Here is a 113,367-nt window from a genome sequence, read left to right as displayed (position 1 = left end):
GCGGCAGGCAGGTAGATAGCCTTGAGCTCGTATTTGAAGTCAGGTGGGAAGTCCGGAATAAAGGTGAAGGAGTTTGGCTTGTCTACCGCCGAACAGCCTGAAGTCAGAGCGAGTACACCGCCGAGAGTACTGGCGAAGAGGGCTCGTTTGATACGCGGGAGCGTTTGCCGCCGAATGAATTCTTTCCGGTCGTTCATGGCTTTTCTTCCGCGTTTTCTGTGCATCCCGGATAGATGGTGCAAACCCGCCCATCGACCATTTTGAAAGTGCTGAAATCTTTGTCGTTGCCGTAGCAAAAGGCGTATTGATCCTCGAAGTTGTCACCCATACAGCGCTTCCAGCCGCGGGGTACTTTTATCCAGGTATCGCCGATGGCTGGAAGTTCTTCACTTGCCAGCCTGACCTTCAGCGTCACCGTTTTGCCCTCAAGTTGATTCAATGTGTACGCCGTGGAAGGTCTCGTTCGCAGCACGTTTCCCTGTGCATCCATGTTTTTGCAGGTCAGCAGTTTGATCAGGGAACGATGTGGACCGACGGTGCGGAATGACCACCTGCATTCACCATAAAACTCACCCTTGCCGTCCTCACTGAAAGTCCCTATCTGTCGTTCCAACAGCTCCGGGCGTACAGCAATCGAGGCGTAGTCATAACTGAAGTTGCTTCGCCCTGAACCATAAATACCGATTACCTTGATCTCGATGTAATTCAGCGCCAGAGGACATTCGCTTACGGTTCTGTAAAGCGGGATCTCGGAAGTCCCTTCGTACTTCATATTGGTTTTGTTGAATCCCAGCTGAGTGTTTCTCCCGCCAGGCACTGTGCATGTTTGGCCCTTGGCCGGAATATAGGTGGCCGTCAGGTCGTACTTGAATCCAGGTGGAAAATCCGGAACAAACATAAAGGTGTTCGGGGTCTTCACCGTCGTACAACCCACCAGCAATCCCAGGCAACCACTCAGCAGCAACCCTCGTTTCAAGTTCCTCATCGACCTACCTCTCCCTGCCAATACAACGCTTCCTGATATACCCGCTCAAAATGCATCGCCGGATCTTCACCGGGTTTGGGCAGCCATGATTTGCCTGGCCGATATCCCGGTAACTGCAAACTGCGGGTCAGCAAGAAATGCACTTGCTCCGGTTGTTGCCAGCCCCACAAGTGCGTCAGTTGAATCAGTCCCCACAGCCACTCATCGACGTCGAGCTGTTCGGCCAGCGTGGCCATTGCTTCGGTGTGTTCGCCGACCAGGTAACGGCGGGTGTTGTCGAACAGCACGTTGGCGTAGATCAGCTCCGGGGTCGGCGTGTGCAGCCACGGCGGATCCATCGGCAGCGGGTGGTGGCCGGGGTCCGGGTTGTCGATGGCGTTCCATCGTTCTGCGTGCCAATAGCAAACGCTGTTGAATGGCCCGAGAAACGCGGCGCGGTGCTCGGGTTGCAGGTGCGCCAGCGCACGGCCCAGAACACGGTTGTCATGCACGCGGTACACCGCCAGATTCGGGCGTTCGCCGGTTATCAGGCGCTCGCGCCAATGCGCCGCCAGCGTGTCAAGTTCGACGTGACGGGCACTGGCCAGCCAGCCCCAATTGCGCTCGGACGTGGCAAGCAAGGTCTGGATGGCGGGATGCTGCGCCGTATCGATCTGCAACAGCAGCGGGCCGGTCGGCACCAGTAACTCGGCCGCCGTGCCGCTGTAGAGCGGGCGAAACCGCTCGGTGCCGAGGTCGCGGGTCAACGCAGCGTGCTCTGCGCTTTGGCCGTCGGTGTCGAGCATCAGATACAGTTCACAGCCAGCGCGGGACTGAGCGTGCAACCATTGTTCGACCGGGCTCAAGCGACTTCTCCCAGCTCGCACTGACCCGCCGCGCAGGCTTCGCACAGCGGGCAGAAATCCGCTGCCTGCTGGCGGGCGCTGTTGACGATCGACAGCGGCGTGGCGTTGATCGCAGCAGGCAGACCGGCCTCAACCTGCAGCGGCTGTAGCGGTGCGAGACCCGGCAGTGGCGCGCCGCCCTGAACAATGGGCACGCTGCTGAAAATCCCGCCGGCATTGATCACGATGTGATGTCCGCCCGCTGACAGCGTCAGGCTCATGCCGGCATCGATCACCACGTTGCTTGCCGTGACATGCGCCTGCTGGCCGGCCTGGATTACCAGAGCGCCCAAGGTCTGGCTGCTGGTGCCGCTGACCTGCAACAAGTCATCGGCGTTGATCACGGTGCTGCGCAGTCCTTGATGAGTGCGCGAATCCTTGCCCTCGATGAGACTGGTGCTGTCATTGCCGACATGCTCATGGCGGTCGCGAGTGATCAGGCTGCGGCTGTCGTTGAGGACCAGTTGCTCGAGGTCGCGCTGCGCGCGCAGGTAGATTTTCTCCTGCCCGGCGCGATCCTCGATCGACAGTTCGTTGTAGCCGCCATTGCGCGGTGAGCTCTGGCTGCGTAATACCGTGCGGGTTTTACTCGCTGGCAGGGGATGAGCGACGGCATTGACCTTGTTGGCGACGCAGCCGGTAATCAGCGGTTGGTCCGGGTCGCCTTCCTGGAAGGTCACGACCACTTCCATGTCGACCCGGGGAATGGTCACCGCGCCGAATCCGTCACCTGCCCAACTGGACGCTACGCGTAACCAACAGCTGCTTTTTTCGCTGTTGCGTTCAGCGCGATCCCAAGGAAACTCGACACGAACCCTGCCGTATTCATCACAAAAAATCTCTTCTCCGGGAGGCCCGGTAACGCGTGCGGTCTGGCAGACCAGCAAGGGCCTTGGCGCGGGCAAAGGCGGACGGTAAACCACCTCTGCGGGAATGGCCCTGAAGGTATTGCGATAGCCCTGGAAAAAACCATCGGCAGGTTTCGCCTCGCTGCTGAAAGCCTCTTCGAGCACCGCCGGTTGCTTGCCTTCGTGACCAAGACTGACCAACAACCACAACTCGTTGCAGTCGGCCCTGGGATGTTCGCTCAGCTCGAACAGGTGACCGCTGCGCAAAATCGCCTGATTGCTTTTGCCTTCAATCCATTGATAGTCGCTGCGATGGCGCTCCAACGTCTGACGCGCCAGCTGTTTGCCGTGTTTTTCGGACTTCATCAACAGTGGGTAGCGATAGTCCTCCAGAGCCGGCGTGAATTCGGCGGTGAAGCGGCTCTCCAGCAGCAGGCTTGGGCGCTTGAGGTCATAGTCGCGGCGGGTGACGGTGCTGGTACGGGTGTTGAAGCCCATGGTCAGGTGGTTGACCACCGGGTGTTCGGCAACCATGCCGCTATCCACCCTGAAGGGTGTCGTGCCCAATTTGCGCGCGAACACCGGGCTGTCGCTGAACACCAGTAAGTGCCCGTCGAGCGAATGTTGATGGTGCCAGGCGATACCCTCTTCGGCGCACAGGCGCTGGATGAACAGGAAGTCGCTTTCGCCGTATTGCGTGCAGTACTCGCGCGGCTCACGGGCGGCGACATTGAACGTGAAGTCATCGCGTTGAATGCCATGCCCTTTGAGCACTTGCGCGATGATCTGCGGCACTGTCAGCTGCTGGAAAATCCGCTGGTCGTGGCTCAGTTGCAGATAATGCAGCGCCGGTACCAGTGTCAGCTCATAACGGCTCAGGCGCTTGCCTGACTCGCCGAGCATGACGTTTTCGATCCGCCCGTGAATGCCTTCGCCCGCTAATCCGAATTGCAGAAATGCAGGCTGGCTGAGGAGGCTTTCCAGATCGAAATCCGCCTGCTCGCTCACCAGCTCGATGCGAAATGCGTACAGCTGACTGATGCCTTCGGTGCCCGTGAACGCGAGTACCTTGAAGTCGTGGCGAATGGTCGGGATGTGCAGTGAGAATGGCGCGCAATGGCCTTTGCCGAACATGGGCTTGTCCTTAAGCAAAGTGAGTCAAAGCGCGATGCGGTTCCTCCCTGATCGCCGCGCATGAAAAGTTGCCGGGGCAAGCTAACGGCGCAGCAAACTAAATGATGTAAGAAGTATCCCTGACATTTGTCAGAGTATTCCGGCTGTGGAAGTACTGGCCGGGCTGCGAGAAGTATCTGTAGGAAGCGGCGTGGATAACTATCGAAGTGCCAGTATTTGCGCGGGGAGTAAAGTTTCAGAATAATGAAATGCCATCATTATGGTGGCACTTTTTGCATTGATCGTTGTCGCTGCAAACTTCTCGATGGAACCCGGTCATTTTCGGAAGTGTCCTACTTCTATTTTTTTTTGAATTTGGCATGCTGCACGCCGCTCGAGGGTGCGGGCGTCAGGTAAACTCGCCCGGCTGCGGCCGAGGCTCTGGAACAATGGTTTGGCGGGAGCCGGGAAAATGCGCTGATTAATAAACGGCATCAGGGAAACCCCTGTGGCATATAGGGCGATCTCCTACAGACCTCAATGAACAGTTCGTCTTGTTGTTTAATCAGATGCTTGCTAGTGGCCATCATAGTGATTACGATGCGCCCACTTGAAAGAGCACATCTCAATTGGATGAGTCGCTGAACTGCTCTTCGATACTGTCCCGCGTTGCTGAAACTCCATTCGCGCGCATGACTGTAATCCTTAATAAAGGCCATGGATGTCCTACTCAAGCAAACTTTCCGCCCATTACCTCGAACTCGCAAAAGTCTCTGTTTCCAAAGAGAATTTCGCGGGCGAAGACGTTCGTTTTTCGAGCGAATTCGAGGCGCTTGAAAGTGAGCTGGCCAAGGCTTCGTCGATGCACGAAAGCGGGCAGATCGACTGGCTGAAAATCCGCGAAAACAGCGAAAATCTGCTGCGTACCCAATCCAAGGATCTGCGTGTCGGCGCCTGGCTGACCTGGTCGCTGTACCAGCGCGAATCCTTCCCCGGGCTGCTTGCCGGCCTCGGTCTGCTGCACCATCTGTCGGAAAACAACTGGGCCGACGTCCACCCGCTCAAACCCCGCACCCGTGCCGCCGCGATCGGCTGGCTGGTGCCGCGTCTCGAGCAGGTCATCACCGAAAACATCGCGATCAAAGAGCAGTTGCCGATGTTCCGGCAGCTCTCCGAGCACCTGGCCGGTCTTGAGGCCGCGTGCACTGAACATCTGGGCGATGACGCGCCGCTGCTGCTGCCGATCTCCCGCCGCCTGAAAACCATGATCCAGCGTGCCGCCGACAACCAGCCGGCCCCGGGCGTGGTGGGCGCGGCAGTGGCGCAGGTCAAGCAGGCCGCGACCCAGCTGCTCACCCCAGGCGCGCCGATCGACAACGAACGCGATGCGCACAAAGCCCTGCGTGCCCAGCAGGAAAGCGCCCGGCCGTTGTGCGCGTGGTGGCTCAAGCAGAAGGCTACCGATCTGCGCGCCCTGCGCCTCAATCGCACGCTGTTGTGGATGACCATCGACGCGGTGCCCGAGCGCAACGCCGAGCAGATCACCGTGCTGCGCGGCCTGCCGCTGGAAAAACTCAAGCTCTATCAGGACCGTTTCGATCAGGGCAAATACGCCGACCTGCTGGTGGAACTGGAGGCGAGCCTGGCGAAGGCGCCGTTCTGGTTCGATGGCCAGAGGATGGTCTGGGAATGTCTCCAGAACCTCAACGCCGAGCTGGCCATGCGCGAAGTGGAAATCCACTTCGCGCTTTTGATTCAGCGCCTGCCGGGCATCATCGAGTTGCGCTTCCATGACGGCGCGCCGTTTGCCGATCCGTCCACCCGGGCGTGGATCGCCGCCAACGTCATGCCGCACCTGCAAAGCGCCAGCGCGCCGCGCAAGGTCGAAAGCGAGAACGTCGAAACCCAGCCGGCCTGGGAAAAAGCCCTCGAGGAAGTCCAGCCGATCCTGCGCAAGGAAGGCTTGAAGCCGGCCGTGCAGATTCTCAAGCAGGGTCTGCAATCGGCCCACGGTGGCCGCGAACGGTTCTTCTGGCAGTTCACCCTCGCCCGGCTGTGCTTCCTGGCCAAGAAATACGAACTGGCCAAGAACCAGCTCGAAACCCTCGATCAGACATTACAGGACTCAGGCCTGCACGCCTGGGAGCCCGATCTTGCATTGCAAGTGCTGCACCTGCTGCACAGTTGCTGCGAGTTGTTGCCGCAGAATCACGCCGTACGTGAAAGCAAGGAAGAGATTTATCGCAGGCTGTGCCACCTCGACCTCGAAGTGGTACTCGAATAGGCCCCAGGGCCACAACCGCAAGGAGAAAAGCCATGGCCAAAGAAGGCTCGGTAGCCCCCAAGGAACGCATCAACGTCACCTTCAAACCCGCCACCGGCGGAGCTCAGGAAGAGATTGAACTGCCGCTGAAGCTGCTGGCAATCGGTGACTACACCCACCGCAAGGACGATCGCAAAATCGAAGATCGCAAGCCGATCAGCATCGACAAGATGACCTTCGACGAAGTGTTGGCCAAGCAAGAGCTGGGTCTGACGCTGAGCGTGCCGAACCGTCTGCAGGAAGATGGCGAGGCTGAAGAGCTGGCCGTGCAATTGCGCGTCAATTCGATGAAGGACTTCAACCCGGCCAGCCTGGTCGAGCAAGTGCCTGAGCTGAAAAAACTGATGGAACTGCGCGATGCGCTGGTGGCCCTCAAAGGCCCGCTGGGTAACGCACCTGCGTTCCGTAAAGCGATCGAAGGCGTGCTCGCCGACGACGAATCCCGCGGTCGCGTACTCGGTGAGCTGGGCCTGAACGCCGCAGCCCCGGACGCCTGAGACTCCAGTAGCCAAGGAAGCCAACACAATGAGCACTAGCGCAGCACAAGAGAAGAGCGCCACCAGCGGCGAATACAGCATTCTCGACAGCATCATCGCCGAAACCCGTCTGACCCCGGACGACGAAGCCTACGACATCGCCAAGCGTGGCGTGTCGGCGTTCATCGAAGAGCTGCTCAAGCCGCAGAACAACGGTGAGCCGGTCAAGAAAGCCATGGTTGACCGCATGATCGCCGAGATCGATGCCAAGCTCAGCCGTCAGATGGACGAGATCCTGCACCACCCGGATTTCCAGGCGCTGGAATCGTCGTGGCGTGGTCTGCAGTTGCTCGTCGACCGCACCAACTTCCGCGAAAACATCAAGATCGAAATCCTCAACGTCTCCAAAGAAGACCTGCTGGACGATTTCGAAGATTCGCCGGAAGTCATGCAGTCGGGCCTGTACAAGCACATCTACACCGCTGAATACGGCCAGTTCGGTGGTCAGCCGGTGGGCGCGATCATCGCCAACTACTACATGTCGCCAAGCTCGCCAGACGTCAAGCTGATGCAGTACGTGGCCAGCGTTTCGTGCATGTCCCACGCGCCGTTCATCGCTGCCGCCGGGCCGAAATTCTTCGGTCTGGAAAGCTTCACCGGCCTGCCGGATCTGAAGGATCTGAAAGACCACTTCGAAGGCCCGCAATTCGCCAAATGGCAGAGCTTCCGTACTTCGGAAGACTCCCGCTACGTTGGCCTGACCGTGCCGCGTTTCCTGCTGCGCAACCCGTACGATCCGGAAGAAAACCCGGTCAAATCGTTCGTGTACAAGGAAACCGTTGCCAACAGCCACGAGCACTACCTGTGGGGCAATACCGCTTACGCGTTCGGCACCAAGCTGACCGACAGCTTCGCCAAATTCCGCTGGTGCCCGAACATCATCGGCCCACAGAGCGGTGGCGCGGTCGAAGACCTGCCTCTGCACCATTTCGAAAGCATGGGCGAAATCGAAACCAAGATCCCTACCGAAGTATTGGTTTCCGACCGTCGTGAATACGAACTGGCCGAGGAAGGCTTCATCTCCCTGACCATGCGCAAAGGCTCCGACAACGCGGCGTTCTTCTCCGCAAGCTCGGTGCAGAAGCCGAAGTTCTTCGGCATCAGCGCAGAAGGCAAGGCGGCAGAGCTGAACTACAAGCTCGGCACCCAACTGCCGTACATGATGATCGTCAACCGTCTGGCTCACTACTTGAAAGTGCTGCAGCGCGAGCAACTCGGTTCGTGGAAAGAGCGTACCGACCTCGAGCTGGAACTGAACAAGTGGATCCGTCAGTACGTTGCCGACCAGGAAAATCCGAGCGCCGAAGTCCGTGGCCGTCGTCCGCTGCGCGCTGCGCAAGTGATCGTCAGTGACGTTGAAGGCGAGCCGGGCTGGTACCGCGTGAGCTTGAACGTGCGTCCGCACTTCAAGTACATGGGTGCCGATTTCACCCTGTCGCTGGTTGGCAAGCTGGACAAAGAGTAAGAGCGACTAATGGACGGATACGGCAGCCTGTTCGAACGCCTCAACGGCGACGCACAACTACGCAAGGGCAACAGCCTTGAGGCTTGCGCCATGGCGTCAGTGGCTGCCCATCTGGCCAAAATGCTCAGCACCCGGGCCGGCAGCGTGCAAACGCTGGCCGACTACGGGTTGCCCGATCTCAATGACATGCGCCTGAGCCTGCACGACTCCCTGAGTCAGGCCCGTCTGGCCATCGAAAACTTCATCGAAGCCTACGAGCCACGCCTGAGCAACGTGCGTGTCATTTCCCTGCCGCGTGACCACGATCAACTGCGCCTGGCCTTCAGTATCGAAGGCTTGCTGGAAGTCGAGGGTTTCAAGCGTCAGGTCAGCTTCTCCGCGCGCCTGGATGGCAGCGGTCAAGTCAAGGTCACCTAAGGAGATCCCCGATGTCTGGCAAACCCGCAGCACGCGTATCCGACCCCACCGCTTGCCCGCTCCCTGGCCACGGCACCAACCCGATCGCCGCCGGTTCCGGCGACGTGTTCTTCGACGGCCTCGCGGCCGCCCGCCAAGGCGATGCCTCGGCGTGTGGTGGTGCGCTGGTCGGCGATCTTGCCACTACCGTTTTGATCAACGGCAAACCGGCTGCGACAGTAGGTTCGGTTGGATCTCACGGCAACAAGGTCACGGCTGGGTCCGGAACGGTGATTATCGGCAATTCGCATAAGCCGGCGCCGTTTGTGCCGCCGTTGCCGCTGATGCTGTTTTCACATACACAGCACGTGGTTATGGAAGATCAAGATGGAAATCCGCTGTCCGATATTCCCTATCAAATTACAACATCCAAAGGGAAAGTCATCACCGGTCAAAGTGATGCAATGGGCAGAACCGAGTTAGTCGGAGGAAATGAGGGTGAAACTTTCGACTTCCACGCGGCGATCGATGGAGCGGCACTATGAGTGCAGAAGTTCTGTCGACGTTAATGGCACGCTCAATTGCCTTGACTCCGAAAGCGGACAAGACTCCCAAAAAAGTGACCTATAAGGTTTTTTGGAAAACAACGGCTTTTTGGACTGATGCAGACATTGCTGACTTTCAGAATGATGCGCCATTGATTGCTGAAACTTTGATCAATGAAAAGTATTGGAACAGAGAAGGCGCAGTCGCTAACAATAGATTTACATGCGAAGATTTTGCACTCAGGGTGTTGTGTGAGTTTGCGTCCAAGCGTGGGCTGCCAGTCAAGTTGAAAACGGGTGTCCGGACCTACCGTAACATGGAGAACTATACCGCAGCGAACCATGACAGATATGCGTCCAATATGTTTGGATTCAGTGAAATGGTTATGTTGACTTACGGTGCTCCCGACATGCAGCGAGTCGGTGAAAATACCTTGGCAGTGGATTCAGTAGAAGGGTTGTTACCTGGCGATATCCTAGCGCAGGCGAAGGATCGACCTGGTGATCTCGCGCACCACATTCAAATGGTTGTCCGTATTACAGAAACGGAACTTGAGATTCGCCAAGGAAATACCTCTGGTGCCAGTTTTCGTCCAGTCACAACGATACAGAAATGGATGGGTTCAAACATGGCTGACCCGCAGAACTCTGGGTACGCGGGCATGCTGATCGAGACCGGGCTTTATCGAAAGGCCGGAGCAGGTTGGAATTATAAAAATCTCAGCACCGGCTCAATGGCCGAAGATTTTTTGAGTATTTTTTTGTTTTATCGATGGAATTTCATGGAGTTCAATAAGTGACTATTCAAGGTTACTTGGCCGGAGTGGCTGATAGCGATTTGTTTGGCACTTTAGCGATTATTTGCTTGGTAGTTGCCTTGTCCGGGATTTTTTCGCGAGTCAGGGAAAAGAAGATGCATAAAATCATGATGTTCGTGTGTGTGATGATGATTCCGGTTATGCACGTGATTGGAAGTATTTATTTGAACCAGACACCTGCTTGAGATGATAGTTGGGCTGTCGAAGACTGGCGATTCTCTCGAAATCTCGATTGTGCCAGTCGCACGAAAATTGCTGACTTGCAAAAAAGGGGGATGTCCCCTAATGATGGTAAGTTGGTGATATGGGAATCGAGGAAGGTGAAGTGATGAGTGCGACTCTATTATATTATTCAAATGATGAAGTATGTAGGCGCAAGCTCATGAAGCTGTCTATCGCGATTCTTGCCGTGGCTCTGGTTTCACTGATAAACGTATTTCAAAATGCCCTCATGATGTTGATGGATAGTGTTAACTTTATTCCGTCTCAATCCTCCATTTTTTCATTCGAGCCTTATGAGATCAATGAGGGGTCGTCGAATTACTGGATCTATGGCGAGGATGGGGAGAACTATTACTACTTCTCCTACGAGCCCGCAACGCCTTACGTATTCATTCGCAAATCCAATACATGCCCGTCGTTTGATCGTCTTGACCATGCCACGTGGTGCGCCGCAGAACGCGGCGGTAAAAAATGAACCGGCATTTCGGTGGCGAAGCGTTTTTTTTATGAGTTCATTTTTCAGGCAGGTACCCCGTGTCCTTTAACCACTACTACCAAAGCGAACTCACCGCACTGCGCCAGCTCGGTCGCCGTTTCGCCGAGCGTAGTCCGGCGCTGGCGCCGTATCTGGGGCAGGCCGGGCGGGATCCGGATGTGGAGCGGTTGCTCGAAGGCTTTGCGTTTCTCACCGGGCGCCTGCGCCAGAAGCTCGATGACGAACTGCCGGAGCTCAGCCATTCGCTGATGCAGCTGCTGTGGCCGAACTACATGCGCCCGCTGCCGGCGTTCAGCATTCTGCAGTTCGACCCGCTCAAGCGTTCCGGGCCGGCGCTGCTGGTTGAGCGCGATACGCCGATCGAGAGCAAGCCGATAGAAGACGTGCGCTGCCGTTTCCGCACCTGCTACCCGACCGAGGTGTTGCCGCTGGATCTGGCCGCGCTGAATTACTCGGTGAAGGGCGATGGCTCACTGCTCAGCCTGCGCCTGGAAATGAGCGCGGACGGCCACCTCGGCGAACTGGAGCTGAGCAAATTGCGCCTGCACTTTGCCGGCGAGCGTTACATCAGCCAGATGTTGTACCTGAGCCTGCTGCGCAATCTTGATGGCATCGAACTGATCCCGCTTGACGGCGCCGGCAAGCCGATCGATGGCGTCAGCGGCAAGCCGATGGCGTTCAAGATTCCCGGTGACCGCGTGAAACCGGTGGGTTTTGCCGAAGAAGAAGCGTTGATCCCGTATCCGCTGAACACCTTCCGTGGCTATCGCTACCTGCAGGAATACTTCGCCTTCCAGGACAAATTCCTCTTCGTCGACGTCAATGGCCTCGACATTCTCAAGGCCTTGCCGGAAGACACGCTCAAGCAGATGCGTGGTCTCGAACTGCGCTTCGACATCCGCAAGAGCGGCATCATGCGCATGCGCCCGACCCTCGATAACGTGAAGCTGTTCTGCACGCCGATCGTCAATCTGTTCGAGCACGACGCGTTGCCGATTCGTCTCGATGGCAAGCAGGACGAGTACCTGTTGCTGCCGGCGGAATACGACCTGGAAAACTGCGGTGTGTTCTCGGTGGAAACCGTCACTGGCTGGAAGCCCGGCGGCCTCGGTTATCAGGAGTACGTGCCGTTCGAATCCTTCGAGCACGACCCGAGTTTCGACGTGCCCAACAGCCGTCCGCATTACAGCATTCGCCAGCGTTCGTCCTTGCTGCATGACGGCCTCGACACTTACCTGAGCTTCGGCATCCGCCACACCGAAGCCCACGAAACCCTGTCGATCGAGCTGATGTGCACCAACCAGAACCTGCCGAAAAAGCTCAAGCTCGGCGACATCTGCATGGCCAGCGAGCAGACCCCGGAATTCCTCAGTTTCCGCAACATCACCCCGGCCACGTCGAGCTTCGCGCCGCCGCTGAACCGTGACTTCCTGTGGAAGCTGATCAGCAACATGTCGCTTAACTATCTGTCGCTGGCGGACGTCAATGCGTTGAAGGTGATTCTGGAAACCTACGACCTGCCGCGTTACTACGACCAGCACGCGGAAAAGGTCAGCAAACGCCTGCTCGGCGGCCTCAAGCACATCAAGCATCACCACGTCGACCGACTGCATCGCGGTCTGCCGGTGCGCGGTCTGCGCACCGAACTGACCATCGACCCGGAAGGCTATATCGGCGAAGGCGACCTGTTCGTCTTCGCTTCGGTTCTCAACGAGTTTTTCGCGCTTTACGCCAGTCTCAATTCATTCCATGAGCTGCGGGTAAAAAGCACACAGGGAGAGGTGTACCAATGGACACCACGTATGGGCCTGCAGCCTCTGCTTTAAGCGGGCTGACCAAGGTAATACGCGAGTACTCGCTGTTTCAGGCCGTGCTGCTGGTGATCGATCGGCTGCGCGAGGCACACCCGCATCTGAGCGAAGACGATCTGTACGACCAGGTCGAGTTCCAGGCCAACCCGAGCCTGGGCTTTCCGCGCAGCGACGTCGATCGCGTAGAGTTTTTCGAAGAGCACGGCAAGATGCGCGCGCGCATGCGCTTCAACCTGATCGGCCTGGTCGGCTCCGGTTCGCCGCTGCCGGCGTTCTATGGCGAACAAGCCCTGGGCGACAGCGAGGACGGCAACCCGACGCGCAATTTCCTCGACCTGTTCCACCATCGCCTGCAACGACTGATGCTGCCGATCTGGCGCAAGTACCGCTACCGCGCGAGCTTCCAGAGCGGCGCGATCGACCCGTTCTCGGCGCAGCTGTTCGCGCTGATCGGCCTGGGCGGCGACGAGATCCGCAAGGCCAAGGAACTCAACTGGAAACGCTTGCTGCCGTACCTCGGCCTGCTCAGTTTGCGGGCGCACTCGGCGGCGCTGATCGAAGCCGTGCTGCGTTACTACTTCAAGCACGAAGACCTGGTCATCGAGCAATGCATCGAGCGCCGCGTGGAAATCCTCGACGAGCAGCGCAATCGTTTGGGCCGCGCCAACAGCGTACTCGGCGAAGACCTGGTGCTGGGCGAACACGTGCGCGATCGCAGCGGCAAATTCCGCATTCACATCACCGAACTCGACTGGCAGCGATTCCATGAATTCCTGCCAATCGGTTTCGGTTACCAGCCGCTTTGCGCGCTGGTGCGGTTCACCTTGCGTGACCCGCTCGATTACGACATTCGCCTGGTCCTGCGCCAGGAAGAAATCCGCGAACTGCGCATCGGTGAGCAGAACGCCTGTCGCCTCGGTTGGACCAGTTGGCTGGGCCGCGAAAAAGCGGACGGCGTGGTGACCCTGGGCAGCAAAATTCATTAAGGACGTGAGCCATGATCAACGTAGACCTGCAACAACTCATCCAGGCGCTGGACGCCGAAACCCGTCGTGATCTGGAGCGTTCGGCCGAGCGTTGCGTCGCCCGTGGCGGCAGCAAGATCCTCGTCGAAGACTTGCTGCTGGGCTTGCTCGAGCGCCCGAACGGCTTGCTGTCGCGCGCGTTGCAAGATGCTGACGTCGACGCCGGTGAACTGACCGCTGCATTGCAGTCGCGGGTCGAGCACAGCGCTTCGCGCAACCCGGTCTTTGCTCCGGAACTGGTGCAATGGCTGCAAGATGCGCTGCTGGTGGCCAACCTCGAACTGGGCCAGACCCAGGTCGAGGACGCCGCGCTGATTCTGGCGTTGCTGCGCAACCCGATGCGTTATGCCGGCAGCCGCTATCAACCGCTGCTCGCCAAGCTGAACATCGATCGTTTGAAGGAATTTGCCCTGTCGCAACAGGAGCAGCCGGCGGCCAATGGCAAGCCGGCGGCACAAGGCGAGTCGCTGTTGCAGCGCTTCACCCACAACCTGACGCAACAGGCCCGCGACGGCAAACTCGACCCGGTGCTGTGCCGCGATGGTGCGATCCGGCAGATGGTCGACATCCTCGCCCGTCGTCGCAAGAACAACCCGATCGTCGTCGGTGAGGCCGGCGTCGGTAAAACCGCCATCGTCGAAGGTCTCGCCTCGCGCATCGCTGCCGGTGAAGTACCGCAGGTGCTCAAAGGCGTTGAATTGCTGTCGCTGGACATGGGCCTGTTGCAGGCCGGCGCCAGCGTCAAAGGTGAATTCGAGCGCCGTTTGAAAGGCGTGATCGACGAAGTCAAAGCCTCGCCGAAACCGATCATTCTGTTCATCGACGAAGCCCACACGCTGATCGGCGCGGGCGGCAATGCCGGCGGTTCCGATGCAGCCAACCTGCTGAAACCCGCGCTGGCCCGTGGCGAACTGCGCACCATCGCCGCGACCACCTGGGCCGAGTACAAGAAATACTTCGAGAAAGACCCGGCGCTGGCCCGTCGCTTCCAGCCCGTGCAACTGCACGAACCGACTGTCAGCGAAGCAGTGACCATCCTGCGTGGCTTGGCTCAGGTCTATGAGAAGAGCCACGGCATCTATCTGCGCGATGACGCGGTGGTGTCCGCTGCTGAGTTGTCCGCGCGTTACCTGGCCGGTCGGCAACTGCCGGACAAGGCTGTCGACGTCCTCGACACCGCGTGCGCCCGCGTGCGCATCAGCCTCGCCGCCGCCCCGGAAAGCCTTGAACGCCTGCGTGGCGAACTGGCTGAAGGCGGCCGTCAGCGCCAGGCCCTGCGTCGCGATGCCGAGGCCGGCCTGCTGATCGACCACGAAGCGCTGGAGGCACTGGAAGCGCGGCTGGACGAAGCCGAAAGCGAGATGATTGCGCTCGAGACCCTGTGGACTGAGCAGAAAGAGCTCGCCGAGCGTCTGCTGGAACTGCGTCAGCAACTGGCGAAGGCCCGCGAGGCTGCAGCTGTCGAGCCGACCGTCAGCGTGGAAGAAGACGCCGAAGGCACGGTGATTGAAACCGTGGTCGCCGAGGTTGAAGAAGGCCAAAGCGTCGAAGCGCTGGAAGCCCAGTTGCATGAAACCCACGCCGCGTTGACCGCTGCGCAAGTCAAAGAGCGTCTGGTCAGCTTCGAAGTGTGCCCGCGTCTGGTCGCCGAAGTGATCAGCGCCTGGACCGGCGTGCCATTGGCGCAACTGGCCCGCGAGCACAACGCCAAGGTCGCCACTTTCGCCACCGACCTGCGCACGCGCATCCGTGGTCAGGAACAAGCCGTGCACGCACTGGATCGCTCGATGCGCGCCACCGCTGCCGGTCTGAACAAGCCTGACGCACCGGTCGGGGTGTTCCTGCTGGTCGGCCCGAGCGGCGTCGGCAAGACCGAAACCGCGCTGGCCCTCGCTGACTTGCTCTATGGCGGTGATCGCTTCATCACCACCATCAACATGTCCGAGTTCCAGGAGAAGCACACCGTCTCGCGCCTGATCGGTGCGCCACCGGGCTACGTCGGTTACGGCGAGGGCGGCATGCTCACCGAAGCCGTGCGTCAGAAGCCGTATTCGGTGGTGTTGCTCGATGAAGTCGAGAAGGCTGATCCGGACGTGCTCAACCTGTTCTACCAAATCTTCGACAAAGGCGTGGCCAACGATGGCGAAGGTCGCGAGATCGACTTCCGCAACACGTTGATCCTGATGACCTCGAACCTCGGTAGCGACAAGATCAGCGACCTCTGCGAAAACGGCGCACGTCCGACCGCTGAAGTGCTCGAAGAAACCATTCGTCCGGTGCTCAGCAAACACTTCAAACCGGCGCTGCTGGCGCGGATGAAAGTGGTGCCGTACTACCCGGTGGGCGGTCCTGTGCTGCGCGAGCTGATCGAGATCAAACTCGGCCGTCTCGGCGAGCGCCTGAACCGCCGTCAGCTGGAGTTCAGCTGGTGCCAGAACCTCGTCGATCACCTGTCCGAGCGCTGCACGCAAAGCGAAAGCGGCGCGCGCCTGATTGACCATTTGCTCGATCAGCACGTGCTGCCGCTGGTGGCTGATCGTCTGCTCGACGCGATGGCGACCGGCGAAAGCCTCAAGCGTGTGCATGCCACGCTCGACGGCAACTCCAGCGTGACCTGCGAGTTCGTCTGAGGTGGGCGTGATGTTCACTCAGGTGCCGCAGCCACTGGTTTATGCCGAAGCGTTGCTGGCGCAGTTCGCCAGTCTGTCGCGGGCGGCGGACAGTGCTGCGCTGCTGGGTGAATTCGTCCGTGGTCTGGCCGAACTGAGCGGCTGCGAACTGACGCAGCTGTACCTGCTCGACGCCACCCACACCTGCCTGGGGATGAATGCCGAGTGCCTCGACGGCGCGCTGCAACCGCGTCAGGCGGCGAGCCTGTCGGCGGATTACAACGGTGAACAACTGCTGCAATTCGCCCTGTGCCAAAACCGCGTGGTGTGCCTCGACGACCTCACCGGCAGCCTGCACGAAACCAGTTTTCTGCCGGCGACGAGCACGCCGTGGCAGTCGCTGTTGTGCGTGCCGCTGGTCAATCAGCACAAGTCGGTCGAGGGCTTGCTGCTCTGCGCCAGCCGTCGGCGTACTGACCTGCAGGGTTTTGCCGATTCCCTCGGCCAGCTCGGCTCGTTCGTGCTCGGCCAACTGCATCTGCTGCAACGCCTGCGTCAGCCGCCGGCCGAATCGGCCACCGCCACACGCAGTGTGCCGAGCATCAGCGGCTACGGCCTGATCGGTAAAAGCGCGGCGATGCGCCAGACCTACTCGCTGATCAGCAAGATCCTCCACAGCCCGTACACCGTGCTGTTGCGTGGCGAGACCGGCACCGGCAAGGAAGTGGTGGCGCGGGCGATTCACGATTGCGGCCCGCGTCGCTCCCAGGCGTTCATCGTGCAGAACTGTGCGGCGTTCCCGGAAAACCTGTTGGAAAGCGAGCTGTTCGGCTATCGCAAAGGCGCCTTCACTGGCGCCGATCGCGATCGCGCCGGGCTGTTCGACGCGGCCAATGGCGGCACGCTGCTGCTGGATGAAATCGGCGACATGCCGCTGTCGCTGCAAGCGAAGATTCTGCGTGTGTTGCAGGAAGGCGAGATTCGTCCGCTGGGTTCCAACGACACCCACAAGATCGACGTGCGCATCATCGCCGCGACGCACCGTGATCTGGCGGCACTGGTCAGCGAAGGCAAGTTCCGCGAGGACTTGTACTACCGCCTCAAGCAATTCCCGATCGAACTGCCGGCCCTGCGTCAGCGCGAAGGCGACATCCTCGATCTGGCCCGGCATTTCGCCGAGAAGACCTGCACGTTTTTGCAGCGCGATCCGGTGCGCTGGTCGGACTCGGCGCTGGAGCATCTGTGCGGTTACACCTTTCCCGGCAACGTTCGCGAACTCAAGGCGCTGGTCGAGCGTGCAGTGTTGCTCTGCGAGGGCGGCGAGTTGCTCGCCGAGCATTTTTCCCTGCGCCTGGAAGCGATGCCCGAAGACAACAGCGGCCTGAATCTGCGCGAGCGGCTGGAGCAGGTCGAGCGCACTTTATTGCTTGATTGCCTGCGCAAGAACGACGGCAACCAGACCCTCGCCGCCCGCGAACTGGGCCTGCCACGGCGCACGCTGCTGTATCGGCTGGGGCGCTTGAACATCAATCTGGGAGATTTCGATGGCTAGGCAAAGAGCCCGCGAGATGTCCGCAAAAACCCATTTCAGCGCCGCCCGCAAGGGTCGGCGCTTTGTGCTTTGTCTACACCTGGAGACCCTCTGATGTCTGTTCGTCACTGGCACGCTGTCCTGCTGACCCTCGTCGTTCTATGCGGCCTTGGCGGCTGTAGCGGCAATTACAAATTCAACGACAACGACTATCGCCCGTTGGGTGATCCGCAAGCGGTCAATCGCGGCAAGTGACCGCAAGGAGCATCAAACATGGAATTGGTTTTCGAAATGCTGAACACCAAGCAGTTCGTGCCCACCGAGTTGTGCCAGCGGACCTTCAAACAGGCCGGCGGCGTGATCGGGCGCGGCGAGGATTGCGACTGGATCATCCCTGACCGCAAGCGTCACCTGTCCAATCATCACGCGATTGTCAGCTACCGCGAGGGCTCGTTCTTCCTCACCGACACCAGCAGCAACGGTGTCCAGGACGGCAGCAGTGGCGCACGCCTGCACAAGGGCGAGCCGGTGCGCATCGAGCACGGCAGCACCTACATTCTCGGCGACTTCGAGATCCGCGCGCGGCTGGTCCGTGACCCGGCGACCTTCGACGGCGAAGTCGGCCGCCCGCGCGCGGCTGGCAGCATCATTCCGGACGACGCCTTTCTCGATCTCGACCCGCTCAACGCCCTCGAACAGCAAGAGCGCGTCTACTCGGAAATCGATGAGCTGCTGTCGCCCACCGCCAAGCCGGAAGATTCCCGTCAGCGCGCCGACTACGCGCGCATCGACATGGAAAGCCTGATGGTCCCGGAGCTGATTGCCGCCCCGGTCGAACCTGAGCCGGCGCCTGCGCCGAAAGCCGTCGAGCGTCAGAGCGAAGGTTTCTGGGAGCACTTCGGCGCGGCGCTGGGCGTCGACGTCAAAGGCCTCAGCCACGACGAACGTGAAGCGCTGGCGCTCAACGCTGCGCGGCTGCTGCGCCAGAGCATCGGCGGTTTGCAGCAGAGCCTGCGTACCCGCTCCGAGCTGAAAAACGAATTGCGTCTGGCCCAGACCACCGTGCAGGGCACCAACAAGAACCCGCTGAAATTCGCCGTCGATCCGAGCGAAGCACTGCAGATCCTGTTGCAGCCAAGCAAGCCTGGGCACCTGCCCGCCGAGCAAGCGATCTCCCGCGCATTCCGTGATTTGCAGGCGCACCAAGTGGCTCTGCTGACTGCCAGTCGCGCCGCCGTACGCGGCACGCTGGAGCACTTCTCGCCAGAGCAGCTGACCCTGCGTTTCGAACGTGACAACAAGCCATTGATCGCCACGTCGGGCGGGCGCTGGAGAGCGTTCGGCCGCTATCACCAGGCCCTGCGTCAGGACGATGACTGGAGCGAGCGTCTGCTGGCCCGCGACTTCGCCCAGGCCTACGAAGAACAGATCCGCCTGATCTCCACCCTCCACACCGACCACCAAGGATGATGCGCATGTCTCGCCGCTCGACCGCTTTTTCAAGACGCTGACTGCGCTCACCGTGCTGGTGCTGCTTGCCGGTTGCTCGTCGCTGTCGCCGTACTCGAAAGTGACCAAGATCAACCTCAAGCTGACCGGCAGCGATCAGCTCAACCCGGACCTCAACGGTCGGCCGTCGCCGATCGTCGTGCGCCTGTTCGAACTCAAGCACCCGGTGACCTTCGAGAACGCTGATTTCTTCAGCCTCTACGAACGCGCCAAGGAATCCCTCAACCCGGATCTGGTGGCCAGTGAAGAACTCGAACTGCGCCCGGGTGAAACCGTGGAACTGAAACTCAGCGTGGAGGAGGGCAGCCGTTACGTGGGCATCCTCGCTGCCTATCGCGACCTGCCGGATACGCAATGGCGGCACACCGTGCAGATCACTCCGCTGGAGCTCACCGAGGCTGATCTGACCCTCGATCAGGCCGGTATCCGCAACACCCAACAAGTGCTCGCCAAGGCGGATGACTGATCATGAACACCCATAAAGTCATTTGGCAGGAAGGCATGTTGCTGCGACCGCAGCACTTCCAGCACAACGATCGTTACTACGATCACCAGATGAAAACCCGCACTCAATTGCTCGGTGGCTACACCTGGGGTTTTCTCAATCTGGAAATCGACTTGCAGTTCCTCAACATGGGCAAGCTGGTGATCAGTGAAGCCTCGGGGATCCTGCCGGACGGCAGCCTGTTCGAACTCGGTGGCAACACTGAGCCGCTGGCGCTGGACGTGCCGCCGAACACCGGCAACACGCCGATCTATCTGGCGCTGCCACTGGTCACCGGCAACCACATCGAGGCCCGGCGCCCGGAGCAATCCGACGTGCTCGCGCGCTACACCGCGTATGACGCCGAAGTCGCCGACTCCAACGCCGGCGATGATTCCGCCAGCCAGGTCAGCTGCGGTCGTCCGGACTTCAAACTGTTGCTCGGCGAGCAGCAGAGCGATCAGGCCTACGTGAAGCTGAAAATCTGCGACGTGCTCGATACCACACCCGACGGCGTGATCAGCCTCGACCCGGATTTCGTCCCGACCTACATTCAGGCCCACGCCTCCAGCTACCTGCTGTCGTGCCTGAAAGAAGTGATCAGCATGCTCAGCCACCGTGGCGACACCATCGCCGAGCGAATTCGCTCCAACGGCAAGGTTGGCGGCGCAGAAGTCGGCGACTTCATGATGCTGCAACTGATCAACCGCACCGAACTGCTGCTGCGCCATTACCTCGGTCTGGAACAGGTGCATCCGGAAGAGTTGTACCGCACGCTGCTGACCATGCTCGGCGATCTGGCGACCTTCTCCGGCGAGAGCAAACGCCCGCGTCTGGACAGCCGCTACTCCCACGCCGATCAGGGCGCGAGCTTTCGCAAACTGATGGAAGCGATCCGCCAAGTGCTGTCGATGGTGCTCGAACAGCACGCCATCGAACTGATCCTGCAGGCGCGTCAGTACGGCATCATCGTCTCGCCGTTGCACGATCACAAACTGCTCGGCTCGGCCTCGTTCGTGCTGGCAGCCAGTGCCAATTGCGACTCCGAAGAACTGCGTCAGCGTTTGCCGCAGCACCTCAAGGTCGGCCCGGTAGAGCGCATCCGCCAACTGGTCAACCTGCACTTGCCGGGGATCAAGGTCAAACCGTTGCCGGTGGCCCCACGGCAGATCGCGTTCCACTCGAACAAAACCTATTTCATCCTCGAACTCAGTTCCGAAGACCTGGCACAACTCGAACGCTCCGGCGGTTTCGCGTTCCACGTGTCCGGCGAATTCGCCGAGCTTGAACTGAAATTCTGGGCCATCAGGAACTGACCGACATGATCAAGGAAACGGATTACAACCAGGACGACAAAACCGTCCTGCTCGACCGTCAGGGCCACGGACCGGCATCGAGTCCGCTGACCGACTTCGCCGCGCCGCCGCGTTTCGAGCAACTGGAAGAACGCATGATCTACGCTGCGCGCCTGCGTCCGGCCGAAGCGTTCAACATCAGCCTCAACTCGCTGGTCGCGGCCTCGTCCGACCTGCTCTCGGAAGTGGTGCGTCTCAAGCACAGCGAAACCCGCGAAGATCTGTACGCACTCAATGAGCGTCTGACCGCCGGGCTGAAGTTGTTCGAAGTGCGCGCCCTGCACAACGGCGCCGAAAGCAGCCAGGTAATGGCCGCGCGATACGTGCTCTGCACCGTGGTCGACGAAGCCGTCGTGACCACGCCGTGGGGCAACGAAAGCGAGTGGTCGCAGATGAGCCTGCTGAGCAGCTTCCACAACGAAACCTTCGGCGGCGAGAAGTTTTTCCAGCTGCTCGATCGGCTGTCGAAAAACCCGGTCAAGCACCTGCCGATGCTCGAACTGATGTACCTGTGCCTGTCGCTCGGTTTCGAGGGCAAGTACCGCGTACAGGCACGCGGCATGCTCGAGCTTGAAGGCATCCGCGACGCCTTGTACCGGCAGATCCGTCAGTTGCGCGGCGACGTGCCGCGCGAGTTGTCGCCGCACTGGGAAGGTCTCAACGATCAGCGCCGCAACCTGGTGCGCATCGTGCCGGCGTGGATGGTGGTGCTCTTTACTCTGGTCTGCCTGGTGGTGATGTATTCGGGCTTCGCCTGGGTCCTGAGCGAACAACGCGACACCGTTCTGCATCCTTATCAGCCGCTTGATCCAGCCGCGGTGCAACCGCAGGCGCAGCCGTAAAACAGGGACGTGTGATGAAAAAGTTTTTCAAGAAAGTCGGCGCCTTCCTGCGCCAGACCTGGGTCTGGACTCTGCTGCTGGTGCTGTTCGTGGCGCTGCTGGTGTGGTTCGTCGGCCCGTTGTTGGCGGTCGATGATTACAAGTTCTGGGAAAGCGCGACCTCGCGCCTGCTGACCATCAGCGTGCTGTTCCTGATCTGGGGCCTGACCATGGTCTTCGTCAGCTGGCGCGCGGGTATCCGCAAGAAAGCCGAGGAAGAAAGCGAGGACGGCCAGGACCGTATCCGCCGCGAAGAGCTGATCGACGAAGAACAGAAAGAGTTGAAGGCGCGTTTCAAGGACGCGCTGAAAACCCTGAAGACGTCGAGCCTGTATCGCGGTCGCAGCGAGCGCTGGCGCAGTGACTTGCCGTGGTACCTGCTGATCGGTCCGCAGGCCTCCGGCAAGACCAGCCTGCTGGACTTTTCCGGTCTGGAATTTCCGATCAACAAGATCGACCGCAAGCTGACCCGCGACACCCTCGGCACCCGTCATTGCGACTGGTATTTCGCCGACCACGGTGTCCTGATCGACACCGCCGGGCGCTATACCACTCAACCGGACGCCGAAGTCGACGGCAACGCCTGGACAACCCTGCTGGAGTTGCTGCGCAAGCGTCGTCGCGGTCGTCCGTTGAACGGCGTGCTGGTGACCATTCCGGTGGAAACCCTCACCGGTGGCAGCGAGCAGGACATCGACACGCTGGCGCGCCAGGTACGCAGCCGTCTGCAGGACGTGCATCAGAAACTGCACGTCGACGTGCCGGTGTATCTGGTTCTGAGCAAGGCTGACAAGCTGCTCGGCTTCGACGAGTTCTTCGATCAACTGACCCGCGAAGAAAGCGATCAGGTGCTCGGCACCAGTTTCCGCAAGGATCAGGTCGGCACCGACGTCGCGGTTCTGCGCAACGAGTTCGAAGAGCTGCTGCGCCGCCTGAACAGCCAAGTGATCATGCGCATGCACTCCGAGCGCGACACTCAGCGCCGTGGGCGCATTCTCGACTTCCCGCATCAGTTGGGGCAGATCGGCGAGCGCCTGTGCCTGTTCGTCGACATGGCGTTCACCGGCAACCGCTATCAGCGCGCCACGCAACTGCGCGGTTTCTACCTGACCAGCGCACCGCACCTGACCCAGGAAATGGATTCGACCACCGCCGGCATCGGCGCCAGCCTGGGCATGAACGCCGGCGTGCTGCCGACCCTGCGCAGCGGTCGTTCGCGCTTCATCCACCACTTGCTCAGCCAAGTGATATTCCCCGAAGCCGATCTGGCCGGTCTGGACAAGCGCGAGCGCAGCCGCATTCATTGGGGCCAGCGTGCGTTGTACGTCGGCGCTCTGGCGGCACTGGCACTGTTCGGCATGCTCTGGGCCGGTGGTTTCTCCGCCAACTACGAGCGCCTGGAAAACCTGCGCACGCTGGCGCAGAACTGGACCCAGCAACGCTCGGCCGTGACGCCGCGCGATGACGCCATGGGTGTGCTGAAAGTCCTCGACACCAGCTACGCCGCGACCCAGGTGTTCCCGAGCAAGAGCGACGTGTCGTACCACGAACGTGGCGGCCTGTATCAGGGCGAAGAGATCAACCCGGTGGTGAAAACCGCCTACGAGCGTGAGCTTGAAGCGCAGTTGCTGCCCCGGGTGGCGACCATGCTCGAAGGGCAGATCCGCGCCAACATGAAAGACCGCGATCGCCTGCTCAACAGCCTGCGTGCGTACCTGATGCTGAACATGAAGGATCGTCGCGATGCGGCGTGGCTCAAGGACTGGGTCGCCACTGACTGGTCGCAGCGCTACACCGGCAACACAGCGGTGCAGAATGGTCTGAGTACGCACCTCGAGCGCTTGCTCAAGCAGCCGTTCATCTACCCGCTGAACGATCAACTGGTGACACAGGCGCGTCAGGTCCTGCGCAGCGAATCGTTAGCCAATGTGGTTTACCGCATGCTCCGCGAGCAGGCGCGCAACCTGCCGGACTACCGCTTCAGTCAGCACCTCGGCCCGCAAGGTTCGTTGTTCATCGGCACTGAATACGTGATTCCGGGCTTCTACACCCAGCAGGGTTATCAGCAGTATTTCTCGGTGCAGGGCGCGGCGCTGGTCACCGATATCCTGCGTGACAACTGGGTGCTGGGCGAAGGCGCGGGCATCAGCGACATGGACTTGCGTCGCCTGATGGTCGAGCTCGAGCAGCTGTACTTCCGCGACTACGCCAACTACTGGAGCGAAGCCGTTGGCCAGGTCGCATTGCCGCCAATCAGCGACGCCGGCGAAGGCGCCGAGCAACTGGCGGGCCTGACTTCGGCCAACTCGCCGGTCCTCGCATTGCTCACCGAAGTGCGCGAAAACACCCGCTTCGAAGCCGCGGCTGATCCGGTCGATGAAGCCGGTGAAGCTGCCGATGCGCTGGCCGGGCAGAAAGGCAAACTGGGCAAGGTCGGCAAACTCGCCGCAGCTGCCGCCGACAAGGCTTCGGCGCTGAACGTGGCGAAGAACCTGCCGGACACCGCGAAGAAATCCCTGCAACGCCGCTTCGAACCGCTGCATCGTCTGCTCGATGACAACAACGGCCCGGGCGCTGACCTGACGCCAGCGTTCAGCGCGCTCAACGACCTGCAACTGCAACTGGCCGGTCTGGCCCGTTCCAGCACGCCGGAGCAAGCCGCGTTCGAGATGGCCAAGACGCGCATGAGCGGCCAGCGTGATGCGCTGACCAACCTGCGTAATGCTTCCGGTCGTCTGCCGCGTCCGCTGAGCGTGTGGTTCAACGTGCTGGCCGAAGACTCTTGGCGACTGGTGCTCAACGATGCCTATCAATACCTGAACGGCCGTTATCAGAACGAGCTGTACAGCGTGTATGGCAAAACCATCAGCAAGCGTTATCCGTTCAGCGCCAGCAGCACCAGCGACGTGGCGATCAGCGACTTCCGCGAGTTCTTCCGCGCTCAAGGTACCGTCGACCGCTTCTTCGACAGCTACATGCGTCCGTTCGTCAGCGGCGATCCGGGCAACTACCGCATGCGCAGCGTCGATGGTCACAGCCTGCCGGTATCGAAGGTCTACCTCGATCAGATGGCGGCGGCGCAGACCATTCGCCAGAGCTTCTTCTCGATCAACCCGGCCGAGCCGACCGTGCAGTTCAAACTTGAGCCGTACACCCTCGACCCGGCGGTCAGCCGTTCCGAATTCAAGTTCGGCGACAAGACCATGGAATACCGTCACGGCCCGATCCTGCCAATGACCTTCAAGTGGCCGACCGATGCTGAAGACGGTCGCACCAGCCTGGTCATGGACAAGATGGCCGGGCGTCCGATCGGGATCGAGAAGAACTCCGGCCCATGGTCGCTGTTCCGTCTGTTCGACCTGATGCAGACCGAGTACCTGAACGGTCGTGACGTGCTGGTACTGAAAGCCGACGTGGGCGGCCTGCGCGCCAACTACCTGCTGACCAGCCAGCGCACGCCGAACCCGTTTGACATGGGCGTACTGCGTACTTTCCGTATGCCGGTGCAGCTCTGATGCTGGTGGCCAGTCCCTGGCGCAGCGCGGCGCGTACCGACCCGGGCAAGGTGCGGGCGCGCAACGAAGATGCCTTCCTCGACTCGCCGCAGCATGGGCTGTGGGTGGTCGCGGACGGCATGGGCGGTCATCAGGGTGGCGACATCGCCAGCCAGTTGATCGTCGCCAGCCTGGCTGAGTTGCCGCAACACGAGGACTTCGACGAACGCCTCAAAGCCATCCGCCAGTGCCTGCACTGGCTGAACCGGCGTTTGGGGCAGGAGTTGACCGTCACCGCCGGACGCCACGACAGCATCATGGGCAGCACCGTCGTCGCGCTGCTGGTGGAAGGCAATCGCGCGGCCTGCATCTGGGCCGGCGACAGTCGTTGCTACATGTGGCGCGGGCAGCGGCTGTATCAGCTGTCCAAGGACCATTCGCTGCAACAGCAATTGATCGACGAGCAGCAAATGAGCGTCGAACAGGCGGCAGCGCACCCGGCGGCTCAGGCACTGACCCGAGCCGTCGGCGCCGCCGACACACTGACCCTGGATGTGCTTGAACTCGAGGTCTATCCGGGCGATGTGTTTTTGCTCTGCAGCGATGGTTTGTATCAGGGCCTGAGCAGCGATGCCCTCGGCAACGCCCTCAGCCTCAGCGCGCCGCACGTGGCGCTGGAACGTTTGTTCGACGGCGCTCTGCGTGGCGCCGCGCGTGACAACCTGACTGCCGTGGTGATCCGCCAATGAGTGAACTCGAATCGCCCATCGATGACTTGCTGATCAGCGAAGAACAGGCCAACAACCTGACCTACTTCGCCTTCGCCAAGGAAAACAAGGCAGAGCCTTTGCTGGCGCCAACCAAGGCCAGCATCGGTGCACTGCCGGATGTACTCGCCGGTCGCTACCACCTCGAGCGTCTGCTCGGGGCCGGTGGCATGGGCGCCGTTTACCGGGCGCGGGATCTGCTGCACGAACAGTTCGGCGATCCCGACCCTTACATTGCGCTGAAAATCCTCAGCGAAGAATTTGCCGAATCGCCGGACGCCAGTGCCTTGCTCTACAGCGAGTTCGCCCTGACCCGACGCTTGCGCCACGACAACGTCGTGCGTGCACATACCTTTGAAGTCGACACCGAGTGCCAGCGGGCCTTCATCACCATGGAATACATGCGTGGCCTGACCCTGGACAAATTGCTCTGCGAGCGGCCCCTCGGCCTGCCGTGGCAAGAACTGCGCGACATCATCCTGCCGCTGCTCGACACGCTGGCCTACGCCCACCGTCGCGGCGTGCTGCACGGTGACCTGAAGCCGAGCAACGTCATGCTCAGCGAAGACGGCCTGCGCCTGTTCGACTTCGGTCTGGGGCAGGCAGAAGAGGGCACCTTGCCCGGCCTGCCGCACCTGAGCCGCGAGCGCTTCAACGCCTGGACCCCGGGCTACGCCGCCCCCGAACTGCTTGAGGGCCAACCGTTGTCGGCCAGCGCGGACGTGTACGGCGTGGCCTGCGTAATCTATGAACTGGCGGGCGGCAAACACCCGTTCCGCCGCTTGCCCTCGACCCAGGCCCGCGACGAGCACCTGGAGCGCGAGCTGCGCGCCCCAGCGAATCTACCCCAGCACGGCTGGCAAGCGCTGCGAACCGCGCTGAGCTTCAACCCGGCAGAACGCACCATCACTGCCCAACAATTGCGTGACGCCTTGGGCGCCACTTCGTCCTGGCTGCAACGTCTGCGACTTCGGGCGTAACGGATGACATTCGAACAGGGAGCACACGATGTTCAACTCAGCTAACGAAACCCACTTCAGCCTAAAGGTCGAAGACTACGTCGGCGACCTGCAAGTGCTGTCGTTCACCGGCACCGAAGGCATCAGCCAGGCGTATCGCTTCGACCTCGAACTGGTCAGCGAAAACCCCGATCTGGATCTCGAACAACTGCTGCACAAGCAGGCGTTTCTGGCATTCGATCCACAGGGCTCCGGCATTCACGGTCAGATCTACCGCGTCGCCCAGGGCGATGCCGGCAAGCGCCTGACCCGCTACAAAGTCTCGATCGTGCCGCAACTGCAATACCTGCATCACCGCACCAACCAGCGCATCTACCAGCAGATGTCGGCGCCCAAAATCATCGCGCTGATCCTCGAAGAGCACGGCATCAAGAGCAACGCCTACAGCTTCCAGCTCAGCCAGCCGTGCCCGGATCGCGACTACTGCGTGCAGTACGACGAAACCGACCTGCATTTCGTCCAGCGTCTGTGCGAAGAAGAGGGCATTCACTACCACTTCCAGCACAGCGAAAAGGCCCACTTGCTGGTGTTCGGCGACGACCAGACCGTGTTCCAGAACTTGGGGCAGCCAACTGCTTATGTGCAGGGCAGCGGCATGGTCGCCGACGAGCCGGTGATCAAAGCCTTCAAACTGCGTCTGGAAACCCGCACCAGCCGCACCACGCGCCGAGACTACGACTTCGAAAAACCGCGCCTGCGAATGGAGGCTGCGTACAAACCGGACGGCGACAGCACTGAACCGGACCTGGAAGATTACGACTACCCCGGCCGCTTCACCGACCGCGCGCGCGGCAAATTCCTCAGCCAACGCGCCCTCGAACGCCACCGCGCCGACTACCGCCAGGCCGAAGGTCGCGGCGACCAGACCAGACTGGTCAGCGGCCACTTCATGGAAATGTCCGACCACCCGCGAAGCGAGTGGAACGACCTCTGGCTGCTCACGGAAATCTTCCACGAAGGCAAGCAGCCGCAAGTCCTCGAAGAAGGCGTAACCAGCGACACCACCGACAACAAGGACGACTTCCACCAGGGCTACCGCAACACCTTCCTCGCCACCCCGTGGGACGTGTTCTACCGCCCGGCCCTCGAACACCCGAAACCGCGCGTACTCGGCAGCCAGACCGCCATGGTCACCGGCCCCAAAGGCGAAGAAATCCACTGCGACCAATACGGCCGCATCAAAGTCCAGTTCCACTGGGACCGCGAAGGCCTCGCCGACGATAAAACCAGCTGCTGGCTACGCGTCTCCAGTTCCTGGGCCGGCGACCGCTACGGCGCCATCAGCATCCCGCGCATCGGCATGGAAGTCCTCGTCACCTTCCTCGAAGGCGACCCCGACCAACCACTGGTGACCGGCTGCCTGTACCACAAAGAAAACCCGGTGCCGTACGCACTGCCGGCGAACAAAACCCGCAGCGTATTCAAAACCCTTAGCTCCCCGGGTGGCGGTGGGTACAACGAACTGCGCATCGAAGACAAGAAAGGTGCGGAGCAGATCTACATTCATGCCCAGCGCGATTGGGATGAAAACGTTGAGCATGACCAGAAGATTCGGGTCGGGAATGAGCGTCATGACACGGTGGTTAAGAACACCTACACCGAGCTGAAGGCTGAAGAACACCGCACCACTATCAGCGACCGCAAGATTGAAGCGAAGCTGGATGATCATCTGACGGTTGGGCAGAACCAGCATGTGAAGTTGGGGACTGCGCAGCTCACCAGCGTGGGAAAAGAGATTCACCTTAAGGCTGGGGACAAGATTGTTATTGAGGCGGGGACGGAGCTGACCATCTTGGGTGGTGGGAGCTTTATAAAGCTCGATGGCGGTGGGGTTACGGTGGTTGGGCCGGTGATCAAGATCAATGCGGGTGGCTCGGCTGGATCGGGGACTGGCATCGGGATTAAACCGCCGGTGCTGCCGGGGGCGGCGGATAAGGATAAGGCGGGGAGTTTGATGGATCAGGCGTTGTTGAATGCGCCGCCTGAGAAGGTCAAACCGAAGGCTTTTTTTGTGTTTTCCGAGTGATCGACATGAATGGTGTTTTGAAGAAGAGCAATGGCATCGCGATAGCGGTTTTCACCGCGTCGCTGTTGAGCCTGTTTCATGGCAGCGCTTATGCGGAGGAGTGTCCGTCCGAGGACTTTTCCCAGTTTCTGCCGGCGTTTTCTGCGAATGCCGAAACTCAGCAGCGGTGGACTGCGATGACGGTGAAGTCGCTGGTTTTGAAACCCGAAGGAGAGGGGGGACTCTTGAGCCGCAAACGACGGAGATCAACAGTTCCACATTGGCGTTTCCGCTGATGGCACCTTTAGCCACAGACAAGACAGACGGGGTTGAAGTCGAAACAATCGACGACAGTCACGTCAACGCTGTGGACAAGCGAGCGGGTAACAGCAACATCAAGATTTTTAATTTTTCTCGTCAGGCATGCTGGGTACTCGAGGGCGTCGAGAACTGGTCGATCAATGATAAAGACCTTGTTGAAGCGACCACGCCGACCCTGACTACCGCCGAGAACTTTTGCTATCAGCGTGCGCGAACTTACGGGCGCCTTGGTGGCCTGGACAAATACTCCCTGACGGGAGAACTCTTTGAAGCAGCATTGGAAAACTACCTGTGTGCAGCAGCTTCCGGCGATCCTCAGGCAAGTCTCAGTGCTGCCAGTCTGAGTCTTTCCGGAATGGCATCTCAATTGGAAACAGAGAAGGTCGAAGCCCTGTTCAAGGCCGCCGCTACTACTCTGGCAAGCGGAGCTTCTGCATTGTCCACTTTCTATTGTTATGGCAATGACACAGATCCCGAGGGGCCTTGTCAGCATCCTGAAGAAGCAGAAAGGGAATTGATTCGCGCCGCATCGATGGGCTCTTCCGATGCTCAAAATAAACTGGGTGATACGTTCGAGACCGGAAGATTGGTAACCAAGGATGCCTCCAGAGCACTGGATTGCTATCGCTTGGCCGCCAGTAAAGGAAATGCAATCGCCCTTAGTAATTTAACCAGATTGAAATCGCAAACCGCTGACGCCACAGAAACCAGCCATTGCTATTGATTTGCAGGATGCAGAAATGACAGAACCATTAGATTTAACGGGTAATTACGAAAACCGTGGCTACGTGTACAAGATGGGTGGCGATGGCATAAAAACAAATGCGGCCGGTAATAAGTTAATCGACTGCTCGCACATGGTTAATTTGTTGCTGACGGGGGCTGGCTACAAAATCCCGTATCAAGATACCCGTGTTATGGTGAATTCCATTTACTACACAACCGTGGTGCCACCCGACGTCAAGAAAGGTGATATCGCTCTTTGGATTAATGAAGATCCGCTGGGTGGTGGGGATAAGTTATTTCATACCGGTATTGTTGTTGACGTTAATCCCACCGGTACTGCAGGCAAGTTCTTCGGCGCGCAGACGAGGAAAGGGCCATCATTTACTTATTTTGGCACTAAAGATCCGGCCTTCTACTGGCCGATTCCTACAAAGTTTCTCAGGGCTAAAGAAGAGTATAGAACCGGCGTAGCGGAACAACCTACCCCTGCCCCCGCTCCTGCACCAACGCCTGCTGGACCGGAGCCTGTTCTAAACTTTCAATTCCCCATAAGAAAGGCTGATGGGAAACAGTTTGACAGTGCCAATGAACTGTATACCGCCATCGGAAATGAGACCTCAGGTCAATACCTTTTGGGTAGCTATAACTTTTGGCACGGTGGCATTCATATTAGCAATGCCAGTGCATCCTACTGTGTGAAAGACGAGCCCGTACGATGCATGGCGGATGGTGTGGTTGTAGCCTATCGCCTCAACGAAGATTATTTACAGTCGGAGTACGCTGGAGATAAACCGGCCAAGCTTAAATACTCTAATTCTTTCTGCCTGGTTCGGCATGACTACAAGTCGCCCGCTAACCCGGAAGAAGGCCCGAACAAAAGGAAACAAAATAAGCTGGTATTTTTCAGTCTTTATATGCACTTGATGCCCTATAAAGGCTACTTGCCTACAGAGGAGGAGTTGGGTAAGCCGAAGATAAAGTTCACGGTGGGAGATTTTACTGCCCGCAGTGATTCTGAGGAAGGTCCGGAATGCGTGAAGTATGGGCTGATTTCTGCGGGCTCTGTCTTTGAAGTTCTAGAAGAAAAGCTTGCCAGTAACGGTATCACTTATGCCCGAGGTAAGTTGTTAAGTGGCAAGGTGCCTAACAGGAAATTAGGGGAAGAATCTTGGTTTGCTTATAAGAAAGACGGTGTGGCAGTCAAGAATAAAAAAGACACTGCGATCTGGAGCGCAATATTACCGCCGGAACGAACCCGGCCAGGCTATTGGAAAGGGCTGGTTAAGGCTCGTGTCAGCGCCCCGAACGGATTGCCGTTGTTCGCAGCGCCCAAAGCTGTTGCTAACGGTGAAAGTGCTGGTGAACCGCTGGGAGAAATGGCCCTCTGTTTGAACAGTGAAATTAAATTCGACGGTACCAAAGTATTTAATCTGAAGGTTGGAAGTTCTCTGGTTCGCATGGCTGAATGCACCTGCCTGTCTGGCGGTTTGAGAGGCGCAGGGACGGCTCCGTCAACATTCTGGGCGAGCGTCGAAGATATCGGTAACGGTCGGATGGTCACGTGGGCCGAAGTCACACCTGCCGAATTCGATAAGGTAATTGCTTGCGAAGCAGCGATAAAAGCAGGCCATCCAATAGGGTTTTTAGGCTTGCAGGAGAACCTCGGGAAAGTTGAGGGTTCAATCTCTAGCAAATATCACGCTCATATTGAGATATTCACCAGTGATACGGGTCTCGATAAATTCTTGCAGAATGAAGCAGCCCTGAAAATTGGCATGAGTTACCTGAATCTGCCGGCGGGCACGGTACTTGCCAGTAAGGCGTCCACGGGACAGCCCGCGACTCTTGAGTCCAAACATATAGTTCCTATGGGATCGGTTTCTGTGTTCAAAGACTCAAAAGGGGTTGAGTGGTATGAGCCGACCGTTACAGAGAAAGATAAAAAGCTGACGGGCCTGATCAAAAAGGCAGACGTTACCTTTACGTCTTCAGGTGCTCAGTTGATATCTCAACATGATTGGGCAAAGTTGGGATATGCAGTTGTCAAAGAGGGCGATGAGAATTCAGATGGTTTTCTTGATCCGGACTCGATGCCGCCTTTTTTCAAGGAGCTCCATGCGAAACTCGACGCTTTGGGTGACAAAGATGGTGAAGTTACCTCCGCGGACTTGAACTCAGCATTGAAGAATGTGGAGTTCCGGGATAAATGGACAAAGTTGATTGCTTACCACCCCACCGAGTGGCAGGCGAAGTCTTCCGAGCCCAAGTGGAGTCGTCTTGATCAACTGCTCGCTGAGTCGCCAAAGTTACTGGAACATGAAAAAGAGCGGATTGACAAGCTTGTTTTTTGGGATGAGCTGGCGGGTGCGTTACAGATGCCTCTTCCGAAACAGATCTATCATTTTCACCCGATTGCGTTCGTCAATAATTTCATGAAGTTTGCCGTGCCTGGAAAAGGTTGGGCGCACAGTGCGTTTGCCAATTTGCTCGCGAGCGTTGAGTCGAATAATGATTACACGGCTTACAACAGGACCAAGGGTGGACTGAAAGCGTTTTATAAAACTGATTTGACTACGTTGACCATCGCTGAACTACAGCAGAAACAGAAGGACCGGGATATTTTTGCGGCGGGTCGCTATCAAATGGTTCCTGATACGATAAATGGTGCTGTGAAAAAGCTCGAACTTGCTTCCACGCTTAAATTTGACGAAGAGACTCAGGATAAGATTTTTGAGGAGTACTTGATAAAAGTTAAGCGCAAGGCATTCATCCAGTATCTGGAGGGCGATGGCGACGTCGAAAAAGCTGCCTATGCCTGGGCCTTGGAATTCGCCTCGGCAGGTGTAAGAAAGGGTAAGACCATTAGCCCGGTACCGAAGAAAGATGAGCACGGAAACATCGAAATGAAAGACGGCAAACCGGTGATGCTGGCGAGGGTCGCCAGCTTTGAGGGACAGTCGTATTATGCGGGCGACGGTCTCAATACCGCTCACATTTTGCCGGCTGACATGGTTCGTGTTCTCGAGGAGTCAAAAAACAATGGCAAGTAAGTTATCAGCGTCCCGCTTGTTTTGGCTGGGCGCGCTTTTTCTCTTCTCGTGTTTCGCTAAGGCCGATGTGCCGCGGTTCGAAAACTATAAAGTCGACGAAATTTTTAAGGGCCAACATCACGATGCTGTTGCCAGTGATGAAAATAAAAGCTGGGCTGAGGGGCGCAAGAAAGCCATCAAGCAACCGGTAAATTTTGCGGGCCATTATGTTGTTTACGCAAACGGCTGTGGCGGCGGGTCTATCTGTGGCGAAATTCTTGACGTGAAAACGGGGGAGGTTGTTACGTCCTTTCCTAATGCTTATTACATCATCGGAAATGACGGTACCGCACCCTACGCGGCCGTCTACAAGCCAGACAGCAAATTGCTCGAAATTATGGGTGTAGCGGCCGATCCGGAAGTGGATGTAGAGGGTAACGATCTCGAGGAGGGTAACCGGCAGCGCTTTTACGAGTTCGATGGCAAGAAGCTCACTCTGATCGAACTTGTCGATCAGTAAGTTCGGTTTATTCCAAGGGGCAAGGTGAAGGATGGGCCTCTGGCTAAATCCGCCCCTCCCCTTTCTCCAGCGTGTTCATTTCCTGCCTTGTCGCCATCGACTATCCCTGATGTTGCAACGACCCGTTTGCACTCCTGGGATTCCGGGCGCAGGTGGGAGTAGGGCGGGTAAATTCAGTTCAACCCTTTAGCGGCATCACTAATCGGTCTGACTTGGACGATGCCTGCGTTAGCTGAAACCACCACATTGAGTCCCGTCAACGGTGTCGACACGAAATCAGCCCCAAATCCGGCACGTTTGAAGAGTTGCAGCCGGACTGCGGCGATGGCTTCGTTAACCTGCGCGTCGACAAAAAACCTAAGACGTTGCTCAGCACTTACTGGGGCATGAACGGACCAGATCAATGCATCACCCGATTCACCAAACGCAAAATCTGAATGACTCAAGGATGAACACCGTGAAACGTTTTGCTTTTACCCTGCTGGCCGTGCTACTGCCGGCTTCAGCGGCCTATGCGCAGGACGACTGCAGCCATGTCACCTCAAGCCTGCAAATGGTCCCCTGCTCGGAGGCGGCGAAGAAGGCTGCCGATGCGCAGTTGAACCTCAGCTACAAGCAGTTGATGACGCGGCTTGAGTCTGACTATCGAGCAGATCCGGCATTGGGTGCGGAGTACGCAGCGAAGGTCAAAGAGTCGCAACGTGCGTGGTTGAAGTTGCGAGATGCGAACTGCCCCTTGGAGGCGTTCGAGATCGAGGCGGGGATGCCGGCTCATGTGTTCGCGGTTAACTCGTGCATCGCCAGAATGAGTCGCGAGCGCTCGGCGTATCTGGAGAAGATCGCCCCTGCTCTTGCATTCGACAAGAGCGCTTCGACGGCACCGACCAATGACGCTTGCCCCTCGGAAGAGTTCGCTCCTTTCCTGACAGCGTTTTCCGCCAACAGTGAATTGCAACGCCGTCTGACTGCAATGACGGTCAAGTCGCTGGTGTTGAAATCGGTAGCGGGGAAGGATCGAAGTACCTTTGAGCCTTCGACCTCGGGTGTCAGTGGAACAGCCTTCACCTATCCGCTGATGGCTGCAATCACACCCGGCAAGACACTTGGAGTCGAGATCGAAGAGGTCGATGACAGTCGCGTCAACGTTGTGGATAAAAGGGCCGGCAACAGCAATATCAAGATCTTCAACTTCTCTCGTCAGGCGTGCTGGGTGCTTGAGGGGATTGAGGATTGGTCGGTCAGCGAGAAGGATCTTGTCGCAACGGATAACCCGGGAATGAGCCGCGCCGAAAACTTTTGTTATCAGCGTGCAGAAGCGTTGGGTGGGCTGGGGTCTCTTGAGCAATACCGGCTGACTGCGGAGTTGATTGAAGCGTCGCTGGAAAATTTTGTGTGTGCTGCAGAGTCGGGTGATGCACAGGCGAGCCTGTCGGCGGCGAGCCTGAGTCTTTCGCAAATGGCATCTCAGTTGGAAACCCCTAAAGTTGAGGCTTTGTTCAAGGCGGCTTCGAAAATACCAAAGGGTGCGCTGGGCTATGCAACGTTTCTTTGTTCGGGAAACTCCTCCGACTATAACGGCCCTTGCCTTCATCCCAAACAGGCAGAAGAGCAGGTTATTCGAGCGATTACCATGGGCTCCACAGACGCGATGAATTATCTGGCTTCTACCTTTGAAGCAGGCGAGTGGGGAACGAAGGATATGTCTCGAGCGTTAGCCTGTTATCAAATGGCGGCTGACAAAGGTGATCAGTTGGGCCTCTTCAACGTGGGGCGATTGGGATCGTCAGCCACGGCGCCGGTCAAAGCCACCCACTGCATTTGAATGTCGAGGGCCTGTTTGAGGCGGTTTTGCACAAGTTTTTTCTGAATTCCTCACGCTAAAACGTTTAATGCTTGAGCATCTGACGACCCCGATTTTCCTTTAAACTCCCCACCCCCAAGGAACGCTCAGGACACGGAATGCCAGCCTCTTCTTCCTCGCTTCGCCCAGCGTTGGTGCTTTGGCTATATGCCGCTGCGATCACGCATATCCTCGCCGGTCTTACCCTGACCTGGGCCGGTGACTCCGGCTTGCTCGATGGCTACCTGCAAGTCCTCGAACTGTCGTTCTGGGGTGCCGATGCGGTACCAGCGGCCGGACACGATCAACAGGTCTGGTGGCTCGCGCTGTTCGGCGCGACGTTGCAAAGTTATTCGCTGTACATGTTCGCGCTGGTGCACCTGGGCAATCGCTTGAAAGTCGCGGCAGTCTGGGGTTGGTTGATCGCGGGCATCCTGTTATGGGCGCCGCAGGATATGTGGCTCTCGGCGCAACAGCAGGTCTGGTCGCACGTGTGGCTCGATGGTTTTGCGCTGTTGGTGTTGTTGCCGCCGCTGTTTTGGCTGTACAGACATGACCGTCAAGGGAAGGAGTAACAGCGTGAAAGTATTTTCGATTCTTCTCGGTTGCTTGCTCTCTGCTGCTTCATCCGCATTGTTTGCTGGAGAAGCGTGCAACCCAGACAGTTTGTCCAACCCGGACTTGATCACCTGCGGCCAGCAAACCTTCAAGAAAGTCGATGGTGTCTTGAACGAACAATACAAAAAAGCGCTGTCGACTCTGGCTCCTGCGGAGCAAAGCCATCTGAGAGATGTGCAAAAGAACTGGGTGCGCTTCAAAGAGTCGTTTTGCGAAGAGCTTTATCAAGCCGCGTTGCCGGGCGCTGAGGCGCCAATCGAGAAGCTCGGGTGCCTCGTGCAAACGACCAATGCCCGTTTGGGTGAATTGATTTCCCTACAGACGGGCTTACCACTAGACGGTTTTTACAAAGCGGCATCCGCGATTGCGGGGAGGGATCGTGAGAGAAATGTAACGACCTCAATTGAGCTGCTGGGAGGGGAAGAGCTCGATGATCCGCTTTGGAAGCAATACGCGGATGGGCACTGCAAATTGAGCGAGCGTTTGTTCCGTGAGGATTTTGAGAATTGCAGGGTGCGGATGCGCTTTCAGTTACCTATGAATCGTTAAATGAATTTTCGTTTGAAGTTGTCGCCTGCATTTATCTCTGCTCTTCTGCTAGTACCAATGACTGCCCATAGTGAAGTTTCTACACAGCTAAAGCGGTTGCCATGTGCGGTACTTCAGCGGGGTCAAGCGTTCCTTCAATAGCCTTTTACGTCCTGCCGATGAGCGACTGCGTCGGCGGTTGAGGCTTGAAGGCTGCGGAATGCTCGGGCCAAGTAATCAGTGTCAGGTTATTTCTGTTTATGTTCAGGAGCTTGGAAACATCGCTACCCTCATGGCCTTTGAAGATTGCCAGTGGTTGTCCATGTCCAAAATTCGAGGTAACGGGTATCGCTATCAGATCTGGCGATCTGAGGCGCGCAAGGCTGCGGAAGATATGGCGCGTGAAAGCCAGAATCTCAAAGGCCGAGGTATCGAAACTACTCAAATCCGGTATGAGCCTATTACTCCCGTTGCCATCGACGCTGCGGATCTTTGGGGTGATGAGGCTACGCTGTACCCGTGGCACGATGTGCATCAATGGAAACAGACTGACACTCGTGGCTTTGATCTCTCGCTTTGGTTCAACCACGAATTGTGTGGGCTGTGTTATGCGTCACCGCGCAAGAGCAAACTATGCATCAAGATCGTGATTCTGGAGGGCAAGCCGGAAAGATCCCATCCGTTGCGGGGCACAGTGGCTGCTTTGGCATTAACCGCGATTGAAAACTACGCTCTCTTGATTGGCTGTACAGAAATTGAAGTTCAAGAGCCGGCAGTCGGTGCTATACCCATATACGAGAATTTAGGGTTTGGCTTTGATCCGACGGGCCGGCTTGTTATTGCGGTTGAGCGGTAATACTATCCAGTCAAATTTCGAGACCCGAGAGGTTTCCATGAAAAAGTCCAAACACGAACCCAAGCCTTTGATGGCTGCCCGGTTCCAGGCTGAAGCTCGTGAAGTCTTGGCCAAACGCTCCGGTAAGCGCAGCCGCTTTCTGGATGCTGCCCTGTCAAAAGGCAGTGATTTTGAGCCTGTCGGTCGACTTGCCGGTTGAAGCTTTCGAGAATCTTAAAAAAGCTGCCCTCGTTGGCAGCTTTTTTATGTCTGGATTTTTACCGACATTGTTGAAAGAGGACTTAACGTCCCCTTTTTTCAACCATCAATCCCGCTACGGCTTCGCCGCCGCGCTCTTAACCTCAATATGATCCAGCGTCCCTTCCACCATCAATCGCACCCCGTCCGCCATTCTGCTCAGGGCCAGCGCCACCGAGCGGCGGGAGCCGTGGAGGTCGTCGGCGAGGTCGCAGGCGATGACGCTGATGGACAGGAGGTCTTCGGAGGCGTTGGCCATGAGGGCTTCGGCGTCGGTGCCGGGGGAGAGTTTGAAGAGGCCGGTTTCGCGTTTGGGGTGGGGTTCGGCGGGCGGTTTGAAGTGGTGGTCGAGGGCGCGTTCGGCGGCTTCGTGGAATTTCTTTGATTCGAGAGATTCGTAGGGCGATATATCTGGGGTTTCGGGGGGATTGGGGGTTGGTTTGATCATGGCGCAGCTTCCTGGAATTTATGAGGCTGACACCAATTCGCTTCGCACTTCGAATAGGTGGCAGCTGTGCGTTGGTGTGCAAGACCGGTCCAGGTGGCCGGCAGACCCGAAGGTCTCCGACGCACAGCCGCCATAACGATTCGCGAGCATAGGAAAACACTCGGCGAAATGCCACTAGCGATTGTGCACCTGAACCGGACTTGCACGTCCGAGTCGCCGATTTTGCGGCGACCCACAGAGCCTATCCCCACCGCACCAACTCGCCTAGTTCACGCACAGCCCCGCACTTTGCAGGAGATTTCCCATAGATTCGCGGGCCGGAAGATCAAAAGATCGCCGGCTTCGCCAGCTCCTACAGGGATGTGTTTCAACAGGTGTAGGAAAGGTGAGTGGTGAGACGCGGAGCGTCTCGGGATACATGCCCACGCGGAGCGGGGGAAGGATCAATGGGCGAGCGCTGAATCGTGACTTGGCGGTCATCGTGCAGGAAATCGCCTACATAATCCTTCAACAGCGTCAGATACTGGCGTTATCGTCCGAATCCCTTACACTGCCCCCGCCGTTCATTTTCCTTTTGAGGCTGTGCGCATGAAATTTCGTTTTCTTCTGTGGATGATGGGTTTGTTGATGGGTAAGGCCAGTCGGACTAATCCTGCGTTCCAGCAGCAGTTGGGTGACAAGGATCTGGTGTTTCAGCTGCAGACGCTGGATGGGAAAGTGGCGCGGCATTTTGTGGTGAAGAATCAGCGCATCACCAGCAAGTCTGGCGTGGTGGCGGAGCCGGCGTTTGCGATTGCGTTTAAAGATGCCGGTTATGGCTTTGCCACGATGCAGGCGAAGAACAAGCAGTTGGCGTTTATGCAGGGGATTCAGGACAAGTCGATCCAGCTGAAGGGTAATCCGGCGCTGGTGATGTGGTTTCAGGGGTTGATGAAGTACTTGGTGCCGAGGAAGGCTAAGCCTAAGGCTTGAGCCTTTGGTGACGCGGAGCGTCACGGGATGCATTCCCACGCGGAGCGTGGGAACGATCAGGGGCGGTCTGGTAGACCGAGTTGGATTCTTCGCGAGCAGGCTCGCTCCCACAGGGATTTGTGTAAATCCTGGGGAGCGGGCCTGTTCTGTTTTAGCCCTGGCTGAACTGCGAGGCCAGTTCACGCAGCAGCACTTCAGCCTCAAGCACTTTGCTAACGACGTCGTTGGCTTTGTCGCGGGTCAGGCCGACACGCTCAAGCAGGGCATCCGGAATGTCTTCATCCGGCCCGGAGCCGATGCCACGCCCACGCAGCAGGCGCACGGCCAGGCAGACGAGGTTCGGGTATTCGGCGTAGGCGCCGTCGTAGCTTGGGTCGTGCTGGAAGCGCAGGGCGGTGGCCAGCTCATCGGGCATGTCCCAGTAGCGCATCAGCCACGAGCCGATCTGTTCGCGGCTGATACCGAGCAAATGTTGCTCGATGTAGCTGTGGCACAGGTGCGGGTTGACCTCCAGGTGGCGGCAGATCAGCGAGAAGTGCGGCGGGAACACGTGGGCCAGCAGCAGATAGCCGAAGTTGTGCAGCAGACCCGCGAGGTAGGTCAGGCCGGCTTCCGGGCGCTGGGCGCGCGGCATGGCGCGGGTCAGGCCTTCGATGACGGCGGCAGTGTAGATCGACTGTTGCCAGTACGGTGTGGTGTGTTGCGGGTGGTCTTTCGGCAGGCTCAGGGTCTTGCCGAGGGCCAGGCCCAGCGCCAGGTTGATCACCAGATCGAAGCCCAGCACGCGGACGATCGCGTCTTCCACCGAACGAATTTTGCCCGGCGAAGCGTAGTACGGCGACGCTGCCCAGCTCACCACTTGTGCCGCCAGTGCCGGGTCGGTTTCGACCACGCCGGTAATGTCGTCGATGGTGGCGTTCGGATCAACGCGCAGCTTGATGATTTTTTGCGCGGTTTCGGCCAGCGGCGGAATTTCGATGGTCGCTTCCAGACGTTGCTGAATGCGCCGCGCGGTGAACGCCTGCACGGCCTGGGTGATTTCCTCGCGGTCATCGTCCGGGCGGTCGAGGTTCGGGCGGATACTGCTCAGGGCTTCGCCGAAGTTGGCAGCGCTGGCTTTGGTCAGCATCGATTTGAAGTCTTCGCTGCTGATTTCCAGCAGCAGGCCCGGCTCGCCGGAGTTGATCAGCAACTTCGGCTCGCGCAGCAGGCTTTCTTCGTAGAGGCACGGCGAACTGGTCAGCGCCGGCAGGCCCGGCAGCAGGCTCAGATTGTGTTTGCCCAGCATCTTTTCCAGGCGCTCGGTGGACACGGCTGTGAGGCGGCGGCCAGTGAGTTCGGCGAGGCGATTGAGATCCAGCAACTGGCTCTGTGGAAACAGCACCATCAACGCGCCCACGGCGTCGTCCAGCAACACGGCCTGCACTTTGCGCGAGGCATTGAGGCCGTGGTGGTCGAGCACTTCTTCGTAGGCAACGCCCAGCTTGTTGAGCAGCAGCCGAATAACAGACGGAGCTTGCGGAGATTCGGGGACGAGAGCAGCTTCGGTCATGGTCTGTATCCGTTTTTGAAACAATGGCAGGAGTATAACCAGCTCTGTAGGAACGATCCTGCACAAACTGCGACGGTGCTCACACTTGGCCGTATTGCTGCCCATGGCGCAGCCAACGGTCGAGCAATGGGCTGACGTGAGTCGGCCAGCGCTCCAGCAAAGCCTGGGCAGCATCGCGCACGGCGGGCAGCAGGTCGGCGTCGCGCATCAGGTCGGCGACCTTGAATTGCAGCAGGCCGGTCTGGCGGGTGCCGAGCATTTCCCCGGGGCCGCGCAATTCGAGGTCTTTTTCGGCGATGACGAAACCGTCGTTGGTCTCGCGCATGATGCCCAGGCGCTGGCGACCGATCTGCGACAGCGGCGGATGGTAGAGCAGTACGCAATGGCTGGCGGCGCTGCCCCGGCCGACGCGACCACGCAACTGGTGCAACTGTGCGAGACCGAGGCGCTCGGGGTTTTCGATGATCATCAGGCTGGCGTTGGGTACATCGACGCCGACTTCGATCACGGTGGTGGCGACCAGCAGTTGCAGGTTGCCGGCCTTGAACTCAGCCATCACTGCGGCTTTCTCGACCGGCTTCATGCGCCCGTGAATCAGCCCGACTTTCAATTCGCCGAGGGCGGCGGTGAGGTCTTCAAACGTGGTTTCGGCGGCTTGGCAGGTCAGCTCTTCGGATTCTTCAATCAGCGTGCACACCCAATAGGCCTGCCGCCCTTCGGCACAAGCACTACGCACCCGTTCGATGACTTCGACGCGGCGGGTGTCGGTGACCAGCACGGTGTTGACCGGGGTACGCCCGGGCGGCAGTTCGTCGAGGATCGAGGTGTCGAGGTCGGCGTAGGCACTCATCGCCAGCGTCCGTGGAATCGGCGTGGCGGTCATGATCAGTTGATGCGGACACATGCGCCCGCCGACGCCTTTCTGCCGCAACGCCAGACGCTGCTGCACGCCGAAGCGGTGCTGTTCGTCGATGATCACCAGCGCGAGATTCTTGAATTGCACTTCGTCCTGAAACAGCGCGTGGGTGCCGACCACCATCGGCGTGCCGCTGGAGATCTGCTCCAGCGCGGCAACGCGGTTTTTGCCTTTGAGCTTGCCGGCCAACCATGCGACCTCAATGCCCAGCGGCTCGAGCCAGCGCTTGAAGGTGATGAAGTGCTGTTCGGCGAGGATCTCGGTCGGCGCCATCAATGCAACCTGGTAACCGGCCTCCAGCGCTTGCAGGGCGGCGAGGGCCGCAACCACGGTTTTGCCCGCGCCGACGTCACCCTGAATCAGCCGTAGCATCGGTTCGTGCTGACTGAGGTCGTAGGCGATTTCGTTGCCGACGCGCTGTTGCGCGCCGGTCGGGTTGAAGCCGAGGTTTTTCAGGTATTTCGGTGGCAGCTTTGTGGCTTTCGGCATCGCCGGCGCGCGCAGTGAACGCATGCTTTCACGCAAACGCTGCTGCGACAGTTGATGGGTGAGCAACTCTTCGAACGCCAGACGATGCTGCGCCCAGTGATGACCGAGGGCGAGTTCGTCGACATCGGCATCAGCGGGCGGGTTGTGCAGGTAGCGGATCGCATCGGCCAGCGGCGCCAGTTGATAGTCGCGGGCCAGTTCGGTCGGCAGCCAGTCGGGCAACGTGCTCGGTTTGAGCAGCGTCAGGGTCTGCATGCACAGCTGGCGCAGGCGCTGTTGGGTCAGGCCTTCGGTGAGCGGATAGACCGGGGTCAGGGTTTCGTCCACTGGGGGCGGTTCGTCGCCGGTGATCGCGCGGTATTCCGGGTGGTAGATTTCCAGGCCTGAGGCGCCGGGCCGGGCTTCGCCGTAGCAGCGAACCCGCGTGCCACGCTTGAGGCCTTCTTTCTGCGCATTGCTGAAATGGTAGAAGCGCAGGCTCAGGCCGCCGGTGCCGTCCTGCAAGCGCACGACCAGACTGCGGCGGCGACCCATGACCACGTCGGCACCGCTGACGGTGCCTTCGACCACGGCGTCCTGCCCCGGCCGCAGCGCGCCGATCGGCACTACGCGGGTGCGGTCCTGATAGCGCAGCGGCAGGTGAAACAGCACGTCCTGCAGATTCTCCAGGCCGACCTTGGCCAGTTTCTCGGCCATGGACTCGCCGACACCCTTGAGTGCCGTCACCGACACTTGCGACAGCTCCGTCATGACGCTCGCTTAACCGGCCGTAACCGGCGCCGTTGGCTTGGCCACCGAGCACAGGCGAATGGAGTCGGCGAGAATCTCGATGGCTTTCGGCCGTGGGAAGCTGGCGCGCCAGGCAATCGCCACGGTGCGGAACGGCACTGGCGCGGTGAGCGGGCGCACTTCAATTACGCCCGGGGCGTAGTGATGGCTGTCCACTGCCGACAACGGCAGGATCGAAATACCCAGGCCGGACGCGACCATGTGGCGAATGGTTTCCAGCGAGCTGGACTCGACCGTGGTGTGCTTGGCGCCGTCGTTGCCCTTGGTCAGGGTCGGGCAGGCCTCGAGCACTTGATCGCGGAAACAGTGGCCCTCACCGAGCAGCAGCAGGCTCTTGTCGTTGAGCAGGCCGGCGTCGATGGACTCTTTCTTGGTCCACGGGTGCTGGGCCGGCATCAGGACGTAGAACGGCTCGTCGTACAGCGGCAGGGTCAGCACGTCGGCTTCGTTGAACGGCAGGGCAATGATGATCGCGTCGAGCTCGCCGTTGCGCAGTTTGTCGCGCAGCACGTGGGTGAAGTTTTCTTCGATGTACAACGGCATCTGCGGGGCGACCCGGTGCAGTTGTGGAATCAGATGCGGGAACAGGTACGGGCCGACGGTGTAGATGGCGCCGACTTTCAGCGGCGCGGTCAGCTGGTTCTTGCCGGCCTGGGCCAGTTCGCGAATGCCTTGGGCCTGTTCCAGGACTTTTTGCGCCTGGGCGACGATGCCTTCGCCGACCGGGGTCAGGCGCACGGCGCTTTTGCTGCGCTCGAAAATCAGCACACCGAGTTCGTCTTCAAGTTTTTTCACGCCCACCGACAGCGTCGGCTGACTGACGTGGCAACGCTCGGCGGCATGGCCGAAATGCTGCTCTTGGGCGAGGGTGACGATGTAGCGTAATTCTGTGAGGGTCATAGCAAGCGTCCATGAAGATGCGCGCCAAGCATACCGGCTGCAATCGATAGACGCACGTTATCAGACTGCGGGCTGAGTGCGACACCGGTCGAGGTCGGTTTGCCGCTGGCAGATACGCAAAAGGCACCTTTCGGTGCCTCTCCCTGTTTACGCTGAACCCTGTGGGAGCGAGCCTGCTCGCGAAAGCGGTGGTTCAGGCAACAAATGTGCTGACTGACACGACCTCTTCGCGAGCAGGCTCGCTCCCACAGGTTGCGGTATATCTAACGGCGGCGTTCGAGCGAATAAACAAACGGTGCAACAATTTCGATCGAGCCGTTGTTGAGCATGTCGGCCGGCGGCTTTGGCAGCGGTTGCGCGCGGCGGATCATGTCCAGGGTGGCCCGGTCCAGATCAGCGTTGCCGGAGCGGCCGACCAGTTCGAACGACAGCACATTACCTTCGCCATCAACCACGAAGCGCAGACGATTCAAGCCTTCCTTGCCCCGTGCCTGAGCGCTCTGCGGATACTTCTTGTACTTCTGCAAATGCGCGAGCAGGGTGCCTTGCCAACTGGCCTTGGCCGCCAACTGAGCCGGCGAAGGACCCGGTGCAGGCTGGGCGGATTTCTCCGTTGGCGCCTGAGTCGGTTGAGTATCGGCCGGTTTCTCCTCTGAAGGTTTTTCCTTCGGCGGATCAGGCAGCTTCTTCTCGACCGGCTTCGGCGGTTTTGGCTTGGGCTTCGGCTTGGGTTTCGGTACCGCGATTTCCGCTTTTGGTGCTTCAGCCAGTTTCGGAATCGGCAGCTCTTCCACCGGAGCCGGTGGCTGCGGCGGTGTGACGACTTTCGGCGGAGCCGGCGGTGGCGGGGCAGGCAATGGAGCCAGCTCGACCATCATTGCCTGCGGCGGCAATTCGATGGGCGGGCGGGCGGTCCAGTTCAGCGCCAGCGCGATGGCCAGCGCATGCACGCCCAGCACCACGGCCAGGCTACCGCTGTAACGCGTCAGCTTATGGCGCGTCGTGATCATTTCTTGGCTGCCGTCTCAAGACCGACCAGACCGACCTTCAGGTAACCGGCGGCGCGCAGGCTGTCCATCACGCTCATCAGGTCGCCGTAATCCACGCCTTTGTCAGCCTGGAAGAAGATGGTGGTGTCTTTCTTGCCCTGGGTCTTGGCGTCGAGGGTGGCGCCGAGGGTTTCGGCTTTCACTTCGTCGTCACCGAGGAACAGGCGCTGGTCAGCTTTGACACTGAGGAACACCGGTTTCTCTGGCCGCGGCGCCGGTTTGGCGGTCGAGGCGGGCAGGTCGACTTTGATGTCCACAGTGGCCAACGGCGCGGCCACCATGAAGATGATCAACAGCACCAGCATCACGTCGATGAACGGCGTGACGTTGATTTCGTGGTTCTCGGCCAGATCGTCGTCTGCGCCTTCTTTCAAATGCAGGCCCATGGCCGATTACCCCACTTTAACCATGTGCGGCTGCGAGCTGCGCTCAGGCTGGTGGTCGAGATCGCGGCTGACCAGCAGCAGGACTTCTGCCGAGGCATCGGAGACCTGAGCCTTGTAACCGGCGATGGAACGGGCGAAGACGTTGTAGATCACCACCGCAGGAATCGCCGCAACCAGACCCAGTGCAGTGGCCAGCAGTGCTTCAGCGATACCCGGCGCGACAACGGCGAGGTTGGTGGTCTGAGTTTTGGCGATGCCGATGAACGAGTTCATGATGCCCCACACGGTACCGAACAGACCTACGAACGGTGCAGTCGAACCGATGGTGGCGAGCACGCCGGTGCCGCTGCTCATGTTGCGGCCGCAGGCAGCAACGAGGCGCTCGAGGCGGAAGCTGACGCGTTCCTTGATGCCTTCTTTCTCGCGGCTGTTGACTGACAGGCGCATCTCTTCGAGCGCGTCATGCACCAGCAGGTTGGCAAGAGTGCCTTCCTTGCCGGCAGTGGCGCTGGCTTCCTTGAGCGTGGTGGCTTTCTTCAGTGCGGCGATTTCGCCCCGCAGACGACGCTTGGCGCCCATCAGCTCGAAGCCTTTGGCGATCCAGATGGTCCAGGTGATGATCGAAGCGATGGCCAGACCGATCATCACGATTTTCACGATGATGTCGGCGTTCTGGTACATGCCCCATGGCGACAGGTCGTGGGCCATGCCCAAGGTGTTGTCGGCTTCGAGGGCTTCAGGTGCGTCGGCCGCATCGACAGCCTGCACTGGATCGGTGGCGGCCGGTGCAGCCGGTGCGGCAGCGGGTGCGCTCTGCTCGGTGGCGGCTGGGGTGGCTGGCGCTTGAGCGTCGGCGAAGGCCGCGGTCGGTGCCAGCATCAGGCTGAGCAACAGAGCCGCGACGGCGCTCCAGGCGCGAGGTCGAGTGGTTGGCGAAGCGGGAGTTTGATTACGTGTCATGCTGGCCGGACCTGAGATAGAAAAACGTTGTTGCTCTTCCAGGCCTCGTGAGGCCGAGAACAAAAGTGGCGTGCATTATTGCAAGTAATTCTTGTTAACAAAAGTAATAGAGTATCTTTTTTTCCTGCATTGCTAGCCGTTCGTCCTGTGCCAGAGCTAGTCTGTGCCTTTCCGATGGGAGTTTTCTGATGTCCGCGCCTTCTGTTTTGATTGCCGGTTGTGGTGATGTCGGCAGCCGTCTGGCCATGCAACTGCTGGCGGCTGGCTGGCAGGTTCATGGCTTGCGCCGGGACGTTTCCAAATTGCCGGAGGGCGTCATCGGCGTCGCCGGCGACTTGTTCAACGAAGAGTGCCCGGCGACCTGGCCGGTGGGTGCCGTGGATTATCTGGTGTATTGCGCGGCTGCCACCGACCACGATGAAGAGGGCTATCGCCAGGCCTACGTGCAGGGTTTGCAGAATGTGCTGAGCTGGCTGGGTGACTATGGGCAAGTGCCCGGGCGGCTGATCTTCGTGTCCAGCAGCAGCGTGTACGGCCAGCAGGACGGGGCGTGGGTGGATGAAACCTCCGAGACTGTCGCGGCCGGATATTCGGGTCGCTTGATGCTCGAAGCCGAGCAGGTCGCGCTCAAGAGCGGCATCCCGGCAAGCGTGCTGCGCCTGACCGGGATCTACGGCCCGGGTCGCGAGTGGCTGCTGACCCAGGTGCGTCGCGGCTATCGCGTGGCAGTCGAGCCGCCGCTGTATGGCAATCGGATTCATGCCGATGATGCGGCCGGGTTGCTGGCATTTCTGCTGGAAAAAGACCGCGAGGGCGTCAAGCTGGACCAGCTCTATATCGGCGTGGATGACGCGCCAGCGCCGTTGGCCGAAGTGGTGGGCTGGTTGCGCGAATATCTGGGTGTGACTGAATGGGCGGAAGACGCCAGTGTGCGCCGCACCGGCAGCAAGCGTTGCAGCAATGCGCGGGCGAAAGCGTTGGGGTGGGTGCCGAAGTATTCGAGTTACCGCGAAGGCTATGCAGCGATCCTTGAAGGTCGCTAAAAGCAAAAGATCGCAGCCTTCGGCAGCTCCTACAGGAAAATGCATTCCAGAGTAGGAGCTGCCGAAGGCTGCGATCTTTTCAGCGGGTTACTGTTTTTCCAGCAACCACTTGCGCTCACCCGCGGTAAACTGCGGTTGCTCATCCGCCAGCGCAGCGTTCACTGCCTGCAGAATCTCCAGCTCCTTGCCCTTGCGCACAAAGATCCAGTTGTTGCCCTGGCCATTGAGTTGCAGCCAAATGCTGTCGTTGCCATTGCTCATCGATGCGCAATCGCCCGCCAAGCACAAGGCATAACGATCAACGCCCGGCAGGCCGGTCACTTGGCCGTCGGCCTGGAACTGCACCGTGCCGCCTTCACCCTGACCGCTGGCGATGGTCCAGTTGCCGCCCAGATACGCCGAATACAACGCACGTTCGAAGCTGGCACCGATTGGCGCGCCTTCCGGCACCGGGATCTGTGCGCGATCGAAAACTTGTTCGGGTTCGTTGTCGCTGGCAGCTTGCTGCAGGCGTCCACCGTCGCGTTTCAGTTCGCTGGCGGAGCTGCCATAGAAGTCGACTTTCCAGGCGCCGGACTCTTCGCCCAGCAGCCGTCCTTCGACATTCTCAAAACCGTTGGTGTAGCGGGCCTGACCGGCCTTGGTGTTGACGTCCCATTCCAGATTCGGGCCGTAAGCCTGCAGCGCTTCACGCAGGGGGCCGCCCTTGGCGGCGGCATCGATCGCCACCTGATTGATCCAGGTGCCGCTGATGTCACGGTCGGCAGGGTCGCTGGCGCAGCCGCCGAGAAACAGGGCGAGCAGCGAGAGAGCTAGCGCTTTGCGCATGGTGGAATCCTTTCAAAACCTTTTCTTGCAGCAGTCGGCGCGGCGTGGAGGCCGCGCCGTGCGCATCACTCGATGACCAGAATGGCATCCATTTCAACCTGCGCACCCTTCGGCAGGGCCGCCACGCCAATGGCGGCGCGGGCAGGGTATGGCTGGTCGAAGTACTTGCCCATGATCTCGTTGACCTTGGCGAAGTGGCTCAGGTCGGTGAGGAAAATGTTCAGTTTGACGATGTCCTTGAACGAACCGCCGACGGCTTCGGCCACGGCTTTGAGGTTCTCGAAGACCTGGACGGTCTGGGCTTCGAAGCCTTCGACCAGTTCCATGGTTTTCGGGTCCAGCGGGATCTGGCCCGACATGTAAACGGTGTTGCCTGCCTTGATCGCCTGGGAGTAAGTGCCGATGGCGGCCGGGGCCTTGTCGCTGGTGATGACGGTTTTGGTCATGTAGGACTCCTTGTAATAGGCAGGTTATGCACGCATGCGGGTGATGCGGATCACCCCGGTCAAGGCGCGCAGTTTCTTGATCACGCGGGCCAGGTGCACACGGTCGTGAACGCTGACCACCAACTGCACGACGCTGATGCGACCATCGCGTTCGTCCATGCTGATTTTCTCGATGTTGCCGTCGGCGGCGTTGACGCTGCTTGCCAGCAGAGCGATGAGGCCGCGCTGGTGTTCCAGTTCGACGCGCAACTCGACGTTGAATTCGCCGGTGACATCCTTGGCCCACGAGAGCTGGATGCACTTTTCCGGGTTGTGCCGGATTTCGCTGATGTTGCGGCAGTTGTCCAGGTGCACGACCATGCCTTTGCCCGCCGACAGGTGGCCGACGATAGGGTCGCCCGGGATCGGCGTGCAGCACTTGGCGTAGCTGAGCACCAGGCCTTCGGTACCGCGAATCGCCAGCGGGCCTTCCGGACTCGGCAGCTGCTCGCCTTCGCCAAGCAGGCGACGTGCGACCACGTAGGCCATGCGATTGCCCAGACCGATGTCTTCGAGCAGGTCTTCGATCAGTTCGAGGCGGTACTCGGTGAGCATCGCCTTGACCCGCTCGGCCGGGATCTTTTCCAGCGAGCTGTCGAAACCGTTGAGGACCTTGTTCAGCAGGCGTTCGCCAAGGCTGATCGACTCGGAGCGTCGCTGTAGCTTCAGCGCGTGACGAATATGTGTGCGTGCCTTGCCGGTAACGACGAAGTTGAGCCACGCCGGGTTCGGCCGGGCGCCGGGAGCGCTGACGATCTCGACCGTGGAGCCGCTTTGCAGCGGTTCGGACAGCGGCGCGAGACGACGATTGATCCGGCAGGCAATGCAGCTGTTGCCGACGTCGGTGTGTACCGCGTAGGCAAAGTCGACCGCCGTGGAGCCTTTCGGCAGCTCCATGATCCGGCCTTTTGGCGTGAACACGTAGACCTCGTCCGGAAACAGGTCGATCTTCACGCTCTCGATGAATTCCAGCGAGTTGCCCGCGCGCTGCTGCATTTCCAGCACGCCTTTGACCCATTGGCGAGCGCGTGCGTGCGTGCCTTTCGGCTGCTCGTCGCCGCTGGATTTGTACAGCCAATGAGCGGCAATGCCGTTGTTGGCCATCTCTTCCATTTCGCGGGTGCGGATCTGGATCTCGATCGGTACGCCGTGCATGCCGAACAGCGTGGTGTGCAGCGACTGATAGCCGTTGGCCTTGGGAATCGCGATGTAATCCTTGAAGCGCCCCGGCAACGGTTTGTACAAATTATGCACAGCACCCAGTACGCGGTAGCAGGTATCGACCTTGTCGACGATGATCCGGAACGCGTAGACGTCCATGATCTCGTTGAAGGCCCGACGCTTGCCGCGCATTTTCTTGTAGATGCCGTAGAGGTGTTTCTGCCGACCGCTGACTTCGCCCTGGATGCCGTCGATGGCGAGGCAATGGCCAAGGGATTCTTCGATCTTGTTGACGATTTCCTTGCGGTTGCCCCGGGCGCGCTTTACCGCCTGGTAGATCCGCGCGGAACGCATCGGGTGCATGGCCTTGAAACCGAGGTCTTCGAATTCGATGCGGATCGCGTGCATGCCCAGGCGGTTGGCAATGGGCGCGTAGATTTCGAGGGTTTCCTTGGCGATGCGTCGGCGTTTTTCACCCGACAGCACTTCCAGCGTGCGCATGTTGTGCAGGCGGTCGGCGAGTTTGACCAGGATCACGCGAATGTCGCGCGCCATGGCCATGGCCATCTTCTGGAAGTTTTCGGCTTGGGCTTCGGCCTTGGTCTCGAAATTCATCTGGGTCAGTTTGCTGACCCCGTCGACCAGTTCGGCCACGGTTTCACCGAACTGCGCCTGCAGCGCTTCTTTGGCGATACCGGTGTCTTCGATCACGTCATGCAGCATCGCGGCCATCAGGCTCTGATGGTCCATGTGCATGTCGGCAAGAATATTCGCCACCGCAAGAGGATGCGTGACGTACGCCTCGCCGCTGCGACGGCGTTGACCGTCATGGGCTTGTTCGGCGTAGAAATACGCTCGGCGGACCAGGTTGACCTGGTCATTGCCGAGGTAGGTCGATAAGCGGTCGGCGAGGGCGTCTATGCTCGGCATGATGAATCCTGCCGAAAGCTGTGACCCCGCGCCGTGCTACGTCGACCAGGCATAGGCTTAGACGGCCTCGTTCGACTCGTCCTCGAACGCTGCGAACAGCGGTTCATCCTGGACGATTTCCTGCTCGGCGATGTACTCGTAGCTCATCACGCCTTCAGCAATTTCACGCAGCGCGACAACAGTCGGCTTGTCGTTTTCCCACTGAACCAGTGGCTCTTTGCCGCCGGTGGCCAGTTGACGGGCACGCTTGGTAGAGAGCATGACCAGCTCAAAGCGGTTTTCCACGTGTTCTAGGCAGTCTTCAACGGTTACGCGGGCCATGGTATTCCTCGGAGCGAATGCAATATGCGCGCTGCCCGGTTGGGCGAGCGGACTGAACAGTTTAAAAAATCACCAGCGATTAGGGAAGCGCTGATTTTTTGACCAGACCCTTCAACGCGCTGCAAGCACCAATGTAAAGCGCTTGCGGGCGTTTTGGGAAGTACTGATTCAACCGAGCAATTCAGCGAGCAGTTTGCCGAAACGCACTTGCTGACGTTTCTGTTGCAACTGATTGGCCCGGAAAATTGCCTTGAGATCGTCCAGCGCGTGGGCGAAATCGTCGTTGATGATCAAGTAATCGTAATCGACGTAATGGCTCATCTCGCTGACCGCTTCGCGCATGCGGCCGTCGATGATTTCGTCGCTGTCCTGGCCGCGGTTGGTCAGGCGCTGGTGCAAGGCTTGCAGCGACGGCGGCAGGATGAAGATCGAGCGCGCCTGCGGCATCAGCTTGCGCACTTGCTCGGCGCCTTGCCAGTCGATCTCCAGAATCAGGTCGTGACCTTCGTCCAGTGTCTGCTGCAGGCGGCTTTGCGAGGTGCCGTAGAAGTTGCCGAAGACTTCGGCGCGTTCAAGGAAGTCGCCGTGCTCGCCCATCTTCACGAACTCTTCGCGGGTCACGAAGTGGTAGTTCACGCCGTCCACTTCACCCGGGCGCATGGCGCGGGTCGTGTGCGAGACCGAAACGCGGATCTCCGGATTGGCGTCGGTCAACGCCTTGACCAGACTGCTCTTGCCCGCGCCCGATGGCGCGGAAATGATGTACAGGGTGCCGGTGTGTTGGGTCATGTCAGGGTAGCCTTACTCAATATTCTGCACTTGTTCGCGCATCTGCTCGATCAACACCTTGAGGTTGACGGCGGCCTGGGTGCTGCGCGGGTCGAAGGCTTTGGAGCCCAGTGTGTTGGCTTCGCGGTTGAGCTCCTGCATCAGGAAGTCCAGACGCCGCCCGGCGGCACCACCGGATTTGAGTACCCGGCGAACTTCGATGATGTGAGTGCTCAGGCGATCCAGTTCTTCGGCGACATCGCTTTTTTGCGCGAGGATGACCATTTCCTGTTCAAGGCGCTGCGGGTCGAGTTCAGCCTTCATGTCGGCAAAGCGGTCGAGGACTTTCTGACGCTGGGTAGCGAGCATCTGCGGTACCAGTTCACGCAGGGTCACGACGTCTTCTTCGATGGAAGTCAGGCGGTCGTTGATCAAGCGAGCCAGCTCTGCGCCTTCGCGCTCGCGGCCAGCTTTCAAGTCCTTCAAACCCTGATTGAACAGGGACAGGGCTTCGGCGTTCAGCGCTTGTGGGTCGGTCGCATCGGCCACCAGCACGCCGGGCCAGGCCAGCACTTCCAGTGGATTCAGTGCAGCGGGATTCTTGATCAGCCCGGCTACGGTTTCCGCAGCGGCAACCAGTTGCGCGGCGCGTTCGCGATCGACTTGCAGCGGCTTGCCGGTGCTTTCCTCGGTGAAGCGCAGCGTGCACTCCAGTTTGCCCCGCGACAGGCCCTGGCGCAGCGCTTCACGCACGGCGCCTTCGAGGTCGCGAAACGATTCGGGCAAACGCAGGTGCGGTTCCAGATAGCGGCTGTTGACCGAGCGCAGTTCCCAGCTCAGGGTGCCCTGGGCGCCGGCTTTTTCGACGCGGGCGAAGGCGGTCATGCTGTGCACCATGGCGGTGACCTCGCAATGCAGATCGGCGCGAAACGCTGTTTCGCAGGCGCGATTTCAATGAATTTAAGCCGACTGGCAGCAAAGGCGCAGGATTGTAGCGCAGTGCGGCGAATGCGCCCAAACACACGGTGTGACAAAGCGCTGCAGCCCGTCGGTTATGCGCGCTTGAGGGGCTTCGGTCGTCGGCCGGCGGTTTTAACCAGTGCCCACTCGCGGTGCAGCGCTCTATAATGCTCAGCAGTTTTCCGTCCTCAGTACAGGTATCCCTATGAAACGTCCAAGTGGTCGCGCTGCCGATCAGCTCCGCTCGATCCGCATCACCCGCAACTACACCAAACACGCCGAGGGATCCGTACTGGTCGAATTCGGTGATACCAAAGTCATCTGCACCGTCAGCGTTGAAAACGGCGTGCCGCGTTTCCTCAAAGGTCAGGGCCAGGGCTGGCTGACTGCCGAATACGGCATGCTGCCACGCGCCACCGGCGAGCGTAACCAGCGTGAAGCCAGCCGTGGCAAGCAGGGCGGTCGTACGCTGGAAATCCAGCGTCTGATCGGCCGTTCCCTGCGCGCAGCGCTGGACATGTCCAAGCTCGGCGACGTGACCCTGTACGTCGATTGCGACGTGATCCAGGCCGATGGCGGCACTCGCACCGCCTCCATCACTGGCGCCATGGTTGCGCTGGTCGATGCCTTGAAAGTGATCAAGAAGCGCGGCGGCCTGAAAGGCGGTGACCCGCTCAAGCAGATGATCGGCGCGGTCTCTGTGGGAATGTACCAGGGCGAGCCGGTGCTGGATCTGGACTATCTTGAAGATTCCGCTGCTGAAACCGACCTCAACGTAGTGATGACCAGCACCGGCGGTTTCATCGAAGTGCAGGGCACCGCTGAAGGCGCGCCGTTCCAGCCTGACGAGCTCAATTCCATGCTGGAACTGGCCAAGCAGGGCATGAACGAGATCTTCGAATTGCAGAAGGCCGCACTGGCCGACTGAGGTTCTTGACTACAAGGAGAACATGATGAGTGACGAGCAAGCGTTGCTGCCCAAACCGAGCCAGGAGGTTCGCCAATGGGCGATGTTCTGTCACTTGTCCGCCTTGCTGGGGATCTGGATTCCGTTCGGCAATCTGATCGGGCCGCTGATCCTTTGGCAGATGAAACGCGAGAAGGACCCCTTCATCGATGCGCAGGGCAAAGAGGCGCTGAATTTTCAGATCACTGTCGCCATTGCCTCGATGATCTGCTTCCTGCTCATGCTACTGATCATCGGTTTCTTCCTGTTTGGCTTGCTGGCGATCGCGGCATTGGTTCTGACGATCATTGCAGGTGTCAAAGCCAACGAAGGTTTCCCATACAGATATCCGTTCACCTGGCGATTGATCAAGTAACGGTCAGCTGAATTGCAGTATAAAAAACACCCCGTTACCGGGGTGTTTTTATTTGTGCAACTAAAAAGTTTGGTTTTATTGTAGGACTAATCTTTTGTCGATGTGCGGTTTGGCATTTGTTTACGGATATTTTTTTATTTAAATCTTTGGTCACAACTGATCGGTGAAGTGCGTGTTGCCGCCCTTGTTATTGGCGTGAGCAGGTTGTTAAAGTTGCCCGATGTAATGTTTTGATTGAAACATTTCGATATGTTCAAGCCATTGATGGCACTTGAATTCCCCAGTAATCAGTGTTGATAAAATCAGCCGGTTCACCCGTCGGGCCAAGGTAAGCGCTCGCCTCGTGAATACTTAGCCAAGAATAATCCACATGATTGAGCTCGATTTCTACGGCACGCTCGTGGCCGCTTCTTTAGTACTACTGCTCGGACGCGGACTGGTTACGCGTATTGGCTTTCTGCGAAGTTACAATATTCCCGAACCGGTAGCGGGTGGCTTGGTGGTCGCCGTGCTCCTGTTGGTATTGCGCACTTTTGATATTGAAGTCCGCTTCGATACATCACTGCAGACACCGCTGATGTTGGCTTTCTTTGCCACGATCGGCTTGAGCGCGGACCTTGCCAGTCTGAAGAAGGGCGGTCGCATTGTCGGTATCTTCCTGTTGGCGGTCATTGGCTTGTTGGTGGTGCAGAACGCCATGGGCATCGGACTGGCCACTTTGCTCGGGCTCGACCCTTTGATGGGCTTGCTGACAGGCTCGATCACGCTCGCCGGCGGCCACGGCACTGGCGCTGCATGGGGCGCGGTGTTCAGCGAGAAATATGGCCTGGCCTCGGCTTCGGAACTGGCGTTGGCCTCGGCGACATTCGGTCTGGTGCTGGGTGGTCTGATCGGTGGGCCCGTTGCGCGGTTGCTGATCAAGCGTGTGCAAGTGCCCGGCAGCCCCCAGCAAGCGCCGCGACTGCCACGAGGTTTCGAGCAGCCGAACAAGGAGCGCTCGATCACGCCCTTTTCTTTCGTCGAAACACTGGCGCTGATTGCCGTCAGCCTGCTCGCAGGTAATCTTTTGAATGGCCTGCTGCATGGCACTGCTTTCGAGCTGCCGACCTTTGTTTGCGTGTTGTTTGTGGGCGTGATGTTACGTAATGGACTTTCAGCGCTTGGGTTGTATCAAGTATTCGAGCGTGAAGTTTCTGTGCTCGGCAATGTCAGCCTCTCGCTGTTTCTGGCGATCGCGTTGATGTCGCTCAAGCTATGGGATCTGGCGGCGCTGGCATTGCCGATCTTCATCATTCTGGCCGTGCAGGCGCTGGTCATGGCGCTGTTTGCGATTTTTGTAACGTTCCGGGTAATGGGCAGTAACTACGATGCCGCGGTGCTCGCTTCGGGACATTGCGGCTTTGGGCTGGGTGCTACGCCTACGGCCATCGCCAACATGCAAGCGGTGACGCAGCGCTATGGCCCTTCGCAAATCGCGTTTCTGGTGGTGCCGATGGTAGGAGCGTTCTTCATCGATATCGTTAACGTCATCGTGATCAAGTTGTATCTGACCTTGCCATTCTTCGCGGCGGTCTAGGACGCACGGCGCATAAAAAATGCCCGCATCTCTCGATGCGGGCATTTTCTTTGGCTGCGATAAAACGCTTAGATGGTCAGCGTCCAGTCGTAGTCGACGATCAACGGCGCGTGCTGCGAGAACCGTGGCTGACGCGGCAGGCGTGCGCTGCGCACCGAGCGACGCAGGCCCGGGGTCAGGATCTGATAGTCGAAACGCCAGCCCAGATTGAGCATCTCGGCCTGTTCGTTATCCGGCCACCAGCTGTACTGGTCGCCTTCGCGGCTGACTTCACGCAGCGCATCGACATAGCCCATATTGCCGACAATCTCGTCCATCCAGGCGCGTTCCGGCGCCAGGAAGCCTGGAGATTGCTGGCTGTCGCGCCAGTTCTTGATGTCGAGTTTCTGCTGCGCAACGTACAGCGAGCCACAATAAATGTACTCGCGACGTTTGCGTCGCTGTTTGTCCAGGTACTTGCCGAAATCGTCCATGAGCTTGAACTTCTGGTTCAAGTCCTCATCGCCGTTCATCCCCGAAGGAAACAGCAAGGTGGCAATACTGACTTTGTCGAAATCTGCTTGCAGGTAGCGCCCGTAGCGGTCGGCCGTCTCGAAACCGAGACCGCTGATGACAGCCTTCGGTTGCAACCGCGAATACAAAGCCACGCCGCCTTGGGCAGGGACTTCAGCATCGCAGGCATAAAGGAAGTAGCCATCCAGTTGGAAGGCTGGGTCATCCAGTTCAAAGGCGGAGGCACGGGTGTCCTGCAGGCAGATGACGTCGGCATTCTGGGCTTGCAGCCAACTGAGCAAACCGCGCTCGACTGCCGCCTGAATACCATTGACGTTCACACTGATGATCCGCATAAATGGCCCCAAAAATCGCGTGCGTGTATGATACACGGCGTCAAGCTAATTAGCTAAATCCGTGGTATTTGGGGTTTTTTTCATGCAAGCGTATCAGCGCGATTTCATTCGTTTTGCCATCGATCGCGGCGTTTTGCGCTTCGGTGAGTTCACCCTGAAGTCCGGGCGCACCAGTCCCTACTTCTTCAACGCCGGCCTGTTCAATTCGGGTTCGGCCCTGGCGCAACTGGGACGTTTCTACGCTGCGGCCATCGCCGAAAGCGGCATCCCTTTCGACGTTCTGTTTGGCCCTGCCTACAAAGGTATTCCGCTGGCGGCCACGACCGCCGTTGCGCTGGCCGAACATCACGACCGTGACCTGCCATGGTGCTTCAACCGCAAGGAAGCCAAGGCCCACGGCGAAGGCGGAAGCCTGGTCGGTGCCCCGCTGACTGGCCAGGTCTTGATCATTGACGACGTCATCACCGCCGGCACCGCCATTCGCGAAGTGATGCAGATCATCGCTTCCCAGGACGGCGCCAAGGCCGCCGGCGTATTGATCGCACTGAACCGTCAGGAGCGTGGCAACGGCGAGTTGTCGGCAATCCAGGAAGTCGAGCGCGACTTCGGCATCCCGGTGATCAGCATTGTTTCGCTGAATCAGGTGCTGGAATTCCTCGCCGACGATCCGCAGCTCAAGCAACACCTCCCAGCCGTGGAAGCGTACCGCGCGCAATTTGGCGTTTGACCAATGTGGGAGCGAGCCTGCTCGCGAATGACCGCCACACTGAACGATGTGAGGCGAATACCGCTTTCGCGAGCAGGCTCGCTCCCACAAAAAGAAGACCCAGTTCAGGCTGCTGAATTGGGTCATTTTGTTAGCGATTAATGCAGATTTCGCCATTTGAGGAGCAGCCTCAGCGCCAGTCCGACATTGACCAGCGCAAACACCAGCAGCGCAACCACCACCATCACATACAGCGTGCGATCCACATCGAAATCCCAAAGGTCCAGCGTGCTGCTGCGCATGATCCCGACTGCTGCGGGCAAGTTAACGTAAAACAGCGCCACAAAAGCACACGTCAGTGGCAGTGCTCGCCAGTAGAAAGCAGCCATCACCTTGTCTCGACTGCGCTTGCGGCCCTGCAAACCCTTTTGATATTCATCCTCAGCCAACGCTTCGTTGAGTGCGGGCCACGCCAGGTTGAACATGAACGTGGTCAAGGTCAGCAGCAAGCCACTGACCGCGACGATGTCACTGAACGACATTCAGGCCCAGCGTTGCGCAGAGCAATGCGTGGGAATCCTCGCTGATCTCGAACTGTCCGGCGCTGCCCTTGCGTTTGGTGATGGGTTTGAAGGTCGGCTCGTTTTGGGTGATGAGCATGTTCAGTTCGTCGCGAATCACGTCGGAGCTGATCACCACCAGATACACATTTTGCGCGTGTTCGGCGGACTCGATCACCGCGCGCATACTGTGCTGCAGGATGTCGTCGAGTTGGTTGCGAAAACGCGAAACGGTGTTCTTCAGCAGGGTTTTGCTTTGGCTCTGGGTCAGTTGAAAGATCGTCGATATCTGCGATTCGGTCGGCAGGGTTTGCCCGAAGTAACTCTGAATCAGATACAGCAGGCGATCCTGCTTGGCCTCGTCTGCCCGGCTAGGCATGCCGCCCTCGACCAGCATTTTCAGGTATTCGGTCAGGCTGGCCTTGGCGATGCGCTCCAGCGCATGGGCGATTTCGGCGTCGCCGATGCGCAAGGTCTTTTTCACCGGTTCCTTCTGTTCCTGCTCGAAAGCGTCGGCGTCGATCGTGAACGAGATCTGCATGGCTCAGGCGCTCCGGGATTATTTTTTGCTGGCAGCCGGCTTTTCGGATTTTTCCGGGTACGGATCTTGTGGGGCGTCACCTTGGCCGGTAAGGGTTTTCCAACCGTTCAGGACATGCGCCGTTTTCCTGAACTGCGGGCAGGGCGGCATAGAGGTTTTGGCTTGATTGGAATAACGATGGCCGCAGTCCACGCATTCGTAGGTGCCTGCTGAAACATCGCTGCCGTAGGGAACGTAATCTTTCTGCATGAGTGAATCTCCGTTGGATGAGGGGAAGATCCTAGGGAGATTTATTCTGAAGGGATGTCGGACGTTTCGCTGTGTGGAGTCAGGCGTTTCCTGCGCGCATAAAAAAGATCGCAGCCTTCGTCAGTTCCTACAAAAGCGGATTCTCGCATGTGCGAAATCCCTGTAGGAGCTGCCGAAGGCTGCGATCTTTTGCTTTCAGCGATCAGCCATCAAGGACGCTTGCGATTACTGATCAGCGTGCCCACACCGGTATCGGTGAAGATTTCCAGCAGAATCGCATTCGGCACACGACCGTCGATGATCAACGAACTGCCAACCCCGCCCTGAACCGCTTCCAGTGCGCAGCGGATCTTCGGCAGCATGCCGCCGTAGATCGTGCCGTCGGCAATCAGATCGTCGACCTGCTGGGTGCTCAGGCCGGTCAACACGGTGCCCGACTTGTCCATCAGGCCAGCGATGTTGGTCAGCAGCATCAGCTTTTCAGCTTTCAGTGCTTCGGCAACCTTGCCCGCCACCAGGTCGGCGTTGATGTTGTACGACTCGCCATTCTCACCCACGCCAATCGGCGCGATGACCGGGATGAAATTGCCTTTGACCAGCAGATTCAGCAACTCGGTATTGATGCCGACGACTTCGCCGACGTGGCCGATGTCGATGATTTCCGGCTGGGTCATTTCCGGGGTCTGGCGGGAGACAGTGAGCTTCTTCGCCCGGATCAGCCCGGCATCTTTACCGGTCAGGCCGATGGCACTGCCACCATGGCGGTTGATCAGGTTGACGATGCTCTTGTTGACCTGACCGCCAAGGACCATTTCCACCACGTCCATGGTCGCCGCGTCGGTGACTCGCATGCCGTCGACGAAATGGCTTTCGATCGACAGGCGCTTGAGCAGATCACCGATCTGCGGGCCGCCACCGTGCACGACCACCGGGTTGATGCCCACGGCTTTCATCAGCACGATGTCGCGGGCGAAGCCGGTTTTCAGCTCCTCGCTTTCCATCGCGTTGCCGCCGTATTTGATCACCAGGGTCTTGCCGACATAGCGTCGGATGTAAGGCAGCGCTTCGGACAGGACCTTGGCAGTGTTGGCGGCGGCTTCGCGTTCGAGGGTCATTCAGGGCTCCGGGTGGATCAGAACGGTAGTTGGAGATCAGGTGCAACGCGTTTCAGTTGGACGTGGAACACATCCTTGATGCGCTGCAATTCAGCCTCGTCATCGGCCTCGAAGCGCAGCACCAGCACCGGTGTGGTGTTGGATGCGCGCACCAGGCCCCAGCCTTTGGCGTAATCAACCCGCACGCCGTCGATGGTGGTCAGGTCGGCGCCTTCGCCCCACTGAGCATCGTGCAGTGCATCAATGATGCTGAATTTGCTCTCTTCGGTCACATGGATATTGATTTCCGGCGTGGAAATATCGTTCGGGAAGGTCGCAAACAGCTCTTCGGCTGTGGATTTTTCCTTGCTGAGGATCTCCAGCAGACGTGCGGCGCTATAGATGCCGTCGTCGAAACCGAACCAGCGTTCCTTGAAGAAGATGTGCCCGCTCATTTCGCCGGCCAACAGCGCGCCGGATTGTTTCATTTTCTTTTTGATCAACGAGTGACCGGTCTTCCACATTAGCGGCCGACCGCCGTATTCCTTGATCAGCGGCACCAGGCGACGGGTGCATTTGACGTCGAAGATGATTTCCGCGTCCGGGTTACGCGCCACTACGTCGCGGGCGAACAGCATCAGCAGACGATCCGGGTAGACGATGCTGCCGGTGTTGGTCACCACGCCGACGCGGTCGCCGTCACCGTCGAAGGCCAGGCCGATATCGGCGTTGGTTTCCTTGACCTTGGCGATCAGGTCGACAAGGTTCTCCGGTTTGCCCGGATCCGGGTGATGGTTCGGGAAGTTGCCGTCGACTTCACAGAACAGCGGGATGACTTCGCAGTTCAGCGCTTCGATCAGTTGCGGGGCGATCACGCCGGCCGCGCCGTTGCCGCAGTCGACCACGACTTTCAGGCGCCGGGCCAGTTTGATGTCCTTGACGATTTCGGTGTTGTAGCGGTCAAGGATTTCGACTTGGGTGACGCTGCCCTGGCCGGTGCTCAGGTCGTTGTTCTTGATGCGTTCGTGCAGCACCTGAATTTGCTCGTTGGCGAGGGTGTCGCCAGCGATGACGATCTTGAAGCCGTTGTAGTTCGACGGGTTATGGCTGCCGGTGAGCATCACCCCGGACTTGCCGGCCAGCACGTTGGCGGCGTAGTACAGCGCCGGCGTCGGCACCAGGCCGACATCGCTGACGTGGCAACCGCTCTCGGCGATGCCGCGAATGAGTTCCGCGACCAGCTCCGGGCCGGACAGGCGACCGTCGCGACCGACCGACACATTCGGTTCACCCTCGGCCAGACTCTGCGAGCCGATGGCGCGACCGATCCAGTAGGCTGTTTCGCCGTTGAGGTATTCCGGCACGGTGCCACGAATGTCGTAGGCGCGGAAAATGCTGTCAGGCAGTTTCGGGGCGATCTTGGCGGGGGTATTCATCTGCGGAAATGCTCCATCTCGAAAAGGGCGGGACAGACCGGCGAAATCTTCGACGGCAGGCTCAAACTGAAGGGTATGACGGCGTTTTCCACAGAGAGTTCGTGCTATGAAAGGGCCATGACGCCTCGCCTGGCCGGGCTTGCGGCCGGCAAAACCTTGATTTTCCGCGCTTAACCGTTCAGAGGAATCTGCACAAATTTCCCCTGTAGGAGCTGCCGAAGGCTGCGATCTTTTGATTTTGCTTTTTAAAGATCAAGATCAAAGGATCGCAGCCTTCGGCAGCTCCTACAGGAGGTGACTCCGGTTATTTGGTGCCGGTGTGGCCAAAGCCTCCGGTACCGCGCTCGGTCTCGACGAACTCTTCCACCATCTCGAAATGCGCCTGTACCACCGGTACCAGCACCAGTTGCGCCAGACGTTCGCCGACGGTCATGGTGAAGTCACTCTGGCCGCGGTTCCAGCAGGAGACCATCAGCGGTCCCTGATAATCGGAGTCGATCAGGCCGACCAGATTGCCCAGCACGATGCCATGTTTATGGCCCATGCCCGAGCGCGGCAGGATCAGCGCGGCGAGATTCGGGTCGCCGATGTATACCGACAGGCCGGTGGGAATCAGTACGGTTTCACCCGGTTTGATCACGATGTCCTGTTCCAGCATGGCGCGCAGGTCGAGGCCGGCGGAGCCCGGTGTGGCGTATTGCGGCAGCGGGAATTCGGTACCGATGCGTGGGTCGAGGATCTTGGCTTGCAAAGCGTGCATGTAAATTAAACCTGGTTCAGACGTTCGGCGATAAAGGTGACCAGTTGGCGAGCAATCTTGCTCTTGCTGGTCTGGGCGAAAACCGTGGCGTGCAGCTCACGGTCGATGACGCTGCAGGCGTTTTCTTCGCTGTTGAAACCGATGCTCGGGTTGGCGACGTCGTTGGCGACGATCAGATCGAGATTCTTGTCCTTCAGCTTGCGTGCAGCGTAGTCGAGCAGGTGTTCGGTCTCGGCGGCGAAGCCGACACTGAACGGACGATCGGGGCGGGTCGCGATGGTGGCGAGAATGTCCGGATTGCGCACCATTTGCAGGACGAAGCCGTCGCCGCTCGTAGGATCTTTCTTGAGTTTATGCGGGGCGACGACTTCAGGGCGGTAGTCCGCTACCGCTGCCGACGAAATGAACACATCGCAAGGCATGGCAGATTCACAGGCGGCGAGCATGTCGCGGGCGCTGACCACGTCAATCCGCGTCACGCGATCAGGCGTCGGCAGGTGCACCGGGCCGCTGATCAAAGTCACGCGGGCGCCGGCTTCGACTGCTGCTTCGGCGAGGGCGAAACCCATTTTGCCGGAGCTATGGTTGGTGATGTAGCGTACCGGGTCGATGTTTTCCTGAGTCGGGCCGGCGGTGATGACCACATGCTTGCCGGTCAAGGCCAGACGCTGGAAGCAATCGGCGGCGAGCAGCGCCAGATCGGTGGCTTCCATCATGCGGCCCATGCCGACGTCGCCGCAGGCCTGGCTGCCCGAGGCTGGGCCGAAAGTCTTCAAACCACGGCTTTCCAGCAGTTGCAGGTTGGCCTGGGTCGCCGGATCGCGCCACATCGCCTGATTCATCGCTGGCGCGACAGCAACCACGGCGTCGGTGGCCAGCACCAGTGTGGTCAGCAGGTCATTGGCAATGCCCTGGGCCAGACGAGCAATCAGGTCGGCGGTGGCCGGGGCGATCAGTACCAGATCGGCCCATTTCGCCAGTTCGATATGGCCCATGGCGGCTTCGGCGGCAGGGTCGAGCAAGTCGAGGTGAACCGGGTGCCCCGACAGGGCCTGCATGGTCAGCGGGGTAATGAACTCGGCGCCGCCATGGGTCATGACCACGCGCACTTCGGCACCCTGGTCGATCAGGCGGCGAACCAGATCGGCGCTCTTGTAGGCCGCAATGCCGCCGCCGACGCCCAGAACGATGCGTTTCCGATACAGCCGCTGCATAGGTCTGCCTTTCATTTCGTTGATGACGGCGGCGCGATGCCCCTCCCCAGGGTTGAATCGACCGCCAAAAAGATGGGCTACGATATCACAGCGACCGCTACGGAACAGCGGCGCCCACAGACAAGGAGGTGCTATGAGTATTCGCGATTGGCCGGCGGCGGAACGGCCGCGGGAAAGGCTGTTGGAGCATGGGGCAGGGAGTCTTTCAGACGCTGAGCTGTTGGCGATTTTTCTGCGCACCGGGTTGCCTGGAAAAAGCGCAGTCGACCTCGCCAGACATCTACTGACGCAATTTGGTGGCCTGCGTTTGCTGCTCGAGGCCGATCAGGGCGCATTCAGCAAACAACTGGGCCTCGGCCCGGCCAAGTTCGCCCAACTGCAAGCCGCGCAGGAAATGAGCAAGCGCCATCTGGCCGAGCGCTCACGACAGAAACCGGCACTGGAAAACCCTCAGGTCGTACGCGACTACCTCAAGGCAATGCTGCGGCATGAGCCGCACGAGGTGTTCGGCTGCCTGTTTCTCGATTCAAAGCACCAGGTGCTGAATTTCGAGGCGCTGTTTCGCGGCTCTATCGACAACACCAGCGTGCACCCTCGGGAAGTGGTGAAGCGCGCGCTGGCCAATAACGCGGCGGCAGTGATCCTGTGTCACAACCATCCGTCCGGGAATACCGATCCGAGTCAGGCAGATCGGCTGCTGACCAAGCGCCTGCAGAAAGCGCTGGAGCTGATTGACGTGCGAGTGCTCGATCACTTTATCGTCGGTGACGGCGAACCGCTGTCGATGGCGGAGTGTGGCTGGATGTAGTTCTCGGCGCCAATTCTGGACCTTGTGGGAGCGAGCCTGCTCGCGAAGGCGTTGTATCAGTCAGCATCATTGTTTGCTGAAAGACCGCTTCGCGAGCAGGCTCGCTCCCACAGACTGTTTCCATCCACAGGTTTTATGTCAGGCAGGTTATTTGAGGCTGACCTTGGAATAATCCTGTCGGCCGAACGGGCTGACGGAATAACCCTGAATATCCTTGCGCGTCAAAGCGTAGGCCGTCGGGTGCGCCAGTGGCAGCCACAACGCCTGCTGCTGGATCTGCGCCTGTGCCTGTTCATAAAGCTTGGTCCGTACGCCTTGCTCGCTGGTGGTCTTGCCGGCGCTGATCAGCTTGTCCAGATCGGCGTTGCAGTACCGCGCGAAGTTGGTGCCGGACTTCACTGCTGCGCAGGAAAACTGCGGCGTGAGGAAGTTGTCCGGGTCGCCATTGTCGCCGGCCCAGCCCATGAACAGCAGGTCATGCTCGCCGGCCTTGGCGCGACGAATCAGTTCGCCCCACTCGATCACGCGGATCTCCGCCTGGATGCCGATCTCGGCCAGATCCGATTGCAGCATCTGCGCGCCGAGGCTCGGGTTCGGGTTGAGCAGGCTGCCCGATGGTCGCGTCCAGATCGTGGTCTGGAAACCATCCTTCAAGCCGGCCTTGGCCAGCAGCGCCTTGGCTTTGGCCACGTCGTGCGGATAGCCCGGCAGGTTCTTCGCGTAGCTCCAGGTGTTCGGCGGGTACGGGCCGTTGGCCGCCTCGGCGGTGTCTTCGAACACGGCTTTGATGTAGTTGGCCTTGTCGAACGCAAGGTTGATCGCCTGACGCACTTCCGGCTTGTCCAGTGGCGGGTGCTGGCTGTTGATGCCCACGAAAGCGGTCATGAACGCGTCAGTCTTTTCCACTTTCAGCGTCGGTTCCTTCAGCGCAGCCTGCACGTCCAATGGTTTCGGCGACAGGGCGATCTGGCATTCATTGCGTCGCAGCTTTTGCAGGCGCACGTTGGCGTCCGGGGTGATGGCGAAGATCAGCGGGTCGACGGCAGGCTTGCCATGGAAATAATCCGGGTTGGCCTTGTAGCGAATCGCCGCGTCTTTCTGAAAGCGATTGAACACGAACGGGCCGGTGCCGATCGGCTGGCTGTTGAGTTTGTCGGTGGCGCCAGCCTTCATCAGCTTGTCAGCGTATTCGGCTGAATAGATCGAGGCGAAGCCCATGCTCAGGGTGGCGAGGAAGGTCGAATCCGGATGATCAAGAGTGAAACGCACGGTGAGCGGGTCGAGGGCGTCGATTTTCTTGATCAGGGTCGGCAGTTGCATCGACTGCGCATGGGGGAAGCCGCTTTGGGCGACTTTGTGCCATGGGTTGGCCGGGTCGAGCATGCGGTCGAAGCTGAATTTGACGTCTTCAGCGCTCAGCTCGCGGCTCGGCTTGAAGTAATCGGTTGTATGAAATTTCACCTGCGGGTGCAGTTTGAATACATACGTCAGGCCGTCGGTGCTGACTTCCCAGCTGTCGGCGAGGCTAGGGATGACCTTACCACTGGCGGTATCGAAATCCACCAGACGATTCATCAGCACATCGGCCGAGGCATTAGTGGTGGTCAGCGAGTTGTACTGCACCACGTCGAACCCTTCGGGGCTGGCCTCGGTACACACGCTCAACGCGGCGGCCTGGACGAGGGGGCTCAGCAACAGCGGAGCGAGTAACAGGGGTAGGGCAGCGAGGCGCATGGTCGGTTTCCTTTACAGATCGAAGGCCCATCTGCAAGTGCAGTCTGGAAAAGTCCTACCCTAGAGCTCTGAATTGCAAATGACTATCCCCTTTTTGCATTTTCAGGCGCAGTCTTGCGCGGTTTCGAGCTTGAGCAGCGGGATGAAAAGTCTGAATCGCCTGTAGGGCGGGATTTCTGCGACGAGTGGTCAAAACCAGTCGCGGCCTTTATTCAAGGCGTCCGCAGGCCGAAAAAGCGGCTTTTTATTGATTCATTGCACAGCGATTGTTGTTGCACCCCGGTCTTTCTGGTATAAAGCAGCGCTCTTTTCTAGGGGCCCGGTTCCTTCACTGTAGGTGTAGCCGGTAAGACCTCTAAAGAAACGCGGCGCCTGGCGCCAAATGACTGAGAGATTAAGCGGCCAACCCATGCCGGGTTGGGCATGTGGTTTTAGAGGGCTGAGGCATGTCGAGAGTATGTCAAGTTACCGGTAAGGGTCCGGTGACTGGGAATAACATTTCCCACGCAAACAACAAAACCCGTCGTCGTTTCCTGCCGAACCTGCAGCATCACCGCTTCTGGGTTGAAGAAGAGAAACGTTTTGTGCGTCTGCGCGTATCTGCCAAAGGCATGCGTATCATCGACAAGCGTGGCATCACTGTCGTGCTCGCCGAACTTCGCCGCGATGGCAAGATTTAAGGGAGCTAATCATGCGTGAATTGATTCGTTTGATCTCGAGCGCCGGTACTGGTCACTTCTACACTACCGACAAGAACAAGCGTACTACCCCGGACAAAATCGAGATCAAGAAATATGATCCGGTTGTTCGCAAGCACGTGATGTACAAGGAAGGCAAAATCAAGTAATTGATTTTTCCTGACTGCGAAAAAGGCCCGTATCGAGAGATGCGGGCCTTTTTTGTTTGCCTTGGATTCTGCGGTGACCGGTTGGGCCTTATCGCTGGCAAGCCAGCTCCCACATTGATTGCCGGTCTTCACAGAACCTGTGTCATGCACAAAACCTGTGGGAGCTGACTTGCCAGCGATGAGGGCCGATCAGCCAGCAAGCATCTCAAGCCTTCTGTTCAAAGATCACATAAACCTTGCGGCAAGCCTCAAGCACTTCCCAGGTTCCGCGAAACCCTGCCGGGATCACGAAGCGATCGCCAACGCGCAAGGTCTTGGCATTGCCATCGCTGTCACGTAATACCGAAACCCCCTGCAGAATCTCGCAGTACTCATGCTCGGTGTAATTCACCGTCCACTGACCCACCGCGCCTTCCCAAACACCTACGCCCATTTGCCCACAAGGGCTGTCGTATTGATGAAACACTGCCTGCTCAGGATCGCCCTTGAGCACCTTCGCCGGGTCCGGGCGATAGCGCTCGGCTTCGCTGCTGGCAAGGCTGATGTCGACGACGTTCTGGATGTTCATTGTTGTTTTCTCCGCTAATGACGGCGCGTTGGCTGGAATGGGCCAAAGTCTATGTTTATTAAAATGAACACCGCAAGGCCGTATGGCCAGCTTATGTCAAATATATTGAAACAACCCCGGTCGCTGGTTTAGGGTGGCGGGTGCCTCGGGCCGAAAGTGTAGGCTGGCCGGGCAGAATTCTTGAACAGTGCCGCAGCGCTTGCGGTGCTCGTATTCAATAAGAGGAGGACACCCGAATGACCACCCTGACTCGTGCCGACTGGGAACAACGCGCCCGCGATCTGAAAATCGAAGGCCGCGCCTTCCTGAATGGCGAATACACCGACGCCGTCTCCGGCGAAACCTTCGAATGCATCAGCCCGGTCGATGGCCGCCTGCTCGGCAAGATCGCCAGTTGTGACGCCGCCGATGCTGACCGTGCTGTAGAAAACGCCCGCGCTACTTTCAATTCCGGCGTCTGGTCGCGCCTGGCGCCGACCAAACGCAAAGCCACCATGATCCGTTTCGCCAGTCTGCTGAAACAGCACGCCGAAGAACTGGCGCTGCTGGAAACACTCGATATGGGCAAGCCGATCAGCGATTCGCTGTATATCGATGTGCCGGGTGCGGCGCAGGCGTTGAGCTGGAGCGGCGAAGCGATCGATAAGATCTACGATGAAGTCGCCGCGACCCCACATGATCAATTGGGGTTGGTGACCCGTGAGCCAGTAGGCGTGGTCGGCGCTATCGTGCCGTGGAACTTCCCGCTGATGATGGCCTGCTGGAAGCTCGGCCCGGCGCTGTCGACCGGTAACTCGGTGATCCTCAAGCCGTCGGAAAAATCGCCGCTGACCGCCATCCGCATCGCTGCTCTCGCCGTTGAAGCCGGGATCCCCAAAGGCGTGCTCAACGTGCTGCCGGGCTATGGCCACACCGTCGGCAAGGCGCTGGGTCTGCACAATGATGTCGACACACTGGTGTTCACCGGTTCGACCAAGATCGCCAAGCAGTTGATGGTCTACGCCGGCGAATCGAACATGAAGCGTGTCTGGCTGGAAGCCGGTGGCAAGAGCCCGAACATCGTCTTCGCTGATGCGCCGGACCTGCAGGCCGCTGCCGAATCCGCCGCCAGCGCCATCGCCTTCAACCAGGGCGAAGTGTGCACCGCCGGTTCGCGTCTGCTGGTCGAGCGTTCGATCAAGGAAAAATTCCTGCCGATGGTGATTGAGGCGCTGAAATCCTGGAAACCGGGCAATCCGCTGGACCCGGCGACCAACGTTGGCGCGCTGGTCGATACCCAGCAGATGAACACCGTGCTGTCGTACATCGAATCCGGCCATAGCGATGGCGCCAAACTGGTCGCCGGCGGCAAGCGCATCCTCCAGGAGACCGGTGGTACTTACGTCGAGCCAACCATTTTCGATGGTGTGAGCAATGCGATGAAGATTGCCCAGGAAGAGATTTTCGGCCCGGTGTTGTCGGTGATCGCTTTCGACAGCGCCGAAGAAGCCATCCAGATTGCCAACGACACGCCATACGGTCTGGCCGCAGCGGTGTGGACCCAGGACATCTCCAAGGCACACCTGACCGCCAAAGCCTTGCGCGCCGGTAGCGTGTGGGTCAACCAGTACGACGGCGGCGATATGACCGCGCCGTTCGGTGGCTTCAAACAGTCGGGCAACGGTCGCGACAAGTCGCTGCACGCCTTCGACAAGTACACCGAGCTGAAGGCGACGTGGATCAAGCTGTAAGGCGCTGACGGGAGCCCGCTCACTCCGGGCTTCCTGACCAAACAGAGATCCCCTGTGGGAGCGAGCCTGCTCGCGAAGGCGGTATATCAGTCAGCAGAACAGCTGAATGTGAAACCGTATTCGCGAGCAGGCTCGCTCCCACAGTGATTTTGTGGTGCACATAAAATATCCACAGGAGCGTGGAACATGCGGTGGGCGACGTATTTCGCCGTGTTGGCGTCTGTCTTGAGTGTCGGCCTGGCCCTGGGGGTCAGCATGCCGCTGGTGTCGTTGCGTTTGGAGGGCTGGGGTTACGGCTCGTTCGCCATCGGTGTGATGGCGGCCATGCCGGCAATCGGCGTGCTGCTGGGGGCGAAGATTTCCAGCCACCTCGCCGCGTATTTCGGCACGGCGAACCTGATGCGACTGTGCCTGTGGGCCGGGGCACTGTCGATCGGCCTGCTGGCGCTGCTGCCAAGTTATCCGATCTGGCTACTGCTGCGGCTGCTGATCGGCGTGATCCTGACCATCGTGTTCATCCTCGGCGAGAGCTGGATCAATCAGCTGGTGGTCGAACAGTGGCGTGGGCGACTGGTGGCGCTGTATGGCAGCAGCTATGCGTTGAGCCAACTGTCTGGTCCATTGCTGCTGGGGGCGCTCGGTACCGAGCATGATTACGGTTTCTGGGTCGGGGTCGGTCTGCTGACGCTCTCGCCCTTTTTGCTTTCAGGGCGCAGCGGTGCGCCGAGCAGTGAAGCCAACAGCGTGACGTTCGGCGATCTATGGGTCTTTGCCCGAGAGCTGCCGGCGATTGCCTGGGCGGTGTCATTGTTCGCCGCGTTCGAAGCGATGATCCTGACGCTGCTGCCGGTGTACTGTCTGCAACAAGGGTTCACCGCCGAAATTGCGCTGGCCATGGTCAGCACGGTGGTGGTCGGCGATGCGCTGCTGCAATTGCCGATCGGCGCATTGGCCGATTATCTGTCGCGGCGCACGCTGTTCGCCGGGTGCGCGGTGGTGTTGATGCTGTCGAGTCTGGCCATTCCAATGTTGCTCGACACGCTGCTGATCTGGCCATTGTGGGTGCTGTTCGGCGCCAGTGCCGGCGGCTTGTTTACCCTGTCGCTGATCCTGATTGGCGAGCGTTATCGTGACGATGCGCTGGTCCGCGCCAATGCACATATCGCCCAGTTGTGGGGTGTCGGTTGTCTGGTCGGGCCTTTGGCGGCAGGGGCGGGCAGTCAGTGGATCAACGGACATGCGCTGCCGCTGCTGATGGCGGCGGGGGCTTTTGGCCTGGTGCTTTTGTTGTTGCGCCAAGGGGCCTTTGGCACAACGGCAGAAGCAGCCTGAGCGCATCCCTGTGGGAGCGAGCCTGCTCGCGAAAGCGGTGCACCAGTCAGCTCATTTGCTGGAAGTGAAACCGTTATCGCGAGCAGGCTCGCTCCCACAAGGCATGACCAACAGACGGACTTACAACATCCGCTCGAGGCCGACGCTGGTGCTGAACCACGAGTTGAAGCGCCGCCACCAGCTCCCCGGTTCTTTGGTCAGGGTATGCATCTGGCCGTTGTCCTCGGTGACCCAGACGACCTTGCCGTCCTCGAGTTTCGCCTGATAACTCAGAGTCGGCGCCATGCCTTGCAGCGCCAGTGCGCGCACGTGCTCGGCCAGTTCCGGGCTGTCGACCAGCACGCCGACTTCGGTGTTCCACAGCACCGAGCGCGGGTCGAAGTTGAACGAGCCGATAAACGATTTGCGCCGATCAAAGATCATCGCCTTGCTGTGCAGGCTCGAATCCGAACCGCGAAACGACTTGCTATAGAACACCCGCGGCCCGCTGCCATAGTTATCCCCAGGCTGGCGGCGCAGTTCATAGAGTTTCACCCCGTGTTCAAGCAACGCCTTGCGATAGGGCGCGTAACCACCATGCACCGCCGGCACGTCAGTGGCCTCCAGTGAATTGGTCAGCAGGCTTACAGAGACCCCGGCGTCGGCGCGCCCGGTCAGGTAAACCAGCCCCGGCTGGCCGGGCACGAAGTACGCGGAAATCATGATCAGCTCTTTGCTGACGCCGGTCAGTTCCGGCGCCAGTTGCGTGGTCAGCAGCAGATGCGGATCGGGTTCGCCCTTGGACAGCACCTTGCTCGGCGCATCCCACAACGCCTGGTTCCAGGCCCAGATCAGCTCCTTTCGCCAGATGTCCATGCGCGGGTCGGTGGTGAATTTCATCAACTGTTGATACAGCGCGTGGTTCTGCTTGCGGGTTTCTTCCAGCGATTCTTCCAGGCGCGTGCGCGTGTTTTGCAGGTCGGCGGCGGTCGGTTGGCTGGAGAGGAATTCGTCGATCGGCTTGCTCAGCGCACTGTTCCAGTACTGGTCGAAACTGTGTCCGAGCTGCTCGGCGACCGGGCCGATGCTGAGCATGTCGATGTCGGTGAAATTCAGGTTGGGTTCGGCGTCGAAATACTCATCGCCCAGATTGCGCCCGCCGACGATCGCCGCGCTGTTGTCCGCCAGCCACAGTTTGTTGTGCATTCGTCGGTGCTGCACGGACAGATTGAACAGTCGCCCAGCCGCGCGTGTTACGCCGGTGCTGCGCCCCAGGTGCAACGGATTGAACAAACGAATCTGGATCTGCGGATGTGCCGCCAGCGTCGCGATGATCTGGTCGAGGCCGTCGCTGGTGGTGTCGTCGAGCAGGATGCGCACGCGCACGCCACGGTCGGCCGCCTTGAGCACTTCCTCCACCAGCATCCGCGTGCTGATGCCGTCATGGACAATGTAGTACTGCAAGTCGAGGCTGACCTGGGCGTGACGAATCAGCTCGGCGCGGGCGGTAAACGCCTCGCCACTGTCCGAGAGCAGACGAAACCCCGACTGCCCTTTATAGGGCGCGGCCTGAGCCTGAATCGAACGGCCGAAACTGGAGTCCGACGCTGGCAATGCCTGGCTTGGTTCGCGCGGCACATCGAGGCTGGCGCAGCCGCTGAGGAACGAGGCGAGTATCAGTAAAGCGAGTAGGGGCTGTCTGAAGCTCACGTAGGATCGTTCCGGTTGGCGGCTGAGGTCGGCAATTTGGACGCCGGGCGCGCAAAAAAGGTCAGTCGGTCTCAGCGAGTAGTTTGATTGCCGCAGCGCCGACCTTGCGCACCGCTTCTTCGATCTGCGCTGTTGGTTTGGCAGCGTAGTTCATCCGCAGACAATTGCGGTACTTGCCCGAAGCGGAAAAGATGCTGCCGACAGCAATCTGTACGCCCTGATCGTGCAGCGCGCGATTGAGCTTCAGCGTGTCGAAACCTTCCGGCAGCTCCACCCAGAGCATGAAGCTGCCCTGCGGGCGACTGGCGCGGGTGCCGGCCGGGAAATAGCGCGTCACCCAGTCGATCATCGCGTCACGATTGCGTTGGTACTGCATGCGCATACGCCGCAAGTGCGGCTCGAAATGGCCGGCCTTGATGAATTCGGCGATGGCGATCTGCGGTTGCGGCGCGGTGGATCCGGTGCTGATGTATTTCATGTGCAGCACCCGCTCGAGATATCGGCCCGGCGCCACCCAGCCGATGCGCAGCCCTGGCGCCAGGGTCTTGGAGAACGAGCTGCAGAGCAACACGCGGCCGTCTTCATCGAAGGATTTGATCGTGCGCGGGCGCGGGTAGGTATAGGCCAGTTCGCCGTACACATCGTCTTCGATGATCGCCACATCGAAACGCTGGGCCAGGGTCAGCAGAGCACGTTTGCGCGACTCGGGCATCACGTAGCCGAGCGGGTTGTTGCAGTTGGGGGTGAGCTGAATGGCTTTGATCGGCCACTGTTCCAGCGCCAGTTCAAGAGCGTCGAGGCTGATCCCGGTGAGCGGGTCGGTGGGGATTTCCAGGGCTTTCATGCCCAGGCCTTTGAGGGTCTGCATGGCGCCGTGGAAGCTCGGCGAGTCCACCGCGACGATGTCGCCCGGCTCGCAGATCGCATGAATACTGGTGGACAGCGCTTCGTGGCAGCCAGTGGTGATGACCAGCTCGCTGGCGCTCAACTGGCAGCCGGAATCGAGCATCAGTCGTGCGATCTGTTCGCGCAGTTCGAGGTTGCCGTGGATGTTGTCGTAATACAGACCGGGCATGTCCTGTCGGCGACTGATACGCGCCAGCCCGCGCAGCAGCGGTTTCATGGTCGGCGAGCCGACATCGGGCATGCCACGGCCCAATTGCACGACATCCTTGCGTGGCACCGCGCGAATGAGTTCCAGCACCTGATCCCATTGCGAAATCTCGACTGGCCGCTGCGCCGGGCGGCCTATTGCGGGCAGCTCCGGCAATTCGCGGCCGACTGGCACAAAGTAGCCAGACTTGGGTTTCGGCGTGGCCAGACCGCTGTCTTCGAGCACGCGATAGGCCTGCTGCACCGTGCTCAGACTGACTCCGTGTTCAACGCTCAAGGCACGTACGGACGGCAAGCGATCACCGGGCCGATAGAAACCTTGTTCGATGCGGGTGCCGAGCAATTCGGCGAGGTTTACATACAGGGTCATGGTGGCCTCGGTGCACATTGGTAAAAACCAGTACAGATGCGGCAAAAATCAATCATTCAGTCGGCGAATCGGCAAATCTGTATGGAGTTAATACAGGTTCTTTGAGTCTGTAATGGTTTTGCTCGCCCGCGCATCATGGAATCTCTGGCTACCCAAGTAAACAGGAGCAACGAAAATGAACGGCTTGAGCGATGTGCGGCTGACGTTACACAGTCAGGAACTGGCGGCAGGGCAGAAGGACAACGCGCGCAATCTGCTGCGCAATGCGCCGTCCGGCCTCAGTCACTGGGGTCTGTTCTGGCATCGTCTGCACACGCGCAAGGCTTTGCTCGGACTGACACCGGAGCAGCTCAGGGATGTCGGGCTGACGCGAGAGCAGGCAAGGGAGGAGGGGTTGAAGCCGTTCTGGCGGATATGAGATCTGTATTGTTCTTGCGGGCCTCATCGCGAGCAGGCTCGCTCCCACAGTGACTGCGTTCTGCCTGAATAAACGCGGTTACTGTGGGAGCGAGCCTGCTCGCAAAAGCGGATCAAGGGCCGCCGAAATACCCTCAGACCAACTCTTTCAGCCGGTGCCACAACATCCCCAACGCCAATAACGGCGAGCGCAAGTGCTTGCCGCCGGGGAAGGTGATGTGCGGCACCTTGGCGAACAGATCAAACCCGCCGCCATGCTGCCCGCTGATCGCCTCGGCCAACAGCTTGCCGGCCAGGTGGGTGGCATTCACTCCATGCCCGGAATACGCCTGGGCGTAATACACGTTCGGCTGGTCGGCTAGTCGGCCGACCTGCGGCAAGCGGTTGGCACCGATGCCGATCATCCCACCCCACTGATAATCGATCTTCACCCCGGCCAGTTGCGGGAACACTTCAAGCATCTTCGGCTGCATATAAGCGCGGATGTCTTTCGGATCGCGTCCCGAGTAATGACACGCTCCGCCAAACAACAGACGTCGATCCGCCGAGAGTCGGTAGTAATCCAGCGCTACCCGCTGATCACAGACCGCCATGTTCTGCGGCAGCAGGTTGTGCGCCTGCTCTTCGCTGAGCGGTTCGGTGGCGATGATGTAGCTGCCGGCGGGCAGGACCTTGCCGCTCAGTTGCGGGTTCAAGTCATTGAGATAGGCATTGCAACCCAGCACCAGCGTCTTCGCCCGCACCGAGCCTTGCGCGGTGTGCACTTTCACTTCGGGGCCGTAATCGATGCGCGTCACCGCCGAATGCTCATACAACTGAGCGCCCATCTGCTGCGCCGCTACTGCTTCACCCAGCGCCAGATTCAACGGGTGCAGATGCCCGGAACCCATGTCGATCAAACCACCGACGTAGCGCTTGGAACCGACCACCGTGTGCATTTCACTGGCTTGCAACAGACGGGTTTCGTAGCGGTAACCGAGGCTGCGCAATTCTTCGGCATCTTCGGCAAAACCGTCGAGATCGGAAGGCTTGTTGGCGAGGTCGCAGTAACCCCAGGTCAGGTCGCAGGCAATGCCGAAACGCTGGACGCGCCGACGGACGATCTCCACCGCTTCCAGGCCCATGAGTTTCATCTCGCGCACGCCTTCGGCGCCGATGACGTTGGCGAACTGATCAAGGCCGTGACCGACACCGCGAATCAGTTGCCCGCCGTTGCGACCGCTGGCGCCCCAGCCGATCCTGTGCGCTTCCAGCAACACCACGCTGAAACCGCGTTCGGCGAGTTCCAGCGCGGTATTCAGCCCGGAAAATCCACCACCGACCACGCAGACATCCGCCACCACCTCGCCTTGCAGCACGGGATGGTCCGGCTGCGGCAAGCTGCTGGCGGCGTAATAAGAGGCAACGTGGGGTTGGCTCGCGGTGGTCGGGGCGCGGGCGGTCATGGGCATCATCCAACGGCTGAGTGTCGAGAAAATTTGACGGAGCATAAGCCGCGCGCCCAAACGTGGGCAACATCGGTCGGCCTGCGGTGTCTGGATCCGGGCTTTTGCGGCACAATCATCAGCCCGCCACTTTGGTCACCGTTTCGATGAGCTGCAACAGTCAGAAAATCCGCACCCTGCGTCAGCAGATTCCCACGTTCGACTGCGTGCCGGGCTGCCACGACTGCTGCGGACCGGTGACCACTTCGCCCGAGGAAATGGCCCGGCTACCGCGCAAGACCCGCGCCGAACAGGATGCCGCGCTGGAACAACTCAACTGTGTGCACCTGGGGCCAAATGGCTGCACGGTGTATGAAGAGCGGCCGCTGATCTGTCGACTGTTTGGTACCACCAAGACCTTGCCATGCCCGAACGAGCGGCGGCCGGTGGAGTTGATTCATCCACGGGTGGAGAAGCAGATATTCGAGTACATGGCGGCGAATCGGCAGGTGTTGGTTTAGCTGTTGCGTTCACTTCAGACCGAGTCGACTTCTTCGCGAGCAGGCTCGCTCCCACAGGAGATTGCATATCAAATGTGGGAGCGAGCCTGCTCGCGAAGGGGACGCCGCCGATTTCAGTCCGGAATCGGCAGGCACAGGCTCTCTTTCACTTCTTCCATGACGATGTAGCTCTTCGATTCACGTACATGTGGCAGCTTCAACAGAATGTCGCCCAGCAGTTTGCGATACGAGGCCATCTCGGAAATCCGCGCCTTCACCAGATAGTCGAAATCTCCTGACACCAGATGACACTCCAGCACATGCGGCAGCTTCAGTACCGCGCGTCTGAATTCTTCGAATGTGTCGCCGGATTTGTAGTCGAGGCTGATCTCGACGAACACCAGCAGGCTACCCTTCAAATGCTGCGGATTGAGCCGGGCGTTGTAGCCCATGATGATCCCCTCGCGCTCCAGGCGCCGCACGCGCTCGGTGCAGGGCGTGGTCGAGAGTCCGACCTTTTCCCCGAGTTCGGTGAAGGAAATCCGCCCGTCCGCCTGCAGGATGCGCAGGATATTGCGGTCGATCTTATCCAGCTCACGTTTGGTCTGAGTGTTGGTACGCATAGGGGATGCGCCTCCGTGAAAAGGGTTTTTGCCGAGAATTGTCGCCAAATATAGGCGCTTATATAGTGAAAAGCACTGGCATTTCTTTTTTACACTGCGCCCATCATTGCTCTAACAAACAGTTCGGCGAAAAGCCGCGATGAGGGATTGAAAATGCGCGTCATGGTCTTGGGTAGCGGCGTCATCGGTACCGCCAGTGCTTACTATCTGGCCCGTGCCGGGTTTGAAGTGGTGGTGGTCGATCGGCAGCCTGCTGCGGCCATGGAGACCAGTTTCGCCAACGCCGGCCAGGTCTCGCCGGGTTACGCCTCGCCGTGGGCCGCGCCGGGCGTGCCGCTCAAGGCCATCAAGTGGTTGCTGCAACGCCACGCGCCATTGGCGATCAAGGCCACCGCTGATATCGACCAATACCTGTGGATGGCGCAAATGCTGCGCAACTGCACCGCCAGCCGTTACGCAGTGAACAAGGAGCGCATGGTGCGTCTGTCCGAGTACAGCCGTGACTGCCTCGATGAATTGCGCGCCGAAACCGGTATCGCCTACGAAGGCCGGAGCCTCGGCACCACGCAGTTGTTCCGCACTCAGGCGCAACTGGATAACGCCGCCAAAGACATCGCCGTGCTGAAAGAATCCGGCGTGCCGTTTGAAGTCCTCGACCGCGCCGGCATCGCCCGCGTCGAGCCGGCGCTGGCAGGCGTGACCGACATTCTCGCTGGCGCGCTGCGTCTGCCCAACGACCAGACCGGCGACTGCCAGATCTTCACCACCCGTCTCGCTGAAATGGCGCGCAAGCTCGGTGTGGAATTCCGTTTCGGCCAGGACATCCAGAAACTCGACTACGCCGGTGATCGCATCAACGGTGTGTGGATTGACGGCAAGCTGGAAACCGCTGATCGCTACGTACTGGCGCTCGGCAGCTACTCGCCGCAACTGCTCAAGCCGCTGGGCATCAAGGCTCCGGTGTATCCGCTCAAGGGCTACTCGCTGACCGTGCCGATCACCGATCCTGCCATGGCGCCGACGTCGACCATTCTCGACGAGACCTACAAGGTCGCGATCACCCGCTTCGACAACCGCATCCGCGTTGGCGGCATGGCCGAGATCGCCGGTTTTGACCTGTCGCTGAATCCGCGTCGGCGCGAAACCCTGGAGATGATCGTCAACGACCTTTATCCTCAGGGCGGCAATCTGGCCGAAGCGAGCTTCTGGACCGGCCTGCGCCCGACCACGCCGGACGGTACGCCGATCGTTGGCGCCACGCCGTTCAAGAATCTGTTCCTCAACACCGGTCACGGTACGCTCGGCTGGACCATGGCCTGCGGTTCCGGCCGTTTGCTCGCCGACCTGATGGCGAAGAAAAAGCCGCAGATCAGCGCCGAAGGCCTCGATATTTCCCGTTACGGCAACCAGACCCAGGAGTCCGCAAAACATGTCAATCCAGCGCCAGCTCACCAATGAGCGCATGAGTCAGATCGTCAGCCACAACGGCACCGTGTATCTGGCCGGGCAGGTCGGCGACGACTTCGACGCCGGAATTGAACAGCAGACCCGCGATGTGCTCGCCAATATCGAACGTCTGCTCGATCTGGCCGGGACGGACAAACAGCATCTGTTGTCGGCGACGATCTATCTCAACGACATCGAAGCGCACTTCGCTGGGATGAACGCGGTGTGGGACCAGTGGCTGCCCAAAGGCGCCGCGCCGGCCCGCGCCACCGTCGAAGCGAAGATGGCCAAGCCGAGCATTCTGGTGGAGATCTCCATCGTCGCCGCGCTGCCATAACGTTTCCAAGATCCCTCTCCCGGTGCTGTTGGCGGTTCACGTCGTCAGTCAGCGCCGGTTTTTCTTCCCATGACCGCCCAGAAGTTGCCGCCATGCGTCCTGCCCGTGCCCTGATCGACCTTCAAGCCCTGCGTCACAACTACCGAATTGCCCGCGAAGTCACCGGCGCCAAGGCGCTCGCCGTGATCAAGGCGGACGCCTACGGCCATGGCGCGGTACGTTGCGCCCAAGCGCTGGAAGCCGAAGCGGATGGTTTTGCCGTGGCCTGCATCGAGGAAGCACTCGAGCTGCGCGCTGCCGGGGTCCGTGCGCCGGTATTGCTGCTGGAGGGCTTCTTCGAAGCCGACGAGCTGGGATTGATCGTCGAACATGATTTCTGGTGCGTGGTGCATTCGCTGTGGCAGCTCGAAGCGATCGAGCAGGCAGTCCTGAGCAAACCGATCACGGTGTGGCTCAAGCTCGATTCCGGCATGCACCGCGTCGGCCTGCATCCGAAAGATTATCCAGCGGCCTATCAACGTCTGCTGGCCAGCGGCAAAGTCGCGAAAATCGTGTTGATGAGCCACTTCGCCCGCGCTGATGAACTGCACGCGCAAAGCAGTGCCGAGCAGGTCGCGGTGTTCGAGGCGGCGCGTCAGGGGCTGGCGGCTGAAGTCAGCTTGCGTAATTCGCCAGCCGTGCTCGGTTGGCCAGAAATCCACAGCGACTGGGTACGCCCGGGCATCATGCTCTACGGCGCGACCCCGTTCGAAGAAGCCAACGCCGTTGCCGAACGCCTGCAACCGGTGATGACCCTCGAGTCGAAAGTCATCAGCGTGCGTGAATTGCCGGCCGGCGAACCGATCGGCTATGGCGCCAGATTCATCACCGACAAGCCGATGCGCATTGGCGTGGTCGCCATGGGCTACGCCGATGGCTACCCGCGCCAGGCGCCGACCGGCACGCCGGTGCTGGTGGCCGGCCAACGCAGCCGCCTGCTGGGGCGCGTGTCGATGGACATGCTCTGCATCGACCTGACCGACGTAGCGGAAGCGGGACTCGGTTCTGTCGTCGAGTTGTGGGGCAAGAACATCCTCGCCAGTGACGTGGCGAAGTGGGCCGATACCATCCCGTATCAGATCTTCTGCAACCTGAAACGTGTGCCAAGGCTCTATTCCGAGGGTTGACGCCGCTGCAGGGGCCAAGTGTTGTAAATACTGAACGCTGTCGCCATGATAACGCTCAATATTCTTACAACATCAGGAGGCTCCCGCCTTGGACGTCGGTGAACGACTGCAATCGATCCGCAAGCTCAAAGGGCTTTCCCAGCGTGAACTCGCCAAACGCGCGGGCGTCACCAACAGCACCATTTCGATGATCGAAAAGAACAGCGTCAGCCCTTCGATCAGTTCGCTGAGAAAGGTGCTCGGCGGCATCCCCATGTCGATGGTCGAGTTCTTTTCCGAAGAGATCCTGCAGGACCAACCGACCCAGATTGTCTACAAGGCCAACGAGCTGATCGACATCTCCGACGGCGCCGTGACCATGAAACTGGTCGGCCGCGCTCACCCCAGCCGCGCCATCGCCTTCCTCAACGAAATCTACCCGCCGGGCGCCGACACCGGCGAAGAAATGCTCACCCACGAGGGCGAGGAAACCGGGATTCTGGTGGAAGGCCGCCTCGAACTGGTGGTGGGTCTGGAAACTTTTATCCTCGAAGCCGGCGACAGCTACTATTTTGAAAGTACCAAGCCGCATCGTTTCCGTAACCCGTTCGACGTGCCGGCGCGACTAATCAGCGCAGCCACGCCGGCGAATTTTTAAGCAGAAGGCGCCAGGCCAATATGGCAAAGGCCCCCGAACCGTTTTACCGATGGGCAACAAGACCCCTCTAACCATGGGGTTGTTTCAGTACAGCGGCCTACCCGCTATACTTGCGCCCGCCTGCGAACCGTGGCCGCAGGCGTGAATAGCCACCATTGAGGGTGAACGCGTGAACCTAATTATGAAAATGCTGGCTGCACCAGCAACCGTACTGGCCCTCTGGGCTGTCAGCGCTCAAGCTGCGACGAATGACGACATCGCCAAACGCCTCGAGCCCGTCGGCCAGGTGTGTGTTCAAGGGCAGGAATGCAAGGGTATGGAAGTGGCCGCGACGGCTGGCGGCGGTGGCGGAGCAAAAGCCCCTAAAGACGTGATCGCCAAACACTGCAACGCTTGCCACGGCACGGGCCTGCTCGGCGCGCCGAAGATCGGCGACAAGGCAGCCTGGAAGGAGCGCGCCGATCATCAGGGTGGTCTGGACGGCATCCTCGCCAAGGCCATCACCGGCATCAACGCCATGCCGCCAAAAGGCACCTGCGCCGATTGCTCCGATGAAGAGCTCAAGGGCGCGATCAAAGAGATGTCCGGTCTGTAATCAGCGGCGCCTTTGAAAAAAACCGTCTTCGGACGGTTTTTTTGTGCCTGTGGTTTCTGGTTTCCCGATTCATTCAGGCCCTGGTCCCTCCGAACCAAACGCTGTCCTTTGCAGCAAACTCAAGGCAATCTCGGTCTACCCCTATCAACGGAACGGGCGGGAGGCTTCAGATGGTGCAGTTGTGTTCGATCGAACAGGCGGTGGACGATGTGCTGGCGCGTTTGCCTGCGCACATCCACATGGGCCTGCCGCTGGGGTTGGGCAAGCCGAATCACTTCGTCAACGCGCTGTACCGGCGCATCAAGCAGATGCCCGAGCGGCAGCTGACGATCTATACCGCGCTGTGCCTCGGTCGGCCGAATCTGGGCGATGGCTTGCAGAGGCGCTTTATCGAGCCCTTCGTCGAGCGCGTGTTTGGTGATTATCCGGAATTTGATTTTCTCGCCGATCTCCAGCATGACAGCCTGCCCGCCAACATCCGCATCCAACAGTTCTTCATGCAGCCGGGCAGTCTGCTCAACAGCGCGCCGGCGCAGCAGGATTACGTCAGCAGCAATTACAGCCATGCCGCCCGCGACATCAATGCAGCGGGTCTGAACCTGGTGGCGCAACTGCTGGCCAGCAGCAGCGAACATCCCGATCGTCTGAGCCTGAGTTGCAACCCGGACATCACCCTCGACCTGTTGCCGATGATCGCCAAGCGCCGCGAGGCGGGGGAGACCGTTGTGCTGGTCGGCCAGGTGCATACGGATCTGCCGTACATGCCCGGCGATGCGGAAGTCGACATCGATACCTTTGACCTGCTGATCGACGAGAAGGACAGCAGCACGCTGTTTTCCACGCCGAACATGCCGGTAGGCTTTCAGGATCATTTCATTGGTTTGCACGCCAGTGCGCTGGTGCGCGATGGCGGCACGTTGCAGATTGGCATCGGTTCGATGGGTGATGCCCTGACCGCTGCGTTGCTTGCCCGTCAGGCCGATAACGCCGGTTATCAGGCGTTGCTCGATGACATCAACCTCAGCCAATGGGCGCAATTGATCCAGCGCGAGGGCGGGACCACGCCATTTGCCAAAGGCCTCTACGGTTGCAGCGAGATGTTCGTCAACGGGCTGCTGGTTTTGGCGGATGCCGGGATCATCCGGCGCAAAGTCTATCCGGATGTGCCGACCCAGGAGCAGGCCAACGCCGGCACCCTCGACGAAGCCGCGCAGCCCGACGGTATTTCGGTGCACGGCGGTTTCTTCCTTGGCCCGCGCAGTTTCTATGAACGGCTGCGTGAGTTGCCGCAAAGCAGGCTGCTTGATTTCAACATGACCCGCATCAGCTACATCAACGAGCTGTACGGCCAGGAAGAACTCAAGCGCTTGCAGCGCATCGATGCGCGCTTCATCAACACCGTGTTTACCATGACTCTGCTCGGCGCCGGCGTGGCTGATCAATTGGCAGACGGACGTGTGCTCAGCGGTGTCGGTGGCCAATACAACTTTGTTGCTCAGGGCCACGCGCTGGAGGGCGCACGATCGATGTTGATCCTGCGCAGCTGGCGCGAGTCCGGCGGTGAGGTCAGCTCCAATATCGTCTGGGATTACGGTCACTGCACGATCCCGCGGCATCTGCGTGACATCGTCGTCACCGAGTACGGCATCGCTGATCTGCGCGGTAAATCCGACGCGGCGGTGATCGAAGCGCTGCTCAATATCAGCGATTCGCGGTTCCAGCCGGGGCTGATCGAGCAGGCGCAAAAGGTTGGCAAACTGCCGAAGGATTTTCGTCTCGATCCACGTTTCGCCGACAACACACCGCAACGCTTGCAGGCGATCGCTGCGCGGCATCCGAACCTGTTTCCGGAGTATCCGCTGGGTTGTGATTTCACCGCGATCGAACGGGATTTGCTGCGGGCGCTGAACTGGCTGAAGAGCAAGTTCAAGCTGACCGAGATTCTGGAATTGGGCAAGGCAGCGCTGGATGCACCCGAGGCATCGGCGTTCCCGGAACATCTTGAGCGGATGCAACTGACGAATCCGGAAGGCCTCAAAGAGGATCTGTTCCAGCGTTTGCTGCTCACCGGCCTGAAAGCCACCGCGCAGTAACTGCCGCCACAAAATCGAATGTGGGAGCGGGCTTGCTCGCGAAAGCGGTGTGTCAGTCACTCAACAGGGTGACTGACACAATGCATTCGCGAGCAGGCTCGCTCCAGGAGTAACTCGGTGCCGCTGGTTACTCGATGAAGGTGACGACGCCATCCTTCAGCGATTGCACGCGAGCCAGCGATTCAACGCGGTAGCCCTGCGAGTCCAGTTCGGCGCGGCCGCCCTGGAACGACTTCTCGATGACGATGCCCAGACCGGCAACGGTGGCGCCGGCCTGTTTGATGATCGAGATCAGCGCTTGCGAGGCCTTACCGTTGGCCAGGAAGTCGTCGATGATCAGCACGCGGTCGCTGCTGGTCAGGTGGCGCGGGGAGATGGCCACCGTGCTTTCGGTCTTCTTGGTGAACGAGTAGACGGTCGCCGAAAGCAGGTTTTCAGTCAGGGTCAGCGACTGCTGCTTGCGGGCGAAGATCACCGGCACGCCGAGGTTCAGACCGGTCATGATTGCCGGAGCGATGCCTGAAGCCTCGATGGTGACGATCTTGGTGATCCCCGAATCCTTGAACAGTGCGGCGAATTCGTCACCGATCAGCTTCATCAGGGCCGGGTCGATCTGGTGGTTCAGGAAAGCGTCGACTTTCAGGACCTGATCGGAAAGCACGATGCCTTCTTCGCGGATTTTTTTGTGCAGTGCTTCCACAACAGCTTCCTCTGTTGGCGCGATGGGCGCCGAAGGTAGATTAAAAAGTAGTCGATTCTAGCGCTTTAACATCGCGCGTATATCGGCCAATGCGCTATTGCCACGCACGGCTTTGACTTCAGTCGGGGTGTCGTCGTTGCCTTCCCACGCCAGATCGTCCGGCGGCAGTTCATCCAGGAAGCGGCTCGGCGCGCAGTCGATGATTTCACCGTACTGCTTGCGCTTGGCTGCGAAGGTGAAGGCCAGGGTCTGGCGGGCGCGGGTGATGCCCACGTAGGCCAGGCGACGTTCTTCTTCGATGGTGTCGGCTTCGATGCTGGAGCGGTGCGGGAGGATTTCCTCTTCCATGCCCATGATGAACACGTAGGGGAATTCCAGCCCTTTGGAGGCGTGCAGCGTCATCATTTGCACGCCTTCGGCACCGTCCTCTTCTTCCTGCTGGCGCTCGAGCATGTCACGCAGCACCAGTTTGCCGATGGCGTCTTCGACGGTCATTTCGCCGTCTTCGTCTTTCTCGAGGGTGTTTTTCAACGCCTCGATCAGGAACCAGACGTTGCCCATACGGTAGTCGGCAGCCTTGTCGCTGGAGCTGTTGGTACGCAGCCAGTTCTCGTAGTCGATGTCCATGACCATGCTGCGCAGCGCCGAGATCGGATCTTCGCCGGCGCACTGCTCGCGGACCTTGTCCATGAAGCGCTTGAAGCGTGCCAGCCGATCGGTGAAACGGCTGTCGAGATGTTCGCCGAGGCCGATTTCATCAGTGGCGGCGTACATCGAGATCTTGCGCTCGGTGGCGTAGTTGCCGAGTTTTTCCAGCGTGGTCGAGCCGATTTCGCGGCGTGGCACGTTGATCACGCGCAGGAAGGCGTTGTCGTCATCCGGGTTTACGATCAGGCGGAAGTAGGCCATCAGGTCCTTCACTTCCTGGCGACCGAAGAAGCTGTTGCCGCCGCTCAGGCGATACGGCACCTGGTGGTGCTGCAGCTTCAATTCGATCAGCTTGGCCTGGTAGTTACCGCGATAAAGAATGGCGAAATCGCTGTACGGGCGGTCGGTGCGCAAATGCAGGCTGAGGATTTCCATGGCCACGCGTTCGGCTTCGGCGTCCTCGTTACGGCAGCGGATCACGCGGATCTCGTCGCCGTGGCCCATCTCGCTCCACAGCTGTTTTTCAAATTCGTGCGGGTTGTTCGAGATCAGCACGTTGGCGCAACGCAGGATGCGGCTGGTGGAGCGGTAGTTCTGCTCGAGCATCACCACTTTCAGGGACGGGTAGTCGTCCTTGAGCAGCATCAGGTTTTCCGGGCGCGCGCCACGCCAGGCATAGATCGACTGGTCATCGTCGCCCACCACGGTGAACTGGTTGCGCTTGCCGATGAGCATCTTCACCAACAGATACTGACTGGCGTTGGTGTCCTGGTATTCGTCGACGAGCAGGTAACGGACCTTGTTCTGCCACTTTTCGAGAATGTCGGCGTGTTCTTCGAAGAGCTTTACCGGCAGCAGGATCAGGTCATCGAAGTCCACCGCGTTGAACGCCTTGAGCGTGCGCTGGTAGTGGGTGTAGACGATCGCGGCGGTCTGTTCCTTGGGATTGCGCGCGTTTTCCAGGGCCTGGGCCGGCAGGATCAGGTCGTTTTTCCAGGCGCCGATCATGTTCTTGATCTCGTCGACGCCGTCGTCGCCTGCGTATTCCTTCTGCATGATGTCGGTCATCAGGGCTTTGACGTCGGTCTCGTCGAAGATCGAGAAACCGGGTTTGTAGCCCAGTCGCGCATGTTCCTTGCGGATGATGTTCAGGCCCAGGTTGTGGAAGGTGCAGACCGTCAGGCCGCGCCCTTCGCCGGCACGCAACAGGGTGCCGACCCGCTCTTTCATCTCGCGCGCGGCCTTGTTGGTAAAGGTCATGGCGACGATGTACTGGGCGCGGATGCCGCAGTTCTGGATCAGGTGCGCGATCTTGCGCGTGATCACGCTGGTCTTGCCGGAGCCAGCACCGGCGAGCACCAATAGAGGGCCGCCGACATAGTTCACGGCTTCTTGCTGCCGGGGATTGAGTCGGGACATACGAAAATTCGGGAGTCGTTGACGAAATGGGCCGGCATTTTAACAGGCTCAGCGATTTCTGCTGCTCTGTCCGACTTGTGACGCAGCACGCGATTCAGATTTGCCGGTTTTGTTACTTTCACGCAGGATACGCGGGGATTTTGCGGCTAATGTTCTCATTCGTGACACAAAATAACGTTTCGATGCCGTTGTCATCAGACAACGCATTGGTCATTGTTCAGCACACCGGCATAATGCCCCGCCTACATCATTGCAGAGTCTAGGGAGTCAGCTTGTCTACGCCTGTCGAACCCTTGCGTTTGCTGCTACTGGCCGAAGAGCCAGCGTGGACAGCGTTGTTGCGTGAGTGTCTGGCTCCGATGGGGAGCGCGGCGGTGCTGATCAGCGCGCCGAACTGGGATTCGGTCAGCCGCCTGTTCGAGGACAACCGCCACGCGGTGCTGCTGACTCTGCCAGCGTTGCAACCGGCGCCGGGGCGTTGCAGCCTGCCGACCGTTCTGCTGCTGGAACACGAGCCGGCCACCGCGCCGGTCGGTGTCAGCGACTGGCTGGTGTTCGACGCCCTCGACGCTGGCATGCTCCAGCGTTGCCTGCGCCATGTGCGCGAACGCGGCGTACTGGAAAACACCCTGCAGCGCCTCGCCGAACAGGATCCGCTGACCGGCATCGCCAATCGCCAGGGCTTTCAGACCCTGCTTACTGCGCGTCTTGCCGAGGGCGACGGGCGCGGTCTCGCCCTCGGCCATCTTGATCTCGACAATTTTCGCCATGCCAACGACGCCCTCGGGCATCAGGCCGGGGATCGTCTGATTCTGCAGGTCGTCGCGCGGCTGAAAAGTCAGCTGGAGGCCGGCGATCAACTGGCGCGGCTGGGCAGTGATGAATTCGCTTTGCTGATCGACACCCGCCGTGCGCCGCAACGCGCCGAGTGGATGGCCGAACGCATCACTGAGGCGTTGGCCGAACCTTATTGGGTCGACGGCGAGAGTCTGCTGATCGGTTCCAGCCTTGGCATCGCCCATGCCCGCGCCAATGGCGGCGCCGATCCATTGATGTGGCACGCGCACATCGCCATGCAGCAGGCCAAGAGCACGCAGGGCTGCACCTTTCATATCTTCAACGAACGCATCAATCGCAACGCGCGGAGCATGGCCGATCTCGAAAGCGAGCTGCGCCGGGCCTTGCGCCGCGATGAGCTGGAACTGCATTACCAGCCACGCCTGAATCTTGAGGACGGCCGGATTGTCGGCCTCGAAGCGCTGGTGCGCTGGCGTCATGGCGAGCGCGGTCTGTTGCCGCCGAGCGAATTTGTGCCACTGGCCGAGCAGAGCGGGCTGATCGTGCCGTTGGGCTACTGGGTGATTTCCCGCGCCTTGCGCGACATGCAGGCCTTGCGCGAGCAGGGGCTGCCGGCGCTGCACATGGCGATCAACCTGTCGTTCCGCCAGTTTCAGGACAGTCAGTTGCTGCCGACGCTCAGCCGCCTGATTGCCGAGCGTGGCGTCGAAGCGCAGTGGCTGGAATTCGAACTGACCGAAACCGCGGTGATGCGGCGCAGCGATCTGGTCAAGCAGACCATGGACGCCCTCGGCCGCCTCGGCGTGCGCTTCTCGCTGGACGATTTCGGCACCGGTTTTTCCTCGTTCGTGCACCTCAACAGCCTGCCGATCACCTTGTTGAAGATCGACAAGAGTTTTGTCGGCGGCATGGAACAGCGCGAAGAGAACCGCAAACTGGTGCACGCGATGATCAACCTTGCGCACAACCTGCACCTGGAAGTAGTCGCGGAAGGGGTCGAGACGCCGGAGCAGTTGGATCTGTTGCGCGGATTCGGCTGCGATCAGGTACAGGGTTACCTGATTAGCCGACCGTTGCCGCTGGAGGAGTTGGTGGAATATCTGGCGTCTGGATCGAACCAGCAGCCGGCTTTGGAAATCGTCGGTTGATCACGATTGTTGCGGCCGGCACAAATCCCCGTGGGAGCGAGCCTGCTCGCGAAGGCGTTCTGTCAGCTGAATGATCTGTGCCTGACGCTCGGTCTTCGCGAGCAGGCTCGCTCCCACAAAGGAAACCCTCATTCGGCCTGGGGGATGATGAAACCTTGAGATTGCGGCTCGCGCCGAATCATCCGCTGCATCTTCCATTCGAACGCCAGCGTCAGGCTCACCGCCGCGCACGCCAACCCCAGCGCCAGACCCCACCAGACGCCGGTTGGTCCCCAGTTCAGGTGAAACGCCATCCACCACGCCGCTGGCGCGCCAATCAGCCAATAGCAAGCAAGCCCCACGAGGAACGTCGTCTTGGCATCCTTGAGCCCGCGGATACAGCCCATGGCAATCGTCTGCGTGCCGTCGAACAGCTCGAACCACGCCGCTACGGCCAGCAGGCTCACCGCCAGACGGATCACCTCGGCAAACGCCGGGTCGTTGTGGTCGAGGAACAAGCCGACCAACTGGTTCGGCCACAGCCAGAACACCAGGGCAAAGCCGAGCATTACCACGGCGCCGAAAGCGATGCCGACACGCCCGGACATCCGTGCATCGATCAGTTGCCCGGCGCCGTAGTGTTGGCCGACGCGCATGGTGATGGCATAGGACATCCCGGCCGGGACCATGAACGCCACCGACACGATCTGCAGTGCAATCTGATGCGCGCCCATCTGTGTACTGCCCATGGTGCCCATGCACAGCGCAGCGAAAGCGAACAACCCGACTTCCACCGCATAGGTGCCGCCAATTGGCAGGCCCAGGCGCCAGAGTTCTTTCAGGTATTGCCGGTTCGGCCGCGACAGGCCGGCGCGCAAGGGGTAAGCGTTATATGCCGGATGCCGGCGAATGTGCCAGGCCAGCGCCAGGGCCATGCAGTTGGCGACAATCGCCGTGACCAGACCGATGCCGGTCAGACCCAGTTGCGGCAGGCCGAACATGCCGGTGATCAGCGCGTAGTTGAGCAGGAAGTTGGCCACGGTGCCGGCGAGGCTGATGACCATCACCGGCGTCGCCCGGCCGATTGCACTGGTAAAACCGCGCAGGGCCATGAAACTCAAATAACCGGGCAGGGCGAAGGGCAGGGCGATGAGAAATTGCCCGGCGGCGTTGACGTTGGTTTCGGTCTGGCCGAACAACAGCAATACGGGTTTCAGGTTCCACAGCAACAACCCGGCGCCGAGCGCCATCAGCCAGGCCAGCCACAGTCCGGCCTGTGTCAGGCGCGCGGCACCGATGATATCGCCGGCACCCTGACGGATCGCTACCAGTGTGCCGACCGCTGCAATCACGCCGATGCAGAAAATCGATACAAATGAGTAGCTGGCCGCACCGAGGCCGCCACCGGCCAGCGCCTCGGGACTGAGGCGCGCCATCATCAGGGTGTCGGTCAGCACCATCAGCATATGCGCCAACTGCGAAGCAATCAGCGGCCCCGCCAGCCGCAGGATGGCCCAGAGTTCGGTACGCACAGGATGCCGCATGGTCATCACCACCTGATTTAAGAGGGAACAGAAGAGCGTCGATTCTCGGCGCTTGGCAGGCTTTGCACAAAGGGATAAAAAGGATGGGTGGCATGATTAATACTCATGCTGAAACGTGCCCGCCGAATTGGCCATATCCCCGTTACTGGAGCTTTGTGTATGTCCCGACGACTTCCGCCGTTGTATGCCCTGCGCGCATTCGAAGCCGCAGCGCGACACAGCTCGTTCACGCGCGCGGCGCAAGAGCTGTCGATCACCCAGAGCGCGGTCAGTCGGCACATGCGCACCCTTGAAGAACACTTTGCCTGCCGGCTGTTTCACCGCAGCGGGCGCAACCTGCAACTGACCGAATCGGCGCGGCTGCTGTTGCCCGGTATCCGCGAAGGCTTCTGCGCCCTTGAACGCGCCTGCAATACCTTGCGTGCCGAGGACGACATTCTGCGCATGAAGGCGCCTTCAACCCTGACCATGCGGTGGTTGCTCGCGCGGTTGAGTCGCTTCCGCCATTTGCAGCCGGGCAATGAGGTGCAACTGACCAGTGCGTGGATGGACATCGATTCGGTGGACTTCAACAATGAGCCATTCGATTGCGCGGTGCTGCTGAGTGACGGGCATTTCCCGCCGGACTGGGAAGCGAGCCTGCTGTTTCCGGAGGAACTGATCCCGGTCGGCGCGCCGAACCTGCTCAACGATCAACCTTGGGACGTGGCGCGTCTGGCGACTGCTGAACTGCTGCATCCGACTCCGGATCGCCGCGACTGGCGCAGTTGGCTGGAGCGCATGGGCCTGTCCGATCAGGTCTCGCTCAAGGGCGGTCAGGTGTTCGATACGCTGGAGCTGGGCATGATCGCGGCTGCGCGCGGCTACGGCGTTTCGATGGGTGATCTGTTGATGGTCGCCGAAGATGTCGCGCAAGGGCGCTTGAGCCTGCCTTGGCCGACGGCGGTCGCCAGTGGCCTGAATTATTACCTGGTGTGGCCAAAACCGCGCCCGGGAGGTGAACGTTTGCGCCGCCTCAGCGATTTTCTCCAAGGCGAAGTCCGCGCCATGCAATTGCCGGCGGTGCAGCGCTTGAGCTGAAACGTTCGAGCCGGCACAATGCCACTACTGCGCCATGCCCACGCAATCCGCTCAAGTATTCGGATTTTCCGCCGACTACGAGCATGTGGAACCGTCGTGCCGGTTCCGCGCTACTCCCATTATTAGAATATTTTCCGGGCAATTACCGCGATCAAGGAGGATTCGGTGGCTCGGCCAGGAGCTGTTCATGTCTCAACCTCGTGCTCGGATCGCCTCGCAGCTGGGCCTTGCCCTTGCTGTGATACTGGCGATAGTCATCAGCGGCAGTACGGTGTTCGCCTTGCGTTCGCTGGATTCCGCCAACCTCGCCACCCGTGAAGAGCATCTGGCCAGTGAGGCCCGGCTGCTGGCCGATCAGCTGAGTACCTTCCACGGTACGCTGCGCGAAAGCACCCTGCGTCTGAGCGGGCTGTTCGAAAAGCGCTTCGGCAGTGGCCTGAGTGTGCACCCCGATCAGCCAGTGACCGTGGCCGGCGTGCAGACCCCGGGCCTGCACCTTGGCAACGAGGTGCTGAATAACAACTTCAAGGAAGTTGACGAATTCAAGCAGATGACCGCCGGCGTTGCCACGGTGTTCGTGCGCAGCGGCGAAGACTTCATTCGCGTCAGCACCAATGTCAGCAAGCAGGACGGCACCCGTGCCATCGGCACCGTGCTCGATCATGCCAACCCGGCCTACGCGAAGCTGATGGCGGGGCAGAGTTATGTCGGCCGCTCGCTGCTGTTCGAGCGCTACTACATGTCGCAGTACACCCCGGTGCGCGATGCGGGCGGCAAGATCATCGCCGTGCTGTACGTCGGCTTCGATTACACCGACGCGCAGAACGCGCAGTTCGCTAATCTCAAGCGCTTCCGCATTGGCAAGACCGGCTCGCTGGCGCTCCTCGACGAGCAGAACAAATGGCTGGTGCCGATTGCCGGCGTCGAAAACCTGGATCAAGCCGCCCCGACCATCAACAACCTGGTAAAAACCCCGGGCAAGGGTGAGTTCTGGAGCGACAAGGGCGAGGACTTCTACAGCATCGCCGTGCCGTTCGAAGGTGGCCCGTGGTCGGTGGTGGCGAGCATGCCGAAAGCCGAGATCCGCGCGGTGACCTGGAGCGTCGGTACACAACTGGCGATCGGCAGCCTGCTGGCGATGTTGCTCGCGGTCGGTTCCGTGGTCTGGCTGCTGCGCAGCAAACTCGCGCCGCTGGGCGATCTGGTGCGCCAGGCCGAAGCCTTGGGCGCTGGTGATCTGAGCGTGCGCTTGAACGTATCGAGCCACGACGAAATCGGTCAGCTGTCGCGCGCGTTCAACCAGATGAGCCAGGCGCTGTCGACCATGGTCGAGCACATCCGCCGCGCTTCGGAAGAGGTCAACAGCCGTGCGCAGGCGCTGTCCGGTTTGTCCGGTGGTGCTTACGAAGGCATGGAGCAGCAGTCGGGCGAAATCACCAGCATGGCCGGCGCCGTGGAAGAGTTCAGCGCGACGTCGCTGAACATTGCCGACAACATGGGCGCGACTCAGCGCCTGGCGCAGGAAAACGCTCAGCAAACCCAGATCGGCCGCAGCTCGATGGAAGAAGCGTCGTCGTCGCTGGAGCAGATCGCCGGCGCGCTGAACAGCACCGCCAGCGTGATCAACACGCTGGGGCAGCGCTCGCAGGAAATTGGCGGCATTGTCGGTGTGATCACCTCGATCGCCGAGCAGACCAACCTGTTGGCACTCAACGCTGCCATCGAAGCCGCGCGTGCCGGTGAGCAGGGTCGCGGTTTTGCCGTGGTCGCCGACGAAGTGCGCAGCCTCGCCTCGCGCACCCGTCAGGCCACCGACGAAATCTCCAGCATGATCCACAGCATCCAGCAGGAAACCGGCAACGCGATCAGCACCATGGAGCAGGGCAATGTGCTGATGCAGGAAGGCCTGTCGCGCAACGCCAATGTCGCCTCGGCGCTGGCGCGGATCGACGAGCAGAGCCGTTCGGCAGGCCAGCAGTTTGCTGCTATCACTACCGCCACTCAGGAACAAAGCAGCACTGCCACGTTGCTGAGCAGCAATTTGCAAAGCATCGCCTTGGCCAACAGCGAGCAGCGTGAGGTGGTGTCGAACCTGGCTGTCACCGCTAAAGAGCTGGAGAAGCTGGCGGCGGATCTGCGTTCCGAGGTTGACCGCTTTCGTTGATGCGTCTCTGAAATAGCTATCGCGAGCAGGCTCGCTCCCACAGTTTTCGGTGTGATTCACAAAGGTTGTGAAATCCGGAAACCCCAGTGGGAGCGAGCCTGCTCGCGAATGCTTTTCTCCCACCGCTTCTTTGCACTTGCTGAAACGTTTCCGCAGCGCTATAAAAATGGCACAACTCCAATAAAGGCTGCTGCCATGACCCCGCTCAAACTCCTCGTCGCCCTCGGCGCGTTCTCTGCCGCTTCCCACGCCATGGCCTGGGACTATGTCCTGCTCGACGCCAACACTCCGGCAAAAAACTGGACGATCACCAGTGAACAACTCGGTGTAAAAACCGCCAAACCGTTTTCCGTGACCCTGCGTACTCTGCATGGCGGTCGTCAGGAGGGCGTCAGCGTTGTCGATATCGATAACGGCACGATGAAGCTGTCGGTAGTGCCGACCCGTGGCATGAACGTGTTGCAGGCTTCGGTGGGCGACGTGCGCATGGGCTGGGATTCGCCGGTCAAGGACGTGGTCAACCCGGCGTTCATCGAGCTCAACGGTCGCGGTGGTCTGGGCTGGCTGGAAGGCTTCAATGAGCTGGTCACCCGTTGCGGTTATGAGTGGGTTGGCCATCCCGGCATGGACAACGGCGAACTGCTGACCCTGCACGGTCGGGCCGCCAACATCCCGGCCAGCACCGTCACCCTGCACATCGATGAAAAGCCGCCGTATGCCATCACGCTGCGTGGCGAGTTGAAAGAGCAGGCATTCAAGAAAGTCGATTTCTCGGTAGCGACCGAACTGGTCACCGAACCGGGCAGCGCCAGCTTCGCCCTCAACGATACCCTGACCAACAACGGCGACTATGCGAAGGAATATCAGGCGCTGTATCACAGCAATTTCAGCACGCCGTTTCTTGAGCAAGGCGCGAAGTTCGCCGCGCCGGTGAAGCAGGTGTCGCCGTTCAACGACAAGGCCAAGGGCGATCTGCCCGACTGGCAGACCTATCGCGGGCCAACCAAGGACTACGACGAAACGGTCTACAACGTCGTGCCTTATGCGGACGCCAAGGGTGACACCCTCACCGTGCTGCACAACAAGGCCGGTAGCCTCGGCGTATCCGTTGGCTTCAATACTCAGCAGTTGCCAGTTTTTTCGCTGTGGAAAAACACCGACACCCAAGGGCAGGGCTACGTCACCGGCCTCGAGCCCGGCACCAGTTTTTCCTACAACCGTCGCTATCAGCGGCCGTTGAATCTGGTGCCGACCATTGCCCCAAAAGAACATAAACAGTTCCAGATCAGCTATAGCCTGCTGGCCGACAAAGGGGCGGTGGATAACGCCTTGAAGCGCGTGACCGAGATTCAGGCCGGACGCGACACCGAAGTGCGTCAGGCACCGCTGGTTGATCTGACGGAGCATTAAGGTGTCGCCGGCCGGTATTGCAGTGCCTCGGCCAGATGCTCGCGGCTAATCGCGTCGGCCTGTTCAAGATCCGCCAGCGTGCGCGCGACCTTGAGCAGGCGATGCGCCGAGCGCAGCGACAGGATCAGTCGCTCGCAGGCCGCTTCCAGCCATTTCTCGTCGGCTGTGGATAACTTGCAGTGATGCTTCAGCCCCGGCAGATCGAGAAACGCATTGGCACAGCCTTGACGTTTCTGCTGACGCTCCCGCGCTTCGGCCACCAACGCCGCAGCGCTGGCGCTGTTTTCGCCGGCCTTGGCTGCCGGATTCAACGCGGTTGCCTCCCGCGCGACGGTCAGGTGCAAATCAATCCGGTCGAGTAGCGGCCCTGACAGTTTGTTGCGATAGCGCTGGACCATGTCCGGCGTGCACGAGCATTTGCCACTGGGTTCGCCAAGATATCCACAGGGGCACGGATTCATCGCGGCAACCAATTGGAATCGCGCGGGGAAACGTACGCGATCCTTGGCCCGCGCGATGACGATATGTCCCGACTCCAAAGGCTCGCGTAAAACTTCCAACACTTTGCGATCAAACTCCGGCAACTCATCGAGAAACAGCACGCCATGGTGGGCGAGGGTGATCTCCCCGGGTTGCGGTTTCGAGCTGCCACCGACCAGCGCTGGCCCGGATGCGGAGTGGTGGGGCTGGCGGAAGGGGCGTTGCGGCCAGTGAGTCAGGGGTACCCCGCTGGCGACCGATTGAATCGCTGCCACTTCCAGCGCCTCGCATTCGGAAAGCGGTGGCAGCAACCCCGGCAAACGACTGGCCAGCAATGTCTTGCCAGTGCCCGGCGGCCCGCTGAACAACAGGTTATGTGCCCCCGCAGCGGCAATCAGCAGTGCGCGCTTTGCGGCTGTTTGACCCTGCACCTCGTTGAGGTCGGGATAGGGCTTGGCAGCGTGCATCAAACCATCGGAAACGTAAGGCTCCACCGGCGTATGCCCATTGAAATGAGCCACCGCTTCCAACAAATGATCCACCGCAAACACCTTCAACCCCGACGCCAGACATGCCTCCTCGGCATTCGCTCGAGGCACCACCAGCGCCCGCCCGGCCTTGCGCGCCGCCAGTGCTGCCGGCAGCACACCACGCACCGGCCGCACGGCACCTGACAGCGCCAACTCACCCAGACATTCCACATCGTCCAGCGTCAGGCAGGGCACCTGCACACTGGCCGACAAAATCCCCAAGGCAATCGCCAGATCGAAGCGTCCGCCATCCTTGGGCAGATCCGCCGGCGCCAGATTCAAGGTGATCCGCCGCGCCGGAAATTGCAGCCCGGAATTGATGATCGCACTGCGCACCCGATCCTTGCTTTCCTTCACCGCCGCTTCAGGCAGGCCGACCATGGTCAGCGACGGCAGGCCGTTGGCCAGGTGGACTTCGACAGTGACGGCTGGAGCTTCCACGCCAACCTGGGCGCGGCTGTGGACAATGGAGAGGGACATGGTCGTTCCTTGAGCTGAATCGGGAGCCGCTTCCTGCGGGTTTTTGAAGGGTAGTCGGGAGAGCGAGCCCAAGTGGCACCGATGCAAGGGTAAACCTTCACTGGATGTTGCCAAGTTGCCCTCCACGGTCAGTAGAGACGCTGCATTAGTTTTCTTCTTCGGGATTTTTCACTTGGCTTCCTCCCCCGGCCAGCCAACCGTCCGGTTCGAGTTCGTTACAGTACTTGGCCGCTACCTCAATAAAACGACGCTGATTGGCTGAAATACCTCCGGCTAACCGAAGTGCTTCAGCGTGATATCCAACAATCTGTTCTAGCTTTGCCCTTCTCTTTTTGTCTTTCATTGAGGCCTCGTTTTTTGGGTGACAGATGCTTGGTTGGCCACCGTAGTACAAGGAGGAAGAGTCGCGTAATCAGGCGCAGACGCTAATTTTTGCAGGGCCATGCGCTAATAGTTGTAGGACGTCGGTGAAAGGTTTTCGACTGTCTTGTATCGCGGAGTCGGATGCTCCAGTTTGGCCACTCAACACAGCCTCTGGAGGCGAAAAATGGACCGCAATGGTATGCGCCTGATTCATCCGGGCGAGGTTCTGAATAGTGCAACAAACCCAACGTCATGTCCGGCCAACTGAGCAGGCTCAGGTGTGGGTGTTCGCTTGTGGTGGGATGTTGGTGGGGATGACCTGATGGGTTGTCGTGCACCTTAAGCTGTCCAGGTCGCCAAACCCGCTGCTGAACATTCAGCATCAGATGAGCTTGGAAACCTGGGCTTTCGGCGCAATCGGATGGCAGTGGTGCAGGTTGTAGGAGGTTGCGGGGATGGTTGAAGGGCTGAAGATCAAAAGATCGCAGCCTTCGGCAGCTCCTACAGGGGACGCGGGTTATTCCGCGGGCGGTGTCAGCTTCGCTTCCATCTCGGCAACCTTCGCTTCCAGACTCTCAAGCCGTGCACGGGTGCGCGCCAGCACCACCATCTGACTATCAAACTCTTCCCGGCTGACCAGATCAAGTTTGCTGAAGGCACTCTGCAGCAGCATTTTGAACTGGCTTTCGATTTCGGCTTTCGGCAGTGGCGTGTCGCCGCTGAACAGGCGGGAGGCGGTGCCGCTCAGGGCGTCGAGGAAGTCTTTGGGCGCGAGCATGGGAAATGTCCTGGAAACAATGGCCGGCAGTGTATCACGCAGTGTCTATAGTCAATCCCGTTGCACGGATGCACGCTTTTCGCGCAGGGGGACGGACGGTGGCGCACCGTTGTTGTGCGTATCGGCAAAAGCTTTTCTGCCCGAGCGCGTGCAACACGGGCCAAGAGATTGAAATGCAGGGTTTTTGCCGAGCTGGCAAGGTTTCTGCTTAGTCACCCTCGACCCATGCACTGATGCAGTCGCTGTGACGAATGCAGTGCGGCAGACGAAGCGGGGAGTTTCGTCTGATGCGGTTAGCTGGCGTCAACGATGCGTTACAAAGCCAGGCACTGCGCTTAGACTTGAGACGGGTTTGTTTTCCTGGGGCAAGTCCACCAATTCGGGAGAGAGTTTCATGAAGCTAGTCACTGCCATCATCAAGCCGTTCAAGTTGGACGACGTGCGCGAGTCGCTGTCCGAAATCGGCGTGCAGGGCATTACCGTTACTGAAGTCAAAGGCTTCGGCCGGCAGAAGGGTCACACCGAGCTGTATCGCGGCGCGGAATATGTGGTCGATTTTCTGCCCAAGGTGAAAATCGACGTGGCCATCGACGACAAGGATCTGGATCGGGTTATCGAGGCGATAACCAAGGCGGCCAACACCGGCAAGATCGGTGACGGCAAGATCTTCGTGGTCAATCTGGAACAGGCGATCCGCATCCGTACCGGCGAAACCGATACCGACGCGATCTAAGCGCCGCCACAAACCCAACGCCCCAGGAGAAAACAATATGACTCTGCGTAAATTCGCAGGGCTAGGCGCCCTGTTGTCCATCGTAATGCCCGGCATCGCCATGGCGGCAGACGAAGTGGCAGCGCCAGTCCTCAATTCCGGCGACACCGCCTGGATGCTTACCTCGACAGCGCTCGTGCTGTTCATGACCATCCCCGGCCTGGCGCTGTTCTACGGCGGTATGGTTCGCTCGAAAAACATTCTTTCCGTGCTGATGCAGTGCTTCGCCATTACCGGTCTGATCAGCATCCTGTGGGTCATTTATGGCTACAGCATTGCCTTCGACACTACCGGCATGGAGCAGGGCGTCGTCAACTTCAATTCGTTCTTCGGCGGCATGGGCAAGGCGTTCCTCGCCGGTGTCACGCCTTCGAGCATCACCGGCCCGGCGGCGCTGTTCCCCGAGGCGGTGTTCATCACCTTCCAGATGACCTTCGCGATCATCACCCCGGCGCTGATCGTCGGTGCGTTCGCCGAGCGCATGAAGTTCTCTGCGATGCTGATCTTCATGGGCATCTGGTTCACTCTGGTTTATGCACCGATCGCGCACATGGTCTGGTCCGGTAACGGCGGCCTGATGTGGGACTGGGGCGTGCTCGACTTCGCCGGTGGCACCGTGGTGCACATCAACGCCGGTATCGCCGGTCTGGTGGCGTGCCTGGTACTGGGCAAGCGCAAAGGCTTCCCGACCACACCAATGGCTCCGCATAACCTCGGCTACACGCTGATGGGCGCGGCGATGCTGTGGGTCGGCTGGTTCGGCTTCAACGCCGGTTCCGCTGCTGCTGCCAACGGCACTGCCGGTATGGCCATGCTGGTTACCCAGATCGCCACTGCCGCTGCGGCACTGGGCTGGATGTTTGCCGAGTGGGTCACCCACGGCAAGCCAAGCGCACTGGGTATTGCTTCGGGTGTGGTCGCCGGTCTGGTCGCGATCACTCCAGCCGCTGGCACCGTAGGCCCGATGGGTGCACTGGTGATCGGTCTTGCCGCAGGCGTGGTGTGCTTCTTCTGCGCCACCACCCTGAAACGCAAACTCGGCTATGACGATTCCCTGGACGCCTTCGGCGTGCACGGCATCGGCGGTATCCTCGGCGCGATCCTCACCGGTGTGTTTGCCGCACCGGCACTGGGCGGCTTTGGCACCGTGACTGACATTGGCGCGCAGGTCTGGATTCAGATCAAAGGCGTCGGCTTCACGGTGATCTACACCGCGATCGTCACCTTCATCATCCTCAAGGTGCTGGACGCCGTCATGGGTCTGCGTGTAACCGAGGAAGAAGAGTCGGTCGGCCTCGATCTGGCACAACACAACGAACGCGGCTACAACCTGTAAGTACGCGCGATAAAAAAATTGCCCGGTTCGCCGGGCATTTTTTTGTCCGGGATTTGTCATTCAAGGAGCGGCTGAAAGGATTTTTCTTACGGCTTTGGTCGTCTTTACGACGAGGCTTTTTCTGCGGGCAATCGCTTACATCGCTGCAGGAATATTAGGGCCTTTGTTTTTTTTCAGAGCACGCTAGAATGCGCCCCGAACGAGCGGAGAACTGTATGTGGCAACAGACTCTGATAACCCTGCGGGCAAGGCCCCGGGGGTTTCATCTGGTGACGGACGAGTTGCTCGCAGGCTTGCCTGAACTCAGGACCTGTCGGGTCGGTCTGTTGCATTTGTGGCTGCAGCACACGTCGGCGTCGTTGACCATCAACGAGAACGCCGATCCGGCAGTTCGTCGCGACTTCGAACGATTTTTCAATCGTCTGATCCCACAAGGAACGGACGACTACGAGCACAACGACGAAGGCCCGGATGATCTCCCGGCGCACTTCAAGGCCAGCGTGCTCGGTTGCCAGATCAGTCTGCCGGTTGCGGCTGGACGGCTGGCAGTGGGTACCTGGCAAGGGATTTATCTGGGCGAGCACCGTGATCATGGCGGTGCCCGTAAAGTCCTCGCCACCTTGCACGGTGAACAGGCATGAGCCGCTGCCGGGCAGCGGCAGAAGATTTTTCAACGGCGGCTTCGACAGCCGCCAAAGCTGGTCTATAACTAATCTGCTTTTGGCAAGTCATGAGGTAGAACATGAGCGACGATGATCTGGAAAACGACGACCTCGAAGTAGGCGACGAAGACGAGGCCGAGGAAGGCCTGGAAGCGGCAGCGGAAGACGTTGCCGAAGACGATGGTGGTGACGACACGCCGGCCCCGGCTGCCAAAGGCAAAGCCAAGGCTGCGGTATCGGTCGATGAGTTGCCGAGCATCGAAGCCAAGAACAAGGAGCGTGACGCCCTGGCCAAGGCCATGGAAGAATTCCTTGCGCGCGGCGGCAAGGTGCAGGAAGTGGAGGCCAACGTGGTCGCCGATCCGCCCAAGAAGCCGGACAACAAGTACGGCAGCCGCCCTATCTGAGGCGCGTCGCTCGCTTGCTGAAAAAGCCCGCCGTCGCTGCGGGCTTTTTCATGCCTGAAATAAATCCGTTGAAAACAAATGCAGTCCCCTGTGGGAGCGAGCCTGCTCGCGAAGAGGGCATGTCAGCCGACATACATGTTGGATGACACATCGCATTCGCGAGCAGGCTCGCTCCCACAGGGCTGTAGATCAGTTCGAGGAGGAATTCCAGCGTGCGAGGACGGCTGGCAGTTCCGTGAGGCTGCGAATCTGCGCATCCGGCAAGCGCTCCGCTTCCCACACCTTGCCCGTCGGGTTGAACCACACCGCGCGCAAGCCCGCCTGCTGCGCCCCGGCAATGTCATCACCGGGATGATCGCCAACATGCACCGCCGCTTCAGCACCCACACCACCGCGCTGCAACGCTTCATGAAACAGGCGCGCATCCGGCTTGGCGATGCCGATGTCTTCGGCGCACAGGGCGAACTTGAAATAATCCGCCAGCCCCAACCGACGCACGTCGGCATTGCCATTGGTGACCACGCCGAGGGCATAGTGATTGGCGAGCAGCTCCAGCAGCGGCTCGACTTCCGGGAACACTTCGATCTGATGCCGAGCGTGCAGGAACACGTCAAAAGCCTTGTCAGCCAGATCCGATGCCTCGCCGTGGGCATATCCGGCCTCTTCCAGCGCGTGGAACAGCACACGTCGACGCAGCGCGCTGATGCGGTGCTTGAGCCCCGGTTCGCCCGCCAGCACGCGCTCGCGAATCGCCCACAAATGCTCCACCGGCACCGCGCCCAGGCTGGACGCATGTTCGCTCAGCCACTCGCGCAACACGGTTTCAGCGCTGGCGATCACCGGCGCGGTATCCCACAAAGTGTCGTCGAGGTCGAAGGTGATCAACTGAATGCTCATGAATCATCGCCTTTCATGCGTTTGGCCCGGGGATGGGCGCTGTCGTAGACCGCCGCCAGATGCTGGAAGTCGAGGTGGGTATAGATCTGTGTGGTTTTGATGTCGGAGTGGCCGAGCAATTCCTGCACCGCGCGCAGGTCCTGCGAGGACTCGAGCAAATGGCTGGCGAACGAGTGCCGCAGCATGTGCGGATGCAGGTTCTGCCCCAGTTCGCGCTCGCCAGCCAGTTTGACCCGCACCTGAATCGCGCGCGGGCCGAGGCGTCGACCTTGCTGGCTGACAAACACCGCATCGTCCGCCGGGTTGGTCATGGCGCGCAGCGGCAACCACTGTTCCAGTGCTTCGCGGGCCTTTTTACCCACCGGCAACAGCCGCGTCTTGCTGCCCTTGCCGAGCACCTGAACCATACCGTCGGCGAGGTCGAGTTGATCGAGATTGAGCCCGGTCAGCTCGGACAGGCGCAGGCCGGAGGAATAGAACAGCTCAAGAATCGCCTGATCGCGCCGGGCGAGAAAATCGTCCTCGACCGCACCTTCCAGCAATTGTAGTGCGCGGTCGGTATCGAGGGTTTTCGGCAGGCGTCGTTCGCCTTTTGGCGGGGCCAGGCCGGTGGCCGGGTCGTGGTCGCACAAGCCTTCGCGATTCAAGTAGTGATAGAGCCCGCGCACCGCTGAGAGCAGGCGGGCGAGGCTGCGCGAGGACTGGCCTTGCGCATGCAGTCTGGCGATCAGGCTGCGCAGGCGCTGGATGTCCAGCGCGGCCCAGCTGCCGATGTTCTGCTTGATGCACCAGCCAAGGACTTTATCGAGGTCGCGGCGATAAGCCGACAGGGTGTGCGGCGACACCTGTCGCTCACTGCGCAGATGTTCGCAGTAAGCGTCCAGTTGTCGTTCCATGGTCAGCGTACCGAGCGCAGCGAGCTGTTGACCCGTGGCAGCACGCGGCCCATGACCTCGGCGATGTAGCTCAGGAACAGGGTGCCGACCGAGCTTTTGTAGTGCTGCGGGTCACGACTGGCGATGGCCAGGATGCCGTGAATGCCCTGATGGCTGACGGCAACCACGGCGGTCGAGCCGATCTGCTGGCGCTGTTCTTCGCCGAAGAGGAAATCCAGCTCATGTTCACGCAGGCTGCCGCTGACGCTTTTGCCTTCGGTGAGCAGGCCGCCGATAGCGGTTTGCGCGTCGGCGTGAGTCACCCAGCGGCCGACCGGTGCCGGGTTGTCGCCGAGCAGGATCAGACTGACGAAGGGCACCTGAAAATCCTGACGCAGACTGTCTTCAACGCTGATGACCACGTCTTCCAGGGTCGACGCATCCATCAGCGCGAGAATCAGGCGTCGGGTCTTTTCAAAGAGGCGATCGTTGTCGCGGGCCACATCCATCAGATGCGAGAGGCGATGGCGCATCTCGATATTGCGGTCGCGCAGGATAGTCATCTGCCGTTCGACCAGCGATACGGTGTCGCCGCGTCGGTGCGGGATGCGCAACGACGGCAGCAGCTCTTCGTGCTCGACGAAGAAGTCCGGATGAGCCTCAAGGTAGGCGGCAACCGCCGCTGCCTCAAGGCTCTCGGACGCTGATTCGTCGGCTGGTCGGGCGGGTACCTGAGGCTTGTCGGTCATGATTTCTGCTCGCTCAAAGACGCACTTGTCCTTCGTATACACGCACTGCCGGACCGGTCATCAACACCGGTTCGCCCGGGCCGGCCCACTCGATGGACAGACGCCCGCCGGGCAGGTCGATCAACAGCGGCGAATCCATCCACCCCTGACTGATGGCCGCCACCGCCGCCGCACAGGCGCCGGTGCCGCAGGCCTGGGTTTCCCCGGCGCCGCGTTCCCACACGCGCAATTGTGCGCGGTGGCGATCGATGACCTGAAGGAAGCCGACATTGACCCGCGCCGGGAAGCGTGGATGGTGTTCGATCTTCGGCCCCAGCTCATGCACCGGTGCGCTGTTGATGTCGTCCACGCGAATCACCGCGTGGGGATTGCCCATCGACACGGCGGCCAGTTCGACCGTGGTGCCGTCGACATCCAGCTGATAACTGGTGGCCTGGGCCGGCGCATGGAATGGAATGTCCGCCGGCACCAGACGCGGCGCGCCCATGTTCACGCCGATCTGGCCGTCGTTACGCACGTCCAGTTCGATGATGCCGCCCTTGGTCTCGACGCGGATCTGCCGCTTGGCGGTCAGACGCTTGTCGAGCACGAAGCGGGCGAAGCAGCGCGCACCGTTGCCGCACTGTTCCACTTCCGAACCGTCGGAGTTGAAGATCCGGTAGCGGAAATCCACGTCCGGGTTACTCGGCGCTTCGACGATCAGCAACTGGTCGAAACCGATACCGGTGTGACGATCGCCCCATTGCTTGGCGTGTTTAGGCTGAATGTGCGCGTGCTGGCTGACCAGGTCGAGGACCATGAAGTCGTTGCCCAGGCCGTGCATTTTGGTAAAACGCAGCAGCATGGGTTACTCCGGCAGCAGGCTTTCGCCGGCAAACAGCTCGGCCACGGTTTCGCGGCGACGCACTTCAAAAACCTGATCACCATCCACCAGCACCTCGGCGGCACGGCCACGGGTGTTGTAGTTGGAGCTCATCACAAAACCGTAGGCACCGGCCGAATGCACTGCCAGCAAGTCGCCTTCTTCCAGCGCCAGCTCGCGGTCCTTGGCGAGGAAGTCGCCGGTTTCGCAGATCGGGCCGACGATGTCGTATTTGCGTGCAGCGCTGTCGCGCGGTTTCACCGCCGTGACGTCCATCCACGCCTGATACAGCGCCGGGCGGATCAGGTCGTTCATCGCCGCGTCGACGATGGCGAAATCCTTGTGCTCGGTGTGCTTGAGGTATTCGACCTGGGTCAGCAACACGCCGCCATTGGCAACGATGAAGCGGCCCGGCTCGAACACCAGCGCCAGATCACGCCCGTCGAGACGCTCGCGCACGGCCTTGATGTAGTCGGCAGCCAGCGGCGGCTCTTCATCGCGATAACGCACGCCCAGGCCGCCACCGAGATCGATGTGGCGCAGGTGAATGCCACAGTCGCCGAGGCGGTCGACCAGATCGAGCAGGCGATCCAGTGCATCGATGAACGGCGGCAGCGTGGTCAGTTGCGAACCGATGTGGCAGTCGACGCCGACCACTTCCAGGTTAGGCAGATGCGCGGCGCGCACGTACACGTCTTCGGCGTCGGCAATGGCGATGCCGAACTTGTTCTCTTTGAGACCGGTGGAAATGTACGGGTGGGTGCCGGCATCGACGTCCGGGTTCACGCGCAGCGAAACCGGGGCGCGAACGCCCAGCTCGGCGGCGACCAGTTGCAGGCGCTCGAGCTCGTCGGTGGATTCGACGTTGAAGCAGTGCACGCCGACTTCGAGGGCGCGACGCATGTCGTCACGGGTCTTGCCGACGCCGGAGAAGACGATCTTGTCGGCGCTGCCACCCGCGGCCAGTACGCGTTCCAGCTCGCCACGGGAAACGATGTCGAAACCGGCGCCGAGACGGGCCAGGACATTCAGTACACCGAGGTTGGAGTTGGCTTTGACCGCGAAGCAGACCAGATGCGGCATGCCGGCCAGCGCATCGGCGTAGGCCAGATATTGCGCTTGGATGTGTGCGCGCGAGTAGACATAGGTAGGTGTGCCGAAGCGGTCGGCGATGGCGGACAGCGCCACACCTTCCGCGAACAGCTCCCCGCCACGGTAGTTAAAAGCGTCCATGGCGATCCCTTATTGGTGTACGTCGTGCTTGTGAGCCTTGGATGGCTGCTTTTGCGAGGACTGGGCTTGTTCAGCCGGGTCCTGATCGTCGTCGGGCAGATACAGCGGGCCTTTCTGACCACAGGCCGAGACCAGACAGGCAACCGCGACGAGCGCAGCAAGGGAAGAGATCAGGCGCTTCATGGCGAAATCCTTGAAAATGCGTTAATTGCGCCGGAGTATACCGGCCACCCGGCAGCTTGCCTATGCGAGGGGGTTCCCGTCCGGCGGGGCTCCTTTGATGCGCATCATCCCTGTGGGAGCGAGCCTGCTCGCGAAGGCGTCGGCAAATTCAACAGGCTCGTTGCCTGACACACCGCTTTCGCGAGCAGGCTCGCTCCCACGGGGGCGGTGCTGGATGGGCCGACAGGTGCTTGGTCGTTAATCTTTGCAATCGGCCGACAGCGTCCGTATCTTTCGGCGCTTGAGCCTGATCAGACATTTTTGAGGTTGCCGCAATGAGTTTGTCCGAAGCCCGTTTCCACGATCTGGTCGATGAAACCCAGGAAAAACTGGAAGACATATTTGACGAAAGCGATCTGGACATCGATCTGGAAAGCTCGGCCGGCGTGCTGACGGTCAAATTCGAAAACGGCAGCCAGCTGATCTTCAGCCGCCAGGAGCCGTTGCGTCAGCTGTGGCTGGCGGCCGTGTCCGGTGGTTTCCACTTCGACTACGACGAAGAAAGCGAGCGCTGGATGTGCGACAAGAGCGAAGAGCAGCTGGGCGAAATGCTTCAGCGCCTGGTCAAGCAACAGGCTGGCGCTGAATTCGATTTCGAAGGTCTGTGATTCGTGACTGATGCAGCGCCTGTTCGCCCGCCGAAACCGCTCTACAGCAACGTCAGCCCGGCGGTGCCTTCGCCGTGCACGGGCGTATGTCGGCTGGACGAACAGAAAGTCTGCCTCGGCTGCGCGCGCCATGTCGAAGACATTCGCGAATGGCGTTCGGCCGATGATCAGCGGCGCCGGGTCATCGTTGCCCAGGCGTCACAGCGCAGGCAGGCCAATGGTGAGTGACTTGTATATTTTTTGAGCTGTGATAGTGTCCGCGAACGCCTCAAACCACCGAGGCACGGTGAAAACCCCGTCTTTTTTGGCGGGGTTTTGCTTTTTTTGTGCAGAAGAAAGGAGTCTGCCTGGATCATGACCGCACCTTCCATCACCCTTACCCGTCTGGACGTGCAACGTCTGGAGCGCCTGATCGACAACCTGAGCGAGAAAGACCAGGCTGCGCCGGGCGTGATTGCGCTGCAAACCGAGCTGGACCGCGCCGATACCGTGGTCGGCCACGATGAAGTGCCCGCCGATGTCGTGACCATGAATTCCCGTGTGCATTGCCGCGAAGAAGGCAGTGGCAAGGATTATCACCTGACCCTGGTCTACCCGAAGGACGCCAACGCCGACGAAGGCAAGATTTCCATTCTGGCGCCGGTCGGCAGTGCGCTTTTGGGTCTTAAGGTCGGTCAGCACATCGACTGGCCGGCTCCGGGTGGCAAGTCGCTGAAGCTGACCTTGCTGGAAGTGGAATCGCAACCGGTCAACGGCGGCGCCTTTCCCGAATAAATCCCGGCTTCAAACCTGTTCGAGCGCTTCATTCAACGAGCGCTCCAGGTCCGCCTTGTAGCGCAGATACAGATTGCTTGAACTGTGCCCGTCACCGAGCAGCCCCGAGAGGTCGAGGTCGGTGATGTAGCAGCGATAGCGCTCGGTCTCGCGGCGCTGCTCGACGATCTCCCGGGCGACCACGCTGAACAGCTGGTCGCCATGCTCCAGCTCGCTGAATTCCCTCTGATTGCAATACAAGGTGACCTGCACTTCGCCAGGTGCGGCTTTGCCGATGATCGCTTGCACGTCATAGAACGGTTTGTTCACCGGCGTCTGCGGTGCCGGTCGGGTTTCGACTCGGCGCGAGCGTCCCGGGCCTGACGGCAACAGCTGGTAATACAAAGTCTCGGGGCTGCCCGCAGGGCCACCGTCCATCGGCAATTGCGCTTCACGGCGGTACTGGATCGATTGCAGAAAACGCTGCAGCGGTACCAGCAGACTCTGCTCGTCGTGGTAGGGCAGTTGCTGTTGCCACAGGGCATTGAATTCATCCAGCACGTACAGCTCGGCCTGCTGTTCGCTGATGCGGTAGAACACCTGAATGCATTCCGGCTGACCCATCGGCAGGATCAGCGCGAGGTCGTGATCCTCCAGCGCCATCGGGTCCAGGTGCAGCGGGCTGTAGCGTGGTTGTTCTTCGCCCAGATAGTCGAGCAGCGCCGGCAGGGTGGCGAGGGCGACATGGTTGACCTGACCCGGCACCAGCTCCAGCACGTGATAGTGCTGCTGCACCTGAATCAGGTAGCGATGATTCAAGTCACTGAGCAACAGAGTCTGCGCGGTGTCGATGATTTCCTCTACGCGGCGGGCAATGAACTGCGCGCGGTTGTGGCAGAAGCAGCGCACTTTAAGCGACGGCTGGACCGGGCCGCGTGGCAGGTTGTTGAGGTAATCGCGCAGGCAATCGAGCAGCGCATGGGGGCCGTCGAAACGATTGACCAGCACTTCGTTCCAGCTGTTGAGCGTGACCTGATCGAGGGTCAACACCAGGTTTTCGCGCACGCCGGCATAACTGAGCGAGTCAGTGCGCTCGGTGGTCATCAGGATGTTCAGATCGCGATGATGCTTGAGCGGGTCGACGCCGACGTTGATCAGCAGCAGCACTTCGCTGGGCACAGCGGCACGCAGCAATGGCTCTTCGGCAACAGTGGGCAAGGGCAGGGCGATGCACTGCTGCAGGCTGCCGAGCAGGTTGAACAGCTCGAACTCGCTCAAATCGCTGGTGCCCGGATGCAGGGCCAGACGTGTGCTGCTGTCGATCACGCCGTTGCGGTGGCACCAGGTCAGCAGTTCAAGCAGCTCGCGACTGCGCTTGATCGGCGCGAAGTGTTCCCACTCCAGTGCTGTCAGGCTGCCATTGTACAAGCCCCACTGGGTCTGCCCCGGCTCCTTTTTGTTCGGCGACTGCACCAGGGTCAGGGTGTCTTCGGCCAGATCCGGGGCGATGCCGGGGTTGATGAACTCGACCTTGTCGGCCTTGCGCTCGAACGCCGCGTACAGGCGCCGGCCGAGAACATTGAGGTCGCGCTTGTTGATCAGGCTGACGGTCTGTTCGCTGCGGGCGAACTGGGTCAGGAAGCGATAGCTGTAGTTGAGTTCATTGACCAGCGCGCGGCGCTCGGCGCTGACCTGGCGGACTTTCCACTGACTGCGGCTGTCGAGCAGCGCCAGTTGCCGTTGATCCCAGTGCCACTCGCCGGCCAGGCGTTCGAGCAGTGCGCGTTGCCAACCCTGGCTGCGGCTGTTGCCGGTGAGCTTGCGATTGACCTTCAGATACAGCGCGCGGCGCACCAGCTCAAGGCGTTCCGGCTCGTTGCGCGCAATCAGGTATTCCTCGATACGCCGGTACACGACCATGTACGGGTCCAGTTCATCAAGATCGAGCTGATTGACGAACACGGCTTTCTTGAAACGCAGACTCAGGCACTGCACCTGCGGATGTTCGCTGGCATAAACCTCGGTCAGCAGCAGTTTGAGCACTGACTTGTAGGGCGATTCGATGCCTTTGAACAACTGCCACAACCCGGCACCGATGAATTCGCCGGGCGGAATGGCCGCCATCGGCCCGAGATCAAGCGTCTCGTCGGCGCGAATGAAGCGTTTGGACAGCAGGGTGTGGGTGTAGGCGTCGTAGGCCGTTTCTTCATAGACCGGCACCAGCCACCAGATCGGCGTGCGTCCGCCCAGCCAGATCGCCGTGCGATAAAACTCGTCGAGGAGCAGATAATGCTGGGTGCTGCCGCAGTTTTCCGAACTGAGCTGGGAGTCACGTTCGCCTTTGATAAAGCGCGCCGGGTCGATCAGGAAGAAATGCGCCTCGGCGCCCTGGCTCGCGGCCCAGGTTTCCAGCAACTGGCATTTCTTGCGCAGCTCGGCGAGCTCACTTTCGCTCAGATCAGGTGCATGGCAGACCCACACGTCCATGTCGCTTTGATCGGCCTGGGCCAGAGTGCCGAGGCTGCCCATCAGGAACAGGCCGTGAATCGGTCGCGGCGGGTTACTGCCATGGCGCGGCTTGTAGGAGAACGAGCGGGTCAGGCGCTGCGCCTCGGTCAGCGCATTGGCGTCCGGCTCATAATTGGACAAACCGGCCGGCGTACTGCCCGAGACATAGCCGGGCAGCAACGGATGATTGACGTGAAAGAACAGCGGCAACAGCGTCAGCACGCTTTGCTGGCGCGTCGACAAACCTTCGAGTGCGCGGCCGAGGCGGCCTTCATTGAGTTTGAGAAAACGTGCGCGCAGCTGGCTGAGTACCTTGCGGTCGATGCCTTCGTCCAGGTCGGGGCGGATTTCGTGGGTGCGCGTCATGTCAGCTCAAACCGGCTTGCAGGCTCGGACGTAGAGGGTCTCGGAATGGCCGCAGTTTAGCCGCTGCGTGGCAGGACGTTTAAGCTGAATTTGTTTTCTGACGTCAGTTTTTTATCGGCAGCGATCGAGCGGGCCCGCGGAAATCCCGTGGCAGGAGTTCCCGTGGGCAAAGTCAGGGAAAAATCAGGCGGTTTCCTGCTCTCTCAGAATCGTCAGTACGGTCTGCACGTTTTGCGCGGCATCGCGACCGAGGCTGGTCAGATACCCGCCATCGGGCTGGTCGGTGAGTTCTTTTTCAAAGAGGCGCTGGGCAGCAGCGATGTGTTTCGGGGCAGCGGTCTGATGAATTTTCAGACCTTCCTGGGAACTGTCCAGGTTGAAGAGTGCAAGGACTTCCAGTTCGGCAACCAACTCAGGGGTAAGCGACATAAGGACTCCAGACTTTCTAGGAATTGGACGACAGCGCCTCTAAGGTGAACCCGCTGGTGCGGCATGTCCAGTGCTCAGATCAGGGGATTTTGTCTTGAGGCGAATTCCAGTGTAGTCCGCATAAAAAAGATCGCAGCCTTCGGCAGCTCCTACAGGAGATTGGTGTAAGAGCTGCCGAAGGCTGCGATCTTTTGATCCTAGAGCTTTTCCGGTGGCAGCTCTGGCAATGCGCGCAATGCCGTTTCGTACCACTGGGTGTCGAACGGGCGATCTTCATCGAGCATCGCGTCAATCTCATAGGCAAGCACGTGAGCCATGAGGTTGAGGATCTCTTCGCGCTCCATGCCGACCAGAGTCAGTTTGTTCAACGTCGCCTTGGCCGCTGGCGGGTTGTCGCTTTCGATCTGGTTCTCGATGGCTTCGATCAGCGTCGCTTCAGTGAATGCTTCTTCGTCGTCATCGTTGACGATGTCTGTCGGCTCGCTCATGGCAGGCTCCTCAAGGAAAGGCGCCAGTTTACCCGCATTCAGCGGCGTGATGCTGCTGGCGGGAAACGTCGCGGCGATCTATAAACAGGCACTGCCCACCCCGCACGGCCTGGAGGCTCTGTGATGTTCAAGCTCTACGGATTTGCTGTCAGCAACTACTACAACATGGTCAAACTGGCACTGCTGGAAAAAGGCCTGCCCTTCGAAGAGGTAACTTTCTATCCGGCGCAGACCCCGGAGTCACTGGCCATCAGCCCGCGGGGCAAGGTCCCGGTGCTCGGTGTCGACGCCGGTTACATCAACGAAACCGCGATCATCCTCGAATACCTCGAACAATCAGAAAAGGCCACGCCGCTCCTGCCGAGCGATCCGTTTGAGCGTGCGCAGGTGCTGGCGATTGCCAAGGAGATCGAGCTGTACATCGAGTTGCCGGCGCGTGCCTGTTATGGCGAGGCATTCTTCGGTGTGACATTGCCTGAGGCGATCAAGGAAAAGACCCGGACCGAGCTGCTGCTGGGCTTCGCGGCGCTGGGCCGTCACGGCAAGTTCGCGCCGTATGTGGCGGGTGACAGCCTGAGCGTTGCCGACTTGTATTTCCTCTACAGTGTGCCGCTGGCCTGTGCGGTCGGGCAGAAGCTGTTCGGGATCGATCTGCTGGCCGAAATGCCGCAGGCGAAAGGGCTGCTGGAGCGTCTTGAGCAGAATCCGCACGTGCAGAAGATTGCGGCGGACAAGGACGCGGCGATGCCGGCGTTTTTGGCAATGATTGCTGCCAAGAAGTGAATTTTGTGGCGTCCTGGAGGGCGGCTTCGCGAGCAGGCTCGCTCCAACATTGAGTCGGTGATGAACACAAATTTTGTGAACATCCTGAATCCCTGTGGGAGCGAGCCTGCTCGCGAAGCTCTTGGCTTTTAGCGGCTGGCGATCAGGGCCTGGCCGCGTGCCACCGCAGCCTTGACCTGCGCCGGTGCAGTCCCGCCGATATGGTCGCGGGCATTCACCGAGCCTTCCAGGGTCAGCACGGCAAATACATCCTGCTCGATCTGATCACTGAACTGACGCAATTCTTCCAGGCTCATCTCGGCCAGATCCTTGCCGGTGTCGACGCCATATTTCACTGCGTGGCCAACAATTTCATGGCAATCACGGAACGGCAGGCCACGGCGCACCAGATAATCCGCCAGGTCAGTTGCGGTGGAGAAACCGCGCAACGCCGCTTCACGCATGATCGCGTGTTTCGGCTTGATCGCCGGGATCATGTCGGCAAACGCGCGCAACGAATCGCGCAGGGTGTCGGCGGCGTCGAACAGCGGTTCCTTGTCTTCCTGATTGTCCTTGTTGTAGGCCAGTGGCTGGCCTTTCATCAGGGTCAACAGGCCCATCAGCGCACCGAACACACGGCCGGTCTTGCCGCGCACCAGCTCGGGCACGTCGGGATTTTTCTTTTGCGGCATGATCGAGCTGCCGGTGCAGAAACGGTCCGGCAGATCGATGAACTGGAACTGCGCGCTGGTCCACAGCACCAGCTCTTCGGAGAAACGCGACAGGTGCATCATCGCGATGCTCGCGGCCGAGCAGAATTCGATGGCGAAGTCACGATCGGAAACGTTGTCCAGCGAGTTGCCGCCGACGGCGTCGAAGCCGAGCAGTTGCGCGGTGTATTCGCGATCGATCGGGTAAGTGGTGCCGGCGAGCGCGGCGCTGCCCAATGGCATGCGGTTGGTGCGCTTGCGGCAGTCGACCAGACGCTCGTAATCGCGGCTGAGCATTTCGAACCAGGCCAGCATGTGGTGCCCGAAGGTCACCGGCTGTGCGGTCTGCAGGTGAGTGAAGCCCGGCATGATGCTTGCGGCCTCACGCTCGGCTTGCTCCAGCAGGCCTTTTTGCAGGCGGGTGATCTCGGCGAGGATCAGGTCGATTTCATCGCGCAGCCACAGGCGGATATCGGTGGCGACCTGGTCGTTGCGGCTGCGCCCGGTGTGCAGCTTTTTACCGGTGACGCCGATGCGGTCGGTCAGGCGTGCTTCGATGTTCATGTGCACGTCTTCGAGGTCGACGCGCCAGTCGAACTGGCCGGCCTCGATTTCGCCCTGAATGGTCTTCAGGCCATCGATGATGCTGTCGCGCTCGGCATCGGTCAGCACGCCGACCTTGGCCAGCATGGTGGCGTGGGCGATCGAGCCCATGATGTCGTGGCGATACAGGCGCTGGTCGAAAGTGACGGAGGCGGTGAAGCGGGCGACGAAGGCGTCGACGGGTTCACTGAAGCGGCCGCCCCAGGACTGATTGGTCTTGTCAGTGCTCATGAATTCGCTCGTATCGGCTTGAAGAAATGGCGTGAAACGCTGGCGCGGATAATAACAGGGTTGCCAATCCTGTCGCTGACACCGATCGACAGGTTTTTTCGCGGATGTGTCAGGCACGTCCGGCGCGGTCTGCAGGGAATTTACAAAAGGATATTTTTTGATTGAGCAATATCGTTCCGACGAACGTCTACAGTGGACATAAGGGTCGGTGCGAATGCGGATCATGCAAAGGTCTGGCCACCGGCTATAAGAAGAGGGGGCGGGTGAGTTGTACAACGGTCACCCACCGCGAGAAACGCAGGAAACACTGGGCTCTGAGCCGTTCGATCCGGACGCTGGCAAATATTGCTGGCCGACGTACGGCACTTTTTGGCGCTCGGGCTAGTCTTAGCGTGGATCGCGGTGACGGAGGTCACTACACCTGTCTACGCTATCCTTGTGCGAGACTCACGCAGGAATCCAGCGCAATATGAATGTCCTGATCGTTGATGACGAACCCCTGGCTCGCGAGCGCCTAAGCCGTATGGTGAGCGAGCTCGAGGGTTACACAGTCCTGGAGCCCAGTGCCACGAATGGCGAGGAGGCGTTAGCGCTGATCGACAGCCACAAGCCGGATATCGTGCTGCTCGATATCCGCATGCCGGGCCTCGATGGCCTGCAGGTTGCTGCCCGACTGTGCGAACGAGAGACGCCGCCGGCCGTGGTGTTTTGCACCAGTCCCGATGAATTTGCCGTGGAAGCCCTGCAGGCCAGCGCCGTGGGCTATGTGGTGAAACCTGTGCGAACCGAACACTTGAATGAAGCCCTGAAGCGGGCTGAACGTCCCAACCGGGCGCAACTCTCGGCCCTGACCCGTCCCGCTGCCGAAAGTGGCAACGGCCCACGCAGCCACATCAGCGCACGGACCCGTAAAGGCATCGAGCTGATTCCGCTGGATCAGGTGGTCTACTTCATCGCCGACCACAAATACGTGACCCTGCGTCACGAAGCGGGTGAGGTGCTGCTTGACGAACCTCTCAAAGCCCTCGAAGACGAATTCGGCGAACGCTTTGTGCGTATCCACCGCAACGCGCTGGTCGCTCGCGACCGCATCGAGCGATTGCAGCGCACTCCACTGGGACATTTTCAGCTGTTTCTCAAAGGTCTCAATGGCGATGCGCTGATAGTCAGCCGCAGGCATGTCGCCGGTGTACGCAAGATGATGCAGGGGCTTTGACCCGGTCTTTACCGGGCGTTACAACTTCTTTTACCCGGCATGGCAGGCCAGGGAGGCCACGCCGTTTTCTGATTCAGGTCAAAGTGGAATTGACTGAGCTGTTATTATCCGCCGTATCTATTCAGTACGGATTGTTCCATGTCCCCTCGCGAAATCCGCATCGCCACCCGTAAAAGTGCGCTGGCCCTCTGGCAGGCCGAATACGTCAAAGCCCGTCTCGAGGCAGCCCACCCGGGCCTGCTGGTGACGCTGGTGCCCATGGTCAGTCGCGGCGACAAGCTGCTCGACTCGCCACTGTCGAAGATCGGCGGCAAGGGTCTGTTCGTCAAGGAGCTGGAAACCGCGCTGCTGGAAAACCAAGCCGATATCGCCGTGCATTCGATGAAAGACGTGCCGATGGACTTCCCGCAAGGCCTGGGTCTGTTCTGCATCTGCGAGCGCGAAGACCCGCGCGATGCATTCGTCTCCAACACCTACGCCAGTCTTGAAGCGCTGCCTGCCGGTGCCATCGTCGGCACCTCGAGCCTGCGTCGGCAGACGCAACTGCTGGCACGTCGTCCGGACCTGCAGATCCGCTTTTTGCGCGGCAACGTCAACACCCGTCTGGCCAAACTCGACGCCGGCGAGTACGACGCGATCATCCTCGCCGCGGCCGGTTTGATCCGCCTG

General features: G+C 59.8%; 108 protein-coding genes and 3 pseudogenes (2 of these 111 running past the window's edge). 63 read left to right on the top strand and 48 right to left on the bottom strand.

The genetic code is table 11. The annotated features are described in order from the left end of the window. The 4 genes in view from AB4N53_RS19310 to AB4N53_RS19295 are tightly spaced (each overlapping or abutting the next) and all read right to left on the bottom strand, a layout consistent with a single transcriptional unit that may run on beyond the window. Positions 1–197, bottom strand: partial view of a hypothetical protein gene (locus tag AB4N53_RS19310; RefSeq protein WP_460122376.1) — the start only. It extends 640 nt beyond the left edge of the window; the window shows 197 of its 837 coding nt (coding positions 1–197); its start codon is at positions 195–197; its stop codon lies off the left edge, out of view. After that, on the bottom strand, positions 194–985 hold the full coding sequence (locus AB4N53_RS19305; RefSeq protein WP_460122374.1) for a hypothetical protein: 792 nt from the start codon (positions 983–985) through the stop codon (positions 194–196). Before AB4N53_RS19305 ends, AB4N53_RS19310 begins: the two co-directional genes overlap by 4 nt. Next, complete coding sequence (locus tag AB4N53_RS19300) at positions 982–1,830, bottom strand: DUF4123 domain-containing protein (RefSeq protein WP_460122372.1); 849 nt, start codon at positions 1,828–1,830, stop codon at positions 982–984. The genes AB4N53_RS19305 and AB4N53_RS19300 overlap by 4 nt, the downstream gene beginning before the upstream one ends. Continuing rightward, complete coding sequence (locus AB4N53_RS19295) at positions 1,827–3,851, bottom strand: type VI secretion system Vgr family protein (RefSeq protein WP_460122370.1); 2,025 nt, start codon at positions 3,849–3,851, stop codon at positions 1,827–1,829. Before AB4N53_RS19295 ends, AB4N53_RS19300 begins: the two co-directional genes overlap by 4 nt. Positions 3,852–4,551: 700 nt before the next feature. Here AB4N53_RS19295 and tssA point away from each other — a divergent pair. The 24 genes and pseudogenes from tssA to AB4N53_RS19175 all read left to right on the top strand — a co-directional run bounded on the left by tssA (position 4,552) and on the right by AB4N53_RS19175 (position 33,717). Next, positions 4,552–6,114: a type VI secretion system protein TssA gene (gene tssA, locus AB4N53_RS19290; protein ID WP_024014827.1), complete on the top strand. Its 1,563-nt coding sequence runs from the start codon at positions 4,552–4,554 to the stop codon at positions 6,112–6,114. A 32-nt stretch (positions 6,115–6,146) separates the two neighbouring features. Next, entirely contained in the window at positions 6,147–6,650 is a 504-nt protein-coding gene (gene tssB / locus AB4N53_RS19285; RefSeq protein WP_016772498.1) for a type VI secretion system contractile sheath small subunit, read from the top strand. Positions 6,651–6,678: 28 nt separating this feature from the next. Further along, positions 6,679–8,154: a type VI secretion system contractile sheath large subunit gene (gene tssC / locus AB4N53_RS19280; RefSeq protein ID WP_460122368.1), complete on the top strand. Its 1,476-nt coding sequence runs from the start codon at positions 6,679–6,681 to the stop codon at positions 8,152–8,154. Positions 8,155–8,163: 9 nt separating this feature from the next. Continuing rightward, positions 8,164–8,571: a type VI secretion system baseplate subunit TssE gene (tssE, locus tag AB4N53_RS19275; RefSeq protein ID WP_007920274.1), complete on the top strand. Its 408-nt coding sequence runs from the start codon at positions 8,164–8,166 to the stop codon at positions 8,569–8,571. A gap of 11 nt (positions 8,572–8,582) precedes the next feature. Then, entirely contained in the window at positions 8,583–9,095 is a 513-nt protein-coding gene (locus AB4N53_RS19270; protein WP_460122366.1) for a PAAR domain-containing protein, read from the top strand. Beyond that, positions 9,092–9,895 (top strand): hypothetical protein, encoded by an 804-nt coding sequence (locus tag AB4N53_RS19265; RefSeq protein WP_460122364.1) that lies wholly within the window; start codon positions 9,092–9,094, stop codon positions 9,893–9,895. The genes AB4N53_RS19270 and AB4N53_RS19265 overlap by 4 nt, the downstream gene beginning before the upstream one ends. Then, the gene (locus tag AB4N53_RS19260) at positions 9,892–10,098 is read left to right on the top strand and encodes a hypothetical protein (RefSeq protein WP_259740476.1); all 207 of its coding nucleotides are present in this window, start codon (positions 9,892–9,894) and stop codon (positions 10,096–10,098) included. Before AB4N53_RS19265 ends, AB4N53_RS19260 begins: the two co-directional genes overlap by 4 nt. 197 nt (positions 10,099–10,295) lie before the next feature. Continuing rightward, entirely contained in the window at positions 10,296–10,610 is a 315-nt protein-coding gene (locus tag AB4N53_RS19255; protein WP_460122362.1) for a hypothetical protein, read from the top strand. Between the two features lie 59 nt (positions 10,611–10,669). Next, positions 10,670–12,457: a type VI secretion system baseplate subunit TssF gene (tssF, locus tag AB4N53_RS19250; protein ID WP_039757337.1), complete on the top strand. Its 1,788-nt coding sequence runs from the start codon at positions 10,670–10,672 to the stop codon at positions 12,455–12,457. After that, a complete protein-coding gene (gene tssG, locus AB4N53_RS19245; RefSeq protein ID WP_024014824.1) occupies positions 12,421–13,428 on the top strand; it encodes a type VI secretion system baseplate subunit TssG in 1,008 nt (335 codons plus the stop codon). Before tssF ends, tssG begins: the two co-directional genes overlap by 37 nt. Positions 13,429–13,439: 11 nt before the next feature. Then, on the top strand, positions 13,440–16,097 hold the full coding sequence (gene tssH, locus AB4N53_RS19240; protein ID WP_460122359.1) for a type VI secretion system ATPase TssH: 2,658 nt from the start codon (positions 13,440–13,442) through the stop codon (positions 16,095–16,097). Between the two features lie 10 nt (positions 16,098–16,107). Then, complete coding sequence (locus AB4N53_RS19235) at positions 16,108–17,628, top strand: sigma-54 interaction domain-containing protein (RefSeq protein WP_460122357.1); 1,521 nt, start codon at positions 16,108–16,110, stop codon at positions 17,626–17,628. 93 nt (positions 17,629–17,721) lie between these two features. Then, positions 17,722–17,862, top strand: coding sequence for a hypothetical protein (locus AB4N53_RS19230; RefSeq protein WP_003229566.1), 141 nt, complete (start codon positions 17,722–17,724; stop codon positions 17,860–17,862). Positions 17,863–17,880: 18 nt separating this feature from the next. After that, on the top strand, positions 17,881–19,077 hold the full coding sequence (tagH, locus tag AB4N53_RS19225; protein WP_056790868.1) for a type VI secretion system-associated FHA domain protein TagH: 1,197 nt from the start codon (positions 17,881–17,883) through the stop codon (positions 19,075–19,077). Between the two features lie 5 nt (positions 19,078–19,082). Next, a pseudogene (tssJ, locus tag AB4N53_RS19220) lies at positions 19,083–19,582 on the top strand (type VI secretion system lipoprotein TssJ). Between the two features lie 2 nt (positions 19,583–19,584). After that, positions 19,585–20,916 carry a type VI secretion system baseplate subunit TssK gene (gene tssK, locus AB4N53_RS19215; RefSeq protein WP_016772510.1) on the top strand — a complete coding sequence of 444 codons (1,332 nt, stop codon included), beginning with the start codon at positions 19,585–19,587 and terminating at the stop codon, positions 20,914–20,916. Between the two features lie 5 nt (positions 20,917–20,921). Then, a complete protein-coding gene (gene icmH, locus AB4N53_RS19210) occupies positions 20,922–21,797 on the top strand; it encodes a type IVB secretion system protein IcmH/DotU (protein WP_016772511.1) in 876 nt (291 codons plus the stop codon). 14 nt (positions 21,798–21,811) lie between these two features. Continuing rightward, positions 21,812–25,351: a type VI secretion system membrane subunit TssM gene (tssM, locus tag AB4N53_RS19205; RefSeq protein ID WP_460122354.1), complete on the top strand. Its 3,540-nt coding sequence runs from the start codon at positions 21,812–21,814 to the stop codon at positions 25,349–25,351. Next, positions 25,351–26,079 carry a PP2C family protein-serine/threonine phosphatase gene (locus AB4N53_RS19200; protein ID WP_041476618.1) on the top strand — a complete coding sequence of 243 codons (729 nt, stop codon included), beginning with the start codon at positions 25,351–25,353 and terminating at the stop codon, positions 26,077–26,079. Before tssM ends, AB4N53_RS19200 begins: the two co-directional genes overlap by 1 nt. Beyond that, positions 26,076–27,077, top strand: a complete 1,002-nt coding sequence (locus AB4N53_RS19195) for a serine/threonine-protein kinase (RefSeq protein WP_460122352.1) — start codon at positions 26,076–26,078, stop codon at positions 27,075–27,077. Before AB4N53_RS19200 ends, AB4N53_RS19195 begins: the two co-directional genes overlap by 4 nt. Positions 27,078–27,105: 28 nt before the next feature. After that, positions 27,106–29,142: a type VI secretion system Vgr family protein gene (locus tag AB4N53_RS19190; RefSeq protein WP_460122350.1), complete on the top strand. Its 2,037-nt coding sequence runs from the start codon at positions 27,106–27,108 to the stop codon at positions 29,140–29,142. Next, positions 29,090–30,166, top strand: a complete 1,077-nt coding sequence (locus AB4N53_RS19185; RefSeq protein WP_460122348.1) for a tetratricopeptide repeat protein — start codon at positions 29,090–29,092, stop codon at positions 30,164–30,166. The genes AB4N53_RS19190 and AB4N53_RS19185 overlap by 53 nt, the downstream gene beginning before the upstream one ends. 16 nt (positions 30,167–30,182) lie before the next feature. Continuing rightward, the gene (locus AB4N53_RS19180; protein WP_460122346.1) at positions 30,183–33,218 is read left to right on the top strand and encodes a hypothetical protein; all 3,036 of its coding nucleotides are present in this window, start codon (positions 30,183–30,185) and stop codon (positions 33,216–33,218) included. Next, complete coding sequence (locus AB4N53_RS19175; protein WP_252877119.1) at positions 33,208–33,717, top strand: hypothetical protein; 510 nt, start codon at positions 33,208–33,210, stop codon at positions 33,715–33,717. The genes AB4N53_RS19180 and AB4N53_RS19175 overlap by 11 nt, the downstream gene beginning before the upstream one ends. Before the next feature lie 173 nt (positions 33,718–33,890). Here AB4N53_RS19175 and AB4N53_RS19170 read toward each other — a convergent pair whose 3' ends face one another. Next, on the bottom strand, positions 33,891–34,163 hold the full coding sequence (locus AB4N53_RS19170; RefSeq protein WP_460122344.1) for a hypothetical protein: 273 nt from the start codon (positions 34,161–34,163) through the stop codon (positions 33,891–33,893). 11 nt (positions 34,164–34,174) lie between these two features. Here AB4N53_RS19170 and AB4N53_RS19165 point away from each other — a divergent pair, with 11 nt between their 5' ends. The 5 genes from AB4N53_RS19165 to AB4N53_RS19145 all read left to right on the top strand — a co-directional run bounded on the left by AB4N53_RS19165 (position 34,175) and on the right by AB4N53_RS19145 (position 37,758). Then, on the top strand, positions 34,175–35,539 hold the full coding sequence (locus tag AB4N53_RS19165) for a lysozyme inhibitor LprI family protein (RefSeq protein ID WP_460122342.1): 1,365 nt from the start codon (positions 34,175–34,177) through the stop codon (positions 35,537–35,539). A 137-nt stretch (positions 35,540–35,676) separates the two neighbouring features. After that, positions 35,677–36,132, top strand: coding sequence for a cell division protein (locus tag AB4N53_RS19160; protein ID WP_460122340.1), 456 nt, complete (start codon positions 35,677–35,679; stop codon positions 36,130–36,132). 4 nt (positions 36,133–36,136) lie between these two features. Next, positions 36,137–36,724: a lysozyme inhibitor LprI family protein gene (locus AB4N53_RS19155; RefSeq protein ID WP_460122338.1), complete on the top strand. Its 588-nt coding sequence runs from the start codon at positions 36,137–36,139 to the stop codon at positions 36,722–36,724. A gap of 199 nt (positions 36,725–36,923) precedes the next feature. Then, entirely contained in the window at positions 36,924–37,559 is a 636-nt protein-coding gene (locus AB4N53_RS19150) for an N-acetyltransferase (protein WP_460122336.1), read from the top strand. 37 nt (positions 37,560–37,596) lie between these two features. Then, on the top strand, positions 37,597–37,758 hold the full coding sequence (locus AB4N53_RS19145; RefSeq protein ID WP_208939242.1) for a hypothetical protein: 162 nt from the start codon (positions 37,597–37,599) through the stop codon (positions 37,756–37,758). Between the two features lie 114 nt (positions 37,759–37,872). On the opposite strand, the gene AB4N53_RS19140 is transcribed toward AB4N53_RS19145, so the two are convergent. Next, positions 37,873–38,244, bottom strand: coding sequence for a DUF6124 family protein (locus tag AB4N53_RS19140; RefSeq protein WP_460122333.1), 372 nt, complete (start codon positions 38,242–38,244; stop codon positions 37,873–37,875). 588 nt (positions 38,245–38,832) lie between these two features. Between AB4N53_RS19140 and AB4N53_RS19135 the strand changes: the two genes are divergently transcribed. Continuing rightward, positions 38,833–39,216, top strand: coding sequence for a helicase (locus AB4N53_RS19135; RefSeq protein ID WP_064389575.1), 384 nt, complete (start codon positions 38,833–38,835; stop codon positions 39,214–39,216). Between the two features lie 151 nt (positions 39,217–39,367). On the opposite strand, the gene AB4N53_RS19130 is transcribed toward AB4N53_RS19135, so the two are convergent. From AB4N53_RS19130 to exbB, 6 genes are all read right to left on the bottom strand, one after another. Next, on the bottom strand, positions 39,368–40,768 hold the full coding sequence (locus AB4N53_RS19130) for an aminoacyl-tRNA deacylase and HDOD domain-containing protein (RefSeq protein WP_460122331.1): 1,401 nt from the start codon (positions 40,766–40,768) through the stop codon (positions 39,368–39,370). 79 nt (positions 40,769–40,847) lie between these two features. Beyond that, positions 40,848–42,923, bottom strand: coding sequence for an ATP-dependent DNA helicase RecG (gene recG, locus AB4N53_RS19125; protein WP_460122329.1), 2,076 nt, complete (start codon positions 42,921–42,923; stop codon positions 40,848–40,850). 9 nt (positions 42,924–42,932) lie between these two features. Beyond that, positions 42,933–43,862: a hydrogen peroxide-inducible genes activator gene (locus tag AB4N53_RS19120; protein WP_016772533.1), complete on the bottom strand. Its 930-nt coding sequence runs from the start codon at positions 43,860–43,862 to the stop codon at positions 42,933–42,935. 263 nt (positions 43,863–44,125) lie between these two features. Beyond that, complete coding sequence (locus AB4N53_RS19115) at positions 44,126–44,872, bottom strand: TonB family protein (protein ID WP_129997943.1); 747 nt, start codon at positions 44,870–44,872, stop codon at positions 44,126–44,128. Next, complete coding sequence (gene exbD / locus AB4N53_RS19110; protein ID WP_016772535.1) at positions 44,869–45,297, bottom strand: TonB system transport protein ExbD; 429 nt, start codon at positions 45,295–45,297, stop codon at positions 44,869–44,871. The genes AB4N53_RS19115 and exbD overlap by 4 nt, the downstream gene beginning before the upstream one ends. Before the next feature lie 6 nt (positions 45,298–45,303). After that, positions 45,304–46,257 carry a tonB-system energizer ExbB gene (gene exbB, locus AB4N53_RS19105; RefSeq protein ID WP_041476629.1) on the bottom strand — a complete coding sequence of 318 codons (954 nt, stop codon included), beginning with the start codon at positions 46,255–46,257 and terminating at the stop codon, positions 45,304–45,306. A gap of 188 nt (positions 46,258–46,445) precedes the next feature. On the opposite strand from exbB, the gene AB4N53_RS19100 reads away from it, so the two are divergent. Next, a complete protein-coding gene (locus tag AB4N53_RS19100; protein WP_460122326.1) occupies positions 46,446–47,300 on the top strand; it encodes an SDR family oxidoreductase in 855 nt (284 codons plus the stop codon). Positions 47,301–47,387: 87 nt separating this feature from the next. On the opposite strand, the gene AB4N53_RS19095 is transcribed toward AB4N53_RS19100, so the two are convergent. The 6 genes from AB4N53_RS19095 to AB4N53_RS19070 all read right to left on the bottom strand — a co-directional run bounded on the left by AB4N53_RS19095 (position 47,388) and on the right by AB4N53_RS19070 (position 52,690). Continuing rightward, complete coding sequence (locus AB4N53_RS19095; RefSeq protein WP_460122324.1) at positions 47,388–48,128, bottom strand: hypothetical protein; 741 nt, start codon at positions 48,126–48,128, stop codon at positions 47,388–47,390. Between the two features lie 65 nt (positions 48,129–48,193). Next, positions 48,194–48,574, bottom strand: coding sequence for a RidA family protein (locus tag AB4N53_RS19090; protein WP_460122322.1), 381 nt, complete (start codon positions 48,572–48,574; stop codon positions 48,194–48,196). Positions 48,575–48,598: 24 nt separating this feature from the next. Further along, positions 48,599–50,704: a bifunctional GTP diphosphokinase/guanosine-3',5'-bis pyrophosphate 3'-pyrophosphohydrolase gene (gene spoT, locus AB4N53_RS19085; RefSeq protein ID WP_007920338.1), complete on the bottom strand. Its 2,106-nt coding sequence runs from the start codon at positions 50,702–50,704 to the stop codon at positions 48,599–48,601. 57 nt (positions 50,705–50,761) lie between these two features. Further along, on the bottom strand, positions 50,762–51,025 hold the full coding sequence (gene rpoZ / locus AB4N53_RS19080; RefSeq protein ID WP_039757363.1) for a DNA-directed RNA polymerase subunit omega: 264 nt from the start codon (positions 51,023–51,025) through the stop codon (positions 50,762–50,764). Positions 51,026–51,193: 168 nt separating this feature from the next. Next, positions 51,194–51,814 (bottom strand): guanylate kinase, encoded by a 621-nt coding sequence (gene gmk / locus AB4N53_RS19075; protein ID WP_460122320.1) that lies wholly within the window; start codon positions 51,812–51,814, stop codon positions 51,194–51,196. A gap of 12 nt (positions 51,815–51,826) precedes the next feature. Beyond that, a complete protein-coding gene (locus AB4N53_RS19070; protein ID WP_460122318.1) occupies positions 51,827–52,690 on the bottom strand; it encodes a YicC/YloC family endoribonuclease in 864 nt (287 codons plus the stop codon). Positions 52,691–52,958: 268 nt separating this feature from the next. Here AB4N53_RS19070 and rph point away from each other — a divergent pair, with 268 nt between their 5' ends. The 3 genes from rph (at position 52,959) to gltS (ending at position 55,651) form a co-directional block, all read left to right on the top strand. Then, entirely contained in the window at positions 52,959–53,681 is a 723-nt protein-coding gene (rph, locus tag AB4N53_RS19065) for a ribonuclease PH (RefSeq protein WP_460122316.1), read from the top strand. A 25-nt stretch (positions 53,682–53,706) separates the two neighbouring features. Beyond that, on the top strand, positions 53,707–54,075 hold the full coding sequence (locus AB4N53_RS19060; RefSeq protein ID WP_186531021.1) for a DUF4870 domain-containing protein: 369 nt from the start codon (positions 53,707–53,709) through the stop codon (positions 54,073–54,075). 370 nt (positions 54,076–54,445) lie between these two features. Further along, complete coding sequence (gltS, locus tag AB4N53_RS19055) at positions 54,446–55,651, top strand: sodium/glutamate symporter (RefSeq protein ID WP_460122314.1); 1,206 nt, start codon at positions 54,446–54,448, stop codon at positions 55,649–55,651. 68 nt (positions 55,652–55,719) lie between these two features. Here gltS and AB4N53_RS19050 read toward each other — a convergent pair whose 3' ends face one another. Beyond that, on the bottom strand, positions 55,720–56,499 hold the full coding sequence (locus AB4N53_RS19050) for an exodeoxyribonuclease III (RefSeq protein ID WP_016772543.1): 780 nt from the start codon (positions 56,497–56,499) through the stop codon (positions 55,720–55,722). An 82-nt stretch (positions 56,500–56,581) separates the two neighbouring features. On the opposite strand from AB4N53_RS19050, the gene pyrE reads away from it, so the two are divergent. Beyond that, a complete protein-coding gene (gene pyrE / locus AB4N53_RS19045) occupies positions 56,582–57,226 on the top strand; it encodes an orotate phosphoribosyltransferase (RefSeq protein WP_460122312.1) in 645 nt (214 codons plus the stop codon). A gap of 137 nt (positions 57,227–57,363) precedes the next feature. Here the strand turns inward: pyrE and AB4N53_RS19040 are convergent, their stop codons facing one another. From AB4N53_RS19040 to coaBC, 7 genes and pseudogenes are all read right to left on the bottom strand, one after another. Then, positions 57,364–57,747, bottom strand: coding sequence for a hypothetical protein (locus AB4N53_RS19040; protein WP_460122310.1), 384 nt, complete (start codon positions 57,745–57,747; stop codon positions 57,364–57,366). After that, positions 57,734–58,306 carry a hypothetical protein gene (locus AB4N53_RS19035; protein ID WP_460122308.1) on the bottom strand — a complete coding sequence of 191 codons (573 nt, stop codon included), beginning with the start codon at positions 58,304–58,306 and terminating at the stop codon, positions 57,734–57,736. The genes AB4N53_RS19040 and AB4N53_RS19035 overlap by 14 nt, the downstream gene beginning before the upstream one ends. An 18-nt stretch (positions 58,307–58,324) precedes the next feature. After that, entirely contained in the window at positions 58,325–58,555 is a 231-nt protein-coding gene (locus AB4N53_RS19030) for a hypothetical protein (RefSeq protein ID WP_016772547.1), read from the bottom strand. A 209-nt stretch (positions 58,556–58,764) separates the two neighbouring features. Next, positions 58,765–59,670, bottom strand: coding sequence for an acetylglutamate kinase (gene argB / locus AB4N53_RS19025; protein WP_016772548.1), 906 nt, complete (start codon positions 59,668–59,670; stop codon positions 58,765–58,767). 17 nt (positions 59,671–59,687) lie between these two features. Next, a pseudogene (locus tag AB4N53_RS19020) lies at positions 59,688–61,064 on the bottom strand (phosphomannomutase/phosphoglucomutase); the annotation flags it as partial. 325 nt (positions 61,065–61,389) lie between these two features. Further along, complete coding sequence (gene dut, locus AB4N53_RS19015; RefSeq protein ID WP_016772550.1) at positions 61,390–61,845, bottom strand: dUTP diphosphatase; 456 nt, start codon at positions 61,843–61,845, stop codon at positions 61,390–61,392. Between the two features lie 5 nt (positions 61,846–61,850). Continuing rightward, entirely contained in the window at positions 61,851–63,059 is a 1,209-nt protein-coding gene (gene coaBC / locus AB4N53_RS19010; RefSeq protein ID WP_039757372.1) for a bifunctional phosphopantothenoylcysteine decarboxylase/phosphopantothenate--cysteine ligase CoaBC, read from the bottom strand. A gap of 133 nt (positions 63,060–63,192) precedes the next feature. Between coaBC and radC the strand changes: the two genes are divergently transcribed. Further along, complete coding sequence (gene radC / locus AB4N53_RS19005) at positions 63,193–63,867, top strand: RadC family protein (protein WP_460122305.1); 675 nt, start codon at positions 63,193–63,195, stop codon at positions 63,865–63,867. A gap of 147 nt (positions 63,868–64,014) precedes the next feature. On the opposite strand, the gene AB4N53_RS19000 is transcribed toward radC, so the two are convergent. Then, positions 64,015–65,601, bottom strand: coding sequence for an ABC transporter substrate-binding protein (locus tag AB4N53_RS19000; RefSeq protein ID WP_460122303.1), 1,587 nt, complete (start codon positions 65,599–65,601; stop codon positions 64,015–64,017). A gap of 446 nt (positions 65,602–66,047) precedes the next feature. On the opposite strand from AB4N53_RS19000, the gene rpmB reads away from it, so the two are divergent. Together rpmB and rpmG are read left to right on the top strand one after the other, a co-directional pair. Next, a complete protein-coding gene (gene rpmB, locus AB4N53_RS18995; protein WP_007920377.1) occupies positions 66,048–66,281 on the top strand; it encodes a 50S ribosomal protein L28 in 234 nt (77 codons plus the stop codon). 11 nt (positions 66,282–66,292) lie between these two features. Next, positions 66,293–66,448, top strand: a complete 156-nt coding sequence (gene rpmG / locus AB4N53_RS18990; RefSeq protein WP_016772554.1) for a 50S ribosomal protein L33 — start codon at positions 66,293–66,295, stop codon at positions 66,446–66,448. 205 nt (positions 66,449–66,653) lie between these two features. On the opposite strand, the gene AB4N53_RS18985 is transcribed toward rpmG, so the two are convergent. Beyond that, on the bottom strand, positions 66,654–67,016 hold the full coding sequence (locus AB4N53_RS18985; RefSeq protein WP_016772555.1) for a cupin domain-containing protein: 363 nt from the start codon (positions 67,014–67,016) through the stop codon (positions 66,654–66,656). Positions 67,017–67,252: 236 nt separating this feature from the next. Between AB4N53_RS18985 and AB4N53_RS18980 the strand changes: the two genes are divergently transcribed. Together AB4N53_RS18980 and AB4N53_RS18975 are read left to right on the top strand one after the other, a co-directional pair. After that, complete coding sequence (locus AB4N53_RS18980) at positions 67,253–68,746, top strand: aldehyde dehydrogenase (protein WP_460122301.1); 1,494 nt, start codon at positions 67,253–67,255, stop codon at positions 68,744–68,746. Between the two features lie 186 nt (positions 68,747–68,932). After that, positions 68,933–70,078: an MFS transporter gene (locus AB4N53_RS18975; protein WP_460122299.1), complete on the top strand. Its 1,146-nt coding sequence runs from the start codon at positions 68,933–68,935 to the stop codon at positions 70,076–70,078. A gap of 120 nt (positions 70,079–70,198) precedes the next feature. Here the strand turns inward: AB4N53_RS18975 and AB4N53_RS18970 are convergent, their stop codons facing one another. Next, complete coding sequence (locus tag AB4N53_RS18970; RefSeq protein WP_460122297.1) at positions 70,199–71,767, bottom strand: phospholipase D-like domain-containing protein; 1,569 nt, start codon at positions 71,765–71,767, stop codon at positions 70,199–70,201. 61 nt (positions 71,768–71,828) lie between these two features. Beyond that, a complete protein-coding gene (locus AB4N53_RS18965) occupies positions 71,829–73,250 on the bottom strand; it encodes an aminotransferase-like domain-containing protein (RefSeq protein ID WP_039757378.1) in 1,422 nt (473 codons plus the stop codon). 175 nt (positions 73,251–73,425) lie between these two features. On the opposite strand from AB4N53_RS18965, the gene AB4N53_RS18960 reads away from it, so the two are divergent. Then, positions 73,426–73,668, top strand: a complete 243-nt coding sequence (locus AB4N53_RS18960) for a DUF1127 domain-containing protein (protein ID WP_460122295.1) — start codon at positions 73,426–73,428, stop codon at positions 73,666–73,668. 133 nt (positions 73,669–73,801) lie between these two features. Here AB4N53_RS18960 and AB4N53_RS18955 read toward each other — a convergent pair whose 3' ends face one another. Further along, entirely contained in the window at positions 73,802–75,112 is a 1,311-nt protein-coding gene (locus tag AB4N53_RS18955; protein WP_460122293.1) for an NAD(P)/FAD-dependent oxidoreductase, read from the bottom strand. A 146-nt stretch (positions 75,113–75,258) separates the two neighbouring features. Between AB4N53_RS18955 and AB4N53_RS18950 the strand changes: the two genes are divergently transcribed. Beyond that, the gene (locus AB4N53_RS18950; protein WP_460122291.1) at positions 75,259–75,612 is read left to right on the top strand and encodes a YkgJ family cysteine cluster protein; all 354 of its coding nucleotides are present in this window, start codon (positions 75,259–75,261) and stop codon (positions 75,610–75,612) included. A gap of 113 nt (positions 75,613–75,725) precedes the next feature. Here AB4N53_RS18950 and AB4N53_RS18945 read toward each other — a convergent pair whose 3' ends face one another. Beyond that, positions 75,726–76,214: an Lrp/AsnC ligand binding domain-containing protein gene (locus tag AB4N53_RS18945; RefSeq protein ID WP_010465173.1), complete on the bottom strand. Its 489-nt coding sequence runs from the start codon at positions 76,212–76,214 to the stop codon at positions 75,726–75,728. A 153-nt stretch (positions 76,215–76,367) separates the two neighbouring features. On the opposite strand from AB4N53_RS18945, the gene dadA reads away from it, so the two are divergent. The 6 genes from dadA (at position 76,368) to AB4N53_RS18915 (ending at position 82,488) form a co-directional block, all read left to right on the top strand. Further along, the gene (gene dadA, locus AB4N53_RS18940) at positions 76,368–77,672 is read left to right on the top strand and encodes a D-amino acid dehydrogenase (protein ID WP_039757381.1); all 1,305 of its coding nucleotides are present in this window, start codon (positions 76,368–76,370) and stop codon (positions 77,670–77,672) included. Then, positions 77,644–77,997, top strand: a complete 354-nt coding sequence (locus AB4N53_RS18935; RefSeq protein WP_016772564.1) for a RidA family protein — start codon at positions 77,644–77,646, stop codon at positions 77,995–77,997. Before dadA ends, AB4N53_RS18935 begins: the two co-directional genes overlap by 29 nt. 92 nt (positions 77,998–78,089) lie before the next feature. After that, positions 78,090–79,163, top strand: coding sequence for an alanine racemase (gene alr / locus AB4N53_RS18930; protein WP_460122288.1), 1,074 nt, complete (start codon positions 78,090–78,092; stop codon positions 79,161–79,163). Positions 79,164–79,251: 88 nt separating this feature from the next. Then, on the top strand, positions 79,252–79,800 hold the full coding sequence (locus AB4N53_RS18925) for a cupin domain-containing protein (protein WP_016772566.1): 549 nt from the start codon (positions 79,252–79,254) through the stop codon (positions 79,798–79,800). Positions 79,801–79,981: 181 nt separating this feature from the next. Beyond that, the gene (locus AB4N53_RS18920) at positions 79,982–80,395 is read left to right on the top strand and encodes a c-type cytochrome (RefSeq protein ID WP_039757383.1); all 414 of its coding nucleotides are present in this window, start codon (positions 79,982–79,984) and stop codon (positions 80,393–80,395) included. Between the two features lie 170 nt (positions 80,396–80,565). Then, complete coding sequence (locus AB4N53_RS18915; RefSeq protein ID WP_460122286.1) at positions 80,566–82,488, top strand: acetyl-CoA hydrolase/transferase C-terminal domain-containing protein; 1,923 nt, start codon at positions 80,566–80,568, stop codon at positions 82,486–82,488. A gap of 127 nt (positions 82,489–82,615) precedes the next feature. On the opposite strand, the gene AB4N53_RS18910 is transcribed toward AB4N53_RS18915, so the two are convergent. Together AB4N53_RS18910 and rep are read right to left on the bottom strand one after the other, a co-directional pair. Continuing rightward, on the bottom strand, positions 82,616–83,188 hold the full coding sequence (locus tag AB4N53_RS18910; RefSeq protein ID WP_016772573.1) for a xanthine phosphoribosyltransferase: 573 nt from the start codon (positions 83,186–83,188) through the stop codon (positions 82,616–82,618). A gap of 57 nt (positions 83,189–83,245) precedes the next feature. Next, entirely contained in the window at positions 83,246–85,255 is a 2,010-nt protein-coding gene (gene rep / locus AB4N53_RS18905) for a DNA helicase Rep (RefSeq protein WP_016772574.1), read from the bottom strand. 272 nt (positions 85,256–85,527) lie between these two features. Here rep and AB4N53_RS18900 point away from each other — a divergent pair, with 272 nt between their 5' ends. Further along, positions 85,528–87,201, top strand: coding sequence for a putative bifunctional diguanylate cyclase/phosphodiesterase (locus AB4N53_RS18900; protein WP_460122284.1), 1,674 nt, complete (start codon positions 85,528–85,530; stop codon positions 87,199–87,201). Positions 87,202–87,329: 128 nt separating this feature from the next. Here AB4N53_RS18900 and AB4N53_RS18895 read toward each other — a convergent pair whose 3' ends face one another. Further along, positions 87,330–88,724 (bottom strand): NorM family multidrug efflux MATE transporter, encoded by a 1,395-nt coding sequence (locus tag AB4N53_RS18895; RefSeq protein WP_460122282.1) that lies wholly within the window; start codon positions 88,722–88,724, stop codon positions 87,330–87,332. 159 nt (positions 88,725–88,883) lie between these two features. On the opposite strand from AB4N53_RS18895, the gene AB4N53_RS18890 reads away from it, so the two are divergent. From AB4N53_RS18890 to AB4N53_RS18880, 3 genes are all read left to right on the top strand, one after another. After that, positions 88,884–89,804 carry a LysR substrate-binding domain-containing protein gene (locus tag AB4N53_RS18890; RefSeq protein WP_460122280.1) on the top strand — a complete coding sequence of 307 codons (921 nt, stop codon included), beginning with the start codon at positions 88,884–88,886 and terminating at the stop codon, positions 89,802–89,804. Between the two features lie 187 nt (positions 89,805–89,991). After that, positions 89,992–91,968 carry a methyl-accepting chemotaxis protein gene (locus AB4N53_RS18885; RefSeq protein ID WP_016772578.1) on the top strand — a complete coding sequence of 659 codons (1,977 nt, stop codon included), beginning with the start codon at positions 89,992–89,994 and terminating at the stop codon, positions 91,966–91,968. Between the two features lie 195 nt (positions 91,969–92,163). Continuing rightward, a complete protein-coding gene (locus AB4N53_RS18880; protein WP_460122278.1) occupies positions 92,164–93,378 on the top strand; it encodes an aldose 1-epimerase family protein in 1,215 nt (404 codons plus the stop codon). Here AB4N53_RS18880 and AB4N53_RS18875 read toward each other — a convergent pair. From AB4N53_RS18875 to AB4N53_RS18865, 3 genes are all read right to left on the bottom strand, one after another. Next, complete coding sequence (locus tag AB4N53_RS18875; protein ID WP_460122276.1) at positions 93,375–94,868, bottom strand: YifB family Mg chelatase-like AAA ATPase; 1,494 nt, start codon at positions 94,866–94,868, stop codon at positions 93,375–93,377. The genes AB4N53_RS18880 and AB4N53_RS18875 overlap by 4 nt on opposite strands. 145 nt (positions 94,869–95,013) lie before the next feature. Then, on the bottom strand, positions 95,014–95,211 hold the full coding sequence (locus AB4N53_RS18870; protein WP_460122274.1) for a hypothetical protein: 198 nt from the start codon (positions 95,209–95,211) through the stop codon (positions 95,014–95,016). Positions 95,212–95,748: 537 nt separating this feature from the next. Continuing rightward, complete coding sequence (locus AB4N53_RS18865) at positions 95,749–96,009, bottom strand: accessory factor UbiK family protein (protein WP_007920416.1); 261 nt, start codon at positions 96,007–96,009, stop codon at positions 95,749–95,751. A gap of 394 nt (positions 96,010–96,403) precedes the next feature. Between AB4N53_RS18865 and glnK the strand changes: the two genes are divergently transcribed. The 4 genes from glnK (at position 96,404) to sutA (ending at position 99,186) form a co-directional block, all read left to right on the top strand. Beyond that, positions 96,404–96,742, top strand: a complete 339-nt coding sequence (gene glnK, locus AB4N53_RS18860; RefSeq protein ID WP_002555808.1) for a P-II family nitrogen regulator — start codon at positions 96,404–96,406, stop codon at positions 96,740–96,742. Between the two features lie 37 nt (positions 96,743–96,779). Then, complete coding sequence (locus AB4N53_RS18855; protein ID WP_041476939.1) at positions 96,780–98,117, top strand: ammonium transporter; 1,338 nt, start codon at positions 96,780–96,782, stop codon at positions 98,115–98,117. 215 nt (positions 98,118–98,332) lie between these two features. Continuing rightward, positions 98,333–98,758 carry a secondary thiamine-phosphate synthase enzyme YjbQ gene (locus AB4N53_RS18850; protein WP_460122271.1) on the top strand — a complete coding sequence of 142 codons (426 nt, stop codon included), beginning with the start codon at positions 98,333–98,335 and terminating at the stop codon, positions 98,756–98,758. Between the two features lie 101 nt (positions 98,759–98,859). Next, positions 98,860–99,186: a transcriptional regulator SutA gene (gene sutA / locus AB4N53_RS18845; protein WP_016772583.1), complete on the top strand. Its 327-nt coding sequence runs from the start codon at positions 98,860–98,862 to the stop codon at positions 99,184–99,186. A 189-nt stretch (positions 99,187–99,375) separates the two neighbouring features. Here the strand turns inward: sutA and AB4N53_RS18840 are convergent, their stop codons facing one another. From AB4N53_RS18840 to lptM, 6 genes are read right to left on the bottom strand one after another with little or no spacing between them, the layout of a single operon-like run. Then, a complete protein-coding gene (locus AB4N53_RS18840) occupies positions 99,376–100,083 on the bottom strand; it encodes an HAD family hydrolase (RefSeq protein ID WP_460122268.1) in 708 nt (235 codons plus the stop codon). Next, positions 100,080–100,979 (bottom strand): tyrosine recombinase XerC, encoded by a 900-nt coding sequence (gene xerC / locus AB4N53_RS18835; RefSeq protein ID WP_039757393.1) that lies wholly within the window; start codon positions 100,977–100,979, stop codon positions 100,080–100,082. The genes AB4N53_RS18840 and xerC overlap by 4 nt, the downstream gene beginning before the upstream one ends. A gap of 2 nt (positions 100,980–100,981) precedes the next feature. Continuing rightward, positions 100,982–101,707: a DUF484 family protein gene (locus AB4N53_RS18830; RefSeq protein ID WP_042607115.1), complete on the bottom strand. Its 726-nt coding sequence runs from the start codon at positions 101,705–101,707 to the stop codon at positions 100,982–100,984. 13 nt (positions 101,708–101,720) lie between these two features. Further along, positions 101,721–102,551, bottom strand: a complete 831-nt coding sequence (gene dapF, locus AB4N53_RS18825) for a diaminopimelate epimerase (RefSeq protein WP_460122265.1) — start codon at positions 102,549–102,551, stop codon at positions 101,721–101,723. Between the two features lie 3 nt (positions 102,552–102,554). Next, positions 102,555–103,802, bottom strand: coding sequence for a diaminopimelate decarboxylase (lysA, locus tag AB4N53_RS18820; RefSeq protein WP_123417744.1), 1,248 nt, complete (start codon positions 103,800–103,802; stop codon positions 102,555–102,557). Positions 103,803–103,811: 9 nt separating this feature from the next. Further along, on the bottom strand, positions 103,812–103,985 hold the full coding sequence (lptM, locus tag AB4N53_RS18815) for an LPS translocon maturation chaperone LptM (protein WP_460122263.1): 174 nt from the start codon (positions 103,983–103,985) through the stop codon (positions 103,812–103,814). 314 nt (positions 103,986–104,299) lie between these two features. Between lptM and cyaY the strand changes: the two genes are divergently transcribed. From cyaY to rnk, 3 genes are all read left to right on the top strand, one after another. After that, on the top strand, positions 104,300–104,632 hold the full coding sequence (gene cyaY, locus AB4N53_RS18810) for an iron donor protein CyaY (protein WP_041476930.1): 333 nt from the start codon (positions 104,300–104,302) through the stop codon (positions 104,630–104,632). Between the two features lie 3 nt (positions 104,633–104,635). Further along, positions 104,636–104,860 (top strand): DUF1289 domain-containing protein, encoded by a 225-nt coding sequence (locus AB4N53_RS18805; RefSeq protein ID WP_460122260.1) that lies wholly within the window; start codon positions 104,636–104,638, stop codon positions 104,858–104,860. Positions 104,861–104,986: 126 nt separating this feature from the next. After that, a complete protein-coding gene (gene rnk, locus AB4N53_RS18800) occupies positions 104,987–105,406 on the top strand; it encodes a nucleoside diphosphate kinase regulator (protein WP_400557216.1) in 420 nt (139 codons plus the stop codon). Positions 105,407–105,415: 9 nt separating this feature from the next. Here rnk and AB4N53_RS18795 read toward each other — a convergent pair whose 3' ends face one another. The 3 genes from AB4N53_RS18795 to AB4N53_RS18785 form a co-directional block, all read right to left on the bottom strand. Then, entirely contained in the window at positions 105,416–108,259 is a 2,844-nt protein-coding gene (locus tag AB4N53_RS18795; RefSeq protein ID WP_460122257.1) for a class I adenylate cyclase, read from the bottom strand. Positions 108,260–108,442: 183 nt separating this feature from the next. Further along, a complete protein-coding gene (locus AB4N53_RS18790) occupies positions 108,443–108,688 on the bottom strand; it encodes a TIGR02647 family protein (RefSeq protein WP_039757399.1) in 246 nt (81 codons plus the stop codon). A gap of 197 nt (positions 108,689–108,885) precedes the next feature. Beyond that, positions 108,886–109,176 (bottom strand): hypothetical protein, encoded by a 291-nt coding sequence (locus AB4N53_RS18785; protein ID WP_460122255.1) that lies wholly within the window; start codon positions 109,174–109,176, stop codon positions 108,886–108,888. Positions 109,177–109,299: 123 nt separating this feature from the next. Here AB4N53_RS18785 and AB4N53_RS18780 point away from each other — a divergent pair, with 123 nt between their 5' ends. Next, a complete protein-coding gene (locus AB4N53_RS18780) occupies positions 109,300–109,959 on the top strand; it encodes a glutathione S-transferase family protein (RefSeq protein ID WP_460122253.1) in 660 nt (219 codons plus the stop codon). Positions 109,960–110,087: 128 nt separating this feature from the next. Here the strand turns inward: AB4N53_RS18780 and argH are convergent, their stop codons facing one another. Beyond that, positions 110,088–111,482 (bottom strand): argininosuccinate lyase, encoded by a 1,395-nt coding sequence (gene argH, locus AB4N53_RS18775; protein ID WP_039757402.1) that lies wholly within the window; start codon positions 111,480–111,482, stop codon positions 110,088–110,090. A gap of 335 nt (positions 111,483–111,817) precedes the next feature. On the opposite strand from argH, the pseudogene AB4N53_RS18770 reads away from it, so the two are divergent. From AB4N53_RS18770 to hemC, 3 genes and pseudogenes are all read left to right on the top strand, one after another. Next, positions 111,818–111,955, top strand: a pseudogene (locus tag AB4N53_RS18770) (sensor histidine kinase); the annotation flags it as partial. Further along, positions 111,952–112,698, top strand: a complete 747-nt coding sequence (locus tag AB4N53_RS18765) for a LytR/AlgR family response regulator transcription factor (protein ID WP_016772598.1) — start codon at positions 111,952–111,954, stop codon at positions 112,696–112,698. The pseudogene AB4N53_RS18770 and the gene AB4N53_RS18765, both read left to right, overlap by 4 nt. A gap of 138 nt (positions 112,699–112,836) precedes the next feature. Beyond that, positions 112,837–113,367, top strand: partial view of a hydroxymethylbilane synthase gene (gene hemC, locus AB4N53_RS18760; protein WP_460122251.1) — the 5' portion only. The gene runs 411 nt beyond the window's last position; only the first 531 of its 942 coding nucleotides appear in the window; its start codon is at positions 112,837–112,839; its stop codon lies beyond the right edge, outside the window.

This window comes from Pseudomonas sp. H3_E04, from assembly GCF_054668915.1.
This window is presented reverse-complemented; position numbering and strand designations above follow the sequence as displayed.

Bases quoted from the DNA above. Each gene is read 5' to 3' on its own strand.
- AB4N53_RS19305 (WP_460122374.1), bottom strand. From the start codon at position 985: ATGAGGAACTTGAAACGAGGGTTGCTGCTGAGTGGTTGCCTGGGATTG.
- AB4N53_RS19295 (WP_460122370.1), bottom strand. From the start codon at position 3,851: ATGTTCGGCAAAGGCCATTGCGCGCCATTCTCACTGCACATCCCGACC.
- tssA (WP_024014827.1), top strand. From the start codon at position 4,552: ATGTCCTACTCAAGCAAACTTTCCGCCCATTACCTCGAACTCGCAAAA.
- tssB (WP_016772498.1), top strand. From the start codon at position 6,147: ATGGCCAAAGAAGGCTCGGTAGCCCCCAAGGAACGCATCAACGTCACC.
- tssC (WP_460122368.1), top strand. From the start codon at position 6,679: ATGAGCACTAGCGCAGCACAAGAGAAGAGCGCCACCAGCGGCGAATAC.
- tssE (WP_007920274.1), top strand. From the start codon at position 8,164: ATGGACGGATACGGCAGCCTGTTCGAACGCCTCAACGGCGACGCACAA.
- AB4N53_RS19270 (WP_460122366.1), top strand. From the start codon at position 8,583: ATGTCTGGCAAACCCGCAGCACGCGTATCCGACCCCACCGCTTGCCCG.
- AB4N53_RS19265 (WP_460122364.1), top strand. From the start codon at position 9,092: ATGAGTGCAGAAGTTCTGTCGACGTTAATGGCACGCTCAATTGCCTTG.
- AB4N53_RS19255 (WP_460122362.1), top strand. From the start codon at position 10,296: ATGAAGCTGTCTATCGCGATTCTTGCCGTGGCTCTGGTTTCACTGATA.
- tssG (WP_024014824.1), top strand. From the start codon at position 12,421: ATGGACACCACGTATGGGCCTGCAGCCTCTGCTTTAAGCGGGCTGACC.
- tssH (WP_460122359.1), top strand. From the start codon at position 13,440: ATGATCAACGTAGACCTGCAACAACTCATCCAGGCGCTGGACGCCGAA.
- AB4N53_RS19235 (WP_460122357.1), top strand. From the start codon at position 16,108: ATGTTCACTCAGGTGCCGCAGCCACTGGTTTATGCCGAAGCGTTGCTG.
- AB4N53_RS19230 (WP_003229566.1), top strand. From the start codon at position 17,722: ATGTCTGTTCGTCACTGGCACGCTGTCCTGCTGACCCTCGTCGTTCTA.
- tagH (WP_056790868.1), top strand. From the start codon at position 17,881: ATGGAATTGGTTTTCGAAATGCTGAACACCAAGCAGTTCGTGCCCACC.
- tssK (WP_016772510.1), top strand. From the start codon at position 19,585: ATGAACACCCATAAAGTCATTTGGCAGGAAGGCATGTTGCTGCGACCG.
- icmH (WP_016772511.1), top strand. From the start codon at position 20,922: ATGATCAAGGAAACGGATTACAACCAGGACGACAAAACCGTCCTGCTC.
- tssM (WP_460122354.1), top strand. From the start codon at position 21,812: ATGAAAAAGTTTTTCAAGAAAGTCGGCGCCTTCCTGCGCCAGACCTGG.
- AB4N53_RS19200 (WP_041476618.1), top strand. From the start codon at position 25,351: ATGCTGGTGGCCAGTCCCTGGCGCAGCGCGGCGCGTACCGACCCGGGC.
- AB4N53_RS19195 (WP_460122352.1), top strand. From the start codon at position 26,076: ATGAGTGAACTCGAATCGCCCATCGATGACTTGCTGATCAGCGAAGAA.
- AB4N53_RS19190 (WP_460122350.1), top strand. From the start codon at position 27,106: ATGTTCAACTCAGCTAACGAAACCCACTTCAGCCTAAAGGTCGAAGAC.
- AB4N53_RS19185 (WP_460122348.1), top strand. From the start codon at position 29,090: ATGCGCCGCCTGAGAAGGTCAAACCGAAGGCTTTTTTTGTGTTTTCCG.
- AB4N53_RS19180 (WP_460122346.1), top strand. From the start codon at position 30,183: ATGACAGAACCATTAGATTTAACGGGTAATTACGAAAACCGTGGCTAC.
- AB4N53_RS19175 (WP_252877119.1), top strand. From the start codon at position 33,208: ATGGCAAGTAAGTTATCAGCGTCCCGCTTGTTTTGGCTGGGCGCGCTT.
- AB4N53_RS19160 (WP_460122340.1), top strand. From the start codon at position 35,677: ATGCCAGCCTCTTCTTCCTCGCTTCGCCCAGCGTTGGTGCTTTGGCTA.
- AB4N53_RS19150 (WP_460122336.1), top strand. From the start codon at position 36,924: ATGCTCGGGCCAAGTAATCAGTGTCAGGTTATTTCTGTTTATGTTCAG.
- AB4N53_RS19145 (WP_208939242.1), top strand. From the start codon at position 37,597: ATGAAAAAGTCCAAACACGAACCCAAGCCTTTGATGGCTGCCCGGTTC.
- AB4N53_RS19140 (WP_460122333.1), bottom strand. From the start codon at position 38,244: ATGATCAAACCAACCCCCAATCCCCCCGAAACCCCAGATATATCGCCC.
- AB4N53_RS19135 (WP_064389575.1), top strand. From the start codon at position 38,833: ATGAAATTTCGTTTTCTTCTGTGGATGATGGGTTTGTTGATGGGTAAG.
- AB4N53_RS19130 (WP_460122331.1), bottom strand. From the start codon at position 40,768: ATGACCGAAGCTGCTCTCGTCCCCGAATCTCCGCAAGCTCCGTCTGTT.
- recG (WP_460122329.1), bottom strand. From the start codon at position 42,923: ATGACGGAGCTGTCGCAAGTGTCGGTGACGGCACTCAAGGGTGTCGGC.
- AB4N53_RS19120 (WP_016772533.1), bottom strand. From the start codon at position 43,862: ATGACCCTCACAGAATTACGCTACATCGTCACCCTCGCCCAAGAGCAG.
- AB4N53_RS19115 (WP_129997943.1), bottom strand. From the start codon at position 44,872: ATGATCACGACGCGCCATAAGCTGACGCGTTACAGCGGTAGCCTGGCC.
- exbD (WP_016772535.1), bottom strand. From the start codon at position 45,297: ATGGGCCTGCATTTGAAAGAAGGCGCAGACGACGATCTGGCCGAGAAC.
- exbB (WP_041476629.1), bottom strand. From the start codon at position 46,257: ATGACACGTAATCAAACTCCCGCTTCGCCAACCACTCGACCTCGCGCC.
- AB4N53_RS19100 (WP_460122326.1), top strand. From the start codon at position 46,446: ATGTCCGCGCCTTCTGTTTTGATTGCCGGTTGTGGTGATGTCGGCAGC.
- AB4N53_RS19095 (WP_460122324.1), bottom strand. From the start codon at position 48,128: ATGCGCAAAGCGCTAGCTCTCTCGCTGCTCGCCCTGTTTCTCGGCGGC.
- AB4N53_RS19090 (WP_460122322.1), bottom strand. From the start codon at position 48,574: ATGACCAAAACCGTCATCACCAGCGACAAGGCCCCGGCCGCCATCGGC.
- spoT (WP_007920338.1), bottom strand. From the start codon at position 50,704: ATGCCGAGCATAGACGCCCTCGCCGACCGCTTATCGACCTACCTCGGC.
- rpoZ (WP_039757363.1), bottom strand. From the start codon at position 51,025: ATGGCCCGCGTAACCGTTGAAGACTGCCTAGAACACGTGGAAAACCGC.
- gmk (WP_460122320.1), bottom strand. From the start codon at position 51,814: ATGACCCAACACACCGGCACCCTGTACATCATTTCCGCGCCATCGGGC.
- AB4N53_RS19070 (WP_460122318.1), bottom strand. From the start codon at position 52,690: ATGGTGCACAGCATGACCGCCTTCGCCCGCGTCGAAAAAGCCGGCGCC.
- rph (WP_460122316.1), top strand. From the start codon at position 52,959: ATGAAACGTCCAAGTGGTCGCGCTGCCGATCAGCTCCGCTCGATCCGC.
- AB4N53_RS19060 (WP_186531021.1), top strand. From the start codon at position 53,707: ATGAGTGACGAGCAAGCGTTGCTGCCCAAACCGAGCCAGGAGGTTCGC.
- gltS (WP_460122314.1), top strand. From the start codon at position 54,446: ATGATTGAGCTCGATTTCTACGGCACGCTCGTGGCCGCTTCTTTAGTA.
- AB4N53_RS19050 (WP_016772543.1), bottom strand. From the start codon at position 56,499: ATGCGGATCATCAGTGTGAACGTCAATGGTATTCAGGCGGCAGTCGAG.
- pyrE (WP_460122312.1), top strand. From the start codon at position 56,582: ATGCAAGCGTATCAGCGCGATTTCATTCGTTTTGCCATCGATCGCGGC.
- AB4N53_RS19040 (WP_460122310.1), bottom strand. From the start codon at position 57,747: ATGTCGTTCAGTGACATCGTCGCGGTCAGTGGCTTGCTGCTGACCTTG.
- AB4N53_RS19035 (WP_460122308.1), bottom strand. From the start codon at position 58,306: ATGCAGATCTCGTTCACGATCGACGCCGACGCTTTCGAGCAGGAACAG.
- AB4N53_RS19030 (WP_016772547.1), bottom strand. From the start codon at position 58,555: ATGCAGAAAGATTACGTTCCCTACGGCAGCGATGTTTCAGCAGGCACC.
- argB (WP_016772548.1), bottom strand. From the start codon at position 59,670: ATGACCCTCGAACGCGAAGCCGCCGCCAACACTGCCAAGGTCCTGTCC.
- dut (WP_016772550.1), bottom strand. From the start codon at position 61,845: ATGCACGCTTTGCAAGCCAAGATCCTCGACCCACGCATCGGTACCGAA.
- coaBC (WP_039757372.1), bottom strand. From the start codon at position 63,059: ATGCAGCGGCTGTATCGGAAACGCATCGTTCTGGGCGTCGGCGGCGGC.
- radC (WP_460122305.1), top strand. From the start codon at position 63,193: ATGAGTATTCGCGATTGGCCGGCGGCGGAACGGCCGCGGGAAAGGCTG.
- AB4N53_RS19000 (WP_460122303.1), bottom strand. From the start codon at position 65,601: ATGCGCCTCGCTGCCCTACCCCTGTTACTCGCTCCGCTGTTGCTGAGC.
- rpmB (WP_007920377.1), top strand. From the start codon at position 66,048: ATGTCGAGAGTATGTCAAGTTACCGGTAAGGGTCCGGTGACTGGGAAT.
- rpmG (WP_016772554.1), top strand. From the start codon at position 66,293: ATGCGTGAATTGATTCGTTTGATCTCGAGCGCCGGTACTGGTCACTTC.
- AB4N53_RS18985 (WP_016772555.1), bottom strand. From the start codon at position 67,016: ATGAACATCCAGAACGTCGTCGACATCAGCCTTGCCAGCAGCGAAGCC.
- AB4N53_RS18980 (WP_460122301.1), top strand. From the start codon at position 67,253: ATGACCACCCTGACTCGTGCCGACTGGGAACAACGCGCCCGCGATCTG.
- AB4N53_RS18975 (WP_460122299.1), top strand. From the start codon at position 68,933: ATGCGGTGGGCGACGTATTTCGCCGTGTTGGCGTCTGTCTTGAGTGTC.
- AB4N53_RS18965 (WP_039757378.1), bottom strand. From the start codon at position 73,250: ATGACCCTGTATGTAAACCTCGCCGAATTGCTCGGCACCCGCATCGAA.
- AB4N53_RS18960 (WP_460122295.1), top strand. From the start codon at position 73,426: ATGAACGGCTTGAGCGATGTGCGGCTGACGTTACACAGTCAGGAACTG.
- AB4N53_RS18955 (WP_460122293.1), bottom strand. From the start codon at position 75,112: ATGACCGCCCGCGCCCCGACCACCGCGAGCCAACCCCACGTTGCCTCT.
- AB4N53_RS18950 (WP_460122291.1), top strand. From the start codon at position 75,259: ATGAGCTGCAACAGTCAGAAAATCCGCACCCTGCGTCAGCAGATTCCC.
- AB4N53_RS18945 (WP_010465173.1), bottom strand. From the start codon at position 76,214: ATGCGTACCAACACTCAGACCAAACGTGAGCTGGATAAGATCGACCGC.
- dadA (WP_039757381.1), top strand. From the start codon at position 76,368: ATGCGCGTCATGGTCTTGGGTAGCGGCGTCATCGGTACCGCCAGTGCT.
- AB4N53_RS18935 (WP_016772564.1), top strand. From the start codon at position 77,644: ATGTCAATCCAGCGCCAGCTCACCAATGAGCGCATGAGTCAGATCGTC.
- alr (WP_460122288.1), top strand. From the start codon at position 78,090: ATGCGTCCTGCCCGTGCCCTGATCGACCTTCAAGCCCTGCGTCACAAC.
- AB4N53_RS18920 (WP_039757383.1), top strand. From the start codon at position 79,982: ATGAAAATGCTGGCTGCACCAGCAACCGTACTGGCCCTCTGGGCTGTC.
- AB4N53_RS18915 (WP_460122286.1), top strand. From the start codon at position 80,566: ATGGTGCAGTTGTGTTCGATCGAACAGGCGGTGGACGATGTGCTGGCG.
- rep (WP_016772574.1), bottom strand. From the start codon at position 85,255: ATGTCCCGACTCAATCCCCGGCAGCAAGAAGCCGTGAACTATGTCGGC.
- AB4N53_RS18895 (WP_460122282.1), bottom strand. From the start codon at position 88,724: ATGCGGCATCCTGTGCGTACCGAACTCTGGGCCATCCTGCGGCTGGCG.
- AB4N53_RS18890 (WP_460122280.1), top strand. From the start codon at position 88,884: ATGTCCCGACGACTTCCGCCGTTGTATGCCCTGCGCGCATTCGAAGCC.
- AB4N53_RS18885 (WP_016772578.1), top strand. From the start codon at position 89,992: ATGTCTCAACCTCGTGCTCGGATCGCCTCGCAGCTGGGCCTTGCCCTT.
- AB4N53_RS18880 (WP_460122278.1), top strand. From the start codon at position 92,164: ATGACCCCGCTCAAACTCCTCGTCGCCCTCGGCGCGTTCTCTGCCGCT.
- AB4N53_RS18875 (WP_460122276.1), bottom strand. From the start codon at position 94,868: ATGTCCCTCTCCATTGTCCACAGCCGCGCCCAGGTTGGCGTGGAAGCT.
- AB4N53_RS18870 (WP_460122274.1), bottom strand. From the start codon at position 95,211: ATGAAAGACAAAAAGAGAAGGGCAAAGCTAGAACAGATTGTTGGATAT.
- AB4N53_RS18865 (WP_007920416.1), bottom strand. From the start codon at position 96,009: ATGCTCGCGCCCAAAGACTTCCTCGACGCCCTGAGCGGCACCGCCTCC.
- glnK (WP_002555808.1), top strand. From the start codon at position 96,404: ATGAAGCTAGTCACTGCCATCATCAAGCCGTTCAAGTTGGACGACGTG.
- AB4N53_RS18855 (WP_041476939.1), top strand. From the start codon at position 96,780: ATGACTCTGCGTAAATTCGCAGGGCTAGGCGCCCTGTTGTCCATCGTA.
- AB4N53_RS18850 (WP_460122271.1), top strand. From the start codon at position 98,333: ATGTGGCAACAGACTCTGATAACCCTGCGGGCAAGGCCCCGGGGGTTT.
- sutA (WP_016772583.1), top strand. From the start codon at position 98,860: ATGAGCGACGATGATCTGGAAAACGACGACCTCGAAGTAGGCGACGAA.
- AB4N53_RS18840 (WP_460122268.1), bottom strand. From the start codon at position 100,083: ATGAGCATTCAGTTGATCACCTTCGACCTCGACGACACTTTGTGGGAT.
- xerC (WP_039757393.1), bottom strand. From the start codon at position 100,979: ATGGAACGACAACTGGACGCTTACTGCGAACATCTGCGCAGTGAGCGA.
- AB4N53_RS18830 (WP_042607115.1), bottom strand. From the start codon at position 101,707: ATGACCGACAAGCCTCAGGTACCCGCCCGACCAGCCGACGAATCAGCG.
- dapF (WP_460122265.1), bottom strand. From the start codon at position 102,551: ATGCTGCTGCGTTTTACCAAAATGCACGGCCTGGGCAACGACTTCATG.
- lysA (WP_123417744.1), bottom strand. From the start codon at position 103,802: ATGGACGCTTTTAACTACCGTGGCGGGGAGCTGTTCGCGGAAGGTGTG.
- lptM (WP_460122263.1), bottom strand. From the start codon at position 103,985: ATGAAGCGCCTGATCTCTTCCCTTGCTGCGCTCGTCGCGGTTGCCTGT.
- cyaY (WP_041476930.1), top strand. From the start codon at position 104,300: ATGAGTTTGTCCGAAGCCCGTTTCCACGATCTGGTCGATGAAACCCAG.
- rnk (WP_400557216.1), top strand. From the start codon at position 104,987: ATGACCGCACCTTCCATCACCCTTACCCGTCTGGACGTGCAACGTCTG.
- AB4N53_RS18795 (WP_460122257.1), bottom strand. From the start codon at position 108,259: ATGACGCGCACCCACGAAATCCGCCCCGACCTGGACGAAGGCATCGAC.
- AB4N53_RS18790 (WP_039757399.1), bottom strand. From the start codon at position 108,688: ATGTCGCTTACCCCTGAGTTGGTTGCCGAACTGGAAGTCCTTGCACTC.
- AB4N53_RS18785 (WP_460122255.1), bottom strand. From the start codon at position 109,176: ATGAGCGAGCCGACAGACATCGTCAACGATGACGACGAAGAAGCATTC.
- AB4N53_RS18780 (WP_460122253.1), top strand. From the start codon at position 109,300: ATGTTCAAGCTCTACGGATTTGCTGTCAGCAACTACTACAACATGGTC.
- argH (WP_039757402.1), bottom strand. From the start codon at position 111,482: ATGAGCACTGACAAGACCAATCAGTCCTGGGGCGGCCGCTTCAGTGAA.
- AB4N53_RS18765 (WP_016772598.1), top strand. From the start codon at position 111,952: ATGAATGTCCTGATCGTTGATGACGAACCCCTGGCTCGCGAGCGCCTA.